We start from the raw sequence: 115343 nt of genomic DNA, 5'->3' as shown, positions 1-115343 counted from the left end.
AACTACCTTTAAAAAGTATGATTAAGACAGATCTAAGCTATAGAACGGATTACTGCATTAACATCTGTTAACGGTAGCCGGACTAGCGGAGGGAATTAGATATGAGACATTTATTCATGAAACTACATCTCTGGGAGCGGAATCTTTTTAAGTGGATCAACGGACGAATGCATAATCGTTTTTTGAACTTTTGGCTCTTTTACCTTACTCATTTGGGTGGAGCTACAAGCACGATTGTTATCAATATACTGGTATGGGTATTAGCTCCTGAGCCTTGGAGAACTACAGGTTTACAAGCCTTGACAGCACTAGCTGTCAGCCATATACCCGTAGCTATCGCCAAAAAACTGTACCCGCGTATGCGTCCTTATCTGGCGTTACCGGAAACCAATACTTTTCGTAATCCATTAAAGGATCATTCTTTTCCATCTGGTCATACTACAGCTATCTTTGCTTCTACGGTCCCTTATATGCTGGCGTTTCCTGCTTTGACCGTTATTCTGCTGCCGCTAGCTTGTATTGTCGGATTTTCTCGTATTTATCTTGGATTGCATTATCCATCAGATGTTATAGCTGGCGCAGTGATCGGTTCCTGCGTAGCAGCTGGTACTATAGCCTTATGGATGTAAAGCATTTATTGTTAATAACCGGGAAAACCCTTGAGAATAGGTGAATCAACATTGCGTAAAAAAAGAATCTTAATACTCTCGGAAGGTTTTGGCGCCGGACATACACAAGCAGCTTATGCGTTGTCGAGCAGTCTGCGCCAATTATCGCCTAATTTACAAACGAAGGTGCTAGAACTTGGAAATTTTTTAAACCCCAAGATGGCACCTATTATTCTGTCTGCTTACCGAAAGACGGTAACGACACAGCCAAAATTGATGGGTTATGTCTACCGTCACCAGAAATCATTCAATCGTCTTACCACGCTTGCCTTGCATCGTATATTTTATACGCATGCCAAAAATATTGTGAGGCAACTGAAACCCGACGTAATTGTCTGCACACATTTTATTCCAGGTGCTGTAGTGTCCCGCCTAAAGAGATTGGATCCTACCCTAAATGTGCCGCTCGTCACCGTCATAACGGATTATGATGCGCATGCAACCTGGATTAGCCCAGAGGTAGACCTTTACCTGGTTTCAACACCTGAGGTTAAATCCAAATTGCGCAGCCGAAATATTCCTGCCACGAAAATTCAGGTAACAGGTATACCGATACACCCTAATTTTTGGAAGCATCCCGGAAAGCAGGAGATTCGAGAGCAATTCAATCTGCGGGAGATGCCAACCGTTCTAGTCATGGGCGGCGGCTGGGGAATCATGAACGACCAAGTCGTAAATGCTTGTCTGGCGGAATGGCGTGACAAGATTCAGATTGTTTTCTGTCTCGGCAATAACGAACAGCTGCTAAAGGAAATGAAAGAAGACCCGCATTATAATCATCCTAATATCTCCTTACTCGGCTTTACGCGTGAAATCCACAAGCTGATGGAGGTGTCCGATCTGCTGGTTACAAAACCGGGAGGAATGACCTGCAGTGAAGGGCTTGCAAAAGGTATTCCGATGCTCTTCCATCACCCTCTTCCCGGCAGGAGGAGGAGAATTGCCGCTACTTTACTGCAGCCGGCTTCGGAGAACCCATCGAATCTTTAGAGGTTGTCGAAATGTGGATGGAGCGCCTCTTAAACAACTATGAGGATGTGCAAAACAAGCGCAAACTTCATCTTGAAGAAATTGCGCGCTACCATCCTTTACAATGTGCTCAGAGTATCATCGAATTATTGGAATAGTTAATTAAAAAAGCGGCAGCCTCCAAACTACTTTACTTGGAGAGTTGCCGCTTTATTATTGAAGCATGCCATTTGAAGCAGTGCTTTGTAACTACAGCCGATATTTATCCAATCGGGTAGCCTGATACTGTTTGAGTGCTTCTGCACCTACAATTGCCTCGCAACGATGGATATTCACGCCACGTCCGACAAATTTCGTCTCATATTCTGTCATGATATGATCCTCGTTGATGATGCCATCTGCATGTAGGTCCAAAGAAATATTTTTCATCTGCAAGCCAAAGTCCGCAAAGGCATTTAATGAGAACTCAAAAAGACTGCGGGAATCTGTTTTTAGATGAATTTCACCTAGATCGCTAAGCAAACCGCGATATTTGTCAAGAAAACGTGGATGTGTCAAACGACGCCGGGCATGCTTGCTTTTAGGCCACGGATCGCTGAAATTAAGATAAATCCGTTCAAGCTCTCCCGGAGCAAATACTTCCTCAGCATAATCGATATTTGCAAGTGCCAATTTCAGGTTAGGCGGTGTTTCATGTCCTGCCGGCTCCCATACTGCTCTAGCCTTATCTCCAGCACGGCGGATCAGCTCATCATACATATCCACTCCGATAAAGTTAATATCAGGATATTTAAAGCTCATTTGGCTGATAAACTGTCCTTTGCCCATTCCGAACTCCACATGGATCGGATGATCGTTACCGAACAGCTTGGACCACTCACCTTTATAACTCCGAGGATCTAGAATGACTAAATCCGTCTGTTCTTCCAAACTTTCACGTATTCCTTTTCTTCCGCGTAAACGCATAGGTATTCCTCCGATTATCTCTTATACGATAACTGTCACTTGCAATATTGTGCCGAAATTGTCCCAAAAAGTAAAGGGATTGCGGTAAAAAAAGAAAAAGGAATTCTCTGGTTCAGCTCTTAAATGAGCTGTTCAGAGGAATTCCTTCGTTGTTGTATATTGGAATAGATTTCGTTCTTGTCTGGCAAATCAAGATTTACTTTGTGTTTGTGGCAAATGTCTTTTTTTCGAATGCGCTACGAATTTTGCGCTGCGCATCTGTCTTGATCTTAGGGTTGCCGTTAAATTCCACGCCCGTTAGTGCAAGGGCTTCATCTGGTGTTAAGTGGACTTCAATCGAATCTTTACCCTCAGCATATACCGTTTGAGAATTCATTGCTATCACCTCACGGTTATTATTATGGATCGGACGACACGAAATTATGAACTCTTGGATGAATTTCTTTATGCCACAGCAGCTTTTCACACTCTGAATATAACATACTATGTAAGCATTTTCAAGCTGAAAGCGCCTTATTTCCTGCCTATTTTTCATGCCGTTATGAGGAGTCAATGTTACGCCGAGCTCGGTTTTTTGATACAATGTATTGGATTATAAGAAACGGCTGTGCGTTCTCTGGGATAAGGACGCCATCTGTCTCAGAAAAATATAAGGATAAGGAATCTTATCCATAATTATATTTTCAGAAAGGGGCTTCTCGTGTCTAATCTTCAATACACTTCTCCTCCGCAACTTTGGGGAGATAAACGTTTTCATACTTGGAATTACGAAATGCGTGAACACATGAACACCAAGGTATTCAAAGTTATGCTTGATGCAGGCTTTACCTGTCCCAATCGTGACGGCTCCATTGCTAAGGGAGGCTGCACATTTTGCAGTGCCAGAGGTTCTGGTGATTTTGCCGGAAGCCGCCGAGATGACCTAGTCACACAATTCAATAACGTCCGTGACAGACAGCATCTGAAATGGCCAAATGCTAAATATATCGGTTACTTCCAAGCCTATACTAATACGTACGCTCCGGTCGAAGAGCTGAGAGAATATTTCGAAGTTATTTTGCAGCAGCCTGGTGTCGTTGGATTGTCTATTGCTACCCGCCCTGACTGTCTGCCGGATGATGTGGTCGAATATTTAGCAGAGCTGAACAAGCGTACGTATCTTTGGGTAGAGATGGGTCTTCAGACTATACATGACTCCACTTCTGAGCTTATTAACCGGGCGCATGATACGCAGTGTTATGTGGAGGCTGTGGAAAAGCTGCGCCGTCACAATATTCGAATCTGTACCCATATCATTCACGGTCTCCCACAGGAGACGCACGAAATGATGCTTGAAACGGTATCTGCTGTAGCTCGCATGGATGTGCAGGGAATTAAGATTCACCTTCTGCATCTCATGCGGAAAACACCAATGGTGAAGCAGTATGAAGCAGGATTGCTCCGATTCATGGAACAGGACGAGTATGTGAAGCTGATTGCTGATTCACTTGAAATTCTGCCCCCTGAGATGATTGTTCATCGCTTGACTGGAGATGCCCCACGGGATCTCTTAGTTGGACCGATGTGGAGTCTCAAGAAATGGGAAGTGCTAAATGCCATTGACGATGAGCTTGTTGCTCGTGATACTTGGCAGGGTAAGTATTGGAGGAAGGGCTAATGGGCTTTATGTCCGTTCTAAGCTTTGCTCATAAATTAATCTCTGAGCGGCTAACTTTAGGTGACCGTGCGATTGATGCAACTGTAGGTACTGGTGCTGACACGCTTTTTCTAGCCAAAACAACCGGAGCTCGTGGCGAAGTCTACGGCTTTGACATTCAAGCTGCGGCGCTGAAGCTGGCAGAAGAACGTCTCCGGCTTGCGCGGGAGGACACTTCCTCACTCTCTGCCGTTACCTTACTGGAACGCAGCCATGCCGAAATGGCAGAAGCCGTCCCGGCTAACTGGCCAGGCACCGTTGGTGCTGTAATGTTCAATCTTGGCTATCTGCCTTCAGGCGATGCCGACAAGAATATCATTACTGAGCCGGATAGCTCTATTGCAGCCCTGGAAGCTTCACTCCAGCTGCTGCGTCCGGGGGGAATTATTACGGCTGTACTGTATCCTGGCCATGCAGGCGGAGATCTCGAAGCCGCCGCTGTTGAAGCTTGGGCTGCGACTGTTTCCCCTAAGGTAGCGCAGAGCATTGTATACCGCCAGCTGCAGCGCACGGACGCACCTTATGTAATTGCCCTCGAGAAGAAAAAAGGTTCCCCATCTTAAGCTTTATAAACAATCAAACTATCTTGTAATTGGGAAGGAAGATTACGAATGACACAACCATATCCTTTAAAATTTCAACCGGAGTTTAAAGAACGTGTCTGGGGTGGCCGCGCGCTGGAGAAATTCGGCCTGAATCTACCAGAAGGCCATATTGGTGAAGGCTGGATGATTGCCGATCATGCGAATGGAACATCTTCGGTGGTTAATGGAGAATTAGCTGGACAAGGTCTGGATCAAATTCGTGAGCAATTTGGTCACGAGTGGTTCGGAAGCAAGGGAATATCAGAAGCTGGTGGAAGATTTCCACTCTTGATCAAATTGTTGGATTGCAACGACAACCTTTCCGTTCAAGTCCATCCTACGGATGATTATGTAGGATTGCCTAAAGGTGAACTGGGTAAAACAGAGATGTGGTACGTATTAGACGCTAAGCCAGATGCAAAAATCATCTACGGCCTTAAAGAAGGCGTAGACCGTGAAACATTACGCGAAGCACTGGAAAAAGGCACGGTTATGGATAGCCTTCAAGAGGTATCTGTCTCCGCTGGCGATTCCTTCTACATCCCTGCCGGAACGGTACATGCTCTATGCGCTGGTGTCGTTGTAGCGGAAATCCAACAGAATTCCGACACTACATACCGTATTTATGACTACGACCGTCCAGGTCTAGATGGAAAACCACGCGAGCTTCATATTGAGGATTCTCTAAATGTTACAGCTTATGAAGGCGCTGGCGCTACTTCGATGAAGACCGATCATGCAGTGCCTGGAGAGTGGCTGCAGCTTGCCGCTTCACCTTATTTTATTGTCGAAAAAGGGATCGTAAATGGTTCATGGGATCTCACCACTTCAGAAGACAGCTTCACTATTCTGGTTATCTGCGAAGGCAGCGGACATCTGACTTGGGAAGGCGGCTCCCAGCCTTATGCCGCAGGGGAATGTTATCTGATTCCTTCCAACCTAGGCCGTTATACTATCGAGGGTCATTCTACTGTGCTTCGCTCTTATTTACCATAAGTCGAGAACCTTTAGGAGGAATGGACCATGAAGGAAAACAGCTTTACTCTAACGGATCCCATAGGTGTAACCATCCATGTCTATGAATGGTTACCTGAGTCCGATGTGCCAGTTAGAGGAATCGTGCAAATTTCACACGGGATGTGTGAAACTGCTGCCCGCTACGCTCGTTTTGCGGAAGCTTTAACCGGGGTTGGTTATGCAGTATATGCCAATGATCACCGGGGACATGGTAGAACCGCTGGTCAAGTCAATCTGCTTGGTGATGTTGGGGAGGACGGATTTTATTGGATGCGGCGTAATCTTCTGCAGGTAGGTGCCGCAGCACTCTCCAAGCATGAAGGAAAGCCCATCATTTTATTCGCACACAGTATGGGTTCCTTTCTGGGTCAAAAACTCATGTGCGAAGAAGGCAACGAAATCTATTCAGGGTTTATCCTAAGCGGGACAAACGGTCCACGCAGTATGCTGCGTATTGGAGAATCTCTGGCTAGCGCGCAGCTTAAGCTAAAGGGTGAGCATCATCGCAGTGTACTGCTGAACAGTCTGGTATTCGGCAGCTATAACCGCGCCTTTTCCCCGGTCAGAACAACATTTGATTGGCTGAGCAGCGATACTGCGGAAGTAGATAAGTACATTTCCGATCCATTCTGCGGAGCTATTTGTACAACACGCTTTTTCCGTGGTTTCTTCCACCTCCTAAGAGAGATCCATACTGAGGAATCACTTAGCACATTATGTACAGGTAAGCCCATTTATATATTCGGTGGGGATAAGGACCCTGTCGGGATGAACGGTCAAGGCATTCCCCGTCTTGCGGAGTTGTATAAGAAACGAGGAGTGTCAGACGTTGAGTTCCGACTCTATCCAGAAGGTAGACACGAAATGCTAAATGAAGTGAATCGAGATCAAGTCACAGCCGATGTGCTCAACTGGTTAAAGCGCCACCTTCCTTCAGAGGTTTCAACGATAAGTTAAGAAAAAACGCGGTTGTTAGTGAATTTATGAGACGAGAAATGAGACAACATAGAAGCGATGCTCCCGGTATATGGGAGATCGCTTCTTTGCGGTTTGCGTAGCTTATCTCAGCAGACTTCTCAATCTAACAATCTCCAGTTCCTTCGCGCATCTGAACTTTAGTAAATAAACTTCCGCCACCACTTTCGGACTCAGTTGACGCTGTCTTCAGCTCATCGCTCTCCCCCTCCACGTACAAACTCGGTTGTCGCTAGCTACACATCATCACTTTCCCACGCCGCTTGCGGACTCAGTTGACACTAACTACATATCATTACTCTCCCCGCTACTTCCGGACTCAGTTGACACTAACTACACATCATTACTCTTCCCGCTAATTTCGGACTCGGTTAACACTAACTACACATCGTCACTCTCCCCTCCACTTTCGGGCTCAGTTGTCACTAACCACACATCATTACTCTCCCCACTACTTCCGGACTCAGTTGACATTAACCACACATCATTACTCTCCCCGCTACTTCCGGACTCAGATGACGCTAACCACACTTCATTACTCTCCCCGCTACTTCCGGACTCAGTTGACGCTATTTGCTAATTTATAGCCTTTCGAGCTGGGTTTCGGACTCCAGTGCAGCTATTCATGTGAAACAGGTTCATATTTGGTGTGTTTCGTGCCAATAGCGACTATGCGGTCCGTTAGCATCCAAAAAACAGGATAATTCCACGTATAAGGTCCGCTGGGTCCGCCTGCGTCGGGTGACTCACCGCTTCCGGACTCAGTTGACACTAACTACACATCATTACTCTCCCCGCTACTTCCGGACTCAGTTGACGCTATTTGCTGATTTATAGCCTTTCGAGCTAGATATCGGACTCCAGTGCAGCTATTCATGTGAAACAGGTTCATATTTGGTGTGTTTCGTGCCAATAGCGATTATGCGGTCCGTTAGCATCCAAAAAACAGGATAATTCCACGTTATAAGGTCTGCTGGGTCCGCCTACGCCGAGTCATTACACTCTCCGCTAATTTCGGACTCAGTTAACACTAACTACACATCGTCACTCTCCCCTGCCACTTTCGATCTCAGTTGTTATCTAACTACACTCATTACTCTCCCCGCTACTTCCGGACTCAGTTGACGTTATTTGCTAACTTATAGCCTTTCGAGCTAGATATCGGACTCCAGTGCAGCTATTCATGTGAAACAGGATCATATTTGGTGTGTTTCGTGCCAATAGCGACTATGCGGTCCGTTAGCATCCAAAAAACAGGATATTTCCACGTATAAGGGCCGTTGGGTCCGCCTACGCCGGGTTACTCACCGCTTTCGGACTCAGATGACGCTATTTGCTAATTTATAGCCATTCGAGCTAGGTTTCGGACCCCAGTGCAGCTATTCATGTGAAACAGGTTCATATTAGGTGTTTTTCGTGCCAATAGCGACTATGCGGTCCATTAGCATCCATAAAACAGGATAATTCCACGTATAAGGGCCCCTGGGTCCGCCTGCGTCGGGTTACTCACCGCTTCCGGACTCCGTTGTCGCTATCGCCCAAGGCAAAAAATAGACCGTCCCATAAAGGAACGGTCTATCCTTCCACCCGCCTATTAAAAAGGCAGTGTGTAGTACTGAGCGCGTTGGCTCTCGTTCTGCTGATACATTACGATTAGTAGCGTGCGCCCTTCCCTAATGGAAGCGGGCTCCGCTACAGCTACAGCCGAGTTTACTGCTTGCGCAGTCTCTTCTAAACTACTATCCGCTGCTCCCTGTAATGGCGAGTCTGCCGAAGGCAACGCCTCCAGATTAGCCATATCAGCTTCACTATCCTCCAAGCCTTCATCGGCACGCATGCCGCTGATGGAATCCAGCACCGCTTCCAGCGAGAATGGCAATACTTCCAGCACAGTATACTTTTGCAGTTCTCTTTCGTTAAGTCCTGCTTCTGCTAACTGGGCAGAAATTTGACCTGGATTAGCCGCGATATCTTTCAAATAGCTCGACCAATCCGACTTATCCAGCACGAAATCCCACCAGATTTTGCGCGGCTTGTACTTGTGTCCAAGAAAATAGTCCAGCTTCATCAAGCCAGTTATAACATCCATAGACGGCGTCCCGCGATCTATCAGGAAGGACTGCAGGCGGGTGAAGAGATCTTCCAGCTGATGGCCAATCTTTTGCCAGCCTCTCTCCTCCCAATAGTCACCGAACTCCTGAAAGAAATCGAATGGCGAATCAAATACATGACGGATCAAGTACTTGGCCGTATGGTCCATCCGGTGGCTGTTCCAGTATTTCTCCAGCACATCCTCAAGCCGCTTCAAACGGATAATGTCTGAGAAAGGCATCATATGACTGCTAAGGATTTCATAAGGTGCGTGTTCCATATACGTGTACTCATATTTAGACGCCTGCGCCCGCAGCCCCGTTCCCCGCAGCATTTTGAGGAATCCTAGCTGTAGCTCTTCCGGCTCCATAACGAATACATCATTAAACGTTTTACGGAAGGTGCTGTAATCCTCCATAGGTAATCCGGCAATCAAATCCAGATGCTGATCGATATTGCCGCTTGCCTTAATCTTCATTACGGTACGGGACAGCTTTTTGAAATTCTGGCGGCGTTTAACAAGCTCATTCGTCTCATCGTTGGTAGATTGCACCCCAATTTCAAATCTAAAAATACCCGGAGGCGCATTCTTAGATAGGAAATCCAGAACTTCAGGCCGCATGATATCTGCGGTAATTTCGAACTGAAACACGCAGCCTTGATGATTATCGATCAGGAATTGAAACATTTCCATCGCATAGTTGCGGTTGATATTAAAAGTACGATCCAGAAATTTAATGATTTTGGCGCCATTCTGTATTAAATAAAGCAGATCGGATTTCACTCGTTCAATATCATAATAACGTACGCCTACCTCAATACTGGATAAACAGAACTGGCAGTTAAATGGGCACCCGCGGCTTGTCTCAAAATAAACAATACGTTTACTCAAATCTGGAATATCCTCAGGAAAACGATGCGGCGTAGGCAGGGTATTCAGATCGCTTTTGGGACGTGGTGGATTGACAATGATCTCTTCTCCCTTGCGATAAGCGGCTCCATACACAAAGTGAAACTTACGATCATCCCTTAGCTCCTGCAGCAAATGGTGGAACGTCTCTTCCCCATCTCCATTAACTATAAAATCAATGCCAGCTTCTCTTTTCATCCAATGAAGCGGCTCATACGAAACTTCCGGTCCTCCGAGAACAATCGTAACTTCAGGCATCACTTGCTTAAGAATACCAATCAGCTTCAGCGTCTCTTCGATGTTCCAGATATAACAGGAGAAACCAATCACATCTGGCCGTTTCTGAAACAAGTCGGACACAATATTCATCACGGGATCTTTGATGGTGTACTCTGCCAAATGAATATCCTTAAATTCATGCTCACTGTACGCTTTTAGCAAGCGGATTGCGAGTGAGGTATGAATATATTTGGCGTTTAACGTGGTCAGGACGATTTTCATGCTACACGACCTTTTCTACATTTCATTTTGAAAAAACTCTAAGAATGCCTTACCGTACTTCCGGTATTTCACTTCCCCAACACCCTTTACCCTCAGCATTTCCGCTTCGGTCTGCGGGCAAACCACACTCATCTCACGCAGCGTGGCATCATTAAAAATAATGTACGACGGCACATGCTCGCGTCCTGCCAATTCACGCCGGATAAGACGCAGCTGCTCAAAGACAGTCTCATTGACGGCTGATGGCGACAGGTCATGCCCCCGACTACGAACTCTCGTACCAGATGTTGTACCTGTCCGCGAAGGCCGTGCCACACGCTGCATCACCTCACGCTGTCCGCGCAGGACCTCGGCAGCCAAAGGCTGAAGCCGTACTACAGGGTACTGGCCTTCCGACAAGGCAAGATACCCTTCTGAGATGAGCACATTGATACTCTCTGAGATTTCCTTCTCCGTCCGGCTCGACATCGCCCCATGTGTGGGCAGCTTATCGAAGCCGTACTGCATCACCTTTTGATTGCGCGAGCCTTTCAGCACAGATGCCACCAACGCTACACCATAACGCTCCCGCATGCGGTGGATGCAGGAGAAGATCTTTTGCGCATCGACGGTCATATCCACTAGCTCTCGTTCATCCGTACATGAGCTGCAGATACCACATGGCTTGTCCCCATGCTCTTCCCCGAAATAATCCAGCTGGGCACTGCGCAAGCAGCGGGTAGTATAGCAATAATCAATCATTTGCTGAAGCTTGCGATATTCGTTAGCTTTACGGTCAGTATCCTGTGGATTCTGCTCGATCAGGAACTTTTGCGTCATAATATCCTGCGCACTAAACAGCAAAATACATTCACTCGGCTCCCCGTCACGTCCAGCACGACCTGCTTCCTGAACATAAGCTTCCATATTTTTGGGCATATTGTAGTGAATTACGTACCGGACATTGGATTTATCAATCCCCATCCCAAAGGCATTCGTAGCCACCATGACCCGGATATCGTCATAGAGGAACCCTTCCTGGCTATCTGCCCGCTCCTGGTCGTTCATACCCGCATGATAGCGACCTGCCGCTATGCCAGAAGCTTGCAGCCTCTGATACAGATCATCTACTTCTTTGCGGGTTGCCGCATATACAATCCCCGGCTGGTGAGAATGCGTAGCCGCATAATCCATAACGAACTCCCGCTTGTTCTCTCCCCGCAGCACGGACATTGCCAGATTATCTCTTCCTAGCCCCGTCATGAAAATACCCGGCTCGCGCAAGCGCAGCAGCCGGACCATATCCTCCATGACCTCCGGCGTCGCCGTGGCGGTAAATGCTGCCAGGATCGGACGTTTAGGCAGCTCATCTACAAATGGAGATACCGACAGATAACTTGTCCGAAAATCATGTCCCCACTGGGATACACAGTGCGCTTCATCAACAGCCACGCAGGAAATAGACAGCTCAGCCATTTCCAGACGGAACCAGTCCAGCTCAAGTCTTTCGGGCGCAACATAGAGCAGCTTCAAATCGCCCCGCCGGGCAGCCCGAATCCGCTCATTCACTTCTTTTCCGCTTAACGTGCTATTAATAAAGGCTGCCGGAATACCCGCAGTAGTTAACGCATCCACCTGGTCTTTCATCAGCGAGATCAGTGGTGATATCACCAGTGTCAGCCCTGGCAGGAGCAGTGCAGGAACCTGATAACAGATCGATTTCCCGCCACCCGTAGGGAGGATTCCCAGTGTGTCGCGTCCTTCCAGCAAGTTCTGAACAATCTTTTTCTGGCCATCCCGAAAGTCTGGATAACCGTAATATTTTTGCAGCTCAGCCTGCGCCTGTTCAATAGTAGGTGCTTGCATCTTCATATCTCTCATAACTCCTTAGGCGTTTCTATCTTTAGTTTAGCGGTCAATGGTGTAATGAGCAACACTTCTTAACTATCATCACCCTGTTCTTCTTTTGAAATATTTACATAAAAGGTCTTCTTTTAAGCCAAGCTTTAATAAGCGTGATTTCATAGAAAGGTGGAGCGACCGTGCAAAATTGGAAACAAAAATATACCTCCTTTAAACAAAAGCCTGCACGTAACGAGTCCTCTGCCCAGGACAATCGTCCAGTAAAGCCATTGGATTCCAGCCTGAAGAGCAATATAAGCTTCATTCGACAAGTCTTTGGAGAAGACAGCGACCTTATTGTCCGTAACTTCAAGGTATACGGTAGATATGATGCGGCTATTATCTTTTTTTCTTCTGTGGTGGACCAGAATCAAATTCAGAACTATGTTTTAAAGCCATTAATGAATGTTTCCTCCGACCACTCAGAAATTCCAAAAGATCTAAAGGATTTACCTGATTACATCTGGAGTATGACGGTACAAGTCACACAAGGTAACCGCACTAAGGACCTAAATACTCTAGTCTCCGTCTTGTTGGATGGAAATGTAGTTCTAATCATAGATGGAATGGATCAGGCACTTTACTTCAATCTGCGTAAAATTGAGCATCGTAGCATTGAGCAACCTCAAACTGAACAAGTTATACGCGGTTCGCGTGATGGGTTTATAGAGAATTTAGAATCCAACATCTCTTTGCTTCGCTATCGACTACAAACGCCGGATTTTCGTGTAGTAACTGCCCCTCTTGGCGTACGGACGCGCTCAAAAGTAGCTGTTTGTTATATCGAAGGAATAGCCGATCCAGGGCTAGTTCAAAAGGTGATGAAGAGATTATCAGCAATAAATGTAGACGGCATCCTTGATGCGGGGTATATCGAGCAATTTATAGAGGATCATCCCCTTTCCCCGTTTCCACAGGTTCAGCCAACCGAACGTCCGGATAAATCTATAGCCTCTTTATTAGAAGGACGAGTCATCATCCTTGTAGATGGCTCACCTTTCTGCCTCATCGTCCCGGCACTTTTCAATCAATTCTTTCAGACGATGGATGACTATACGGAACGTTTTATCGTAGGAAGTCTCCTAAGAATGATCCGCCTGATCGCATTATTATTTTCCCTTTTCTTCCCTGCCTTATATGTATCCATTATCTCTTTCAATCCTGAGCTACTGCCGACAGAGTTCGCCGTAGCAATAACAGGTGCAAGAGCTGGCGTACCCTTTCCAGCCGTATTGGAAGTTCTGATTATGGAAGTCTTCATGGAGGTGCTGCGCGAAGCAACCATTCGCCTACCGCAAATGATTGGCGGGGCTCTTTCTATTGTAGGTGTGCTTGTCATTGGTCAGGCAGCCGTAGCAGCAGGTCTGGCGAGTCCAACTACCGTAGTTGTTGTCGCTATAACGACCATAGGGTCTTTTGCCACACCCGCTTACAATGCCGCAATCTCTTCAAGAATGCTTAGATTTCCATTGATCATATTGGCAGGCTGCTTTGGCCTGTACGGAGTAATGCTGGGCACTATTGTTATTATCAACCATTTGTTATTCCTGGAATCTTTTGGCGTTCCCTACATGACACCCTTTGTCCCTACGATATGGAAGGACCTTAAGGATAGTATCGTTCGGGTACCTTTATGGTGGATGCGAAGCCGCCCAAGCTTTCTTAATACACCTGATCCTGATCTTCTTGCGAAGGATATTCCGAAAATGCATACCGATCTGATTTTTAAGGAGAAAAGTGAAGCTGATGAATAGTAACCGCCCCATAACAACGATCCAAGTCATGGCTGTAATCGTCAGTACGATTATAGGAATAGGAATCTTAAGTATTCCTCGTTATATGGCTGAAGCCGGAGACAGTGGTGCACCGCTCGTGACTGCTTCTGGTGTACCTGTTGCTTTTTTGGGTTGCTGGTTTACAGCAGCTGTCTGCCGAAAATTCCCGAACGAAACGTTGTTCGTATTCAGCCGCCGCCTTCTCGGAACTGGGCTCGCGGATATTTTCTCCATTTTTATTTCTTTGTTTTTTGCTTTTTCTGCCGGGATCACCATGCGCCAATTCGGAGAAGTATGTGTTGCGGTTGTCTTTAAAAAGACACCCATCGAAGCAGTAATTCTCTTAATGCTCCTACTGGTTGCCTTATCAATCCGAAGAAATATTGTGAAATTCACTTATGTTCATGTTTTCTATTTACCTTTTATTCTATTATCTGTTATAGCAATTGCCTTGGTAGCTATGAAAAATGTTGACGTTCTAAACTTGCTACCCCTCACCGGAAATCACACCACCTTTTCAAGCTTTTCCAAAGGAACGATTACGTCCGCTGGCCTTTATCAGGGCACATTTGTCATCATCCTGCTGGTTCCTTTAATGAAAAAACCTCAACAGATCCTTAAAGCAGGCACTGTTGCGCTTTGTATCATTGGATTCATTTATGTAATGATCGTTTGGGTCACTTTAGGCATGTTTGGAGCTCAAGAAACCAAATTACTTTCCTATCCAACCTTAGAAGCAGCTCGCTCCATATCCATCGGCGCAGGACTTTTAGAACGGTTTGATGCTCTTTTTATAATAATTTGGGTGGTTTCTATATTCACTTCCATCTTTACGAACTACTACTTAGCTGCATACTCTCTGCAACAAGTGCTGCGGCACAAGGATCACCGCCTAATATCCAGCTTCTTACTTCCACTTATCATCACTTTTTCACTTTTGCCGAGAAATATATTTCAGGTCTATTCATTTGCTAGCATTACAGCGATAATCGGTTTGATTTTTTTGACCTTCTATCCTCTTTTATTATGGTTAGTCTCTCTAATCCGAAATAAAGGAGCCATTTCTCATGAATAAAAAAATTTACAAGCGTGTAGTTCTTATATTTATTCTCTCACTCATGTCTGGCTTACTCTCAGGGTGCTGGGACCAGCTTGAAATAGAAGACCGTGCATTGGTACTAGGGTTATCCATTGATTCCGTCCCTCCAGACAGCAAAATAAATGATGATCAAACCACTCATCTTAAAAGCGCAAATATTAACCTTCCCAAAATCCGTGTGACCGCCCAAATTGCGGTTCCGGGAAGAGTTCCACTCGGACCAGGCAGCGGGGGTGAAGGCGGAGGCGTGAATCAAAATCCAGTATGGGTCGTAGAAGTGTACGGGTACACCTTAGATGACGCCATGAACAATTTACAGCAGCAAATTTCTGATCCACGTTATCTAATTCATTTACGAGTGATTATTATTAGTGAGGACATCGCAAAAAAAAGCATGAATGACTTAAATGATTATTTGCGGCGAAATCCAGAAGTTCGTCGCCGGACCTGGCTGCTAGTATCCGAAGGGGAGGCTGCTAAATTTATGAATATTAATCCTCCGCTCCAGCGAGTGCCGACCCTTTACATCCTCTCCACCATGGAAAAAGCAGTAACATCAGGAAAATTCCCCGCTGATTATATAGGTGTATTCTGGTCAGCAGAATCCAAATGGGGCGAAAGTGGTTATCTGCCTTACGTCTCATTACATCAGGAAGACAATATCATGATTAAAGGCCTAGCTTACTTTAGTGGTGGAGTGATGGTCGGATCGACGATTCCGATTGAGATTGGCGCATATATGTCCATGAAGGGCATTAATCCCGGGGGATACTCCGATCTTTTTTATGCTGATGAATTCGGTCCGGTGATGCTCAAGGTCAACGACCGGTTCACGAGGGTGAAGGTTCATTTCAAAGAGGGCAAACCTCACATCACTTATAACCTCACTTTAGAGGCGGCTCTAGATGAGCATTTACGTAGTGATATCCCTATCGATTCCAGCCGTTCTTTAGAAAAGATTGAAGATATTTTTCAAAAGAGAGTGATCGGTATTTTCAACCACCTTATCGAAGAAACTCAACAAGCGCATTCCGATGTCTTTGGCATGGGTGAATATATTCGTGCATATGCTCCCTCCTACTGGAAAGCCAATATTCGTGACAAACATGACTGGGAGCAGCAGTATTCCAATCTCAGTGTTGAAGTTAAGTTGAAAACTCACATCGACAGAGTAGGTCTTAAACAAAATTAAATGACGTTTATGGGAGGCTCTACTATGCTCTATTACCAGCTAACCTACGTAATTGTTGCGCTGCTGATCTCCAGTGTTCTGTTGCTTACTGTGGATACTAAAATATATGCAGTCAATGCCATGCACCGGGAAAAGAAATATGCCCGCATATTAGGCTGGGTATATCTCGGTTTATTCCTGCTTCTTGGATTAGCCCAGCTGTTCTATCTATGAGCATTTACAAACCAAACCAGCAAGCCTGCCCTCTCCATAGTATTTCTTCACAGCCCATGGTATATTGAGGAGTACAATATTAAAGGACGGAGAATGCACCCATGAACTCAAGAAGAAATCCTAAAGAAACAGCCAAAAGAGGTACTCGTTCTCACAGCAAGCCTACTGGCAAGCTTAACCATAAAACTAAAACAACCGCAGCACCCAAGTCTTTTACTGTAAACGAACCTTCTGAACTGTTGCCCTTCTTACTCACCCACGTCACGGGTCGCGGACGAAATGCGATTAAATCCATCCTATCGCGTGGACAAGTGTCGGTGAATGATAAGGTAGTTACACAGCATAATTTCCAACTGCATCCGGGTCAAAACGTTACTATTGATCAAGAGAAGCCTGTACAAACAGCAGAGATGATCGGACTTAAAATCGTTCATGAGGATGAAGATCTGATCATTGTTCAAAAGGATGCTGGACTGCTATCTATCGCCACTGCGGAAGAAAATGAATTGACGGCTTACCGCCAGCTTATGGAGCATGTCCGTGTTAGCAATCCAAAAAATCGGATTTTTGTCGTACACCGTTTGGACAGAGATACATCAGGCGTAATGATGTTTGCCAAAAGCGAACGGATTCAGCAGGCATTACAAACTACGTGGAAAGATACTGTGAAGGAACGTTCTTACGTAGCGCTCGTGGAAGGCGCGGTTAAAAGACCTGAAGGCAAGATAAGCTCTTGGCTCAAAGAAACCTCAACCCTTAAAATGTATTCCAGTCCTCATGAAGGCGATGGACTACATGCAATTACACATTATAAGCTTATTCAGGCTAACCGCCATTTTTCCTTGCTAGAGGTTAAGCTCGAAACCGGACGAAAAAATCAGATTCGGGTGCATATGGCAGATATCGGCCACCCTATCGCAGGTGACAAGAAATATGGGGCAGAGACCAAAACGGTAGGAAGACTTGGTCTACATGCTCGAGTGCTCTCTTTTATTCATCCAACCACTGGAGAACTGATGACCTTTGAGAGCCCGATTCCGAAGACGTTCCTGAAATATACTGCGCCTGCGCCTACAAACTAAGAATTGAACGTATACCCACGACTGACGAGCCTTCCCCCTTATGGGAAGCTGTAACTTCTACACAAGATGCCCGGTCCATTTGGTCCTGGGCGTCTTTTTTTAACTTCCTATCACATCATGTTACAATATAAATAAACAAAGAAGGTGCCCTTATTGTTCCATCCTACTGTTTTCGATAATATTAAGATCGCCTTTGAGAACCAGATTTATGACTACGATAATTTAGACGGAATACTGGTGGTTACGGATCGCTCCGACCTTCTGAATATGGCGCTGATGTCCAGAGAGTTCAGTCTCTCCTTCCAATTAACTGCAGGCAGGAAAGTAACCGCCGAAATCCTGCTCACTTCGACCACGAAAGATCTCAGCGATGAAATCATGGAGGTTCCTAATACGGATCCCGGCTGTAATCTTTCACTTCGTTTTTATATGGAAGTCGAAGATATTCCTAGCGAATGTCAGGCGATAGACAGTATTCTAAAAGCGATCTGGGGACCTGATTTCCAGCCTGTGCAATCTTTAAGCTTCATATATGGCCAGGAAAGTGAAACTTACAATAACTGCATCGAGCTGCAATTCAAAAGACAACTTACAGAAGAACAAATGGAGGACATTCCAAACCTGCTAAGCCACCTGCTGCAAAGTGCAGAAGAACTGGAATCCTTCACGGTATAATTCCTACTTTTTAACGTTCGAACTATGGGAAAAGAGGTGTGCATGAAATGAAATTCCTGCCTGCTGCCAAAAGTAAACGTTGGTTTCTCTGGATGACCGTTTATGCCATTCTGCTATGGCTTCTTTTCCCTCTGCACCGATTTGTGATGCTGGCCCAAGAAATGGATACCACACTCTTACTGCGCTTTGCTCTTTTTTCCGTAGTAGTGGCAGGCATCGTCAACACTTTAGGCTGGCTCGGAGCACGTCTGCTCTGGGTATTTAGTACGGCGGGAATAATCATAGGCGCGGCATTTATGCTGGGCTACACCTACAAAGAGATGTCCGGTTGGGAGGATCTCGCAGGCTTCCTCGCATTTTCCTTATTTTCATGTGCCGGATTTGCACTGGGTTTATTAGCGGAAGGTATTCGTCTGCTGTATACGCGAGCATCGAAGTCTTGAATGGAAGAGGTGAAACGCTGTTGTCCAATTCTTTTCTAACCAAAAATGCATTGTCCCATTCTTTAAAAGAACTAATGGAGCATACACCGCTCAATAAAATTACTGTTAAACAACTAGTGGACCATTGCGGACTAAACAGACAAACCTTCTATTATCATTTTCAGGATATATTTGATTTGCTAGGTTGGATCTATAAGACTGAGGCTGTCGAAAGCCTCGCCCAGTATCGCAGCTACAGCACTTGGACGGACGGTTTTTATAGAATCTTCTGCTACATTGAGCGGAATAAATCCTTTTGCTGTAACACGCTAAATTCACTAGGCAGAAATCACCTGGATGCATATCTGTACGAGGTGACAAACGATCTCATCATGGGGGTTATAAACGAGCTGTCCTCCGGGATGGAGGTTTGCGAAGAAGACAAGCACTTTATAGCCAACTTCTATACGCTAGCCTTCACAGGCCTAATCATTCAGTGGATGAGAGAAGGCATGAAGGAACAGCCGCATCATATGATTGAGAAGCTAAGTGATCTAATTGAAGGGAATTTTCTGAAAGCTTTACACAAATATGAGAACCATCCGTTGTAACCTTTGGTTGCAGCGGTTTTTTTTGTCTAAAAACTAGACAGATCACCCATAATGACAAAAATCCAGACACTCTAAAGAGTTTGATTATACCTTCAAAATAGGAGTTGGTTTACATTAAGAGTGTGATTATTTAAACAACTACTTGGAGGCGACCATTGTGAAAAAAGAGTACGGTAATAGACAGGTTTATTTTGTCGGTGGCGGAATTGCATCTCTAGCGGGCGCTGCTTACCTGGTCAGAGACTGTGATTTTCCGGGACAAAACATTCACATTATTGAAGAGATGAAGATTCTTGGTGGTAGCAATGACGGCGCAGGTGACGCTGAACATGGTTACGTTGTCCGCGGCGGCCGTATGCTCAACGATGAAGCTTATGAGAATCTCTGGGAACTATTAACAACGATTCCTTCTGTCGACCGTCCGGGGTTGTCTGTGCGGGATGAAATTATTGCTTTTGATACCGCTAATCCAACACACTCAAACGCCAGACTTGTAAATAAAGACGGCAAAGTAGAAGATGTATTGTCCATGGGTTTTGATATGGCTGATCGTCTCGCTATGGGCAAGCTGATTATTACACCAGAAGATAAAATGGGTAAAGCGCGTATCAACGACTGGTTCGCCCCTCACTTTTTCACAACAAACTTCTGGTATATGTGGGCTACTACTTTTGCATTCCAACCTTGGCACAGCGCTGTAGAGTTTAAACGATATATGCTGCGTTTCTTCCATGAATTCCCAAGAATTCAAACACTGGAAGGTGTAACTCGCACTCCTTATAACCAATATGACTCCATCATTCTGCCTTTGCACAAATATCTTGAACCATTCGGTGTCGATTTCACACTGAAATGTACAGTTACTGATCTGCAGTTCAAAAAAGGTGACGGAATTACCGTAACCCAAATGAATGTAGTGCGCGAAGGTGTCAAAGATGTGATTGATGTAAAAGAAGATGATCTCGTGATTATCACAAACGGTTCTATGACCGAAGGCTCCAGCCTTGGTTCTATGACTTCTGCTCCACGCCTTAACGGCAAGGGAAGCTCGTGGAAATTATGGGAAAACATCGCTTCCAAGAAACCAAGTCTTGGCAATCCTTCTTCGTTCGATGATCATGTAGACGGTTCGAAATGGGAGTCCTTTACTGTAACTTTCCATGACTCCAAATTCTTCGATCTGATGGAAAATTTCACACGTAACCGTGCCGGCACAGGCGCTTTGGTCACTTTCAAGGATTCGAGCTGGTTTATGTCCGTTGTACTGGCTTACCAACCGCATTTCCGCAATCAGCCTGAGCATGTTAAAGTGTTCTGGGGTTACGGACTGTATCCAGACAAAGTTGGGGATTTTGTGAAAAAGAGAATGTGTGATTGTACCGGCGAAGAAATCATGCAAGAATTGATCGGTCATCTTCACTTTGAAGAACATAAGGACGAGATCATGGCTACCGCCAACTGTATTCCTTGCATGATGCCTTATATCACTTCTCAGTTCATGCCTAGACTCAATAGTGACCGACCAAAAGTTGTCCCTGAGGGTTCCACGAACCTGGCCTTTATTGGACAATTCTGTGAAATTCCAGATGACGTTGTATTCACTGAAGAATACTCCGTGAGAGCAGCGAGAATTGCGGTATATACTCTACTTGGTATCGAACGGCCTATCGAGCCAATCAACCAATATCAATACGATGTACGTACACTATTCTCAAGCTTTGTTACATCTTTCAGATAAAACAACAATCAGCGGCGAGCGCTTCCGGATATCGGGAGCGCTTGTTTTTGAGTGTGGGAAGCAACAAAAGAACAGTTTTATCAAGACAAAAAAGAGCTGAGGGCTCCCTCAGCTCTTTTGTTTTACTCGAATCCAAACTTTAAATATTGCAAGATCCATCTGCGCAGCCATCATCGGTAGATACTTCAGAATTCCCCTTACCAACCACTTGTAATGTTGGTCCTGCTTGTTCTTCCGCCCACACAGTATCCAGTACCTCTGTAAATACAGGACCTGGTTGTGCACCAGATAAAGCATATTTATTGTTGAATACAAAGAAAGGTACACCGGTAATATTAAGGCGGCTTCCTTCTTCAATATCGCCATTAACCTCATTCGCAAAAGCATCCGTCTCCAGCATTGCCGCAGCTTCCACTTGATCCAAACCAACTTCAGCAGCGAGTGATGCCAGTACACTGCGATCTCCAAGATTTAATGAATCCGTAAAGTAGGCACGCAGCAGACGTTCGGACATTTCTGCACCTTTTCCCTTTGTGCTTGCAAAATGACTCAGTCGGTGACTGTCAAAAGTGTTGGTATGCTTCACAGTATCAAAATTAAATTCCAAGCCCACATCTTTAGCTTGCTCCGCTAGTTGTGCGTTCATTGCTTTTGCTTTTTCGACGGTCATCCCGTATTTGGTAGCCAGCAGCTCATGAATACTCTTGTCTGTACTTACCTCTGCATGTGGATCCAGTTGAAAGCTACGGAATACTACCTCCACTTGATCACGGTTCGGGAATTGGCTTAGCGCATTCTCTAAACGTCTTTTGCCAATATAACAAAAAGGACATGCATAATCGGACCAGATATCTATTCTCACGAAAAAACCTCCTAATATTATTGATAATTTGTAGCTGTTATATAAGAGTAATAACTAAATATATGTCGCTTACTATTATATAGTTAAAAACTCAAAATTACAAACTTAACTTTTATTAAAATAACATTTATAGACGTGAATGTTAAAGCAAAAAGTAAACGAAAGTGGTATATACGCTCCCCTTCAGGGCAGATAGAATAAAGTTAACACCAGAAATTCCGAAGGGAGATCCCCATATGCATGATGTATCTATAGTGATACCTACCCGTAACCGTATAAACGACCTTACAGTGTGCATAGAGTCTATTAGCAAGCAGACACAGCTAGAGAGTGTCTCCATCGAGCTCTGGATTGTGGATGACGGTGAGATTCCTGAAGAAAGATTAACCTATTATCGTAACATACTGAACAAATTGCCACAGGCTGAGTTTCGATATCATCGTAAGACTAATCCGGGACTCTGGCTTTCCCGTTATGAGTCACTTGGACTAGTAAATGCTGAAATTGTGCTTCATTTAGACGATGATGCAGAATTAGATGATTCCTTATATATTCGACGATTACTTGATACTTATGCAGCGGACGATTCAATTGTCGGTGTAGGCGGTGTGGCAAAAGGCATGCGCAGCAGCAAACCGGGCCGGCTGTTTGGCATGCTGACCGGACAAATGTCCGGATCCCCGGGCAGATTATCCCCAAGCATGTTTGCAGGCTCCCTATTCCTCTGGGGAGAGAAAGAGCAGGTTTTTGAGACGGATTTTTTTCACGGCTGTAATATGTCATTCCGGCGCTCAGCATTACAAGATATGAAACCCTATCCCTGGATGACAAGTTACTCCATTGCCGAAGATATTTACTTGTCCCATTTGGCTAGCCGTTATGGCAAGCTTGTCATTAACCCAGCTATGAAAATCATTCATCATGAGTCGCCGGGTTCTCGGGATAAGGCGGGCGTTGTTGCAAGAGCTACTGCCATCAATCATTATTATCTGCTCAACTTACGTAAAGCACCTCCTATGAATTATGCCGCATTGATCTGGACGTTAACCTGTCTGACAGGCAAAGAAACTCTCAAACGAAATTTTAAAGCTGTTAGCGGTTATGCCAAGGGAATCCTTTTCGTAATGAATCCTCGTAAAAACAAATACCGTGAATACATGCTAGATTAGCTTAATAGCTACCTCTATATCCACAGCGTTGCTCCGAATCAGATTGCGGGGCTTTTTTTTCGTGCAGACGGAGTTGTACCTAAATATGCCATGAAATTAATTTCCATCAACTTCTGATCTAGGGTATGATAGTGATAATGTGTTTTAGAAACTAACTTTATGGATGGTGGAATATGTTTAAGAACAAAAAAACGACGTTGATCCTCGTTGTTATCCTCATCGTCGTCATAGCTGTCGGCGCTTGGCTAATTACTAAAAATAAGGATGACAAAGCGACGGAAACACCGGGTGGCGCAACAGCTTCAGGAAAAGGCGAAGCCAAGTCACTCTCACAGACCTTTTATATCTATGACACGGTCGTGAATATCAAAGTGTTCGGAGAAAATGTAGCCCAAAAAAATATGGATGATATCCAGCAAATGCTGGAGCGAATGGATATGGAGCTTAGCCGTACAAAAGAAGGCGGCGAGGTTTACGCAGTCAATCAAGCAGCAGGAAAAGAAGCGGTTGTCGTTTCGGACGAGACCTTAGATGTTGTAAAACAATCGGTGCAATATGCAAAAGAAATGGATGGGCTATTCGATCCCACGATTGGTCCGCTGATCGACCTCTGGAACATCGGTAGTGGCGGGGATAAAGTCCCTGATCCAGCAGCTATCGATGCAGCCAAGAGCCTAACCAATTACAGGGACGTTGAAATTGACGAAGCTGCTAAGACCGTGAAGCTATTGAAGGAAAATATGGTACTGGATCTTGGAGGTATCGGCAAAGGGTATGCTGCTGACCGTATCGCTGATTATTTAAAAGAGCAAGGCCTTAACAGTGCAATGATCAACCTCGGCGGCAGCAGTATTATTGCGTTAGGTACGAAACCAAACGGAACGGATTGGAATATTGGCCTGCAAGACCCTGACCAAAGCCGCGGCACGCAGCTAGGAACGATTAAAATCGCGGATGAGGTCATCGATGCTTCTGGTGTTTATGAACGTTATTTTATGCAAGACAATGTTCGTTACCACCATATTCTTGATCCACGCACAGGTTATCCTTCTCAGAACGGTCTCAAAAGCTTGACCATTATGAGCCCTAATGCAACAGATGCGGACGCTTTGTCCACTGGGGTGTTCTTGATGGGGATCGAAGAAGGTATGAAATATCTGGAGTCGTTACCTGAAGATGTAGAAGCTTTCTTTATTACCGATGACAACAAAATCTACGCCACACCAGGCATTAAAGAAAGAATGAATCTGACTGACCCTACGTACAGCTTCGCTGATTAAACGAAAAGAGCTTGCCCCCTTAAAGCCGTTATTGGCTTTGGGAGGCAAGCTCTTTTATTGTGGATAAAGGTTCTTTGGCGTGGCTGAGGGATATTCATCGCCCATTCATCGCCCAGCAGCCTGATAATCAGGGAATTCCTCCCTAAAATCATTAGATTTTTTCAAGGTGAACCTTCGATTAGGGAAAACCTCCCTAAAAATCATCCGAATATGGCTATAACCTTGCTTATTTAGGTTTTATTAGGGAGGAATTCCCCAATAACCTCAATTTCGCGCTTTAATCGGTTAATTTCAGGGAGGTTTTCCCTAATTAATTCCCGATCAAGATTTTTGCAGCACCAAAGGCAACTCGCTAAATTCCTTATAATTCGTGAAAATATAACTAGGCTTATGATCCGTAGCCGGCTGTCTGCCTCTCGGATTATACCAGCAGACCTTCCAGCCAGCCGCAAGCGCTCCTACTACATCATTAGCCCAAGTATCGCCAATATAAAGCGAATGGTCTGGTGAAGTGCCAGACTTCTGATTTACATGCAAAAAGAGTTGCGGATCTGGTTTGGCCAGACCTACAGCGTCAGAAATAAAAATCATCTCCTCGGGGATCATCTGATCCAGACCTAATCCGCGAATCTTTTTCATTTGATGATCTTTGGGTCCATTCGTAATGATGCCTACTTTATGACCAGCAGCAATGAACCTTTCCAATTGCTCCCGAACTCCATCTATCATTTGAATGGTGTACTGACGGCCAATGTATGCCGCTTGTACCGCCGTGGCTTGGTCACGATCAAGCTGTAAACCATACTCTGCAAAAGCAAGCTCCAATCGGCGTACCCTTGTCTCCTCCAGCGGAATTTCTCCACGTAAATACATAGGCCATAATACATCACTATGATGTCTTACTTTATAAAATAATTCCGCAAAGTCCAGACTGCTCTCATCCGGTTTAAGTACTTGACGCACCGCTTCTTTAAATGGAACCAAATGATCATATAAGGTATCATCAAGGTCAAAAAAGATTGCCAACTTATTACTTGTATCCACTTTAACGCCCCTTACTCGTCTTTCTCTCTAGCTTTAGAAAAAAAGGTTATAGGTATAAAAATCATCATCCCGAATGTAGCCATGCGCTTCATATAAGCGCTGTGCCCCCACATTCGCCGTCATTGTTGTCAGGGACAAGCCCTTGGTATTCGTTGCGAGCGCATGAGCTCTGGCACTTTCCAGCAGCTTGGAGCCGAGCCCATGTCCCCGCAGTTCTGTAGTTACATATAGATCATTCAATATCCAGAGACGCTCCATAGAGACCGATGAAAAAGAGGGATAGAGCTGAGTGAAGCCCCACGCTCTTTTCTCCTCGCCTTCTCCCTCCACCGCAATAAAGATTACCGATTCGTTCAGCTTCAATCGATCTGATAAAAAAGCACGTGCACCATCCAGATCAGAGACTGCCCCATAAAATACCCGATACTCATTAAACAATGGGATAAACCGTTCCAAATCATCATAGATCACACGTTCAATACGATAGTTGTTCATCCTCAGCGCTCACTTTCCGGCTTGGGCCGTTTTAACGTTATTGTATATTTCAGCCGTTCCGTGCACCATGGAGCGAACGCCAGATCATTTGGACAATTATTCTTATTCTTTGGAATCGTAGAACACATGCCGGGCACTGACTTTACCCTCTTCGATATCCAAAATTCCGAAGGAATACAGTTTCTCACGTCGTTTATCTGTTGGCGATCCTGGATTAAAGAGCAGAATCCCATTCTCTTCCCGCAATAAAGGCTGATGCGAATGACCAAAAAGAATACAATCCACCTTATCGTTCGCAAAAGCAAGCAGCGCATTCCCGTCCGTTCCTTTGCGGGAGTGTGGCGTATGACCATGGACCATTCCGATCCGGACTCCCTCAAGCGTTAGCAGCTTACGCTCCCCGAAACGCTCGATGATCTCTATTCCATCGTTATTCCCAGCAATCCCTTCCACTGGAGCCAATTCAGCCAACAAATCGTAGATTCCCATACTCACCCAATCTCCAAGATGCAGAATCAAGTCTACATTCCGGAATTCAGCAATAAGTGCTTTGGGCAGAGACTTAGCCATTCTTGTCATATGTGTATCTGATACCACGCCTACTTTCATATAACTCAGCTCCTAATCTATCATACTCATCTCATATTCAAATAATTGTACGATTTGCTTAAACGAGAAGCAAGTTCTGTGACTTCTCCCACGCAGAAAAGCCGGGTACACCCCACTAACAGAGGGCATATCCGGCTGCCATTAAGTAATCCAAAGAAATCATTTACGCTTACTACCTTCTATAGTATTTAGCTTCCCGACTCAGTTTTCTCTATCCTGCCAATTCCATAATCTTACTTCCTCTACATGAATATTGCTGACCCATTTTTCTTCCTTTAACTTGAGCAACTCTTTAACCGGACCGGTTACGACAGCTCCATACAGCCTAACTCCGTTCTTCTCCAGATAACTAATGGAGTCATCCAGATCAATAAACGGAATTACCTTGTTGGCGATCGATTTATGCTCCTGCATTAAGTGCAGTGTCTTAAGGAAGTTCGCATTACGAAGTTCACCATCCCCATATGAGTCAACAGATGGAGAAACACTCGTGCGGCTAGTCACCCCTCCAAACCAACCCCACTTTTTCTTTGACTCTTGTGTCACCTTCATATCATCGGCATGCCAGATGGGCGTACTTGGAAATCCTAAGGGATCATTTATTACTGGCTCTTGTGTCCTTGGACCTGTATCTGCTGCGAACCATAAAAGCTCAAGATTTTTATGCTGAAACTTCTTCAATAGCTCATCTGTCGTAAAAAATTGTTCAAAAGACAAATAGGCTTCTCCTACCGTACCTTCAGGGAGCTTTTCTAGTTTTTCCCACTCACTGCTGTCATCCATCCTATTTTCTGCAGACTGGTTCTCAGTGGGATATATAAAGTAATTACCTGTCCCACTGCGTTCATATGTCCATGAATAACTATAGATTCTAGGCCAGCCTAATAGAAACTTCATCGAATAATCTCCAACATTAATCCGCGCATCACCAATTTGTTTTATTATTCCGCCCTGCAGATTCATACTAAAAAACGGTCCGGAATCGCTACTCAAATGGACGATTGTGTTCGGCTGTGAAACAGCAATTGCGGAAGAAACGACATCACGGTAAGTCTCCCCTCTTCCTCCAGTGCTATAAAATACCGCTGTGATGATACTGCTGACAATCAAAAAAATCAAAAACGCAGAAATCACCGTTAAAGTATTTGATATGCGTGCTTTCCACTTGCCACGGCGGATGATCTTTTTTTCTTTGCCGGGTCTGTTTCTTTTACCCTTTCCGGATTTCATGCTCTTCTCCTCATCTGAAGCCGGCTTTTCTTCGCCCATGAGTTCATCCAGATAAGCCTGGTAAGCTTCCATCTTCTCTAGCTCACGTACAACCTCATCCCTATCCTCATCAGCAAGAGTGCCTTCGCCATACCTTCTTAACTTCTCCTTAAACTCTTCACTCATGTTCATTTCTCCTCCGCTCTGCCTCACGCAGCTTCTGTCTGGCCCGAAAGATCAATATCTTATATTGGGACAAGCCCACATCCATAATGTCCGATGCTTCCCGATAACTCAGCCCATGAAAATCATGCAGCAGCAGTGCATTTCTCTGATTGTCCGGTAGCTCACCTACCGCTATCCTCATCTCTTCCCAACGTTCCTGATGAAGCAGTGTGCTTTCTGTGGTATCTGGATGAGCAAGCTTTTTGAAATAATCCTCACTCTGAACTGTACTGCGGCCTTCCTTTCGCTTGTAATCTACGAAGGCGTTATAAGCGACACGGAACAACCATGGCTTAATCTTCTCTTCTTTACAATCCTCCAAATGTAGATAAGCGCGATAAAAGGTTTCTTGCATCAAATCTTCAGCCGCATAATGATCACCACAAAGGGAGCGCAAATAGCGGTAAATATCCATCACATACATCTGATATATTTCATCCAATGACTTTCGCTTCATGCACTCCCCCCTTAACCTAACCACGTATCCCAGCCTGAAAAGTTACAGATAAATTTAGCAACTAGTATGAATATACCAGTAATTCCATGGAAAAAAGCGAAAAAAGCCTGCTGGCAAGGAGTATTACTCCTGCCAACAGGCTTTTTAATTCACCAAGTTACTCTGCTTACAGAACAACTTCAACTTCTTTGAGCATTTCGCTAACGGATATTAAACCGCCACCGGACAAATACCAGTAGTTAGGATCCAAGTAAATGATTTTACCGTTTTTAAAGGCATTTGTGTTCTTCACTAGATCGTTTTCAACTGCTTTTTTAGCTGAGCCGGATTCGCCGCCATCACTCTTCACAGCCGCATCTCTGTCCACTACAAACAGATAATCCGGGTTCTTATCCGCTACATATTCGTAGGATACGCTTTGTCCGTGAGTGGATACTTCAATTTTATCATCAGCCTGTGCAAATCCGAACACATCATGGATAATCCCAAAACGGGAACCTGCACCGTAAGCACTGATTTTGCCTTCATTCGCAAGAATAACAAGTGCTTTTTTGCCATCAGCTGTTGCCTTCGTATTCAAAGCTTTGATGGAATCATTGATAGTCGCAAGCTCAGTTTCTACTTCTGCTTCTTTTCCAAAAATTTGACCCAGCATTTTCACGTTATTCGTAAAAGATTCCATGTAGTTTGCATTATCTACAGCCACATACAGAGTAGGTGCAATTTTGCTGAATTCTTCATAAGAATCCTGTTGTCTGCCGGAAATGATGATCAGGTCCGGAGAAAGACTGTTTATTTTTTCGAAGTCAGGCTCTTTCAAACCCCCAACATTCTCATATTTAGCATCGTTATATTTAGAGAGATAAGCCGGTACATTACTTTGAGGCACTCCAGTCACCTCTACACCCAGTTTATCCAGCGTATCCAGTGTACCGAAGTCAAAAACAACCACTTTTTGCGGATTGCTTTTGATAGTTGTTTCGCCAAGCGCATGCTTGAAAGTAAGCTCTGTCGGTGCTGTAGTTGCTTCCGTTGTTGGTGCAGTAGTAGCCTCCGAATTGCCTGCCGCTGCTGTGTTGTTATTTGAAGTTGCTGCATTATTGGAGCCACAAGCCGCCAAGATTACCGCAAGAAATACTGTCATAATCAGTAAAGATAAGTTCTTCTTCAACGTATTCACCCCTAATTTTTATAGTGAAGCTATTTGAATTATTCGCGTATGCGTTAAGAAGCTGGCGCCTTTCACTTCTTACGTTACGTCATAATAATATCCGCATTGTAATAGTTACCTTTTTAGAAATAGACACCGATTTTTCGGCCTCCTATAGTTTCAATAGGAATGTCCATGTCATATACCTCTTTAAGAACTGCAGAATCTATAATTTCATCCGCTGTACCCGAGGAAGCTACTCTTCCATTTTTAAGCGCAACAATGTAGTCAGAGTAACAAGAAGCAAAGTTAATATCGTGGATAACGAGCACAATCGTCTTCCCCTTCTCGTCTACCAAGCGGCGAAGCACCTTCATAATTTGGACGGAATGCTTCATATCGAGGTTGTTGAGCGGTTCGTCGAGCAGAATGTACTCTGTATCCTGAGCCATGACCATGGCAATATATGCCCGCTGGCGTTGCCCTCCACTGAGCTGATCAATATATTTATCCTGCATTTCCTGGAGATCCATGTAAGCAATCGCTTCGTCAACGAACGCCCGATCCTCCGGACTCAGCTTCCCCTGTGAATACGGGAATCTCCCAAAAGAAACGAGCTCCTTCACAGTGAGGCGTACGCTAATATGATTGGACTGCTTTAACACCGATATTTTACGAGCAAGCTCATTACTTTTGCAGGTACCGATTTCCTTACCTTCGATCAGCACCTCTCCCGCGTCTTTGGAGATAAGTCTGCTGATCATGGAGAGCAGTGTACTTTTACCCGCACCATTTGGTCCGATAAACGAGGTGATTGCACCCTTTTTAATGGACAAGGACACATCATCAACGACGGTTACTCCGCCATAACGTTTGGTTAAATTTTTAACTTCTACCACGACTTATTCTCCTTTAACAGCAGATAGACGAAGTAGACGCCGCCTGCAAAATTGATAATCACACTAACCGTAGTATTGAATCCAAAAACACGTTCGACCAGGAACTGCCCGCCGACAAGCGCAACAATGCTCAGCAGAATCGTTCCAGGAATCAGATAAGCATGCTTATAGGTACGGAACAACTGGTGTCCCACATTAGCTACCAACAAACCTAAGAAAGTGATTGGCCCCACTAAAGCCGTCGAGATCGAAACGTAGATAGATACAATAACTAGCAGCCTTTTGACCACATAGTCATAATTGATGCCCAGATTAATGGCTTCATCTTTTCCAAGCGAAATAACATCCAAATACTTAACAAATCGCAGGAAGTACAACGTAGTTAGCGTCAGGACAATGGTGGAAAGAATCAATAGGTCACTGCTGACATTGTTGAAGCTGGCGAACATTTTCCCCTGTAGAATCAGGAATTCGTTCGGATCAATAAGCACTTCCATAAAAGAAGACGCGCTCTGGAACATCGTCCCCATGATCAGCCCTACCAGCAGCAGGAAATAAATATTTTGTCCTTCCCTACGGAACATTAGCTTATACAATACGCCTGAAAACAGGACCATGAGGCACGCAGAGAACAAGAAGTTGATGTTTTTATTCATAAAGGTCATATTCGATGAACCTAAGGCATAAACACCGAACGTCTGGATTAACATGTACAGGGAATCGAGCCCGAGAATACTTGGTGTCAAAATACGATTGTTCGTGATGCTCTGAAAAACTACGGTAGAGACAGCTATCACAGCTCCGGTAATCAGAATGGCCGCCAGCTTTCTTCCCCGGCTGGGCAGAACGTAGTCCCAATTTCCCAAAGCATGATACGTCATAAACAAGACGATGAGGGCGACAGCACTTATAGATAATATAGTTAGTTTTGTCTTCATCTCTAGTTCGCCTTTCTTCTCATCAGCAAGTAGATAAACAGACCACTACCGATGACGCCTACCGTGAGACTGATTGATATTTCATATGGATAGATAATGAGCCTGCCCAGAATATCGCAGAACAGGAGGAACACCGCTCCGAGAATGGCTGTATGCGCCAGACTTTTTTTGAGGTTATCTCCTATGTACAACGTTACAATGTTAGGTACTACCAGACCCAGAAATGGAATCGTACCTACGGTTAAAATGACAACAGAAGAGATTAACGCTACAATTACCAATCCCACGTTGACAACCGCTTTGTAATTCATGCCAAGATTGACGGAGAAATCCTCGCCCATACCAGCTACCGTAAATTTATTAGCGAAGAGATACGCCAGAATGACAAGTGGAATGCTGATATAAATTAATTCGTATTGGCCTTTGATAATCGTTGAGAAATCTCCAAGCATCCAAGACGAGATATTCTGAATCAAATCATTTTTATACGCAAAAAATGTTGTAATCGAACCTACAATGTTTCCGAACATGAGTCCGACCAGCGGGATAAAAATACTATCCTTGAACTTGATCCGATCCAGGATTCTCATAAAAATAAAGGTGCCCAATAGTGCAAAAACAAAAGCAACAAGCAATTTCTGCATTGGCGTTGCGCCTGTGAATAACATGAGGGATACGAGAATACCAAATTTCGCGGAATCCATCGTCCCTGCCGTAGTCGGGGAGACGAATTTATTGCGTGACAGCTGTTGCATAATTAATCCGGCAATACTCATGCTGACTCCAGCGATAATCAATGCGGCTAACCGGGGAATCCGGCTTACCAGCAAGGTCTGTGCTTGAGATTCCGTAAGATGAAAGAGATCTAATGGGGATATATCTTTAACGCCTATAAACAAAGATATAAATGAAAATACTATTAGAAGTAGGGACAAATATTTTAGTTTCATGAGTTGTTCCTTATCTGTTTAATAGTTTACACATGCGATTTTATGATAATGATTTTCATTCGCAATGTTTTAAATTATACCTAAGCCCACTTTGAGGGTCAACCCTTTCATATACTTAAATTTAAAATAATTAAGACTTAGGCTTATCTGCTTAAGTTACCTAAAAAAAGACACCCTAACGGGTGCCTCTTTAATCTTTGCCATATTTTTAGCGCTAAGCTATAGGATTTATTTATATTTCTTCCAATCCTGATTACTGTTCTCCAGCAGATGTGCAAAATCATTATCCAACCGCTTCTGCTCAGCCTTGCGCTGATCTTCCACTGCCTTACGGGCAGCTTCTTTACGGTCATTTTCCTCCGCTTTCAACGCATCAGATTGCGCCTTCAGCTTTCCTAGAACATCACTGCTTAGCAGATCTTTTAACGTAGCAGGGCCATCATTCGTAGCGGCTCTTGGTGTGGTAGGCATTTTCTTTTTTTTAGCCACTGTCCATCATCCTTTCTAGTACTGAATTAAATTGGAATTTGTTTAAGTTATTGGTCTTTTCGTTTATAATGTTTACTAAGAGGTGAGCCCTATGAAGTCCAATGATTTATGTCCCCGGCTACAAAAAAGTATGGATATTATCGGCAGGCGTTGGACTGGTTTAATTATCTACCAGCTCCTTCAAGGACCCCAACGTTTCAATGTAATTGAAGCGGCATTGCCCATCAGTGGAAGACTGCTCTCCGAACGGCTCAAAGAGCTGGAACAGGAAGGGATCGTTCTTCGAGAAGTGTTCCCAGAGACCCCCGTGCGGATCCAATATTCTTTGACGGATAAAGGTCTTGCCCTGGAATCAGTCATCCGAGACTTACAGAGTTGGTCCAAAGAATGGGTCGATTGTGACACCGATAATCTAAATTCAACTCTCAAAATGTAAGCGTTTTATATGAGGCGTTAGATTTTAAGGCCGACAATGACTAAATCACGCTCTATACCGTCAAGTTCAGCCACACCAGGCAGCATTCCCCACTCTTCAAAACCAAACTTTTTCAACAAACCAAGGCTTGGATCATTATGTCCAAATACAAAGCCGACTAGATTCTTAATTCCGAGACTAGGGGCTTTCTCAATGGCCTCTGTCAGAAGAATTCTGCCCGCACCACCACCACGGAACTTTTCATTCACGTATACACTGATTTCTGCTGTTGCATTATACGCTGGACGACCATAGAAGGATTGAAAACTGAACCATGCAGCAATTTCATCTCCTTGCTTCAGTACCCATAAGGGACGGTGATGGCTATTATGCTCAAGAAACCATTTCTCCCGGTCTGCAACAGTAACGGGTTCCAGATCTGCAGTTACCACCCTCCCAGCAATCGTTGAGTTATAAATATCTACAATAGCTGCTAAGTCTGCAGATGTTGCATCTTCAATTCTGCTGTTCTCCCAATTCATCCCTTAATTCCTCCAAATGTGTTAATTAACTCAGGCCGACCTGCTCCTGGCTCCATTGCCACAGCCGTTCGGCTTCTATTGTATTCTGCGCTCTGGGAGACAGTTGTTTAATCTTTCTTCGATAATAATATTGACCGGTTACCTCTCCAAGATCGGGATCTGTAGCCAAATAAATCGCTGTATCGGCACCTTGTTCAGGTGTTAAGAAAAAGTATGAGAGTAACTTAAGTACCGACTTGCCGAAACCAGTCTCCCGGTTTACACCTATATTCGTCCCCACTGCTCCTGGATGCAGGCAATTCACCGTCACCCTTGTTCCGTGAAGACGCGAAGCCAGCTCCCGCGTGAACAGAATATTGGCTAGCTTGGATCGGGCATAGGCTTTTGCAGGATTAAAACGGCGAGCGAGGGTTGGATCTTCATAATGGAGCGCACCTATCTTGTAAGCACCGGAGGCAACCACAATGATACGGCCTTGCTCTGCTGCCTGCAACGACTTAAGTAACAAATTGGTAAGTAGAAAATGCCCCAAATGATTTACGCCAAGATCCATCTCAAAGCCGTCCTTCGTAAGCTGACGCTTAATCGTGACTACCCCGGCGTTATTGATAAGTATGTCTAGCATCGGATATTTCATAGTGAATTCCTCAGCAAAGCTGCGAATGCTCTCAAGTGAAGCCAGATCACACAACATGAGCTCGATATCCTCGGAGTGGCTCTTTTGTTTGGCGGCAGCAAGTGCTTCTTCTCCCCGCTGGCGATTACGGCAAACCATAATAACTTTAGCTCCCTTGCGAGCCAGTTCAACTGTTGTGGCCAGCCCCATACCGGAATTCGCTCCGGTAACAAGTGCGATTGTTCCTCTCATTGCAAGAATCACTCCTCTCTCAACAACCGTACCCGAATAAGCTTCAGCCTAACCTTAGGAGAAGTATATTTAAAGATATGTTACACCAACTAGTAGGGTTAAGAAAAGCTTCATGTCATGATTAGCCAACGATAGTTATAGTTCGTCAGGTGCGTCTGGTCTATTTTTGATCTATAATAGGAATATTGCAGTTCTAATCGTGAAGTTGAAAGGGGAACACCAACTATGAATAATGCTCTGACAAGCCTAGAGCAGCAAATGGCGGGCGAAGGTCTGGATGCCCTGCTCGTAACAGATCCCAAGCATGTCTACTACTTAACCGGCTTCGCCAGCGATCCGCATGAACGTTTTCTGGGTCTGCTGCTGATACGCGGAGAAGAGCCTATGCTCATTCTGCCTGCATTGGATGCAGAAGCGGCTCAAGCGGCTTCTTCGGTCACTAAAATTCTAACTCACACTGACACTGATAATCCCTATAACCTGCTAAAAGATTGTTTCGGCAGCAGTAAGCTAGGTACTCTTGGCATAGAAAAGGAACATTTCTCAGTAGCCCGTTTTGAGCACCTAACCGCTGCTGTTCCAGCTGAACGGTTTAGTGATATTGGTCCATTGCTGCGCAGCATGCGCTCTAAAAAGACCCCGGATGAAGTTAAGCGCATGAAACATGCCGCTGAGCTAGTTGAGGAAGCCTTGCGCCGCGTTCTTACCCACGTAAAAACAGGCGTTACAGAAAACGATCTAGTAGCGGAGCTAGAATATCTAATGAAAAAGGTTGGCGCTTCCGGCCCTTCCTTCGACACTATGGTGCTTTCTGGTCCGAAAACTGCCCTGCCTCACGGTGTTCCGGGCAACCGGGTCATTCAACCCGGCGACTTCCTGATGTTTGATATCGGGGTGTATGCCGATGGTTATGCTTCTGATATTACACGTACCTTTGCTATTGAATCCGTAGACGACAAGCTAGTCACTATCTATAACACTGTGCTGGCTGCCAACGAAGCTGGGATCGCTGCCTCCAATCCTGGAGCACCTTTCGGCTCAGTCGACAAAGCTGCACGTGATGTAATTGAAGAAGCTGGATTCGGAGAATATTTCTTACACCGTGTCGGACACGGACTGGGCATGGATGTTCATGAATATCCATCACTTCACGGACAGAACGACGACATTATCGAGATCGGCAATGTGTTCACCGTTGAGCCAGGAATTTATGTGCCTGGACTAGCGGGTGTACGTATCGAAGATGATCTGATTATTACAGCTGAAGGTGCAGAGACCTTAACAAGCTTCCCTAAGGAACTGACTATTCTTCATTTGTAGAAAAGAATTACAAGCCATAGCCAAAAACACAGAGCAGCGATTCCTCCAATAAAGAGAGAATCGCCGCTCTGTGTTTTTTTAAATTCAAACCTGTGTTCCCCACATCCCGCGAACCAACTTAGCCTCTTTCACCATCCTGCCGATCAGCTCCGCGACTGTAGGAATATCTTGGATCATTCCTGTCACTTGACCTGCCCAGCCGATGCCCTCTTCTTTGATATCATCATAGATCCAGCGCTTGTTGGCTGCACCACTGATATACTCTTTTAATGCTTCATAGGTCGGTGTCACGCGCTCGATTTCAAGAATTTGATCAATGTAGTCACTACGTAACACTCGTGCGGGTGCTCCAATAGAACGTTTGATTACAACCGTATCCGACTCTGAGCTTTCTACTAAAGCTTTTTTATAAGAAGCGGCCGCATGAACACATTCCACTGTAGCAACGAAACGAGTGCCCATTTCGATTCCTTCAGCCCCAAGTGCATGAGCAGCCATCCATCCACGGCCATCTCCGATCCCTCCGGAAGCAATCACAGGAATATTAACCGCATCAACCACTTGGGGAACGAGCACCATGGTTCCAACATCGTCACGCCCTAAGTGGCCCCCTCCCTCATGCCCAACAACAATAACCGCAGAAGCCCCTAATTGTTCAGCCTTTTGGGCTTGTCTGCGTGAGGAGACGAGCACGAGTGTTTTAATATCGGTGGGCTGTAACATTTCCAGTATAGGGGCTGGATTCCCTCCAGTGAGGCTCACCACGGGAACCTGCTCTTCGATGGCGACCTGCACCCGATCTTCATAACCAATCCCATGCATGCCGATAGCAAAATTAACACCAAATGGTTTGTCCGTTAGTGTTCGTACCCGACGTATTTCTGCACGTAAGGCCTCCGCATCCGGAAGACTCATTGCTGTGACCTGACCCAGTCCACCGATATTTGAAACCGCAGCCGCAAGGTCTGCATAACCTAAATAAGCAAGTCCTCCTTGAATAATAGGATATTCTATGTGCAATAACTCCGTAATACGGGTGTTCCATTTCATCTTCATCTACACCTTTCCTATCTTTAAGCAAAGCAGAATCACGGCAATTAAAAGGGCAGCTCCCCCTACCAGATAATCTATTTGCTGAAATTGCAGTCTTTTAAAATAAGTCCTTCCTTTACCATTCCCATAAGCACGCGCATCAATTGCATAGCTCAGCTGTTCAGCACGTTGAATCGTTGTGAAGAGCAGAGGAATAATGATCGGAATGTACGCATATATCCGTTTAGGCAGTGATAATACTGTGAGATCATAACCTCTAGCCTTTTGTGCGAGAAGGATACGATCAAGCTCCTCCTTGATGGTAGGAATAAAACGGATCGCAATCACTATCATTAAAGAGAACTGCTCTACGGGTACCCCCAATTTGGACAGAGGGGCAAGCAGCTTCTCCAGACCATAAGCTAAGTCTAGCGGTTTAGTAGTTAATGTCAGAATTGAGGCCAACAAGATGAGCAATATAATCCGCCATACAAAACGTAATCCTATCCGCAATCCCTCTTCAGTCACCTCGATAAAAAACCATGACCAGAGAATCGTCCCCTTGGTGAACACGGCATTGTAAACAAAAGTAAATAATAAAATAAATAATACCGGCCGTAGCCCTCGCCAAAAAAAATGCACAGGAACTTTAGACAGTAATAACATTCCCAATACAAAAAAGGTTGCAACAACATAACTAAGCCCCGTACCAAGCATCATAAAGCTAAGCATGAGCATCACGATACTTACAAGCTTTGTACGAGGATCTAAACGATGAAAAATCGAATGTGTCTCCACATATTGACCGACTAATACGGAATCAGCCATGCCCTTGCCCCCTCGAATGCCAAATCGGCAAAATCGCTTCGAAGATATCCTGCTCTTTACAGCTGGCAACTTCAATCTTCTGACCAGATAATTCCTCCACTAGCTTCAAGAGCTGTACGGGTTCAGGCAAGGATAGTCCAAGTTCCAGCAGTAATTCTTCCTTTTCCAGAAACAATGTTCTGGTATCATGATGCCCTTTTAACTGACCTTCATGAAAAACCATGACCTCATCTGAGAATTCGGCAACATCACCCATCTGATGCGAAACGAAGAGGATGGTGCGATTGTCTTGTTGCTGCCATTCCTTTAGTAGCCTCAGCAAAGACACTTGGCTAGCTGGATCGAGACCCGCTGTCGGTTCATCCAATATCAGCAGCTTCGGATTTGTCATCAGTACAGAGGCAATAGCTACACGGCGCTTTTCACCACCACTTAGCTGGAATGGATTTAAGGGGAGAATCCCCTCTGGCAAACCCACTTGCGGCAAGATCATTTCAATCGCCTCTGTAATTTGCTGACGTGAAGCACCCTGCTGATTCAGAGCAAAAGCAAGCTCCTTATGCACCGTTGTTTCGAATAGCTGATGCTCCGGATATTGAAAAACGAAACCCAACTCGGGGACAACCTTTAAGCGTCCTTTAGCATCTCTGCTGGCAGGCTGCTGGTTAATCCAATAGTCTCCTTTTACGGTGGGAATCAAGCCCTTCAGCACTTTGACAAAGGTAGACTTTCCTGCGCCTGTTGGACCGATAATCGAAATCCATTTGCCTTCAGGAATAGTGCAGTTTATATTGCGCAAAGCCACATGATCGGCATAGTTCACACTTAGATTTTTTAATTGGTAGACCATTGTGATCGAATTATCCCCTTCCAATCGGCTGTTAGCGGTGCTGCTGAATGGAGCAATGTATGTACACGCACTGCGAAGGGCAGTTGTAATTGATAGTCCGCAACAGGCATGGATTCAAAAAAAGTCAGTGGATCGCCGTCAAACTCAAGTCGTCCTTGGTGCAGGAGCAATACGCGTTCTGCTGCAAACACTTCCTCCATATGGTGGGTGATATGAATAAGCGTCAGGCCTTGACGATGCAGCTCTTGCATGATGGAAAGAACCTGCTGTCTTCCCTGGGGATCAAGCATTGAGGTAGCCTCGTCAAAAATAATGACTTGCGGGCGCATCGCCAATATAGCTGCGATAGCGACACGTTGCTTTTGGCCTCCAGATAGCTGATGTGGCATAGCTTCCAGATAATCCTCCATATGAACGGCCTGTAAGGCATGATCCAATCGGCTGCGCATTTCCTCCCTCGGCACACGGATATTCTCCAAACCAAAAAGCACCTCATCCATAACGGTTGTGGTGATAAATTGATCCTCTGGATTCTGAAAAACAAAACCGATTTGCTGATGAATCTCCGCAAGATCCGTTGGTTTTGCTGTGTCCAAGCTCTTAAATTGTACAGTCCCTTTTCGCGGCAGCAGCAGTCCGTCCATGAGCTTTGCAATAGTGGATTTGCCAGAACCATTCGCCCCGACTATCGCCACAAACTCCCCTGCGTCTATCGTAAAGCTAATATCCTCCAGAAGAGGTTGTCCTTTTTTATAATAAAAACAAACTTGATCGAAGGTAAGCATTTATTCAGTCCCCTTTTGACGGTGCCAAGCAGCAAAAAATGCCTCAATGCTACTCTCGGAAAATGCAGGTGCAGGCTTCTCCCATTTTGTCACTTTTGATCCATTCACAGCAAAGATTTCACCGGTTAAATCCGCGTCGGACTCCCTCAACAATGCAGTCACGAAGGAAGCAATAGCCTCAGCGTCACCTATTCTCCAAAAATCAGGCAAAGGTTCATTACGACTGGCATGTTTCTCCTTCAAATGGTCAATTATAGGTCTGGTCATATCCGTTAATGCCGCTGGAGAAATCGCATTGACCCTAATCTGGTCACGTTTCAGCTCTGCTGCGAGCGTCCACATCATGCCCAGTATTCCAGCCTTGGCTGCACTATAATTCACCTGACCTACGGAACCTGCTAGTCCAGCAGCAGAGGTCATCAACAGGATATCCCCACCTGTTTCACGCATATGTGGTAATACTCGTTGAATGCAATAATAAGTGCCATTTAAATGCACATCCAGAACATTCTTCCACTGTTCATCCGTCATACGTTGACATTTCTGATCCTGCACAATTCCCGCGTTAGCTATCAATACCTCGATACGACCGTATCGGGCAATGACCTCATCTACCATGGCAGTGACTGCGACGGAATCGGCTACATTAGCAGCGTACCCTAGCGCCTCTCCGCCTGCCTGGCGGATCTCGCGCACAACCTCATCAATTAAGACTTGTTTCGTACCATTTACAACCACTATATAACCTGACTTGCCAAGCTGCATGGCGATACTACGTCCGATCCCTCTTGTTGCTCCAGTAATTAAGGCCACTTTATTCATCGCTACACCTCTTTCACTGCAAAAGCTCCCGCAGCAATAACATCGCCAGCTTCTGTTGTAAGGATCACTTTCACAAAGCAATCGTCCGCTGCAAAATCAAAAATCACGACACTATCGACCTCTATTGGCTTATGAAATTTCATATCATATTGAGTGATCCACTGTGTAGGGTGCTCAGCAATATACAAAGATTGGGCTAATCCCATAAGATACATCCCATGTGCGATGGGTCGCTCCAAACCAGCCTTGGCTGCGGCCTCTGCATCTAGATGTATAGGCTCCAAATCTTGGGAAGCAGCTGCATATTGCCGGATAGCCTCAGCTGTTATGCACTTTTTTATCATGATCATCACCTACCCGAATTAACACCGTTTCTGCGGTGACTATTAGCTTACCCTCACACCTACAAACCAGCGTATGTGTGTAAAAAGTCAGTTTACCCTGTCTGCCTTCTTTTTGCACCTCGCCCGTTAACGCTAATTCACAATCCAAAATCATCCCCGCCGTAATCGGAGCTTGATATGAAAATTTCTGAGTGCCGTGAAGCAAGGGTTCACCGATGATTAACCAAGGAATATCGAAGTCTTGCCAGAAAATAATAGGCATCGTCGCAGGAGCGATCAGCTTTCCATTTATCGTCTGCAAGGGTGCTTCAATACTCTGTGCGTAGTCCGAAATCCATTCAGCAGTCATATGGATCTGATGTCGGACACTGTTCATTCTATAACCTCCACGAGTGTTGCCAGACCTATCCCGCCGCCGATTCCCAGAGTAGCAAGCCCTCGTTGGTAAGGGGCATGTTGCATTTCAGCACATAAGCGAGTCATTAAAATAGCCCCGGAAGCTCCGTATGGATGGCCTATTGCTAATGCCCCCCCGCCAAGATTGACCTTTTCCTGTGGAATTTGAAGCTCGTTCAGTGATGCCAATACTTGTGAAGCAAAAGCTTCGTTAAACTCTACGATATCTAAATCGGCAACGGTAAGCTTTTGGCGTTTTAACACCTTTTGCACAGCTGGTACAGGCCCCATACCTAAATAGTTCGGATCTACACCCGCAGCTTGCGCATCCACGACCCGCAAAATAGGGGTAAGCTTAAGCTGCTGGCATTTCTCACGAGACATCATTAATAGAAGCGCTGCGCCATCATTAATAGGACAGGCATTTCCAGCAGTGACGGTACCCTTTTCTTCAAAAATTGGCGGCAGCTTTTGCAGCTTGTCCAGACTCGTATTTGCCCGAGGACATTCGTCGGTGCTCACCCACTGCCCCTCTACCTGAAGAGGTACTATCTCCTGCTGAAACCGGTCACTTTGCTGAGCATGAACCGCCTTTTGATGGCTTTTTAAGGCATATTGATCCTGCTCTTCTCGAGAAATCCCGTATTTCCTAGCTACATTTTCTGCAGCAATTCCCATATCCGGATCACCGTAAGAGCTAGGCGTAAAATGTGCACGGGTATACAGCTGTGGAACCCCCATTAACGTCTGTGGTTTAGCCATTTTCCATGGAGCACGGCTCGTACTTTCGACACCACCTGCTAAATAAATCTCACCAGCGCCGCTTTGAATCAGTCTTGCTGCTATATTAATTGCCTCTAGCCCAGATCCGCACTGACGATCCACGGTGACGCCCGGAACCGAAACAGGCAGCCCCGCTTCAAGCGCAGCTACCCGGGCAATATTACCTCCTGGGCCCACAACATTCCCAATAATGACATCATCGATCAGTTCTTTAGGCAAGTTCGTTTCGGCTACAATATGCTGAATAAGCGGCGCCAGTAATGCCTCCGGCTCAAGTGTACTTAATAAGCCACCCATTCTGCCAACCGGTGTACGTTTTGCCATGACAATTACTGCTTCTATCATATCATCGCTCTTTTCACATAGTCTTTCATCGCTTGCCGGGCAATTTTGCCACTGCTTGTATAGATAAATTCATCCAGGGTTAGCAGCTGCTTCGGCGCTTTGTAGCTCGCTAAATACTGGCGGCAATAATTCTTAATTTCTTCGACAGATAAATGCTGTTCTCCGCTCCACTTCACGAGGGCTATCAGCTGTTCTCCCCAGTAATCGTCAGGCACGCCAAGCACCATCACTTCATCTATTTCCGGAAGAAACTCCAGCACCCTCTCTATTTCTTCCGGATAAACGTTCAGCCCTCCGGATATGATTTTATTCTTCAAACGTCCCGCCATATATAAATAACCAGCTTCATCCTGATAAACATAGTCTTCTAAAACAAGCCATCCCTCTCTAAAAGCTGCTGCTGTCTCATTCGGCAATTGATGGTAGCCTAAAAATATCATATCACTACGCACATATAGCTGCCCAATCTCCCCAGGAGGGACTTCCCGGAGCTGGTCATCACGAATGGAAATTTGCACCCCGGGATAAGGTCTGCCTACAGAGGTCGGATTATGCTCGGTCAGAACATTCAAATAACTAATATAGCTCGCTTCTGAAGAACCGTAGGATTCATAAAGCCGCGCTCCACCAAACACTTCCATGCCCCTTTTCTTGGACAACTCCGACCACTTTGCACCTGAGCTAATAATCGCATCAATCTGTATCTGCCCAGGTACAGCCTGCTGCATCATGGATTCGATCATTGTTGGTACGACGAACAGCACCACGCCCGGAATTTGCTGGCACAGCTCTAACACCTGCGTGGCACTAAATTTTTGTGTGATATGAAAGGTTGCTCCACTATATAGACTCTGCATTACGGCGAATAAGGATAGGGAATGCACAAATGGACCTGGTGCCAAAACATCCTTCATAGCGTCCAATTCAAAAGCAATATTCGAGACCTCAAAGCTTTTTAACCATGATAAATGGGTACGCATATAACCTTTGGGCAATCCGGTTGTGCCTGAAGTAAAGCCAATAAATAATAATTCATTCGTCTCATCCAACTCAGCCTCCGGCTTCAGGGCAGCCAGCCACTGATCATAGGAACCTGTTCGTTCATTTGAGAAGGTCAATGTTTGGATCATTTGATCCTTGAAGGTCAGATTCTTTGCGGCTTCCGGCTCGGCAAAAATCATTGTCGGCTGGCACTGCTCTATAATAACCTGCAGTTCATTAGCACTCCACTTGGGATCTAAGGGAATGGGAACACAGCCCGCATAAATCGCCCCCAAAAAAACCTCAACAAATTCAATACGATTCGTAGATAAAATCGCGATTTTGTCATGCCTCAGACCCTTTTGCTGTAAGCCATTCGCGATTCTCCGCATCGTTTTTACTAATGTGGCATAGGTATGACTTGCTTGGTCATGGGTTAAGGCAATGCTGTCGGGCTGCTGTGCTGCATGACGCAGTATAGGAACTACTAGATTCATCCTAGATCACACCTGTTCGTATTTTCTGTGACTACCGATTATATACATTCTCTTCAATCGGACTGCCCCGCAAGTCCAGCCCAAACTAAAGGATATGTGATAAGCGCCATCGCCGGCGCTCCTGTTAAACTAACCCGCTAGAATTGCTACGATAGCTTATTTTAGCTTTATATTATTTTTATGTACACATCTTTCATGTAACTATTAAGTCCATCTTACAACGAAAAAACAGCCAGCACGCATCGATTATGATCGGTACGCGCTGGCTGTATTGTTGTTTAGTCCTTCTTTTGAACGGATGATGGTGAACCCTCTTCAGCAAAAGTAAAGGTTCGGGCGATATATAAGATAGGTGTGCTTACTGCGGTTAGTAAGAACTTCGCTAGATAAGTCGTAAGCAAAATTTCAAGCCATACATTCCAGTCATACAAGCCCGCAAACGCAATGGTACAGAAAATAAGTGTATCCACAAAGGAGCTAATCATCGTACTACCGTTGGAACGAATCCACAGCTGACTTGAGGTGCTGTAATATTTCCGAATCCAAGAGTACAACCGAACATCTAGGAACTGACTAATGAAGTAAGCAGTAAGACTACCCAAAGCTAGTCGAGGCATCAGCCCAAAAATCGTCTCCAAAGAAGACTGAGCGATATCGGTCTCCTGCGGCTTAAATACTAGTACCATCTGCATAATGACTGTAGTCATAAGCAAGGTGAAGAAACCAAACCAGACCGCTTTACGTGCTTCCGCTCTTCCGTACTTCTCATTAAGTAAATCGCTGGTCATATATAAAGTGACATACATCGTATTTCCGAGTGTCATCACAATATCAAATGGCATAGCAATCGTCTTAGCTACCTGAATGTTAGCAATTACAGTAGCAATACCTACCCAGGCGTACATTCCACTTTTCCCGAACAAGCGGTAACAGAGTAGAAAAAAAGCAAAATTGACAATAACAAATAAAACTCCCCACAGCAAATTAAACATATTACTGAAATTCCTCCTAGTTTTGTTTACGCGGGATGGTTACGAACCGCGGCTTACAATATTAAATTTTCGGAACAAAACATTAATACTCTATCACAATAGCGCTTAACAATCCATAAAAATAATATTTTTATATGAAATTGGTAGTTCCATTTCTTTTTTTTCGCCAATTATCTAAAATAGTCAGCAATAATTCATTTTTTTCAGAAAAAAATGCTCTATAGGACAAAACTTTCACTATTCATCCAGAGGTTAATTCTATAGAATAGTATCAAACACCTTATTCCCGATCCATTTAGTAGAAATATGACATAACTATGGAATATATCTCGGGTCGCCAATTTCCAGCAGTTGGCATGGAGTATCTAGTGAAGACTAAAAAAGAAATGACCTCACCGTCCATAAAAAAAGGAGAGAACGATATGTTTCGTATCAAGCATTCGATCAGTCGCAAATTTACGCGTTTATTATTTGTTGTTCTGTTGCTCACGTCTCTTTTGTTAAGCACCAGCTTCTATTTTATCTCTATCAGTATCTTCAACAGCTATGTTATGCCGCAGATTAACAAAATCCTTACTGCCGCTGCTCAGGACGTATATAAGAATCTCAACGTAATGCACGCCCAGCAAACCCTAAATAAGAACGATCAGTCTGCCACCAATCTCGAGTTCTATTTTCAGGAAAAGAGGAAACAACATGGAGTGGAAACCATTTTTCTGGTCAATCTGAAGGGGAAAGAAGCTGAGATTCTATCCGCAGATCACGATGCAAAATTGCAACGGGCAGAAAGTGTCACCGTATCCTCTGCAATGCAACAAGCCTCTAAAGGAAAAACTGGACTAAGCGATACATATAGCGACGCACATGGTATACATAAAACAGCTTATATCGGTATTCCCGGAAGTACGATGGTTATCGGTGTAAGCAGTGACGTAAGCTTCATTCAAGAAAAAACAGACAGTATTCTATGGACAAGTGCCGGAATCACACTTCTGACGTTGATCATCGGCCTAACTGGTGCATGGTTCATGAGTGTGCGTATAACACGTCCAATCTCAAAACTGGCAGCTTATAGTGCCCGGCTCGCAGAGGGAGATTTCACCGAAGAATTATCAGTTAAAGGAAATGACGAAGTTGCACAGTTGTCCGTAAGCTTCCAAGCGATGACCCAACGCCTGAAAGAAATGATTGGACATGTACTGGTAACCTCTAATACTGTCGTTGCGGATTCCAACTCTTTAAAAGAACGTGTTGAGGTTCTCAATGATATGGCGGAACACTCCAGCTCATCGGTAATAGAAATCGGCAAAGGTAGTACGACTATTGCTAGCAGTGCATCAGATAACTCGAGAGCAATGGAAGAAATCAATTTAGGCATTCAAAGTATTGCCTCAGCAGCGAATGAAGTCACGGAGCAAATCAGTGAGGCTTCCGCTGAAGCAAGTGGCGGTAATGAAATTGCTCAAAGCGCTGTGCTGCAAATGCGCCAGGTTGAACGTGCTTCCCTACAGTCGCTGGATCAATTACAAATCATGAATGAGCGTTCAGTAATGATCGGAGAAGTCGTTCACAGTATTACTGAAATTACGAAACAGATCCAAATGCTGTCGCTGAATGCTTCAATTGAAGCTGCACGCGCAGGAGAGCATGGACGCGGCTTTGCTGTTGTTGCGGGAGAAGTACGCAAGCTGTCTGAACAATCCCGTAACGCAAACGAACAGATCCGTGACTTCCTACTTGGGCTTCAAGAAGATATGAGTCGCTCCGTTACCGAGATGAACCACGTGAATTCTGAGGTTGCCTCTGGAGTCGGCAAAGTAGCAGAAGCAGGTGATGCCTTTAATCACCTCCTGATTCTTATCCAAAGCATCAATCACAGCATCCAATCCGTATCTGCGGCTACACAGCAAATCTCAGCAAGTACAGAAGAAGTCAGTGCTTCCGTCGAAGAAACTGCACAAATTACATCAAGATCGCAAGAAAGTGCGGACACACTCGCTGCTAACTCAGAGCGGCAGCGCGTCGAACTGGAAGGCCATGCAGAAACCGTTAAACATCTGTATGAGCAAGCCAAGAAACTCCAAGAAGCTGTGCAGCAATTTAAGATTTAACGCTTGTAAATTAAAACCCCCGTTCACACGAAAGTGTTGAACGGGGGTTTTTAGTTTGCGATGGCTCGCTTAGACTTGGGGGCATACGCTAGGCTTGCGCGAAGCTCTCGCTTAGAATCGGCGCTTCATGTGCTGCTGGCTTGCGCGATACTCTCGTTTAGACTCGGCACGCCATTTGCCGCTGGCTTGCGGACTCAGATGCCGCTATTACTCGAAAAGCTGCCATTTGGAGACTTTTTCGGACTCGAGAGACGCTATTGCCTCATAATCAACCCAACTCAGCCTATTTCGCTCAAATAGCGCCTCTGGTGTCCGAAAACGCTCCAAATTAACCCTTTTATCACAAATAAGGTCTCCTGAGTCCGGAGCCAAGTTACCTACAGCAAATTACTCAAAGTTCATCCGTGGCGCTACCAACAGCAAATTACTCAAAGTTCCTCCGTGGCACTACCAACAGCAAATTACTCAAAGTTCATCCGTGGATGCTACCTACTGCAAATTACTCAAAGTTCATCCGTCGATGCTACCAACAGCAAATTACTCAAAGTTCATCCGTCGATGCTACCTACAGCAAATTACTCAAAGTTCCTCCGTGGCGCTACCTACTGCAAATTACTCAAAGTTCCTCCGTGGATGCTACCTACTGCAAATTACTCAAAGTTCCTCCGTGGATGCTACCTACTGCAAATTACTCAAAGTTCCTCCGTCGATGCTACCTACAGCAAATTACTCAAAGTTCATCCGTGGATGCTACCTACTGCAAATTACTCAAAGTTCATCCGTCGATGCTACTTACTGCAAATTACTCAAAGTTCCTCCGTCGATGCTACCTACAGCAATAGACTCGGCTACATGCGCTAGCTTGCGCGAAGCTCTCACTTAGACTCAGCACGCCATTTGCTGCTGGCTTGCGGACTCAGATGCCGCTATTACTCGAAAAACTGCCATTCGGAGACTTTTTCGGACTCGAGAGACGCTATTGCCTCATAATCAACCCAGACTCAGCCTATTTTGTTCAAATAGCGTCTCTGGTGTCCGAAAACGCTCCAAATTAACCCTTTTATCACAAATAAGGTCTCCTGAGTCCGGAGCCAAGTTACTCACTTAGTAAAAACTAGGTTACTCAGCTTTCATTCCGCTTTTATGGCTAAGCAAACCTCACTCAACCTAGTGCCGCGGTGCCCAGAGGATGACCGATACACCGATCACACAAATAACAGCTCCGACCCAGTCGTATACGTCTGGTGTCTTCTTGTCTACAAGCCATCCCCATAAGACCGCAAGTACGATAAACACCCCGCCGTAAGCCGCATACACTCTTCCGAAGGAAGGGAATTTCTGCAACGTAGGGATAATCCCATACGCTATCAGAATCAAGGACCCCACTAAACCGTACCAAAGTGGCCGTGATTCTCTCAACCATAACCATACTAAATATCCGCCACCGATCTCAGCAAGCCCAGCAATTATAAACAGCAGAATGGCAAATAACATGTCATCCCTCTTCCCTATCTATCTCATAAAAACGCAAAGGTTGCTCACAACAAATTGTACTCAAGGTTCCCCCATGGAGCTACCTACAGCAAATTACTTAATTACTCAAGATCCACCCTTAGAGCTACCTACAGCAAATTACTCAAGGTTCATCCGTAGTACCACCTACACCAAATTACTCAATATTCCCCGTGGAGCTCACATTAAATTGTGCTGGAGCAGCAATAACACTAGCAGCAGCACAACCTCCAGCAGCTCGTTCAGCGCGCCGTACACATCGCCGGTAAGCCCGCCGAGCCGGCTGCTGATCCGCCGTGCAGCCGCGGTGCCGCAGGCCAAGGCCGCGACCGGCAGCAGCAGAGCTGCCGCCAGATGCAGCGGCCACGCGGCTAAGCCAGCGCCGAGCGCCAGTGGCGCAGCGGCGGCGGCCAGCGAGAGCAGCGCGGCGACTGCCAGCGCGCGCCGCTCATGCGAGGAAGCTAGGCCGGCGAAGTTCGCGGCCAGCCCCTCGTCTCCACGGGCAATGGGATAACGCACCATTGCCCGTACCATATACCAGCGGCTCCAGACCGCTGGTACCAAGAGCAGCGGCAGCTCGTAGTAGGCGAAGCCTTCGATTAGAGCTGCCAACAAAGATGCTTTAAACAGCAGGAGCAGCACGCAGGCGAGTACGCCCATCGCACCCACACGGCTGTCCTTCATAATCTCCAGGGCTCGCTCCCGTGGCCGATAGCTGAGCAGACCATCCGCGCTGTCCATCCAGCCATCAAGATGCAACCCGCCAGTGAGGCCTACCCACAGAATCAGAGTGAGCACAGCTGCTGGCCAAGCAGGTAAAAGCAATCCCGTCAGGGCTGCTCCAGCAGCTACACACAGCCCAATTGCTGCGCCTACCATGGGATAGAAGATTACACTCCGGCGCAGCAGTTCAGGAGAGAATCCCGGATCACCTTTTACAGGAAATCGGGATAAGAACTGAAAGGCAGCTACGGCCGCATCCCTACGCTCCCTCATAAACGATACTCCCTGCTCTTCAGCTCAATCGGAATTCCAACAGTTACTAGAAAGACCTGTTCGCAATGCCGAGCGATCAGGGCGTTCATTCGTCCCGCCAGATCACGATACAATCGGCCAAGCGCATACTCCGGAACAATCCCGTCGCCAACCTCATTAGAGACCAGAATAAGCGTGCCTTGAAAAGAACGCACACTGTCTTCAAGCCTTGTTATTTCACTCTCAACAAGCTCTTGTCTATTTTCAAAACCTTCCACAGCCAATAATGCATTGGATAACCATAAGGTTAAACAATCTACGAGCACCGCTTTTTCCCCCGATAATCGCTTTAGCAGATCTGGTAAATCATACGGTTCCTCAAGCGTCTCCCAAGCGTAACCACTTTCCATTCGTTGATGCTGATGCAGAGCAATCCGTTCCTTCATTTCGTCGTCAAAAGCCTGTCCGGTTGCTACATAGAAGGCCTGATCTGCCAGTGACTGTATCAGTTTTTCTGCAAAACCACTTTTCCCGCTACGTGCACCTCCCGTTACAAGAATGCTCATCGTTGACCAGCTCCAGAGATGCCTGCACTTTCAAAGGTTGCCATTTCGCTCAAAATGCGGCAGATCGCCTCGATTAAATGAAGGCATAATACTCCCCCTGTTCCCTCACCCAATCGCAGACCGAGGTTAAGCAGCGGTTCAAGCCCAAGCTGCTCCAGCATTAACTTGTGTCCCCGTTCTCCTGATACATGAGACGCTATCATATAAGCGATGGATTCAGGTGCAAGGGCTTTTGCCACAAGCGCTGCCGCCCCCGAAATAAAACCATCCAAAATGATAGGTGTCCGATTAGCAGCGGCACCAAGAATCAGTCCCGCCAAGCCAGCGATTTCCAGTCCGCCAACTTTAGATAACACATCCAACGGATCTGCTGAATTCGGCTGATTTACCTTTAAGGCGCGTTCCACCACTGCAATTTTATGTAGTAAACGTTCATCATCAATTCCCGTTCCTCGTCCCACAGCTACTTCAGGGGCTATTCCTTTGAGAGCACATAGAATGGCAGCACTAGCCGTAGTATTCCCAATGCCCATTTCGCCTGTTATAAAAATCTCCGTGCCGTTCTTAACCGCTTCCTGCGCAACTCTTATCCCAACAAGAAGAGCATTCATGGCATCCTCACGACTCATCGCAGGTCCCACAGCCATATTATCCGTTCCCCGGCGCACTTTACGATCAATCAGATCGACATGACTAAGATCGCCGTTTATGCCGACATCAACAAACTGTACCTCTGCCCCAGCTTGACGTGCCAATACATTCACAGCCGCTCCACCGCTGAGAAAGTTATGGGCCATCTGTAGCGTGACTTCCTGTGGAAATGCGCTAACCCCTTCGCAGCACACCCCATGATCAGCAGCCATCACAACAACTGTTCGTTTGGTGAAACTAGGCTGCTCCGTACCCGAAATTCCAGCGAGCTTAACGGCCAAAGGTTCCAATTGTCCCAAACTGCCCGGAGGTTTGGTCAGAATGTTCAGCCGATGCTCCGCCTTGAGGATGGACTGATCATCAGCCGGAATGATTTGTTTAATTACGTCTTGAATATCTGAAAGCATATAATTACGACCTCCTATTAAATGTATCCGTATAACCTATTCTATCTCATATTCGCAGAAAAGCCCCCATCTATGATAGAGGGGGACTTCTAGAATTACAACTTCACTTTCATAAAATCTTCGATTCTCTCCAGCGCCTCCGTCAATTTTTGTAAGGAAGCGGCATAGGAGCAGCGAATATAACCCTCTCCGCCTGCTCCAAACACATGACCGGGAACCGCAGCGACACCGACCTCCCTGAGCAGCTGCAAAGCGAAGTCTTCTGATTTCATTCCGGTGTGAGCGATGGAAGGAAAGGCATAAAATGCACCCGCAGGTTCATGGCAAGGTAGTCCTATGGATCGAAATCCACTAACCAGCAGCTTTCTCCGCTCATCGAAGCATTGCTTCATGTGTTCCTTATGCTGCATTCCGTTGCGCAATGATTCAATCGCAGCAATTTGACCGAGCACTGGGGCACACATCGCAGTGTATTGATGGATTTTTAGCATCGCAGCAATTAATTCTCGATCGCCACAAGCATAACCCACTCTCCAGCCAGTCATTGCAAAAGCTTTGGAGAAGCCGCTAATCACAATCGTCCTTTCCAGCATCCCGGGAAGAGAGGCGATGCTGACATGCTGACTGTCATACGTAAGCTCGGCATAAATTTCATCTGAAATGACCAGTAGGTTATTCTCTTTTACAATCTGTGCAACAGGCAGCCAATCTTCATAAGTCATTACTGCACCTGTAGGATTAGTCGGAAAATTCACCATAAGAAGCTTGGAACGCGGAGTAATCACCTTCCGTAACGCTTCAGCAGTAAGCTTAAACCCCTGCTCGGCCGATGATTCTACCTCCACCGTAACCCCCCCGTTCAAATGGGTAATCGGCGAATATGCGATATAGCTCGGAGAAGGGACGATAATCTCATCCCCCGGTGTAATGAAAGCTCGTAATGCCAAATCCACAGCCTCGCTGCTTCCCACCGTAACCATAATCTCATCGTTTGGCTCATAGCGAAGCTTGAAACTTGTGTGCAGATAAGAAGCGATCTCCTCTCTAAGCTCCAGTAAACCGGAATTTGGCGTATACATCGTTTCCCCATTATTCAAGGCACGAATACAGGCAGCTCTTACATGCTCCGGTGTAACGAAATCTGGTTCCCCTACACCCAGCGATATAATATCCTGATTCCCCGCACTTAGGTCAAAAAAAGCCCGAATCCCCGAGGGTGCAATCTCCCGCACACGTGGAGCAATCCATTCATTATGCATGGCTGTACACCTCTTCTTTTGCACTCTTTTCCGTTAGGGAAAGGGAGATGATTTCGTCCAGCAGTCCGCTGAAGGTGTAGCCTGCCGCTTGCGCGCTTTTGGGTAAAAGACTGGCCTTCGTCATGCCTGGTAACGTATTCACCTCCAGCACATAAGGAATCCCCTCTTTAAGCAGCATATCAACCCGTGCATACACGCTACATTTTAGTGCTTTGTAACAGCTCAAGGCAGCCTCGCGTACCCGCTCATGCACCTCAGCAGGCAATTCAATGACCCGTTCATCTGCTCCGCCTTCTTCATACTTAGCACTGTAATCGAACCACTCGGCATTTGCTGAGGTTATTCCCAGAATAGGCAGCAGCTCTCCGTTTAGAATAGAACAGGTGATTTCTTGGCCTTGAATGTAGCTTTCAATCAAAATCGACTGATCACAGGCAAAAGCCTTCTGCACTGCGCACAACAGCTCCTCGCTGCTGCTCACTTTTTCCATTCCGATACTCGAGCCGCCTGAACATGGCTTCACCATAACAGGATATCCGAGCCGTTCCACCGCTTCAGCCGAATAATCCTTCATGCTGTCCCAGCATAGCCAATCTGCTGTATTGACGCCTGCGCAGCGCATAAGCTTTTTGGAGAGATCTTTATCCATGCAAATGCTGCTAGACAAAACCCCGCTGCCCGTATACGGAATCCCCATCGTCTCCAGCGTTCCCTGAACCGTACCATCCTCGCCGTAAGCTCCATGAAGTGCAAGCAGTGCGACATCGATCCCTTTTGCCTGCTCAATAAGCTCCTCACGCTTGGTGATCACAATTGGAATAATTTCATATTTATTGGGGTCTAGATTCTTCAATATTTCTCTACCGCTATTCATGGATACCTCATACTCTGAGGATACCCCGCCCATAATTACGCCTACCTTCATCTCAAGCACCTCTTTATCCCATTAGTTGTCGAGCTGTTCTGCCAATAATCTCGATCCCCTTGCGGATATCCTCATCCGTCACTCTGGAGAAACCGATCCGTATCGTATTTTGACCCTTACCGTCTGTGAAGAATATATCTCCTGCTGTAAAAATAACCCCTTGCTCATGACAGGCCGCCAACAGCGTCCTTGTATTAAAGCCCTCCGCGAAGGTTACAAAAAGATGCAGGCCACCGTCCCCTGACAGCGCCGTATAAGGAATACAATCCTTGCAGCATTGCAGGGTTAATTCATACTTTCGTTTGTATTCCGCTCTGGCTTTTTTCAAATACTTTTCTAAATGACCACCCAATAAATACTGATACAAAATGGATTGATCCAGCGTCGAGGTATGAATGGTACGGGCGCGCTTGACGCTTTCGAGGGAATTGATCAACTCCTGATCCGCCAGCACCCAACCTACACGTAGTCCCGGAAATAATACCTTGGAGAAGCTGCCGAGATAAATCACGCTGTTGCCGCTGCCTGCTGCTGCGATAAGTGGAGCCACATGTGAGCCCGAATATCGTAATTCCTCGTTAAAACCATCCTCAATCACCGGGACTTGGTAGCGATTCATCAGCTTCATTAGCCGCTGTCTTTTCTCTGGAGACATTACAATTCCGGTCGGATTATGATAAGAAGGGACGAAGTATGCACAGTCAAAAGCTTGCTGTTGCAATGCTTTCTCCAGCTCCGCCAAATCAATCCCATCACGCTCCATCGAAATCCCGGTGATCTCAAAACCGTTCAGCTTCAAATTTTTGATCGCTGTATGATGCGTCGGATTCTCACAAATGACCGAACCATTTTTTTTACTCAGAGCAGACAATACAATATCGAACCCTTCAGTAAAGCCATTGGTGATCAATATATCCTTGCCTTTCATTTCAACGCCCTTGTGCTCCATATACTGCTTCAAATAGTCTATTAAAGGCTTATACCCTTTGGCATAGCCGTAATTTAGCAGAACGTTGCCTTCCACCGACATCCGATCCATAAAGGACCGCTTCACATTATCCAGATCAAAAAGACTCTCATCAGGCGCTATGCTGGTGAAGGAGATCGTCCCCTTCTCCGCTCGAATCCCGCGCTTCATGATATCCAGTTCCTCTGCCAGCACCGCGTGATCATTGAGACGTGACTTCCAGTCCATCGTCCAGGAAGAGATCGTTTCACTGCCGGGCGGCGTAGCAGCAACATAACTTCCTTGCCCTTGCACGGCATAAGCAAAGCCATCATCCTCAAGCCCTGCATAAGCAGAGATTACGGAGTTGCGGCTAACCTTAAGCAATGTGCTGAGCTCTCGTGTGGAGGGCAGCTTTTGATTGCCTTGCAGACCGCCTTTTATGATTAAGTGCTTCATATAGTCTTTAATTTGTATATACACCGGCCGTCCGGCTATGAGCTTAAAATCCTTAAACATCTCTCAATCGCCCCCATGACTATCATGGCACAATCACTCGCTTAAAAAAAGAACCACAGCCATGGGATTTTAATCCGGCTGTGGTTCTATAAGAGGAAAAATGCCCAAAAAATCAAGTTACAGATCTATGCTCAATCACAAGCTCCCCTTCTCCAGAAGGGATCTCAAAACCATTTAAAAACCGGGTTAATATGTCCTCCGTAATCGGAAATGCGGCATTGGCGTCAAAACGTTCACTCCGGATAAGCAGTCTCTGACGCAATTCATCCGGCTGGACCTTTAAGTGAATCAGTTCCCACACGCCACCATAACTCTCAATGAGCTGCTTGTAATCGTTCCGTCTCTGACGTTGCCAGAAGCTGAAATCGATAACAACATGATGTTTTGCCTGAAGCAGATTCACCAGCTCCCCCCGCAGCTTTATCTCCGACTCTTCCTTATAGGACTCATAATTGTCCTCTGGATAATCCACCCCGAAACGGCCGTGCGTGGCCCAAATATCTTCATCTATCGAAAGTCTGGCGAATCCCTCTTTCTCCAGCTTTTTAGCAAAGGTTGTTTTACCCGACCCCGCTACACCGCACATCATCACTACGCTGGAAGCAACACTCGTACGCTTTTGCTGAAGCAATTTTTCAATAACCAACTTTTCGGTCAGCATTATAAATGCATCTCCCTTCCAATTGATGGTATACTCATCGTTACAAAATACTTTCTCAAGGGATTGTGATAAGGATATGGTGAAATCAGTCCAGCAGACCTCCTAAAATGAAAAATGAAATAATTTTAGGAGGTCATAATAAATGATTTTTATCCCGATTGTCATTGATAACTGGAGTAGAAAACCCTATTTTGAACATTATTTAAACAATGTCAGATGCACCTACAGCATGACTGTAAATATTGATATCACCCTTCTACTGTCAGAGCTCAAGCTAAAGGGAATTAAGCTGTACCCAGCACTAATCCACATGATAACTACGGTGGTGAACCGTCATAGTGAATTCCGCACATGTTTTGATTCTGAAGGTAGATTAGGTTATTGGGATAGCTTGTCCCCTAGTTTTACAATTTTCCATGATGATGATAAGACTTTCTCAAGCATCTGGACTTCGTACGGTGAACAGTTTAATGATTTCTATAACCGTTATCTCGATGATATGAAAATGTACGGAAGCGTGAAACAATTTATCGCTAAAGCAAACGAACCACCGAACACCTTCCCTATTTCCAGCATTCCGTGGGTCAGCTTCACAAGCTTTAACCTGAATGTGTATAACGAGGGAACCTACCTACTTCCCATCTTTACGATAGGGAAATATTTTCAGCAAGACAAAAAAATACTATTACCCATCTCGGGGCAATTCCACCATGCCGTGTGTGACGGTTACCATGCCAGCATGCTGTATAATGAATTACAATCACGTGCAGATACCTATAAGGAATGGTTACCTATTACCTAATATCTAATTAACCATGTTATTCTGCTGACAGCAAACGATAGTTCAAACATAAAGGGTTCCACCTATTAGGTTTTCCTAATGACGTGGAACCCTTTTTTCATGTAATCATCCTTTTTCCAAAATATGAGCTTTATCAGCTGACCATTGTCCATGCTGCCAGAGTATTTTTAGTACCATTCCATTCCCGGGAGAAGGAGCCACTGCATTGTAGAATGTGAGACCAGGAACTAACTGTGCAAGTAAATTCCTGATTACACCCCCATGCGTCACTACCAATACTCTATTCGATGTAACCTCACTTTTTTTCTCCTTGATAGCACAGCATCCAAACGCAGCCACAGCAGCTTGACCTAAGTCCAACAGGAAACTACGCAACCGAGCATCGAATGCTGTCCACGATTCTCCTTCTGGCGGTGTAACCTTTGAAGGATCATCAATCCAACGTCTATATAGAGAGTTATCTTTCAACTGCTCATAAGTGCAGCCTTCCCAAGCTCCGAAGTTCATTTCACGAAGCCGCTGATCGTAAACAGCGTCCTGCTCTAGTGAAGGTGCTCCGAAAGCCAAGGTCTCCCGACATCTTAGCAAATCGCTACAGAACACACGCCAAAAACCACCTGATAACTCAGTCTGCAGGCAGATCTGCTGCTGAGGTTGGGATAACCGCTCACTTGCGTCAGGAAGCAATGGAAGATCCGTATGTCCCAGGTAACGATGCTCAACATTCCATTTCGTCTGCCCGTGTCGGATAAGCACTAGCTCAAGCTCTATAGAGGGAATTGCCATACCGACGCTCAGCCTCCAATCCATATCCATGCCAAAACCGCGCATAGACCTACAAATATTGAAGAGCAGAGCATCATCATCCGCGAGGTCTGGATGATATCATCCGGTTCCATCGTACGTACCGGATCACCCATATAAGCCCGAAAAGAAGCGACGCCATGATACATATTTTCGCCTCCGAGTCGGATGCCGAGTGCGCCAGCCACAGCTGATTCTGGATAACCGCTGTTAGGGCTTGGATGTAGATGTGCATCCCGCTTCACCATTTGCAGGCATCTGCGCCAATCCAGACGAAGCATCCCTGCACATAGAGCCAAAAGCAATGCCGTAATTCGTGCCGGGATAAAGTTAGCCACATCATCGAGCCGGGCAGATGCCCAGCCGAGATCACGGTATTTATCGTTCTTATAACCAACCATTGAATCGAGTGTATTGACCGCCCGATAAGCCATAGCAAGCGGTGCACCGCCAATCAGCGCGTAGAAAAGCGGAGAAATAATCGCATCGACGATGTTTTCTGCTACGGTCTCCACCGTTCCACGGACAATTTCCGGTGCATCTAGCGAAGTCGTATCACGTCCCACGATCATCCCTAACGCCTTGCGGGCAGCAGGAATATCGACCTTCTGCAATTCCACGTACACCGCCATTCCTGCATCCTTTAGTCCCTTGGAGGCAATCGTGGTTGAAATCAACCAAACCTCGGCTATCCAGACGAGCCACGGTGAGATATATGACAGCAGCCATAGCAGGATGGCTGTCAGTGCCCAAGCACCGCCCGCCACACATAGCGGAAGCAACACCCCTGCTCTGCGTAGGCTTTGCGGGCGGGACCATAAACGACGGATCGCCCGCTCCAGAGCCGTGATTGCTTTGCCCATACCAATTACGGGATGAGGCAGGTTACGCGGATCACCTACGATCCGGTCAATTACGTAAGCCGCAAGCAACACCAAAGCGATTGTCACAAGCAATCACCTCTGAACAAGCTTCTACTTCTCCAGCTATCCATTCTCATTAGCTATCCTTCCTTGCCTGCACCGACAGCAGGCTGCCCGTCACAGCACTATATACAAGCCGGCCGATAGCGCCTCCAAGATCGGTTGCTGTGCCGGCATATACATGCTCGGCGCTGTATCGCCCGCTTTGGCTCACAGCGAGTACAATAGCATCCGTAGTCGTGCCGGTTGCGATCAGGCCATTCTCGGGATCGGTAATCCCGAGATCTGCCAGCGCGGCAGCTTTGGCTTCGACAGCTGTCTGCACAGCATTGACCATGGCCGCCGGTGTCAGGCGGCCATCAATGCAGAGCATGATGTTAATCGTACCCGGCCGATACACAGCCAGCACATTGCGTTCCACACCTGCGCGCGCAGCATTTCCTGCGGCGGCTGTAACGCAAACAAATATTCCCGCTGAACCCGTGTCCTCTTCAGCTACCGCTGCATGCTCTAGCGGCACAGCCGTCATCAGACCAGCACAGCCGGATAAAGGATAACCCCAATCGCGCAGCTTATTCTCCATATCCTGGACAGGATCACTACATTCGTAATTGCGATCAACATATAAATTGACGGCCCGCTGCAGCCGGTTCATTCCTCCGCCGTAGAACGCGCTCGATAAACCATCGGCTTCTGCTGGCAGCTCCAGCAGCAGATGCTTATCCTTCCATTGCAGAGCAAGCCCTGGCCAGACGGCCGGACGATACTCCCTGATTCCCCCTGTAAGATTAAATGGAATCTTCACTTCCACCATAGCCGATCCCGCTCCTTTCACCGCTCATTTCTTTCATTGAATACTTACAACCATCCTCGAAAGGATGCCACACCAATAGCGCTGTCAGCTCGCTCCGCACATAGAGTCATTAAAGACTACATGCACCTGTCACTTAGTCGCTAGAATCTCCGCCATCTGCAGCAAAAGGCGGGCATTATCCTCATGTCCCTTAACGGCAACTCGAATATGCTCAGCACCTAACCCTGCATACATAGCGCAGCTGCGCACTAGTATACCTACGCGGCCAAGCCTAGTCTGAAACTCAGCCGCGCTCCACGGTGATGGCAAGCCACAGAGCAGAAAGTTGGCTTCTCCCGGTGGGACATCGCAGCCCAGCTGCATAAGACCCTGCCGCAGTTTTTCGCGTTCTGCTGCAATAAGCTCACGCGTACGCTGTTCATAGTCACGTCCACTTGTAAGGCAGGCTTCCCCTGCGAGCAGCGCCAAGCCGTTCACACTCCAGGTGACCTGCTTTCCGCTCATCGCCTTCGCCAGCTTCGGATGTGAAATCGCAAACCCGAGACGCAAGCCGGGAATCGCATAAAACTTCGTCATCGACCGCACCAGAACCGTATGCGGAAACCGCTCCAGCTCCGGCAGGAGTGTATTTCGCTCTGACTCCGGGATAAAGTCAATAAAAGCTTCATCCACAGCCAAATAAGTCCCGCAGCTTTCAGCCTTCTGCGCTAACAAGCGCAGTTCCTCCACAGCATACTGAACGCCATTGGGATTATTCGGCTGTCCGAGAAATAACAGTTCCACCTGTTCCAACAGCCCGGCAATCTCCTCCACTCCAGCGCGAAAATGCTGTTCCCTTGTCCCCTGAACCGATAATACTTCAGCGCCAAATTGTACGGAAAGTTGCCGATACTCAGAGAAACAAGGCTCCACGATGCCAACCTTTTGCGGAGCTATCGCCAGCAGCAGCAAAGCCATAGATTCCGCTGCTCCGTTGCCCACAGTTAACCAGCTATTATCTACGCCAAGATTTTCCGCCAGTAGGCGTTTAAAGCGTCGGTGTCCAGGGTCCGGATATGCCACCACCGTTGACAGTGCTGTTCTGAGCAGCTCCAAAACTTGCGGTGGAGGACCGAGTGGATTGATGTTGGCACTATAGTCGAGAAATGTGCCCCCAGCTTCTCCATAGAGCTCCGCTGCCGTCAACAAATCACCGCCATGCCCATATTTTTCAAGCATAATTACACTCCCTCTATCTACTTTCTCTAGCACGATATGTATGTCATTGCCACCATTATTGCCTCTTTGCCGGAAGAACGTCAATGCTTTCGCAGAAGGAATCAGCTAAATCCCCCGCTTCCCTCAAACCGACATGAATCTCAACAATGTGATCTCTTTTGTTAAAAAACCGCTTTTGGTTTAAAATGAAGGTTGTAATCAATTTTGCTGCGACGGAGGAATTCACTATGCTTTTTATTGATAACACAGGGATTACTGACGCATCCATCAATTTGGCGATTGAGGAATATGCGCTGAAGCACTTGCCGATGGACGAGAGTTACCTGCTTTTTTATATCAACAGCCCATCCATCATCATAGGGAAACACCAGAATACTATCGAAGAAATTAACCAAGAGTATGTAAAAGATAATAATATTCAGGTCGTACGTCGTCTATCCGGCGGTGGAGCTGTTTATCACGATCTTGGAAATTTGAACTTCAGCTTTATTACCAAGGATGACGGCCAATCCTTTCATAACTTTTTGAAATTTACCCAACCGGTCATCGATTACCTGCAAAGCATGGGTGTTAACGCCGAGCTAAGCGGACGGAATGACCTGCAAGTTGGTGAGCAAAAGATTTCCGGTAACGCTCAGTTCTCCACACGCGGACGTATGTTCAGCCATGGTACCTTGATGTTCAATCTTAATTTAGATGATGTACAAGCCTCTCTAAAAGTGAATCCAGAGAAGTTTAAATCAAAGAGCACCAAATCCGTACGCAGTCGTGTAGCGAATATCAAAGAGCTGCTGGGTACAGATATGACGATCGAGGAGTTCCGCGCCGGCCTGCTGCGTTCGATCTTTGGTATGGATCCTTCTGAGGTTCCTCAGTACAAGCTGCAACAAGCCGACTGGGACAAAATTAATGAGATCTCCAAGGAGCACTACCAGAACTGGGACTGGAACTACGGTCTGTCACCAAAAAGCAACGTTAAGCACACGCGCAAATTCCCTGCCGGAATTATTGATATTCGGATGGATATTGAAGATTCCCTCATTAAAGACATCAAAATCTATGGTGACTTCTTCGGAGTCGGTGACGTAGTAGATGTTGAAAATGCACTTCGTGGCAAACGTTATGACGAGGCTGAGGTTAGAGAAGCATTAGCTGATCTCGATTTGAAGCATTATTTCGGTCGTATTGAGCCGGAGGATTTTATCGGATTGATCTTCCTAGAGGAATAGGATGAATTCACTGGTCATGATTTGAATCAAAAAGAGGACTCCTGCGCATTCGCCAGAAGTCCTCTTTTGCATGAATTAATACTCTTCGCTTTATCCTTTTACAGCAGATCCAACTGTCATTGCTCTTTCTACCTGCTCACTAAAGAACAAATAGACAATAACCATTGGCAGACTCGCCATCGTCATAACCGCCCCCATGCCACCCCAGTCAGTGCTGTATTGGCCTTGGAAGAACAATAGACCCAGCGGCAGTGTTTTCATCCCCTCATCAGAGATCAGAATATAAGCCAGCAAAAATTCATTCCAGTTGTTCAGGAATTGAAAAATGGCTACTGTTGCGACAGCTGGCGTTACAACCGGCACAATAATCTGCAGAAACATCCGGTATACATTCGCGCCGTCCATACAAGCGGATTCCTCCAGCTCCCCAGGAATACCCTTCATAAAGCCGTAGAATACCAGACAAGAGAACGGCAATCCAATGGCGACATAAGGAACAATCAGCCCACCGTAGGTATTAGTCAGATGTAAGTCCCGCACGAGTATAGCAAGTGGAATCATAATTACCTGCAGCGGCATGAACATTCCGATCGTCATATACAATCTGACCCCTTCACGGAATCTCCACCGCAGCCGGGAAATTGCGAATGAGAACATCAGCGATAATATGATAATAAGTAGCGTTGAAATCGTAGAGACTACCAAGCTATTCGTAAAATATCGCGGTATATTGAACTGTGACCAAGCGGCCACATAGTTTTCAATCCGGAAATTAGTCGGAAATCCGAAAGGGTTGGTGACAAAAATCTCGTCATTATTTTTCAGAGAATAAGAAATCATCCATAATAGCGGATAGATGGAAATGATAAAATAAATCCATAAGGGAAGCTGTATGAGCAATGCTCTCACTTTTTTCATAACGTTCCTTTTCCTTTCCGGCGTACTGCCTTATGCTTCATTTCGGTCAAATGTCTTGTTGATAATAATGGTGGCCAGAAGCGACAGAAGGACAAGCACAACCGATACCGCACAGGCATAGCCGTAGTTGCTTTCCAAGAAAGCATAACGATAAATCATAAAGGTAAGCGTATAGTTGCTCGTTCCCGGTCCGCCGTTAGTCATAATCAACATTTGTACAAAAGCACCGATTCCTGAAGTAATGGCAATGATCAGACAGAATTTGAACGTCTCCTTCATCATTGGAATCGTCACCTTACGATGCGCCATCCATTTGGAGCAACCGTCAATCGTGGCAGCTTCCATGTACTGCTCAGGGACAGATTTAACCCCCGCATATAAAAGACTGAACTGGTAACCCATGAACTGCCAGGCATTAACAAAGGCAATCGCAATTATGGATGTGGTTGGAGAAGTGAGCCAGTTTTGTTGATAAGGAATATGCAAAATTTCAAAAAGCCTATTGATCAATCCGTTATTCGGATCGTAGATGGCAATCCATAGCTGACAAACAACCGTAACCGACAGAACTACGGGGATAAAATAAGCTGTTTTCAACAACTTACGCCCTTTGATTCGCGGATCGGCACAGGCAAGCGCAAGAATGGTTCCCAATCCGATCTGAAATACAGCGAGCACCAGTGCAAAAATAAGGCCGTTACGAAGGGATGTCAAAAGCAATGGATCATCAAACATCTCTACATAGTTGGACAATCCGTTAAAAGTAGCCGTACTGAGCCCGTCCCACTCGAAAAAGCTACGATAAAAGGATTGAAGCACCGGATAGATAATCACTACGCTATAAATCAACAGAGCGGGAAGCAGAAACAGCATTATGGCTTTCTTATTACCTAAGTATTTATGCATGCGGTAAGATTCCACTCCTTCCTTGCCAAGCTGCTCACCCGATATAAGGGCTCGATCCGGGTGAGCTGCAGGGCATGGACCAATTTTTATTTATTTTATTTCTCTAATTATTTATTTTCTTTGTTCAGCACTCGGTTCATATTATCCGTGAACTGCTTAGCTGAGAATCCTTCGATCAACATATTTTGTGTATTGTCGTCCAGTGCATTTTTAATTTGAACACTACTTACCGCATTGGCGTAACCCTTTACGTTTGGCAGCACTTCTTCAGCGATTCTTTTCATCATGGCAGGCACTTCACCGGTCATTTCTTTATCCACTTTAGTCGCTACGATCGGGCTACCCAGCTGTGTATATTTGTATTCGCTATATTTTTGTGCGATAAAACTAGCTACTTTCACTGCGGTCTCAACATTCTTGCTGCTAGGAGAAACGGCAAAACCACCAGGGCCTCCGGCACCGTTAATGTACATTTTGTTGTTCTCATAAGTCGCTTCGTCCTTAGCTGGCCAGTACATCCAATCCACTTTATCCCCAAGCTTCTCAGCACTGCTGTAGATTTCCCACTGACCGTTGACGAACATGCCAGCTTTTCCTTGGTAGAACAAAGATGAAGCTTGATCATAATTGGTATTCGTAGCATTGACGTCGAACAAGCCTGCTTCTTCCAGCTTCTTCATTTGTTCTGCTGCTGTTACATAAGGCGAAGGCAATGTTGTCGTTCCCTTCGTTTCGAGTGGGCCAAACCCTTTCGTCTCCTCACGAGTCACAAGTCCGCTATAAAAAGAAGTAGTGATCCATTTCTCCTTCGCGAAAATTGAGAGCGGTGTATACCCTGCTGTAGAAAGCTTCTTAGCCGCTTCAGCCAGCTGATCGATCGTCTTGATCGGCATCTCGATGCCTACCTCTTTAAAGATATCCTTGTTGTAAAACAACATTTGGAATTCAATTCCCGTATATGGGAATGCGTATACATGACCGTCTGGGGCAATCAGACGGGACTCATTCCCTGTGTTTAGATTCGCTTTGAAATCTTTGGTGGCTTGGTATTCATCAAGCAGCTCGACATTTTTAGATTTGGCGAAGGTTTGCAGCGTAGGCCAGTCTGTTTCATAAATATCCGGCATGTTCCCAGTCGCGGCATATGTTTTCAGCTTCTGGTAGCCGTCTTGAACAGCCTCATCCAGTACAATCTCCACCTCCGGCATTTCCTTTTTTAATTCCTCTACGGCATAATCAAATGGCTTTGAAGTATCTTCGTCAAAATGCTGTGCATAAATTTTTATTTGAATTTTCTTATCGGTGTTCCCAGCGGTCGTATTGGAATCTTCAGAGGTTGAACCACCGTTTCCGGCATTGTTACCACCACAGGCTGTAAGTGAGAAAGCTAAGGATAAAACAGTTGCAACCCCCAGTGTTCTGAATAGCTTGTTGCTCATAATGAATCCCCTTTCTGATGCTCTATTTAGTGGAGCTAGTTGAATCCGCTATTTGTTAGCGTTTTCATCGTCCTGTTTCTATTATATTTGAGCCTTGAAGACCCAAAAAGAGCCATATCGGGCACAATCGGTAATAAACAGGACAAAATGAAAGCGGCCTCACCAGAGAGCCGCCACCAAATTTGTTTATTAAATTTCATTATTAACGCCAATATGGCGGGAACGGGCAGCCAGCTGCTCAAATTCAGACGGCGGCATGCCATAGTGTTTTTTAAAGCATTTACTGAAATAATTCGGATCATTATAGCCCACTTTACCGGCGATTTCAGACAGTCTCACATTTCCTCCAGCAAGCAGTTCCTTGGCCTGCTTCATACGAGTATAGGTAATGAAATCAAGTACAGAGATTCCACCTTCTTTTCGAAAAACCTTCCGTAAATAGCTGGTATCTACATACACGCCATTCGCCACCTGGTCAACTGTCAGCTCACAATCGGAATAATGCTCCCGGATGTACTCTTTGGCGGCAATGAATAAATTGTACGACTTAGAGGGGCGGTGCTCACGACCTTGATCAATGACTTTACTGTACAAGCCTTTTATCCAGCTTTCGGTCTCATCCCAGTTATCCATCTCCCGTAGCCGCTGCTCTGATGAACCTGCTGGTTTCCAGAGACTTTCCGGATTGATCCCTCTTTCTCCAGCATAGGCAAGGCAAAGGGATACTATACTCATTAATAGAGTAAAGGAATAGCTGCCTCCCCCTCTCTGGCGTCGTAGAATCTCAATTAATTTGCTTATGTCCTTCGCCGCTGCATCGCCATCCCCCATCTTTAACGCCATCAGCATGGCATCCTGAATTCCAAGATGAGTGATTTCTTTGGATGGAAAGGAGAACTCCTCTATCCCTTCAGAGGAATTCTGCTCGTCCATTTGGAGTGGAAAGAGCTTATTGGAAGCCGTTCCTTCTGCAATTATTTCCGGCTTCCCAGCTTTGCGTGCACCTATTTTATGTGACTGAAGGCGTTGCTTCACCTTGATCATCATCTCGTTAAACTCTTGCTGGTTAAACGGTTTCAATAAATAATCTTGTACACCTAAGCGAATCGCTTTTTGCGCATAATCAAATTCATTGTGCCCTGTTACAAAAACAATCAGCATATCAGGTGCATTGGCCTGTAACCGGGTAACCAGCTCCATACCGTCCATATAGGGCATGCTAATGTCCACTAAAGCCAAATCAGGTTTCGTCCGTTCCGCTTCTTCCAGCGCTTCTCTGCCATTTGACGCTTCACCACAGACACTGAAATCATATTTACTCCAATCCAGCTTGGTCCGCATATAATAACGAAACAGCGGCTCGTCATCTACAACCATCACTTTATACATCTATGCTGCCCCCCTGCGCTTCCGTTCCGGGAATCGTCATTTTCATAACAGTACCCTTTCCCAGTTTACTTTCCACCGATAGGCCATATGGTTCTCCAAAATAAAGCTTAATCCGTTCATGAACGCTGTATATACCAATGGATGCCGGTTTTCCTTCTCGTGAGCGGTATTCTACAATCCGGGACACCTGCTCCTCGGACATGCCAACACCATTATCCTCCACGGTAATGATAACTTCTCTTCCGTGTGTATATGCCTCTATTGAGATTAGCCCCTGACTTCCCTTTGTTTTTAATCCATGGTAGATTGCATTCTCGATGAGTGGCTGCAGGGACAATTTGGGTACCTTGACTTCTTCGAGAGATATCGGGATATTAATCTCGTAACGTAATACGTCGGGGTTGCGAACCTGCATAATAGCCAAATAATCAGCTGCATTTGATACTTCCTCGGACAGTGGAATAACCTCGTTCCCTTTGCTAAGAACAACCCGATAGAAGTCTGCCAGTGCCTTGGTCGTATCCCGAGCTGCTTCATTAAGCTCCAAATCGTTGAGTACATAAATCGTATCCAGTGTGTTGTACAGAAAATGGGGTTTGATCTGGGCATGAATCAGAGCTAGTTCATATTCACGTTTCCGGACTTGTTCGTTCGTAATCGTCCGCATCAGCTCCTGAATACGACCAACCATGGAATTGAATACGGTGGAGATCAACCCCGTCTCATCCTCTGTAGTCACTGGTGAGGTAACATTCAGATCGCCTTCCCTTACTTTACGCATCGCCTTCGTCACCTGAAGAAGCGGATTTACGATAATCTGTGACAGCTTTCCTGCAAGCAGCAGAGACAGTAACAGGCATCCTATTCCCACGAATATAGTTAACGTTATATTGCGATGAATATCAGCGGTTAACTTTTGCAGCGAAATGGTATTCACAAGCTTCCAATTCAGCTTATCATAATACGTCACTGTGACCAGCTCTCGCCCGCTCCCCCTGCCGATAATTTCCGAGACAGAGCTTCCCTTCTTCCTAAGACTGCCGTTCAGTCTGTCCTCAGGCTTCAGTAGAAGCTTTGATTTATCAGGTGTAGACACGGTCCTTTGCGTTCCGTCTACTATAAAATATTTCTTGTCCGAAGAGGTTTCTCTAGCAGTTTCCAGAAAAGCAGAGAGAGCATCTTCTTTTACGTTCACAAATAATGTACCTATTAGGTTGCCTGTTTTAAGATTGTACACGACTTTACTCAGTGTGAGCACCGGAACTGCCGGATCACTAACCAGATAATCTCTCTGCTCCATGGGAAGCCAACGGTTAACTCCGTAGCTGCCTTTTTCTTTAGCCTTCTCCAGCATATCGCTGGTGAATACCTTCTGCTCGTTAGGATTACCGTAGGCGTAAGAGGAATATATCTGCCCTTCCGTATCCACAAATACAGCAGAGTCGACATCCGGAAAAATAATCAGATCGATAGAAAGCTGGCTCTGCATTAAATTGCGAAACCGCGTCTGCTCCACTGTCGAGGATAACAACGGACGTTCAGCATACATCCGATGGATGTCGGTAGTTATAATGTTGGCACTACTCTCCGTATTTTTTACAATCGTATCTATTTGCTGCATGATGAGCTTGGATTCATCTTTAAAATTGTACTTAGCCTTTTCGATCATCGAACGGCTGAACATCTGCCCTGAGAGCAAGCCTAAAGCAAGCAATGGAAAAATGATCAACGGTATAAAAATAAGGATAATTTTATTACGAATCTGCAATCTTCCAAACCACTTCACTAAGGAATCCCCCCGCATAACAGCCGCCTCCTGTGTGTTCTAGCGGTAATTCATTATGTGCTTCAAATCCGTAAATCTCAAGGAGAAAGTATAAATACATATACAACTAGGGCGAGTGTCAGCAGGATAAAAACATTCTCTACAGCTCCACCTTTTTTCGTGCCTGTACTCATTAGCTTTAGACGCAGCTTAAATGGAATGGGCGGCAGGGGCGTAATTCCCCTTTGGGTGAGAGAGTCGGCCAATAGATGAAGCGCATAAGACATGCCGCCTGCTATCCATAGACTGCCACCATCCTGTATACCCGATGAAGCAAAATACAATAAAGTGCTCCAGCCTGCAACAGCATATAAGGTATGAGTCAATCCACGATGCGGGACAAGTGATGTAACTACGAGTATACAAGCTACTATGTAGTTCCAAGGATCATATGCCCCTCCGTATGCAAATACCGCAGTAGCGATTAGTACCATCACCAGATGCCGCAGCTTTCTTCCCGGCAGGAAAGTCACACTCCCCACAAGTAGGGCCAGTACAATATTCCAAGGGCTTTCAACGATTCCTGCAAAATAAAGATAAATCGCTGCTCCTATCAAAGCAACCTGTAGTACCCTGAGCAGAAAGTCAGGAATCGCCTTGCGTACCAGTAACGAATTCGGTTCATCAATGTCTGGCAGGAGCGAGCTTAATGCGGCGACGGCAATAACCGGGATTGTAATCTCATGGGCCATCAAACTCATAACAGATAGGGTAACCCCGGTGCTGATAATTAAATGGGATCTGCCCATCATAGTGAAACCGCTCCTTTCTAAGATGCAAAAACAAGAACAAATGTGCGGTTATCGAAGTATATCAAGACCCGGTTTTTTTGTCTACATAAAACGCTGAAATCGCTTAGTATATAAGCCTTTGCGCGATTTCTATCTTGTCCTCCCCATGAATATACGATACAATTTGGACAACTTGTCCTTGTCGTCTACATAGAGACGGCAGCTGCTGAAGAAAGGATGACCTAAGTAGTGAAGCGTTCCCGTATAGCCGATTCCAGCCTGCTATTGGTGGCGATGATGTGGGGATGTACCTTTCTGATTGTACAAAATGCTGTCAAGGTGCTGCCACCGCTCGCGTTTAATAGTATCCGCTTTATGGGCGCTGCCCTGTTGCTGGCTCTAATCACAGTTATTTTTTACCGCAAGGATTGGAAACAGCTAAGTTTCCGCATGGTACGCGATTCTCTGCTGCTTGGCCTTTTTTTGTTTATGGGCTATGGCTTTCAGACGATGGGACTTCTATATACAACAACCTCTAATACCGGCTTTATTACCGGGCTATCGGTTGTCCTAGTTCCCTTTCTGTCTCTTGCCCTATTGAAGCATGCGATTTCACGATACACTTGGTTCAGTGCGGCACTCGCCGCAATCGGGCTTTATCTGTTGACCTTCACGGGCTCTGCATTATCCTTGAATAAAGGCGATGCCTTGATTCTTCTGTGTGCCATAGCTTTTGCGTTACAGGTAGCCTATACTGGCGTTTATGCACCTCATTATCCGGCGTTGCCGCTAGCTACTCTGCAGCTTGCTTTTGTTGGGCTGTTCAGTATTGCTGCCTCGCTTATTTTTGAAGGGGCAACACCGCTCGCCCACAGCGGGGAGCTGATTAAGGACCCAGATGTGCTTTGGGCTCTGCTGATCTCCATCGGGCCAACCAGCGCTTTTGCCTTCTGGATTCAAACCGCCTGTCAGAAATATACTACCCCATCACGGGTAGCCATTATTTATGCCACAGAACCGGTATTTGCCGTTCTGACGGGTTTAGCCTTTGGCGGGGAAACACTCGGGTTGTCCGCTCTGCTCGGTTGTGGTTGTATTCTGGGGGCTATGCTTATGGCAGAGCTGAGCCCGGAACCGGGTCAGAATCAACATAAGAAGAGTTATTTTTCCAAATTACATCTATTTAGAAAGAGATAAGGAGAGAGACAAATGTACAAATTGATCGCGATTGATATTGATGACACTCTGATTAATGATGACAAGGAAGTAACACCAGCTACCCAAACTGCGCTTGAAGAGGCTGTTGCCGCAGGTGTTGTTGTAACCCTTGCTACAGGCCGTGCTTACGCTTCCGCTCAAGCCATTGCCCGTCAAACTGGACTAAACGTACCTATCATTACTTACCAGGGTGCACTCGTTAAGAACTTGCTCGATGAAAAAGTACTGTATGAGCGTTACGTCCCGCAAGATGCAGTCCGCAAGCTGTTCACTTACTGCGTGGAGCATAATCTGCATCTGCAAACTTACATTGACGACAAGCTATATGCCCGTGAAGACAACCAAAAGATCAAAGACTATACGGACTTGAATAAAACGCAATATTTTATTGAGCCTGACTGGGAAAAGCTTGTCCCGCAAAAAACACCAAAAATGCTAATTATCGATGATCCTGATTTCTTGGATGAACTGGCTCCAATCCTGCATGAATTGCTTGGTGATTCCGTGCATATTACCAAATCCAAACCACACTTCCTGGAAATCATGCATCATGAAGGAACCAAGGGCATTGCACTTGAATTCCTAGCCAAACATTACGGCTGTGAGCTTTCCGAGACTATCGCTGTAGGTGATTCTTGGAACGACCATGAGATGCTGGAAGCTGCCGGACTTGGCGTCGCTATGGAGAATGCTATTCCTGCTCTGAAAGAAATTGCTGATTTTGTGACCTTAAGCAACAATGACGATGGCGTGAAATATGCGATTGATAAATTCATTCTTAATAAAGTGAACTAAACTTCCTTAAGCAAAAGGGTGCAGCAACGCCATATTTCATGACGTTGCTGCACCCTTTTTTATTCCAACACTCAAACACCTGTAGAAGCTAATTCCACTTTCTCGGGTCCCATTCCACTCTCTTCTTCCTGCTCTAGCTGAGAATAGTACAGATCATTATATCTTCCTTCAGCAGCAAGCAGTACATCATGCGTTCCACTCTCCACAATTTCACCATTCTCCATCACGAGAATGATATCAGCGTTCTGAATCGTAGATAAACGGTGCGCGATAACGAGTGTAGTTTTGTCCCCCATTAGTTTACGAATGGCCTGCTGTACCAGTTTTTCTGATTCATTGTCAAGTGCAGCAGTAGCTTCATCCAACAGTAGAATAGGAGCGTTTCTCAGAATTGCTCTTGCAATAGAAAGCCGCTGACGTTGTCCCCCGGACAGTCGTGAGCCTTCCTCACCAATATCAGTATCCAGTCCCTCAGGCAATTCCATTACAAAATCATAGGCATTCGCTTTTCGCAAAGCTTCCAGAATTTCTTGCTCATCCGCCTCTGGATTTCCATTCCGGATATTATCACGAATGCTTCCTGTATAAAGACCTGCCTCTTGCGGCACATAGGAAAAATAACTTCTAAGCTTAGCCAGACTCATCTCGTTGATCCGCTGCCCATTGATTATTACTTCGCCTTCATCGGGTTCATACAATCCCAGCAATAGTTTGAAAAGCGTAGATTTACCTCCACCACTCGGTCCCACAACCGCCATCTGGGTTCCTTTTTGAAGCTCTAAGCTAATCTTGTTTATACTTTGTCTCTCTGCTCCCGGATAAGAGAAAGAGATCGACGACATAACCATACTCTCAAATTCTGGTTGCTTAGTCTCCACTTCTGGAAGGGTCTCAACCTCCACCGGGCTATCCAACACCTCAAAGATCCGTCCCGCCGCCCCAAGTGATTGCTGCATCGAATTGATCAGTCCCGGCAGTGAAGAGAACGGCATCACTAAATAATTCATGAGCTGGATGAAAGCAATCATCGCACCGACCTCAAGTGATCCTTTTGCCACAAAATAACCAGCCACGACCAGCGCCAGAAGAAACGTAAAGTTTCCCAGAAAAGAAGAGAATGAGCCAGTAGCTCCCTCAATTCTTCCCCGCTTTAATTCTTCAGAAGTAATATTCTCACTATGCTCCTGATACTGCTTCATTAGTCTGCGTTCAATGCTAAAGGATTTAAACACCATACTACTGCCTAGAATGTCATGTAAAAAGGAAGTAATCTTACTCATATTAGTCTGAATCTTCACACTGTTCTCACGCATCGCTGAACCGAAGATTTTTCCCGTAAGGAACATCAAAGGCCCCATTGCAAAACAGATCAATGCCAGTAACCAGTTAATATAGAGCAAATAACCAAAAGCCGCGAGGGCTAGTAAAGGGTTACGGATTAGATCAATCATTACCTCGCCTGCAGCATTACCAACAGATTGATTATCATTAGTAAAGCGGGACAATAAATCCCCGGAATGATTACGGTCAAAATAAGACTGAGGAAGAGCTAAGGCATGCCGCATCATATCCAACCGCAGCTCATTTCTGATCTTGACAGAGATTTTATTTTTGAAATATCGATCGATGAAACCGTTAATTGCACTCACTAATAAGTAGATTAATCCAAAAATAACCAGCCCTTTAAAAGCTTTCACATCGAGTCTAACCGCAGCATCCGTAATTACTGAGAGCAGCCAAGCAATCGTTAAATCCAGAACAATCCCAAATAAAGTCGTAAATAATAAAATCGTATACAAAAGCTTGTGCCTTAACATATATGTACTTAATCTTGAAAATACGCCTTTCTGCTTCAAAGAACCAGCCCTCTCACTTAAAATTCTATACCTCTAACCTTAGCGAACACCTTATTATCATGCCGTTCCCCGTCATACCCAAGACTCGCACTGCGCAGGATCCCTTCCAGTGTAAAAGCCGCACGTTCGGCTACCGCGGCACTTTTGGTGTTTCGTGCACTACAAAAGATTTCGAGACGATTCGCCCCTAGTTCCTGTATGGCAAAATTGGTGATTCCATTTACGGCTTCTGTCATATATCCTTTGCCTGCACAGGCACTCCGGATCCAATAACCAATCTCAAAATTGCGGAGTTCCCAGTTTAGATGATGCAGGCTAATGCAGCCGATAAAACCCTCCGTATCCCTTCTAAAAATACGCATATGTAGCTTATCCCTTTTTAGAAACTCCAGTCTGCCTTCTCTAGTAACTTTCTCTGATTCTTCTAATGTGGGTATTACTTGAGCAAAAGCCATCCAAGGTCTCAATTCATCTATACTTTCACGGATAGCCTCATTCATGCTAACTCCATCTCCCCATAAAGGGGCACGAATGAGCAGCCTCTCTGTTTCAAAACTCTCGGGAAAATCAAGCAGGATTGGATCCTTGGAGTCAGCCACTTCATACTCCTCCTTTGGCGATGATAATTATTCTAAATATGTAAAAATAATACGATATGCTTTTTGATTATATAGTATAAATGGGGATCTGAATACTGAATGCAATAGAAATCACAAAAGGAACATCAACAGGCTGAAGTTGCCCGAATGATGTCCCTTTTTGATTTAGTGAATATCTCAACTAAAGCGGACCACTCCATTTCTTGGCTCGAAGAGTTAATTAAATGGATTCAACAAGGCGGAATATAACAGGTTAAATAGGATCAAGAAAACTCCCTTCCAGCAAAAGGGAGTTTTCTTTTTATCTAAATTTCAGCTGATCTCCGAAGATCCTAAGGGTATTCTCATCCCCGTCTCGGCCAGCGTAACATTTTCCGGTAAAATATATGATTTTCTCATATCCACATCATGCGACATATGGGTATAGATTGCCTTTTGAGGCTTCACAGTTTGCAGCAGCTCCGCTGCTTCCGTCATATCGTATACAGAACGAGTCGATAACTCCGCTGGTTCGTAATAGAAGCTTGTACCTAATACCAGCAAGTCAGCTCCATGCATCAGGCGTGTCTCTTCAGCTCCAAGAGAAATGGAATCTGGACAATACACCCATACATAGCCCTCCTTCTTCAGACGAAAAGCATACGAGTATCCATTCTTGCCATGGTTCACTTTCCAGGTATCTATTGTCCAGCCGTCTAGCTCTATGCCTCCATCACAAGGAATCATCTCGATCTGATTGCGCAGCCATGGATATTGCCGCTCTATTATCGGGATCACTTCTGCTGGGGCATAGAGCTGGCCCTTATATCCCATCCAGCGGCAAGAATCCGCCCATTCCGGCAGCCCACCAATATGATCAAAATGAGCGTGTGTCACCAGCAGTCTGCGCATATTCCGTACTCCCTGCGCCTCCATCTGACGCCGCCAGTCAGGCCCACAATCGATCACTAAAAAGTCACTGCCATTATCTATAAGTACAGAAGAGCGTAGGCGAATATTTTCACCCTGTTCCCTTGCCTCTGTACAGGTCTCACAGCTGCAATATACCCGAGGAACCCCCATGGCATCCCCTGTACCCAAAAATACCAACGTATCCATCTATTATCTCTCCTTCAGGTTCTCTTCAACGAAGTAATATATCTAAATTACCCTCTCTCTATCTTAAAGAGACCCACCAAAAAAAGCCATCCCCACCACAGATGAACTGCTGGGATGACTCTTTTGTTATACCTCTACCTTATATTCCGGCAAGTACCTGATACCAAATTCCACGCTTGGAATAAAGTGAGCTTCGCACCTCATCCCAGCCTCCTAAATAGTTAATATCAAAGAGGCCCGCCGGATCAGGGTAATCGCTTTTGTGCTCAGCATAGACTTGTTTATCCACGGGACGAAAGCCATATTTTGCAAAGATCTCTTGTGCCTGTGGGGTTATCAAAAAATCAACCAGTGCTTCTGATGCTATGCGTGTCCCATGCTCATCCGCATATTTCTCTACAACAGCCGCCGGATTCTCAATCAGAATTGTATTTTTAGGAATAATGACTTCGTATTTGACTCCCTGAGCAATCCGAGCCAGCAGTTCATTCTCATAGGTGACAATTACATCCCCTACTCCATACTCGAAGGCTGCCATAGAAGCGCGGCCACTCTTATCCAGAGACTCTACATTGGCATGGATGCTTTCCAAAAAAGCTTTGGCTGCTGCTGGATCCTTTGCCCCCTCCTGCTCCTCTGACAGCTTCAGACCAGCCCCATAGATCGCGTTGATATCCCATTGCGCACCACCAGAGGTCTTCGGGTTTGGATATAACACTTTAATCCCTGGCTTGGCTAAGTCCGCAAAATCGCGAATGCCTTTGGGATTTCCTTCGCGGGTACCAAGAGCTACTACTGAACGTGTTACCATGCCTTGTTCACCCTGCTCTTTCCATGTTGGCGCTACGAGTCCAGCCTTAACTAGCTTCTCGACATCACCTTCCATGGCTAGCAGCGTCACATCCGCTTCAAATCCACCTACAATCGCTCGCGCCTGTGTCCCTGAAGCCTCATAAGACTCCTGAAAATTAATATCCTGACCCGTATCCGCCTTCCACTTGGCAGCAAATAACGGCAAAATATCCTGCATCGCATCCTTAGCCACACTGTATGCGCCAATTACCAGCGTAACATCCCCTTGCTTCGAAGGCTCTGCCATCGTCGTAGCTGCCTTCTCATTCCCGCAACCGACTGCTGTCAGCGTGAGTATGGCCAGCATTAGGGCAGCAAAACATCCGTGCAGTTGTCTGCTCCTTTTGACATTCATTGCGGCCCACATCCTTCGAGGTAATGATTTTTAATATTTCCTTGAAAGTAGCTCTATGGCTGAAACTTATAATTCAAGTAACCAACGTTCGGTATTTGCCGTAATTACGCGGAATGTTTGGACTTTCGGCCGCTGTTGTTCCCAGATTTATTAATTTTATATCCTCAGCGGATTAAATCCGGAAACAAAGGCGGTCGCTCCGCTCCTACAGTTCCAAACTTCCACTTCATTACTTCTGCCCTTCACATCAGTTCCTCTAATCCTAGCGAATCACATTCGCTACTATCAAAAGAATTTGAAAATAATTTTATTTATTTTTAAATAAAAATCGGCATCGGATCTTCTTTCAGGTTGTTCTCCTGGATCCAGCTGCGCTCATCATTAAACAGATAAGCCCGATGTACCAGTACTGAGATTTCCTGACCCGGCTGCAAGGTTTCTTTCTCCAACGAACGGTAAGTGACCAGCTTGTGGCCATTTACTTCAACCTCAACGAGCCATTCGCTGCCGCGGAAATGCAGATGTTTCACAACACCTTTTTCCGTAGCAGAAGCCATCTTGAACTCATGCAGGTTACCCACTTCAATATATTCAGGACGAATCAGCGCTTTGGTAGGCTTGCCGTCCCCCGCACCTGTAAAGCCCTTAACCTCAGAAGCGTTCTCAATCAGCGTAGATTCGCCGATAAATGTTGCCACGAACGGTGTTTTGGGTTCCTTGTAAATATCCCACGGGGTACCCTTTTGTTCCAAACGTCCTTGATTAATGATCATAATTTCATCCGCTACTTCAATCGCTTCATCTTGGTCATGGGTTACAAAAATAGAGGTGATACCTACACGCTCAATCAGTTCACGCAGCCAAGCGCGCAGCTCCTGGCGGATCTTCGCATCAATAGCGGCAAAAGGTTCATCTAAAAGCAGCAGCTGTGGTTCAGGCGCAAGCGCACGTGCAAAAGCCACACGCTGACGTTGTCCCCCTGATAGCTGATGCGGATAACGTTTCTCGAACCCTTTTAACCCTGTAAGCTCCACAAGTTCCATAACACGATCGCGGATAGCTGTTTTGTTTGCCTTTTTAACCTTTAAGCCAAAAGCGATATTATCAAATACAGTCATATGTTTGAAGAGTGCATAGTTCTGGAAAACGAAGCCGATCCCACGTTCTTGAGGAGGAAGATTGTTCACCGTCTGACCATGAAAAATAATCTCTCCGGTATCCGGTGACTCCAGTCCCGCCAGCATACGTAGAATTGAGGTTTTCCCGCCTCCACTTGGGCCGAGCAATCCAATCAGGTGACCTTTTGTAATGGTGAAATTGACGTCCTTGACCGCATGAAAATCTCCAAAATGCTTGTTTAACCCCCGCACTTCTACATGCATATTACTGCACTTCCTTTCTTCTCTTGGTCCATTCCATCAACAGCAGCAGACCTGCGGAAAATGCAGCCAGAACTAGCGCTATTCCTCCAGCAGCCGTCACATTAAAATTCTCAACATCCTGATAGACTAAAGTTGTCGCCGTCTGGGTTTTGTTCATAATATTCCCCGAAACCACGAGCACCGCGCCGAACTCTCCAAGTGAACGTGCCACCGTAAGAATGACACCATACACAACCGCCCAACGAATCGAAGGCCAAGTTACCTTCCAAAAAATAGTCCAGCTACGAGCGCCCAATGTCGAAGCCGCTTCCTCCTGCTGTGAACCAATCTCCTGAAGCACCGGCATAACCTCACGCACCATTAAAGGAAAGGTAACAAATAAAGTGGCAATGATCATCCCGGGAATCGCATAAACGATCTTTAGTCCAATCCCCTCAAAAATCGCTCCCAAGGTACTATCGGGACCCAGCAACAGGACAATCATCAATCCTCCGATTACAGGGGATACCGCGTAAGGCAAATCCACAATACTGTTCAATAATCCTTTTAGACGCTTGCCGATCCAGTTCGCCCGAACAAGATACAGAGCCATCATAATACCGAACAATGTATTTAATAACGTAACTACTATCACAACAAGCCCAGTCATCATGAGCGCATGCAGCGCTTCAGGCCTAGTCAGAGCATTCCAGAAACCACCAAATCCTTCACTAAAAGCACCGATAGCCATTTTTCCTAATGGAGCAGCAATGAGCAGAAAAAACACTAAATAAGTAAGAGCAATCCATAATTTCCTCATGAGCGTCTCCCCCGCATCTGCAGCATATTAATCAGCCAAAGAATGAGAAAGGATAAGGTCAAGAGAATAACAGAAACCGCAGCGGCGGAGACCGGATTATCACTTTCAACTTCACCAAAAATAAAAACAGAAGATACAAGTGTACGGCCCGGAATATTACCTGCGACGAGTACCACTGCACCAAATTCCGCAAGTGCTCTTGAAAATGCGAGCATCCCGCCACTGATCATCCCAGGCGCCATTGATGGAAGAATAACTTGCCAGAATACCCTTGCCCCCTTGGCACCCATTGTATATGCTGCTTCCTCTTCGGATGGATCCAACTCCTCCAGCAAGGGCTGAACCGCTCGAATCACGAATGGAAACGTCACGAACACCATAGCAATTACGATAGCCGGTTGATGAAAAACAATTTCAAATCCAAGTGCCTCAGCTGCTTTTCCGATAAGGCTACCTGGTCCAAGCAGCAGTAGAATCATCAAACCTCCGACAGCTGTTGGTAGTGCAAAAGGTAAATCGACCAGACTGTTTAGCAGCGCTTTACCAGCAAATTGATAACGAATAAGGACCCAAGCAATCATAGTTCCTAACAAAACATTAATTAAAGTGGCGAAAATCGCCAGCTTTAAGGTTAGCAGCACCGACTTCCAAGCAATTGGATCGCTGACGCTTTCCACAAAATTTCCAAAACCAAGAGAAAAAGAGTTGTAATAGACCCCGAGTATGGGCAACACGATCAATACTACAAAATAGAGCAAAATTGTAGTTCGGAAACCCCAAGTCCAGCCTTTGTGTCTAAGCAGCGAATTCAATGATTTTTGCCCTCCCACCTCCGGATAACCGGTCGGTATACTAACCAAAATCCTCATTAATTATTCCTATTTATATACTTGGTTTTATATTATTACTACTTTACCAAATCCTTCTCACCGCCGTCAATTACTTTCAAGTGAATTTGGGTTAAAATATATGTATCAAAGGTACACTAAAAAATGGCACCTCACAGGAAGGGGATTGATTATGTTGCATACTCTGGAGATCACTACTACAAAGCGGGATGAATTACGTGATATTACTCGGGAAGTCATTTCTTATGTGAAAAAAAGTGGAGTTCAAGACGGATTGATTGTAGTTTATTGTCCTCATACCACTGCTGGTATTGCTATTAATGAAAATGCGGATCCTGATGTGAAGCATGATGTTCTGATGCGTTTGGATGAGGTCTACCCTTGGGAGCATCCGAAGTATCGGCATGAGGAAGGCAATACTGCCTCTCATCTTAAATCTATTACTACCGGGCCTTCCCAGACCCTGATCATCCACGAAGGTGAATTAATTCTCGGTCGTTGGCAAGGTATTTATTTCTGTGAGTTCGATGGACCTAGACGCCGGCAATGTTTCTTAAAAATAGTAGAGGGATAATAAACATACAAATGGCCGCTTCCGTTATCGCTGCGGAGCGGCCATTTAGACTATAACTAGAGTCTAGTAATACTTTCATCAAGCAGAGAAGCAGTGTTATACCAATGCACAGCTTTAAAGTGAAGATCTATAAAAAAAACAGCATTTTAAAGGCTGCGACATAAAACCTTTATATGAGCTAACGCTGCCTCTTTCACATCGTCAAACGATACTTTATCCTGGATATAATAAGAAATAAATCCGTGTGCAGACAAGAACATTGTCAACGGCACATTCTGCCAGTCCTCAGACACATATCCCTCTTCCTTCATATGACGGCGCACAATACTTGAGAATAAATCAAAACATCGTCCCTGTTCTGCTCTACAATAAGCTAGCAATTCCTCATCGCGAATCATGAACATAATTTCATATTGATAGGGATGATCTATTCCAAATCTAATAAATTCCATAATCAGCTGTTCTACCCTTGTCATTCCTTCTTCAGGCGGTTTATTCATCACTTGACTGAGTAAAGCAGCCACATGATTAAAATCCTCTACAACAATAGCGTAGAACAACTCCGCCTTTTCCTTGAAATGATAATAGAGAGAGCCGTGGCTATATCCCAAATGCTGACCAATACTTCGCATTGAAATTGCCCGATACCCTTTGGTTATAAACAGATGCCTAGCGGCCTCTAGAATCCTTTCCCTCGACAACTCCTGCTCCACTGCTCTCCTTGCCATATACTAATCCCCTTCGCTGTAGTAAATCCGCCGCCCTTCTGTTATCAGGGCTTGCCCTTGGGTTAGATCTGTTATCCATGCCATAAAAGTCTCACCCTCATCATTTCGCGGCAAACATAACAACGTTACTTTGTCGGTGAACAAAGTCTCGCCAGTCTGAATCCCTCTTCCTCGAAGTTCGTTCTCAACCTTGCCCAGCCAAGTGTACTCGATCTCTACGAATACCTCTCGTCTCAGTACACGGGTGATTACTTCTCCTGCTTCAAGCGCAAGCACTGCTCCATCCGTATAAGCTCTAATCAGCCCACCGGCACCCAGCATAATGCCTCCGAAATAACGGGTAACTACGATTGCGACATTTTTAACTCCCTGATTGCGGATTACTTCCAAAATCGGTTTGCCGGCTGTCCCACTCGGCTCCCCGTCGTCCGATTGCCTCTGGATTTCGTCTCTCTCCCCAATCACATAAGCAGAACAGTTATGCGTTGCGTTCCAATGTTTCTTCTTGATGTCCTCGATAAACAACAAAGCTTCTTCTTCATTCTCCACTGGCATAACATGACCAATGAAGCGAGATTTACGGATCACAACTTCCTTTGAGCCGGAAGAGCGGACCGTTTGATATTGTTCTAACATAATTATTCCAGTCCTTATTTACATATGATGTCTTCATATAATGTCAGGAGCAGTCCCGGTATTGGATTACCTATGGACTGCTCCTGGTGACTTACATTAGTATGAATGTTCTGTGATTAATAGCTATTGTAAAACCTACTACAATACTATTCAGTAAGTCTTGCTTCCAGCTCTGCTTTTTCTTTTTCGTAACCTGGTTTGCCAAGCAATGCGAACATGTTTTTCTTGTATGCTTCTACGCCTGGTTGGTCAAATGGGTTAACACCGAGCAAGTATCCGCTGATACCGCAGGCTTTTTCAAAGAAGTACACCAAATATCCAAAGGTGTATGGTGTTTGATCAGGAATAGTAACGATAAGGTTAGGTACTTGACCATCTGTATGTGCAAGCATTGTACCTTGGAAAGCTTTCTTATTCACGAAATCCATAGTCTTTCCTGTTAAGAAGTTCAAGCCGTCCAGATCATCCGGATCATTCTCAATCGTAACATGATGAGCTACTTGATCTACTTGGATAACCGTTTCAAAAATGTTGCGGTTACCTTCTTGGATAAATTGACCCATGGAGTGTAGATCTGTGGAGAAATCAACGGAAGAAGGATAAATTCCTTTGAAGTCCTTACCTTCACTTTCGCCAAACAATTGTTTCCACCACTCAGATACAAAGTGTAAGGAAGGCTCATAGTTGACGAGGATTTCAGTTGTTTTACCTTTACGGTATAGAGCGTTACGAACTGCAGCATATTGATAAGCTTGGTTAGTAGCTACATCTGGATTGTTGAACTCATCCGCAGCGGCAGCAGCACCTTGCATCATTTCTTCAATGTTAATGCCAGCTACAGCAATCGGCAGCAAGCCTACAGGTGTCAATACGGAGTAACGTCCGCCTACATCATCTGGAATGATGAAGGATTCATAACCTTCTTCAGTTGCCAATTTCTTAAGGGCACCTTTTTCCTTGTCTGTAGTAGCGTAAATGCGTTTACGAGCTTCTTCCTTGCCGTATTTCTTCTCCAGAGCAGCGCGGAAAATGCGGAAAGCAATCGCTGGCTCAGTAGTAGTTCCAGATTTGGAGATTACGTTCACGGAGAAGTCTTTGCCTTCTACTAGATCAAGCAGATGCGTGATGTATGTAGAGCTAATGTTATTACCAGCGAAATAAACTTCTGGAGTCTTGCGTTTATCTTTAGAAAGGTTATTGTAGAAAGAATGCGATAGCGCCTCAATAGCTGCGCGTGCTCCCAGATAAGAACCTCCGATACCAATTACAATCAGTACCTCGGAATCGCTTTGGATCTTCTTAGCAGCTTGTTGAATGCGAGCGAATTCTTCCTTATCATAAGCTGTCGGCAGATCGATCCATCCAAGGTAGTCAGAGCCTACACCAGTTTTGTTATGCAACTGTTCGTGTGCTAGCTTAACTGGGGCGGTAAGGTTGTCGATTTCTTGTTGGTTAAAAAACGAAAGAGCTTTTGTGTAGTCAAAATTAATCTTCTTAGACATCGGTAATGGTAACCTCCTGTTTTATCTCTTTAAATTTAAAACCGCTTGTTACAACTTTATAATTAGGATACTTTAATTTGCCTTGACTGGCAAGGTCTTAGGGCACATAGAGGGCATTAGAACCAAGTTTTCCAAAGTTCCTTGGAAGCGTTTCCTGTATCAAAAGACATAGGTGTGCTGTGGTGCTGGACAAAGTGCCGTGATAGAATAAAGAAAACGGAAGGTGGCTATATAAATGAAACAAATCGGTTTTATCGGACTCGGAACAATGGGTGCGCCTATGGCCTCCAATTTACTACGTGGCGGCTTTCAGGTTACGGTATACAACCGTACGGCAGCCAAGTGTAAACCTCTTGAAGCAGAAGGTGCCCAGACTGCTCTCACGCCCCGCGAAGCGGCTGAGGGTAAGGATGTTATTATTACCATGATCAGCAATGATGATTCGGTTCGTGAAGTGTTTTATGGTCAAGATGGTATACTTGATGCTGTGAAGCCTGGTGGACTAATTATTGATTCCAGCACAATTTCACCCGGACTAGTTCGTGAGATTGCCGCTGCTGTAGAAGCGCGCGGTGGACATTTCCTAGACGCGCCAGTAACTGGAAGCAAACCGGCAGCGATTGAAGGAACCTTAGTGTTCATGGTCGGCGGTAGTGCTGAGGTCATAGAACAACATCGTGATATCTTTGATACTTTGGGTAAGAAGCTGCTACATATGGGTGAGAACGGCAGCGGCGCTGTGGCCAAGCTGGCTCACAATGCTATGGTTGGTATTCATAATGTTGCCCTAGCCGAAGGATTCGCCATTGCTGTTAAATCAGGCGTACCAGCAGACAAGTTCCTGGAACTGGTACAACTTGGTTCTGCGGGCAGCAAACAAGCTGAGCTTAAAGGCCGTAAAATCATAGAAGATGATTTCAGCAATCAATTCTCCCTCGCTCTAATGCTTAAGGATTTGAAGCTTGCCTCTGCCCACAGCGATGCAACAGGCGTTCCTTCTCCTATGCTGGGCTTGGCTAAAAGCATGTTCCAAGCTGGATTCACCCAAGGTTATGGTGAAGAAGATCTCTCTGCCGTAGTGAAATGTTACGAAGAGTGGATCGGCCAAAAGATGGGTGCAAATGTATCCAATAAATAAATCCAAGAGCTCAAAACCTACTTCATAAGAACATTTACGACCGCCTCGCACATGATATTGCGATGCGGTCTTTTCTTTATGGACAATCCCATTGTCGAACCAATTATACGAACGTTTGTTTGTATAATTATAATACCAAATTAACAATTGTAGTGCAAGAAAATATTGGTTGCTGTGGAGTTACTCAGAACGTTGTGGTGGTGTTGGTGGGATAGTTACTAAGAAGGTCGTGAAGTACTGGTTTGTCGCAAAAGTTACTGTATTAGTGATGAAACGGTGGATTGGTGCTGGTGGAGTTACTGATGAGTTGCTAAATAGTCGCTTAAAAGTTACTGAGGGAGTGCTGAAATGTTGGGTAAGTGCTGGAGAAGTTACTGGATGAGTTGTTAGATAATTTCAGAAAAGTTACTGAAGGAGCGCTGAATTGTTGGATAGATACTGGAGAAATTGTTGGATAGTCACTGGGTGAGCTGCTGTTTAGTTGCTGCTTAGTTACTGGAGGAGTCACTGGGTGAGCTGCTGTTTAGTTGCAAATTGGTTACCAAGATGATCGCTTGATGACTACGGTATATCCCGTATTTTCTGGAACCTCTCCCTCGCTCCAAACCTTAAGCTCCTTTAACTAAGTAACCTCTGCGGTACACAGCTATCTCTATTGGACTCAGCTGACCTTATTCGCAGTATAATCCCACATTTGGCATGCTATCGGACTCCATAGTCACTATTGGCATGAAAAAGGCCAATTATGAGCCTGTTTCTATGGAATAGCTGCACTGGAGTCCGAAAACCTGCTCAAAAGGCTATAAATTTGCTAATAGCGTCATCTGGGTCCTTAAGCGGTAGGATTGGTGGTGACCGGGTGCTACATTGGTGTTGATCTAGTGTTAACGTCATCTGGGTAGTCACGCAGTGGGTTGGTGCGGACCCGGTGCCTAAAGTTGGTGATGACACAGCACCTTCGGACTCAGCTGACCTTATTCGCAGTATAATCCCACATTTGGCATGCTATCGGACTCCATAGTCGCTATTGGCATAAAAAGCGCCAATTATGAGCCTATTTCTATGAAATAGCTGCACTGGAGTCCGAAAACTTGCTCAAAAGGCTATAAATTTGCTAATAGCATCAGCTGGGTCCTTAAGCGGTAGGATTGGTGTTGACCGGGTGCTACAGCGGTAGGATTGGTGTTGATCCGGTACTAAATTGGTGTTGAATCCAGTGGTAATGTCATCTGGGTCCGTACGCGGGGAATGTTGTTGACCCGGTACTAAATTGGTGTTGCTCCAGCGCTAACGTCATCTGGGTCTGTGCGCGGTGGGGATGGTTATGACTCAGTGCTAATTTGGTGATGATCCGATTCAGCCCTAACGTCATTTGAGTCCTTAAGCCTCAAAATAGAATGATGAATACATAATTGAACATCAAGCAATATCACCAACCAACAACACAAAAAGCAGCGATCCTCCAATAACAGGAGAACCGCTGCCTTGCTGACTTTTACGATTTTTAAATTGAATCCGGGTCGTCTCACTCATAGAAAAAAGCAACTTATAGGACAGCCCTTAGAAAAGTCTGTTTTCTATAGAACCGGGTAAGAACAGCAATAATCAGTTACTTCAAATACTTCCAACGCAAATTTAGAGTTGCCAGGAACATTGAACGTTGACGCTCCCTTAATCTCCTGCCATACCTCAGTGCCGGGAAGCAGCACTTTAAGATCGCCGGACAGAATCTCCATAATTTCAGGACCATCTGTACCAAATTCATACACACCCGGCAACATGATGCCCAGTGTCACCTTAGATCCATCTTGCAAAATTACCGTACGGCTGGTTACTTGTCCGCCATAATATACATTGGCTGCTTTTTCGATCGTTGCGTTGTTAAACTGACTCATTACTTGTTCTCCCCCTAATGATTATTCAGTTAATTACAGAAGTGCTTTCACACGGCTAACTACGTTCTCTACAGTAAAGCCGTATTCTTTCATAACTCTATCGCCAGGGGCGGAAGCTCCGAAAGTAGTGATGCCTAGGATATCGCCTTGGTCACCAGTGTAACGTTCCCAGCCGAAGGTTTGTGCCATTTCGATAGCAAGACGGGCTTTGACTCCTGGAAGAATTACGGAATCGCGATATTCTTTGTCTTGTTTTTCGAACAGATCCCAGCTTGGCAAGCTGATTACACGAACATCGATGCCTTCTTCTGCCAAAGCAGCTTGCGCTTTAACTGCCAACTGTACTTCAGAACCAGTTGCGATAAGTTGTGCTTGTGGAGTGCCATTTTTGGAATCAGAGACAACATAACCACCACGTTTGATGTTTTCACGAACGCCATCTACGGTTCCAGCAAGAATTGGCAAGTTTTGACGAGTCAGAACCAAAGCAACCGGATTCTCTTTGTTTTCCATAGCATAAGCCCATGCTGCAGAGGTTTCGTTAGCATCAGCCGGACGAATAACAGTCAGACCTGGGATGATACGCAAGGAAGCCAATTGTTCGATTGGTTCATGCGTAGGACCATCTTCACCAACTGCAATACTGTCATGTGTCAGTACATAGGTTACTGGCAATTTCATGATCGAAGCCAAACGAATTGCTGGACGCAGGTAGTCTGTAAATACGAAGAATGTTCCTCCGAATACTTTAAGACCAGTGTGCAGAGCAATACCGTTCATTGCAGCAGCCATACCAAACTCACGTACGCCGAAATAAATGTTGCGGCCATCATAAGATTCTGGTGTGAAAGATGTCAAACCATTCAAATGCGTCATAGTGGAGCTTTCCAAGTCAGCGGAACCACCCACTAGCTGAGGAACGCCAGCAGTCAGACCGTTAAGCGCACTACCGGAAGCGACACGAGTCGATACTGCTTTATCTTCAGTAGTGTAAGTTGGAAGGTTAGCATCCCAGCCTTCTGGAAGATCGCCATTGATTACTGTTTCGAATTGTGCAGCTAGCTCTGGATATGCTTTTTTGTAAGCCGCAAATTTGTCGTCCCAAGCTTTGTTAGCTGCGATTCCGTTTTTCTTCACTTCTGCAAAATGTGCACGAACTTCATCAGGCACATAGAAATCTTCTTCGTATACCCATTTGTAGAAATCTTTGGTCAGCTTAGCTTCTTCTGCTCCAAGTGGGGAACCGTGAGTACCGCCATGGCCGCCTTTACCTTGTTTGTTAGGGCTACCATAACCAATAACTGTCTTCACTTCGATCAAAGTCGGTTTGCTAGTCTCAGCTTGCGCCTCAGCAATAGCTTTTTCAATAGCCGGAAGGTCATTTCCGTCTTCTACGCGCAGAACTTGCCAACCATAAGCATCAAAACGTTGAGCTACATTTTCGGAGAAAGAAAGATTCAATTTACCATCAAGGGAAATATCATTTGAATCATACAATACAACCAATTTTCCGAGTTTCAAATGACCAGCAAGAGAAGCGGACTCAGAAGAGATCCCTTCCATAAGGTCACCATCACCACAAATAGCATAAGTATAGTGGTCAACTATGTTATGTCCTTCTTTGTTGTAGGTTGCGCCCAATTGAGCTTCGGCCATAGCCATACCAACGGCCATACCAATACCTTGTCCAAGCGGACCTGTAGTTGCATCAACACCAGCTGTGTGACCAACTTCCGGGTGACCAGGAGTCAAGCTACCCCATTGACGGAATTGTTTCAATTCTTCCATAGGAAGATCATAGCCGCTAAGGTGCAGCAAGCTGTACAGAAGCATGGAACCATGTCCAGCGGACAATACAAAACGATCGCGGTTTACCCATGTTGGATGATCAGGGTTATGATTCATTGTTTTTGCAAACAGTTGGTAGCCCATTGGTGCAGAACCCATTGGCATACCTGGATGGCCGGAATTCGCTTTTTCGATAGCATCAATAGCCAAAGTACGAATTGTTGTGATAGACAGGTTATCTACTGTTGAGTTTTCTTCCTTCTGGATCGCTTGTTCTTGTTCACTCATTTAATAGTTCCTCCTCTGAAATCTCAAGAATGTCATTTTGACTCTTATTGTATCACTAGTGTGGAAGCAATTCCAATTGTTTTTAAAAACTCTTTGTTTGACAGCTTATGTTTTGCAATATCTACGCATTTATATACGCAAAAGTAACTATGTCATGAGACGGGTTTTTACTTAGCCTATGGTCTAGTTTTCTATTGCGACTAAAGTTTGTTTTACAATGCTCGAATATAAAGTAAGATGGAGTTACTCAAGTAAAATTTTCATTCATTATCCAATATCTCCAAGTGGAAAGGAATTCTGAACATGACTTCGAAAAAGGATGTTTATATTGTGCTTACCGGTACAGGTACAGCCTTCAGTGGTTTCATTAAGTGGTTTACAAAAGCTGATCTGAACCATGCTTCGATCGCCTTTGATAGTGAACTACGTGAGGTGTACAGCTTCGGAAGAAAAAAAATGCACAATCCATTCGTCGCGGGTCTGATTCAAGAAAATTTCATTCACCCTTTCTATAGCAGCGCAAATTGCTCTATTTATCAGTTACGTGTCAGTGCAACAGAATACGATGCCATGTACAATCATGTCCAAGGGATGATGAAAAATCAGGAACGTTATAAATACCATCTTTTAGGCCTGATCGGCGTACTTCTAAATGTTAAAATAGATCGAGAGAACGCTTATTTCTGCTCTCATTTTGTTGCTTCCTTATTTGAAAATACCGCAGTTCAGCCTGTGAATAAGCCTTCCTGCTTTGTTACCCCGGAGGATTTCGCTCTTTCACTCTGTTCCCATAAAATATTCAGCGGCAAGTTATCCTATTATGTGCGTAGAGCTCAAAGAGCCTCTGCACGTTCGACGAATATACCTTTACATACACCTTCCGTTGCGACAAGAATGATGAGAATGAATGAAGAACGGACTGAAGGAGTTATATAAGTTATTGCTCGTAAAAAAGGGCTATGCGGATCGTATTTCCGCGTAGCCTTTTTAGATGGAAAAAGGATAAAGTCGTAGATGTATCATTACTTCACACGATGGTTCCGAAAATATTCGGACCAATCGCCAGCGATCACAACAGTAACTGTATCAATTTTGGTATTGTACTCATTCTTAGCTGTGAAGGTAAATTTCACTGGACCATCGGGAAGTTTCACAAATGCTGGATCATATAATTCGCCTGTCCACAAGGTTTTGTCACTGTTCGTTGGATTTAGTTGCGTAGAATAACCTCCCGTCATCGTTACCTCAACAGTATCAGGTAGACCGGTTGCTATCCCTTGCAATATAAATCGCTCACCTGCCCAAAACACATTGTAGCCTCTTGGACTCTCCTCATTACCGCTCTTGTTCAAATTGTAGCCTTTACGGTTGTTATTCCATTCCTCTGTGTGCTGGACCCCACCTTTAATACTCAGTAGATTAACCATGAAATATTTACGCGCTGAGATATTACTCCAGTTATAACCATCAAAAGCTTCCACTTCCACGGCATATTTTTCGTTCTCAACCAATATTCCAGTTGGCACTTGCCACTGTTCGGCACTTGAATTTTGTTCGCCAGATTGAACCTTAACCATCCCTGTCGCCAAGTTGATAATTTGTACCTTATACCGCTGTTGTTCATCTCCATCCTCATCTTGATAATCCCACTTGATGATTGGTGTAAGCGTACTTGCGATCATAGGCTTACTTGAGTCAGTACTTGTTGGGTACGTTATCGTTACGGTCGGTTTACGGTTGGCTACGGTGATACTCAGAGATAGCTCTCGATACAGTCCTAGAGAATCCGTAACGGTTTGTTTCAAGGTAAAGACGCCATTTGAGGTGAATTTCTTCGTAAATTCATCTTGAGTACTAGCCAATCCTTCCGTCCCGTTAGATGATTTCAAATCATACTTATGGCTGATCGTATCTCCTTTTGGAAGGTCTGGATCCGTCGCTTTGCTCTTGATATTTAGAAGATCCGTGCGATAAATCGGCTCTTTGGCAGCATCTCTGCCTGTATCCGTGATAAGTGTGAATCCGGGCTGCGGCGGATTGTCGATGATAAACGTTTTTTCGTTAGATATTTCTGACCAGCTTAATTTGGAATAAGCCCGACCATATACGGTGAAGTATTCAAATCGATTGAATGTATGGTTAGGGAGTTGATACTGCCGCAGCTGACCTGTGGTGTCAAGGTTTTCAACTGTCTTAACTAAGAGTCCGTCTTTTGAAAAAAATTCTAAACGGTACTTCTCCTGCGGATCACTCTCTGGGTCTGTATAATTCCATTTAATTAATGGATCTCCTTGTATTTCGGCATCTATAACGGATGGATTGGTTACGGTTCCCGCCGGGGTTATCAACGTCATTGAGGGCGCTAGATTTTTAGTAACACTCACCTTCAACGTAGCTATATTAGACTTATCACCGATCTGATCGATAACCCAGTGTTCCAATGTATAGATACCGGACTCAGGAAAATTAACATCAATACTAGGAGTTCGAAACCATTGCGTAAGGCCATCACTATCTGTTACTTTCCAGAAGTATTGCAGACTAGCGACGTCGGAGGGATCTCCATCCTCATCAAAAGATGTATATTGTCGGGTATCATATTGGAATACTGCCGATGGACCATTAATAGCAGCTGTTGGAACATGATTTTTAACAGTAAATACGCGTGTTGCATTGGAACTTAAAGCTCCAATACTTGAGGGATTAGGTACGTCTGTTGCCTTAAGGCGCATTTCCCATCCTTCTGATATAGCCTGCTGCGGTGAAATTCCGTTTCCAGCAATAAGATCTCGTATCGTCAAAGATTGGTTGCGGTTACTGCCAGCATAATAATAAGGACTATTGCTGAGTTTGGCGTACCATAAATAAGCAAGCGAATCTCCATCTTCATCAGGCTCTGGTGTTAGATTATCCATTGTAATTACAGTGTCTCGATATACTTCAGCTGGCATGTTAAATGCTGCTGCGGGTGGGTGATTAATCACTTGGACATTTTGGCGATACCAATCTGACCATAAACCTCGGTTGTCATGCACTTGTAAACTAATTTGATAATTACCGATCCCAAAAGCTGCGATATTAGGTGGCGTTGTAGCTCCACCCCAATGCTCCCAAACTTTGTTCCAACCGTCTTTGATAACCGTCCAGTAATACACATCTAATGGATCATTATCCGGATCAAACGATTTGTCTGTTATGGTAGTAGCTTTACGATAGGAAACAATATTAGGATCAACACTAAATAACGCTACGGGAGGTAGATTACCTGCAGCCCCCACCGTCCTTACACACCAGTCGCTCCAGACCCCCAACCCATTTTCGCCATCGACATCACGTACTCTAAGGCGTATGTCATATTGTACAGAACTCGGTAATTGAGCTGGCGGTTGACCATCTGTCCATATTTCAGAATCAGTTTTTTTATACTGCCATTGCCAAGCTATAAGTCCCTTATTAACAGCCGTGATGTGGTCCAAATCGTAGGAACTATCTGTTAGCAGAAGAGATCCCCACGCCAGTTTGGCAGCAAACAATGCAATTGGCTTTCGATGAACATGATAGGTCATTGAAGATAAATTATCTCGGCTCCATAAACGATAGACATCGAATCTGTCATCGTTTTTAGGATTATCTCGTGCTTGAAAGGTTGCGTTATAGAGTCCGCTATATGGAAAGGAGGTATACCTTTCTGAACGCCATAACCCACTATCCGAAATGATACCCATCGAATTATCGAAGAAATACGGGTTATGGTCGTATCTATAGCGTTCTTGATATTTAGAATCTCCTTCATAGTCCTTGTATGTGGTTGATAAGTCTATAGGAGTGTTAATCAATATAAAGGATTTATTCCTAAGCCTATAGGATACATTAACGACCAACGATTTCTCATCCTTATAATTATAGGGATCCACAACCTTGATAATGATATTGTGTCGTCCGGGAGGAATTCCGTCTGCCAAAACATCTATTGGGATGGAAAACCATTTATTATTTAGTGCCTGTTGGACATTGACTTGTTTATAGAACACATTAGGAATTTCAGCACTAACGACTAGATCATTATTGTCCACATCTCGAACATATCCTTCGATATTCATACCACTGAATCCTGGCTCATTCAGTAGCTGCTGCTCGCTTGGTGTAGTCACTGTGAGCGTAGGTGCTGAATTTATTACTAGAGGTATGTTATCCCAATCATAATATACGTTGTTATGCCAACCATTCATCCATTCGTTAGGTTGGTGTTGCGCATCACTTGCTCTTAGTGCGACTTTAAGGGCTTTTGGAATGCCATACTTCGCTGGATAAGCATAACTTTCATAAAAAGCGGTTGTATTTCTGTCAAGGTTAAACTGAAGACTATCCGAACTTTTCACAGGTGGCATTTCTTCAATTCTCCATGAGGCATCAGTAGCATAATCAGTATTACCACTTCCATCTGTCCTGTACATATAACTGTAAATATTAAGAAATCTAGTACGCTGCGTATCATAGTACCAATTAATATCCCCTGATGTTAAAACTACAGGCGCATCAGGTACATAATCGTAGCGCAGTATTCTTGTTGTTAGATCAAAAGTAATATTGGTTAGGGTCATAGCAGGCATATTCAAACTTAAAGATCCTATATTCCCCATAGCTGGCTCCCAAGGAGTTGTTTTATTAAATCCTTCAAGACGGATATCCATAAAATTGATGATATTTGGGTCACCTGTCGCCTCTACCTTTGCACTCCCCGAATAAAATTCAGGGAATGAAAGAAGTAGTAATACAAGGGCCATAAACGTTGAAATTGTTTTTTTTAATTTCTGCATCTCTAATCCTCTCTACCATGACCAATCGACATCAGGTGCCTGATTTTTAACCGTGAAGATCCGTTCGATCACATTTTGTGTAGCTTCTGAATCTATGGATTGCCGATCAGTCTGCGTCACAAACTCCTCGATGGTCGGCTGGCCAAACTCTTCAAATACAGTTAGTCTTACTTCGTATTTTCCGACTTCCTTTACCTTGAGATTCAAACGATCTAAATTCTGATTATTAAAAATAACCCATGGTTCACCCGAAAAATTTCCGTTGTTATCAGAATCGTAGCGGTATTCCCAAAGCCTTCGAGCCACCATATCTTGGTCTGGTGAGTACGACATATCATCTATTGATAGGGTCGCTTGATTACCATCTGAAGGATTGCGATACGCTGTTCCAGCCATCGTAAAGTATGCAAAAGGCTTCTGGTCTGGTGCTATATCAAAAGTTGTTTCGTTTCTGGCAGTTAGCCCTAATGTATTCTCCACATAAATGGTTGCTTTATATTTCCCTGGCTTCTTGAATAGCACATCTTTGCTATATACTCCGTTCAGCGATCCGCTATATTTAATATCAGAATTCGTTCCACCTGATACGGCTGTGATCGTGAATTTAGTCTTAGCATCTACTAATGGGTAGTGGGTCGGGCTACTAACGTAACTTTGTATGATAACCTTTCGATTTTGCTTTAATGTACCATCTACCCTGATAGATGCATCTGGTTTTGGCTCAATGACATTAACCTCAGTACTAGTACTTCCAGTCATTTTGTCGTCGTCCATTACAGTCAAAGCAAGTGTTTGTTCCCCCAAATGGTCTTTATCATACCAAAGCGTTCCCCTTGGCAAAGTGCTCAATTCTCCCTTAGCATTAGGCGTATCCCAAAAGTAATCCGTAATATAACCATCGGGGTCATACGACCCTGCTGCACTGGCTACAAACTCTTGTCCTGCTTTTACAGTTTTCGGTGCATTTATAAGAGCTACTGGGGGTTTTAACTCTCTCGGTAGTTCTGGCGGTGATGTAGGACCTGGAAACCCTCCTCCCGGAGGACCTGAGGTTGTATACACTCCTGCTTTGACTGTAAAAGATTCTTTTAACGAGTCGAACTTACTTCTTTTGGTCACGACTTCATTCTTAAATCTCACTACTATACTTAGTTCGTACTCTTGACTGTAGTTACTTTTACCTGCCACTTTCTCCTTCGGAATTTCAAACTTGAAAGTTTCGTTTGCCGTTAGAGTTTTGATATACATCTTTTTTGTCTGGAGTGAGCCTTCATTACCTTTCTCTTTGGCATAAAAAATCCATTCTGAAATGTTTGATGTATCTTTATAGGATAGCAGCTCACCCTTCAATGCGATCTTAACCGAAACATTCTTATTATCAAACTTAATTGGGTTTGGATTAGGTTGTTCTAGAATTGCAGAACCTGTGAGTGTAGCTTCATCTGGGAGACCATATTCAAAGCTGACTGTTCCCCCGTAGCTGTAGGTGGTGACTTTAGCGTCTGCAGTGTAATAATAGGATGCGAATGCTTTATACTTTCGTCCTTCCGCTTTACCAGATAATCCGTCATTACTTTCTTTATCCCAAGGAACACCGTCAGGGATCATATAATTCAATATAATTCTCCCATTTTTAAATTTAGGATCGTCTGCATATGATGATTTTTTAAAAGGAATAACTTTTATAGTAGATTGAATGATATCTTGATCATTAATAACATCATTTACCGATCCGTTATACCATTTTAGATATTCTTTATCTTGATAAGGTCCTGCCGTTACCTTTGTTCTAGGTGGATTTTTTGAGGGATACCCATCAGTGGCAATTTTATCATCTGTCACCATCCGATCATTTCTTTCATCGTATTGATTTATTTGCCATCTTCTTCCGTCTGAATACAACCAAATCGAGTTGTATATGTCTGTTCTATACATTGCTTTCCAAGAAGCTTTATATCCTACTACATTACTAATATATTTTTGATTAGGCACTCCTTTAAGTGCAACTTTGATTTTCCCATTTTCCAACGAGATGCTTATTTTTCCATTAGATCCAGTATATTTTAAAGTGCCTGTTTTGATAGAAGAGCCAGTTATACCATTAGGTAGCTCCAAATAAAAATCTTTAGCTGAATTGTTAGATCCAAGCAAACCAGTCGTAATAGGAACAGAAATTGAAGTTAATTTTGTTTCAGCAGCTTGCACAGATGTGGAGAATGCAAAAGGAACAAGTAACAAAAAGCACATACATATTAAAATATCTTTTTTCATATTGATTGTCCTTTTAATAGTTGACTATTAATTTTTCATCAAATCCACCAGCATGATACATACGAATTGCAAAATAGTCAAAATCTTTTTCATATAAAAATGCTTGATAAGTGGATAGTTGTTCCCCTGGCTTGAGCGTGTAGTAATAGAATGCACTTTTATTGTTGATTTTCTCTTCATTTACCTTCGGCCAAATCGGGTCTAATTCCCCCCCATCTTTTAGTGATAAAACCCATTTATCTTTTTGATCATACAATGCTCTTTTCACAATACTTTTGCTGTTGTTTTTAATTATTATCTTAGTCCAAACCAAGTATTTAGGATTGCTAACCATTACTCCAAATGAGTCATATTTAAATTGTTTCACTAAATTTTGTGCATCTTTTGACTTGAAATCATAAATCATAAACTTCTCCAGCGTATAACTAAGCCCACCCGCCGTAACCGTAACCGGCAACTCTAAATCCTTTTTCAAACCATATTTACTTAAGTTATCCCTCATAATGGGTGCTGGTGTAGCAGCAGGTTTTGCTGTAGCTGATGGTGTAGATGCGGTTACTGGTGTAACCGCTGCTGCGTTAGTAATCACGTTTTGCCCCGATACCATGCTAAGTAACATTGTTGTAGTCAAAGCTGCTCTTAAAATGTTCTTCTTCATCACTGAATCTCTCCCTTTTCTTTAATTGGCTTTTCTTACTTATTGAACTTATATTCCTGAACTGCTGGCACCCTAATGGGCTGTTGTGTTTTGGATCTGAAGATCAGAACCGGGTGCTCCGTCTCAATGACGGCAATAACCGAAGGACCTGCGATGTATTTGGTTATGCCATATTCGCTATCCTCGTATAAAAGTGGAAACGTCACACCATCGGAATCATCAATAATATCGAATTTCACAATCTTTACTTGTGTCTTAAAACGATTGCTCCCTTGGGGGAAAAGGCCGCTATCAAGGCCTAGATTGTTCTGCAGGGTTTGCTGAAAAGTATCGTACGCTTCTGTAGGATCTATAATCAGACGACCACGAGTCAATTCGGTCTCATCTAATTCCTGTGCGGCATCGTGAACAGCGATATTATTTGCGTCTTTTAACATGCTGCGCAGCTGGTCCCACTCCTGATTCTGGATCTGAAAGAACCAGGAGTAGATAAAGATCAGTAGGACAAATGCCAGCTTAATAATGTAATCCATAAATTACGCTCATCCCTTAGTCAATCGAGATACTCACTCATAATTGATCCATGCCCATAATATCGAGTCGGCTGCGAAACCGTAGAAAAATTATAAGGAAACAGATTTATCCGCGGCGCGGTTACATACACATCAATTCGTTGCTTTCGCTCTTGAACGGTGTCTGTACTGCTAGTAATTTCTATCGAAGCTTCAAAAAATCCAATCGCCTTCAGATTTGAAATTACTTCATTCCGCATAGAAGCTGTAACCATCCCCTCTGTTGCTGCTTTTTGTGTGATATAGGACGTATTAGCTTTGACCTGTAAATCTAGCAGATAATCTATGTAGGAGAAGATAGGCTGCAGGATAATAAACAGGACTAGCCACATGAACAATGCCCGGAGGACGGTCTCCTTCATTAGACACGCCTCCTTCTAATACTGTTCCACTTGCTTAGTATGTGAGATGATATCGTCCTGACTGCTGCCGATCATATGCGTAGCTACCGTGACAAACATCCCCGCAATTACAAAGCCAATGGCCAAAAACATAGCGACGGAAATAGAGTCTTTTTTCATCTGACTTATACCAAAACGTGAGTCATGGACATAGTTAGTGCAGTCTGGCTGGAATCCAGCGGTTGAGTTAGAGATACCCCCGGGATCGTCGGTCTATTATCATCGGCAGCATTAATCACGTCACGCACCAGAGGAATCAAAATGGCAATTACGATGGCCACACACAAAAAACCGATAGCGATAAACAAACCTGTAGAAATAGCGTCTTTTTTCATTGTTAATTTCTCCCTTTTTATTTTAGGTTTTAAAAATAAGGTTGAATATACAATTTTTCACTGGAACATGCCGACTCCATTAAAATTTCCTTTGATTAGCAAAATGTACTGCATCGCCATGGCAACGATCATCAAAAAAGTAGCAATCGATGGAATAACATTAATAATCGTCGATAGATCACCGATGAAAGACCATTTTTTTAAATACTGATCGCTGGAGATTTTGGAGATAATCTTGCCTTGTTCACGCAAATAGTTTGCAGCTTCCGTGTCATCATCCATACCTTCTGTCGCCAGCAAAATGGACCGGATGTCATTAATAAAGTGATGGTTATCCGGAAATTTGGCACAAAACCATTCAATCGCCCCCTCCACACCCTCATCTACTGCCCGTTCTGACAGCTCATACAAATCCTGACGTATATATTGAAAATGTCCCGCTGTACTCCCACAAAAAGCACCAAACTGCACATATCCGCGCTTACGTAGGCGATTATTCTCATAGAGACGAATGAAGGAGATCAACTCGCCATCTTTTTGAATATTCGTCTTTTGGTGAAGCCACGCCAACACCCAACCAAGCGGAAGATAACGCATCGGACTGCTGATTACGAGAATAAGTAGAGCAATTAGAGGGTCATAGAATGAAAAAGGAACAGATCGGATGAAATCGCTGACGACTTGGCTAAATAAATAGATGATTGCCGCTGAATAACGAAATAGCGTAACTTTTCGAGCCGAAATTGATAAATTGCATTCATTCAACAATTGCTGAAATCTATCACTCTGCACGTGTTCACCCAGCGAATTCCACCGGATGCCCAGTCGGACAAGATATCGTTCCTGCTTACTGCTGCTGCTCACAAACACAAGTAATGCGACATACACGATTCCGATCACTGTAATTAGTAGCAATAATCTATCCATAGTTCATCACCTTAGTGGTAATCCAGTTTGGGCCTGGCAAGAATAGTACTGATCACAAAAGAGATAAAAAGACCGGAGACGATCACCATCAAAAAGGAAAGGCCTACCGTAGTTTCGAACTGCAGTTGAAAATAGACATCGGGCTTCAGCATATACATAAAGGTTCCAACCGTAGATACCAGCACCAGAAGATTCCCATATAAGCCAAGGCTGATCGCATCTCTGCTTCCTGCTTTTACAGTTAAAATCGTCTCTCTCTGCTGCTCCATAGAACGATTCAACAGCATTAGCGAGCTTTTTAAATAACGGGTTCCCTCCTTCTCAGCATAGAGCAGATCTGATATAAACTCTAAAGCGAAGGTGGTGCCAATCGCGCTGGAGAATCTCCCTGCCTCCTCAACAAGCTCCTTCTCATTACTGTAATTAGAAAATGCGGCACCTAGCAGCTTCAGAGGGCTTTTTAGTACATTTTTATCTGTAAGAAAATCCGCTGTCCGATCAAGGATCGAATCTACCGACAAATGTGTGAATTTAGTGGATATTTTGACTACATCGAGGAGATCGTAGCTTCCATGTACCTTCCGCTGTGCATAGATGTATCTCATACGAAAATAAGGAATCGTCGCAGATATTACAGCTATAAAAAGCGGAAATCTCCACGCCCCCTGAATCGGCTGTCCTTCATTAAAAGTAATCCCCTCCAAAAAAGGATTGTTAAAACTCAACCTTCCAGGGAGCTCACTAAGTGTCAGTAGTCCTGATAAGAAAACCGCAATAAACAAAATGGCTGTACGCATAACAAAACGCATAACGCTAATACCCGGTTCATACTTCCGGTGTACGAAATACAGAAGCTTGTCCAGATGGCGGTAGAGCCACAGCCTTTTTTTAACCGAGCTAACTCTTTTGCCAAAAATACTCATCTTATGTTTAATTCGAAAATCGAATTTCTGGACTACCTGCCGTAAATGCCTTTCGATGAGCAGTTTGGTGAGTAACCACAGTCCCCACACAATCCATAAATGAAGGACAAAACGAAAAATATAAAATAGTAAATCCATAGCTGTACCTCCTCACTCATTAAGTACTATCTTAGATTTCAAGCTTTCTTTAAGCGGCTGATCCATTGGTTTTGTTGAAGCAAGTCGTCCCAGCTCTTTCTGGACAATCTGTGTAGCCTCCGCATTTTTCTTAGTCATTTTCAGCATCAGATTTTTCGTCAGCTTGTCATTATAAGACCAACACATTTCCTCCGGCTCCCAGCGCATAAGATCATTAGCAAACACTGAATTTCTATCCTCTTCGTAAAAGATTTCTGATATTCGCGCCAGCCGCTTCTTCCCGTTTGGGACACTCTCCAAAATAAACACCAGCTCGCATGATTTCAGCGCAGAGATCAAATGCCCCTTTAGACTCCCGCCAATTCTTGTGGATACAGCAAACGCACCTTGATAAGGAATGTCCTCTGAATCCACGGTGTGGAAGGTTCCGGTAATCCCGTCGTATCCTTTTTCCCCACTCCACAAATAAAATTCCCACTCGTTATAACGCATCTCTGTCATATACAAAATATTTGGGTCATGCCGCAGCGACTCTACTCCCACCTCCATCAGTTCCTCATTCGCAGCTTGAATTGGAATAATCCGATGGCCTTTAATTTGATACGGTAAAATGGATTCCGGATGTTTCTCAATCATCACTACTCCCATACAGAAGGAAGAGCCAAGCAGTTGCTCACCAACGATCGTATTGGCAAAGGTTGTTTTTCCTGACCCTACAGCACCCGCAATAATGGTATTGCGAAACGTGGACGATAACGCCCGAATAAACTCAACCGCCTCGGCAGGAATACATTCCGTACCCGCTTGATCTTCCAAATCCAGAAATTCCACAACCTGTCGCCGCAGTGATATCGTAGTAAAACCCTCCCAGACCCTAGGTGATACCCAAATCGCAAGCCGAATAAATCTACCTGGCCAAAGCGGATCATCCATTTTGAACTCCACCGAAGGATTATCCTTGTTCAGCTTTTTATTGGGATCACTTTTTAGCAAGGAACGCTTCAGCTGCTCCACCCGATCCAGTGAAGGCATCTCATACGGGTAAGCTATAAACTCACCTTTATGGTTATAAAAAATTTGCTTCCCAATCATTTGTAATCCGGTTGACTCGCTGTATGCACGATCAGTAAACCAACGATACGCTGGTCCAAAACCCTTCCACTCGTGATACAGGGCCTCTGCCGCCGTTCGGTACGCTTCTGGAACCTTTCCAGTAAAAGGTGTTTTTCGTAAGTACTTCTCAATCTCATTCATAAAAAAGCTAACTGCCTGCGGATCGCCAATTAATGCCTTTGCATTTAGCTCGAAGTAAGCGTCATCCTCACGTTCTAACCCTTCGTTCATCTCGGTTTTCATTTTTTGTAAAAAAGCATAAAAATCTTCCTTGCCCGGTTTGCTAGTGCGCAGCACGCTTTGTTTTAGAGAAAAGAGTGGACGACTCGCGAGAGTTTCAATCATAGAAATATCCCTTTCTTTTTGGCCTCTGGCGCTAATCCCATCGACACCAATAGAGAATGTACCTTATCATCCACATGCTGTAGCTCTTTTTTGCCTAGAGGCAAGCTTTCCTGCAAGGGTTGGTAATACGGTAGCTCCAGCAAGATTTCAGTGCCAAATCTAAGGGCCATATTTTTGGACGAAGATATTTCCTCCACATTACTGCGGTTAATGATCAGCTGGAAATCATGCGGACGCAGATCTATATGCCCCGCAAGCTCGAATAGAGGTTCTAATCTGTGTTCATGTTTAGGATGAGTGACAATCATGCGTAACGACGACTTTTGCATACCGACATACCACGCAGCACTCTCGGGAATTGAACCGAAATCAGCAATAACCATATCCGCATTTGCTCCAGCTCTAGCCAAGAAATATTCGATCTCTTCCTCCAGATAATCCTGGACACTCAAGTAGTCGTAATTCCCCGGTAGATACAAATAGCCATCCTGCCTAATCAATTGCTCGAAATCTTCATCATGAATCATCTTCCCTGTAAGCTTGGGGCGCAGTTTGTCTAGACTGATCGTCGCTTTGCGGTCATACCCGGGGTCATATAAATCCAAACCAAGTACAAGAACACGTAGACCTGCCGCAGCAATTCGTCTTGCGAACAGCTTCGCCACACTCGTGCAGCCAATGCCTGGACCTGAGCCAAAAAAGCCAACCAAATTGCTCCGTTCCTCGCCATCCTCTTCCAGGATAAAACGAATCTTCTCTATCACTGCTGACGAGGTAGAACGAGGAGGAATAAAATATAGACCTAAGCTTTCACACAACATATGCACAGCTTGATAGCCGCGAATTCCCTTTTGCAGATATAAATACAGGATCATAGAGCTTGGATATTTGTATCGCAGCTCGCTAAGCGCTTGAACAGATACCTGGTCACTAGTAACCATTAACATATGACCTTCGGTATGCGCCGGATCGGGATACACGTTTTGTGTAACTACATTAAATCCCGCGTTTTTGATATCATTAATCGTTAACTGATCTATGCCCAGACTAAATATTTTCAAGGCAATCTCCCCCTACTCTACCCGTACGATCCACAGTTTTTTGCCCTGCTCCAAAAATTGCCCTAGCCGTTGACCCTCACTTTTCTTCAGCTTCAATTCTGGTGTCGCCACCTTGCCAGTAGAAGTGAATCGGTTATTGTTGTTGCCTTTCTCAGAATCCTGCACATCATTATTGTCTTCTGTTCGCACATAGTTCACGGTAACTCCAGATAAAAAGATCTCTTTAGCAGGATCGCTAAGCAAGCTTTGTTTTTTCACCTGTTCCTCGTTTTCTTTTTTAACTGTATTTGAACCAAGCGCCTCTCGCTGCTTCTCTCGCTCACCTTCTACAAGATAAATGTCTACCTTATCCCGGCTTCGCAACGAACCATTGATGGCATAAATAGCCTCCTTCGGAATAGGAAATATACCTTCATCCTGCAAAGGCTCTAAATCACTTACATCCACCAGTGATGCTGTCAAAATACTACCGTTAGTCAGATTCACATTCGTAATTTTGTACTCCACTTGTGCGATTTCCGTAATTACACCAGAAGGTATATCCTTGGTCTGAACAGAATCCAGATACAAATCACTTGCTTTCAGCTCATAATTTTTAGGTAGAGATTCCCCAGCTCGCACCTTAACTTTAACCACGGTTTGGGAAAGCACGTAGGGCTTGAAATAGAGATCATAACCTAGCAATCCCCCGAATCCAGTAATCAAAATGAGACTTGCGAAAAAATAGTTACGTTTTAACAAACGTCCCCGCTGTAACGCCAAACCTTCCACCTCCTTAACTACATGATTTTTGAGAACGACAAAAAGCACCTTGGCATAAATAGCCAAGCTGCTGGTAAAATGCTTTTTTACCTGATAGAGATTTAGTGAACTATTAAATTAAAGGATTCCGGTGAAAGCCCTCGGGCATAACCGTTGCTTTCACCGGAGAAGACCTTTATTTAAATACTACAGTTTTATTCTGATGGACGAGAATCCGGTCCTCGATATGCCATTTCACCGCACGAGCCAGAACAACACGTTCAATGGTACGCCCAATCCGTTTCAGCTCAATAACATCATCACTGTGGCTTACCCGCTGCACATCCTGTTCAATAATCGGTCCACCATCTAGTTCTTCAGTAACATAGTGAGCGGTTGCCCCGATAATTTTCACCCCACGTTGGTACGCTTGGGCGTATGGATTGCCACCAATAAAGGCAGGCAGGAAAGAGTGGTGAATATTAATAATCTGATGGCGATAATGCTCAATAAAGGACGGCGAGATAATCTGCATATACCGTGCCAATATAATAACATCGATATCGTCTCCGATGACCGCTAACTGGCGTTTTTCTGCTTCATCCTTAGTATCCGCTGTGACTGGAATATGATGAAATGGAATGCCAAACGACTCGACATAAGATTTCATATCCAAATGGTTACTAACGACGAGGGCAATATCGGCATCGAGATCGCCCGCTTGCCACTGCCAGAGCAGTTCAACAAGACAATGGTCTTCTTTAGAGACGAATATGGCAAGTTTCTTCTTATGACGAACATTAAAAATCTTCCAGTCCATCTTAAAACGCTCCGCCACTCCGCCAAATTGAGAGCGAATCTCTTCCAGACGATCGCCTAATTCAGGTAGGTCAAACTCGACTCTCATAAAGAACATTCCACCATCTGGATCCATCGTATACTGATCCGACTGCACAATATTTGCGCCATGCTGATACAGAAAGTGTGATACAGCCGCCACAATTCCCGGTCCGTCAGGACAGGAAATGAGCATACGTGCCCGGTTGGAATAATGCTCGACACCTGACGAATTGTTTCTTTTTACGTGTAATTCCATGACCCTCTTCCCATCCTCTCATCTACATACGCAATCTGAAGTATAGCTTAAGCGTTCACGAGCACTTATTTGCCTGCTAACCAAGCAATTAAACGATGATTAATAGCTTCCTCGCTTAGTTGCGGGAACAGCTGGGCAGCGACAACTTCATCGTACAGACGCTCCAGTGGTTCACGTGGATCAGCTTTTTTAGCTTTGGCATCGTTCTTCAGCAGCTCCCAGACATTAAGTACATATTGACGGGAATCAATCTCCTGCTTGGCAAAAAATTCACGTAATGTTTCAACATCCTGCACGAATTCCGGTCCAAAGCGTTCAGCTACGTTACCACGCAGCAAAGCGATCTCCACCTCATACATCGGACGTTGTGTCTTAGCATCTTTACCAATCCATGGGGTCTCCAGAATGAAAGGCAGACCTTCCAGCTTTTCATGGTGTACGATTTTGTTAATCGTATCAAACCCAATCCAACCCGAGCCAATTGGCGTGTGACGGTCTTTGCGAGCGCCACATGGATTTTTACTGTCATTAATGTGGATTACACCAAGACGGTTCAACCCGATAGTCTCATCAAATTTGTTGAGAACACCGTCCAAATCATTAACGATATCATAACCAGCATCATGAATGTGGCAAGTATCAAGACAGACCGATAGACGTTCGTTATGTTCGACCTTAGCAATAATAGAAGCGATTTCTTCAAAACTGCGGCCGATCTCTGTTCCCTTACCAGCCATAGTTTCTAGAGCGATATGCACTTCCGTTTCATTCGTGCCTCCAAGCACCTCATTCAGGCCATCTGCAATCCGCTGAATACCATATTCAGCATCTTTATCAGTGAACGCACCAGGATGTAATACAATATGCTTGACCTCAAGTGCATGGGTACGGCGTATTTCCTCTTGCAGAAAATCAACAGCCAGTTGGTACGTATTCTCTTTATAGGAAGCGAGATTAATAATGTAAGGTGCATGGACAACAATCTCCTCTACACCATTCTCTTTCATAACTTGCTTCCCTTCGTTGGGATACATGGCATCAATCGGCTTGCGGCGCGTATTCTGCGGCGCTCCTGTATATATCATAAACGAGCTGGAACCATACTCATTTGCTTCATTTGCTGCGGTCAAAAGACCCTTGTCCGAGCAAGACACATGTGAACCTATTTTCAGCATACTTCTTCCCTCTTTCCTTCACGAATTAACCCCTATTCTACCGTGATCGGAAAAATAAATCTAGACGAGGCCAATATGCCGGGTTCTGCTTCGCAAAACTTTGGAAATAAGCTATACTTTAATATGAGAATAATTCGTGTGAGAATCCTCATTGCCAAAAGGTGGTGTATGCATGTTTATCCAATCAGGACTTGGTTTATTATCCACACCGAGCAATTGGTTTATGAACTCTATCGCTTTCTGGACATTTATGCTGCTTGGTTCCATGTGTATCGGCGGTTTTTTTATGTTCCGCAAATTCCTAAAGGTCCTGCCCAAAGCTGATGGAAAGTCAAAGCTAGACTGGCAAAATTACTGGGTGGAACGTAGCCGCCCGCTCTGGAGTGACGAAACAAAAGCCTTTTTGGACCAGCTTGTTCAGCCTGTACCTGGTCCATTTCGTGATATTGCGAAGCATTCTATTGCTGCCGAGATCGGAAAAATCGCCGTCGAGAGTAATGCAAAAGAAGTTACTCGCGATCACTGCATTAAAGGTTACATAGTTGCCACACCGCGGCGCGATAACCGTTTTCTTGTCAATTTTCTCGAAAAGAATAAAATCGATTACTCTGCTTACCAGCATTTGTTTAAGTAATTTTTAATGAATTGTACGATTTAGAACGGAGGCCCTCCTTTGAAATATGTGATATGTGGCGGCACCGGTTTTATAGGTAGCGAACTAGCAAAATACTGGCTGCAAGCAGGTAATGAAGTTGCTATTGTAGGTCGGAATTTACCAAAAGACGCAACAACAATTCATCCTAAGCTGAGTTACCACACCTGGGACAGTCTAAGTTCTAATCCCGCTCCAGTGGAAAATGCAGCTGCCCTAATTAATCTCGCCGGAGCTTCCCTTAGCCAGCGCTGGAGTCCAAGTGGCAAAAAAGCGATTATGCAGTCCCGACTTGCAACCGTTTCCGCAGCAGCTAAATTAGTAGATCAAATGAAGCAAAAGCCCTCCGTAATCATTCAGGCTTCCGCCGTGGCGATTTACGGTACCTCTTTAGAGGATACTTTTAGTGAGTCCTCACCAGCCCAGGTCATGGATTTCCCTTCAGAAGTAGTTAAGACATGGGAAGAGGCTTCAGATGAAACTTACCATGGTATCCGCGTGGTCAAGCTGCGTACCGGAGTTGTGCTCGGCAATGAGAGCGGAGCATTCCCCAAAATGAAGCTGCCTTATTTATTAGGTTTTGGCGGTAACATTGGCTCCGGAAAGCAGTGGGTCTCTTGGATTCATCTGACGGATATCGTCCGTCTAATTGATTTCTGTACGCAAAATCCCACGATTAACGGACCTGTTAATGCGACTGCTCCACATCCGGTAACGAACGAAGAGTTCGGCAGGACGATTGGCAAAGTCTACAAACGGCCGCACTGGTTCCCTTTGCCAGCCTTCCTGTTAAAAACAGCAGTCGGAGAATTATCCGAAATCTTACTCAAAGGTCAGCGCGTCCTGCCCGCAGCGGCATTAAATCATGGCTTTGACTTTACCTTCCCTACACTTCAAGTCGCTTTAGAAGATTTGAAAAAACAAAAATTGTAGAGCCACATTCATCGTTGGAACTCACCTTCATACTATATGGAATGTGTAGCTTCCTTTTATAATTTTAAATGTGGTCCCCTCTGTTAGTGGATACTCTTTATACGGGATCATGGCTTCACCTTGAAAAAGCGTTCCATTTCTGGAGTCAAGATCCTTGAGAATATATCCGCTGGTGCTTCTAGATATCTCAGCGTGTACTCTAGAAGCTCCTTCTGATCTTTCCACATATTGAGCGACCTCTGCCGATCGGCCGATAATGAAGCTAGTTCGATTTAACTCGATCATTTCCGCCTCTTCACCCTCCTCACCGCTTCTTTGAAGATAAGGAATACTCTGATCCAGCTTTTCGATTTGTCGTCCTTGCTCAGGCATTTTCTCCCGTGATAATAAAGTTGTTGGTGCTATGGCTTCTGGTGCTTTAACAGAACAATGTTCCTCTGCTAGTGATTCATGACGGGTTGCCGGAACGTTAGCTGCTGAATCTGAGGATTGCGGAGTTATCTTTGGAATTGATGTTGGAGGACGCGTAGAAGCCACAGGGTTCCTGCCAAAATTCCACTCCAATTCTTTCCGACTCGGATTACAGTTAGTATCTTCAGAATCCTCACTCAGACAATCCTCATCTTCTTTACCAACCTTTAGCCTTCCGCTCCAAACCATCCAGCTTAAAACAGCCAATACAATCGTCACAACTCCACAGACGGCAAGCCATAACGGCTTTGGACTATCCAAATATAGAAACTTCCACAGGAGTGCATCGCCTAATAGACACCCTAGCACTATATAGGTTCTTGAGCTTGAGGCTTGCGGATTCGTTACCTGTTCATCCTCCAAGCTTAGAGACAGGCTCTCCTCCTCTTTTATCTTAAGATTAGGATAGCTGCTGATCCAAGGAGTAGCAGTCGGCTGCTCCAATCCCTTATCCTCGCGATGCTCATATATTTTTCTTAATGGTGGAGCTGCTGCCTCTTTCACTAGATATTCTTTTACGCCTTCATGAAGCTGTCTTTCAGGTGTAACGGGCTCTCTTTCTGTCAGCAACTCTGATAAAAGAATCTTTAAGCCAGCTGGAGTAAATCCCTCTTCACTGCAATATTGCAATAGTCTTTGCACACCACTGCCAGTAAGCTCTGTGATAGATGCCATTAACACCATGATTAGTGACTTGAGTGACTCTCCAAGCTTTGAACCAGACTTATTCTCCTGAATGGGTATGTAGGTCAGGTATACTTTACCGCTCTGTAACGACCCTTCAATAAAAATGTAATCTGCATGCAAAGCATACTGTTCCGCCCGCAGCATATATAACCTGCCATCTTCCATGCCTTGGGCAATTTGCAGCAATAACCCGAAAAACGAGTTCATACTTAGCTTCTCTCCTTTGAGTAGATGACTAAGCATTTTTTTACGTAAAACAGCGTATTCCATAGTAACCTTCAAATCTATTTCTCTAAGTAACAGCCTCAAATGATGAGGAATGTCGGTGTTCATCAGCATGCGTGCCTGAATCAAATTAAGCTTCTCCGCAGGTATTCCTTCGGGTTCACCAAGGATCATATATATACCATCCTGTTGTATAAAATCACGGGTTAATCCGAACAACAAACATCACCTCCCGAACTAAAAGTATAGATAAGCGCATATGGAACCAGGAATTACTGCCAGCATGAAGGGAAATTTCAACAGTTCACTATCGTTATTTTTTAATAGAAACGGGCTCTTCCATAAAATAAATCCAGAAATTCTGCTGATGATCTTACGCGAACGACTGACCGCCTCCCGTCTCTTTAAAACAATTAACCAGCCTATTAAAGCACCAAATAGTACGGAGTACATGACGACTTGCAGCGTAAACAACATCCCTGTCCACGCTCCGATTCCAGCAAAAAGCTTAACATCCCCCGCGCCAACCGCCCCTAATAAATGCATGATCAGAAGGACTGTAAATCCTACAGCAGCTCCCCCGAAAGCCCTCAGCAGTCCATGCCAGCTATTGATCACCCCTTGTGCAAGCAGACCGGTGAGCAAGCCTGACAAGGTGATCCAGTTTGGTATTCTCATCGACTTCAAATCTGTAATCAGTGCCGCTGCTAAAAACGGTAGACATCCCCAAAATGCCCACTCTGCCATTCATTACACTCCTTTTTTCACCCTTTCATTTCACTACTGTAAACATAACCTCAACAGATCTACCGTCATCCAGTTGTATAACAAACGGCCACGAGCCCGGTGTGGTATTTACACCAATTTTCCATTCCCACTCGATATATCCATCTGCATCCGCTTGTTTCCAACCTAAATATTTGGCAGTACTGCCCCCGCTCTTATAAAAGACGGACAAGCTGGCAGAAGCATTTGGCGGTATTCTGGCACGAACCTTGCCTTGCTTATTCGCTACAGCCGGGTTCGGCTTTTCTAAGATTTCAATGAATTCTTCTGGTTGGCCAGTACCGTTCCCCTCCTTGGCTGTGCCTTCTCCCGTATCCCCGATCCAGAGACGTTCAACAGCACTTGCTTCTAAAACAATACTTTGGTTTAGAAAAGGGACTTTCATCGGCAGCTTATAACTAACCACTAGCCCAAGGTAGGGACGAGTACCTTCTTTTAGCTCCGGCACCATAACATTAGATACATGAATTCGCTCATAATCCAGTAAATCTGATGTCAGGTATGGTTTCAATAAAGGTTTGATCGCAAGATCGAGTACACTTTCACTGGTCTCTGCCTGAAGCTTCTGCAACGGTCCCTCACCACTTTCTAAAGCCGACATAACCCACTCATTTAACGGCTTGGGTAAAGACTCAGCATAACTATCGCCCCAATCAGTAAGTGACAAGCGAGGAAGAGTCCAATTCAGGCCAGCAGAATGATCACTGTCATCCCCTCCTGAATCATCACTTACTTCGCTGGATGTTCCCCATTTCTGCACCGCCAAAGCCGCAGGATACATATGAGTTGAAATAGACTTTACAGTGTCTGATGCTGTACTTTGCAAAGCTGTCGAATACAAGGTCATCTGTACGATAGAAATCAGGAACAGGACGAATAGCAGGAAGAACGGAAGAACCATCGCCGCTTCTACTACCATGCTACCTTCTTCCTTGTCCTTCCCTCTGATTCCATACCCATCCTCCATCTCCTTACCGACCTCCCGCTAATAAGAATAATCAGTTTTTACTGCCCTCAGATACTTATTCCCTTGTACCTCTCCCGGAAAAGCAGCAGTATAATTCAACATTTTAACTACACCTGGCAGAAACCATAACTGCATTTGGAGCTTAATGTCCGATGATACATAGGTGTTTCTTTCCTCTGGATTTATTCCTGTGTTCAGTTGAATCAGAGCCAGCATCCGCGATAGCTGCACTTCCCCGCCTCCATGCATTATCATGAACAGTCGCAGATGATCACGGTAAGTCAGCTGCGCCGGCATATATTTGGATAAAGGAATGGCATCCTTCTCACAAAGCTGCAACATATCCTGAATGGCATGCTGGATTCCATACAACAGTGCCGCCGCTAGAACAGCCAGTGGATTTCCCAAGGTTGCCTTCTCTATAAAACCTTCCATCGTGCGAATGGACAACCTCATCGCGAATATTTCGGCATAGGCTGCAGCCACATTCCCTGCGGGATTATGAAATCCGTATAAAATGTATTCCAGCTCCTGAGCGCGAGGATCAAGCTGATCTGTGAGCTCACTAGTGTCTTCCAGAGAATTCAGTGCCAGACTAGCTAACTTTGAAACATCAAAATGCTGAAAATAAAGCGCGGAATACTCCGTTTGAAAAAGCCTGTCTCTAGCGCCCCCCATAATGCCACTCATTGCTTCATAAATCCCGTCAATATCCTTCATCGCCGAGCTTCCAGCAGCATAGGGATCTGAGGATACTTCAGATTTATCAGAGGATTGAGACTCCAATCCGTTGTTAAATGAAACATTGTCCTCAAAAAATTGATGAAGGATTTGATAACGTTCCATCGAAGCTGCCGCTCCGCTACCTAGCATTCTAATTTTGTCCAGCAGTGCTCTAACCTCGCCCAGCTTGGATTTGGCTTCCCACTCTACTTGCTTACGTGCTTTATCCGAGCTGCGATGCTCTTCAAGAAAAGCCAAATCACTAGCTATAACACTTCCCTTCTTACCGTATTTTTTATAATAGTTGTCCACTACATGCGAAGCCCCTAGAACAGAGGAAATCATTTGGTAGGAATCGCCGTTGACTCCCAAAGCTTCATGCAACACTCCTGATAATCCTGTTACCGTCGGTTCAATGGACTCGTACACACTTTGCTGCATAAATAAACTATTATCCATACTACTAATGTCAGCCGAAGAGAGGATCAAGGCATCTTCCTGTTCATGCAGCTTTTTAAGCGGCTCAGCGCTTATTTCCCCCGAGTTTCCCGGAATATCCCAGTCCTTAGCAGGATCGTCTACCAGATTTACGCCACTTATTCGGGAAGCTGCCAAAACATCTCTCATCCGGTCATTCAATTGCTGCGCTTTGTTTAACGCATCCTTCGCTTCCTCCATTGATTGTCCATGTTCTTCATGAAAGGTTGTTAATAAGGATGGGAGCCGCGACAACATCTCTGAAGTTCGGCTCTGATAAAGTGCCAACTGATAAGTGTACTTTGCAGGCTTTTTACTATCACGATATAGATCTTCGTAATATTTGCCAAGATAGTCATTATACTGTGCTGGTATATCCGCGGCTGCTTGCATGCTTCCAAGCGAATGGGCCGAGATAGAGTCTCCGGGCGGATTCATAATCCATAGCAGTACTCTTCTTCCACTCTCCGCCGCTTGGCTTCTCCGCTCTAACATTAGATCCAAATTCTCTTCACGTTCATCATATAAAGGTTGCAGCTTACTAAGTAATTCAGTAGCTCTTGAGGCCTCTGCCATTACGCCCGACAGCGGCTTGAATTTACCTGCCAGCTCCAAGGCGAAATCAACCGGAGCCTTATATTTCATCTCTTCCAGTATTTGATGACGAAAAACATCATAACTTCCCAGCGGCCGGCTCCATTCCAAAGAGGAGGATTCCAGTGCAAAGGGTAAGAGATTGAACGTATCCCCCCGCCCACTTTTATGCAAATTTTCATTGAGCACTTTGGACAGCAGCATATCACCATCACTATCACCGAATGCAAATAAACCGTATCTCTCACGCAATTCAACATGATATGAAGACATAACAGAGCGGATACTGGCTCTCGCTAATCGTTCCTCCTGAACGTTGAACGCAGCGATTCGCGCATAATCAATCAGCACAGCAGTAAATAGAAAGACGAAAGCCAGCACCATGATTAGAAAAATTGTAACTGAGCCTTCTGTTTTGCCCTTAGCAGGACAACCCGTAATTATACTTTTCATTAAAACCCCCTCCCTTGAACAGAGATTTTACTTATCCTGAAGCTTGGTCAGCATAGCAGAAGCATCCTTCTTATCCATGTAAACTGCAGATCCACTACCCTCAGAGCCCCCTTTAAATTTAGCTCCAAAATAACGCATCAGGTCGACCGTACGAATAAACTCAACAGGCTCGACAATGATAGACTGGGCTTCAACAGTTGGGTTAGCCTCATCCGATAGAACGCTATCAAGCACAGGCAAGCTCAGTAGACGATTTAACTCGGCCTTTACTCTCCGTCCTGTAAGGCTGTGAGCATAACGCATAGTTCCTGGCATATTGTCCGGAATCATAGTAGACGAATGGCCCAGTTTAAGCACTGGCAAATCACTCTTCCCTGATACTTCACCGGGCAACTCTATTGTCACGCCAGCACTGCCAGCTTCTCCACCAAATAATGAGGCTAACAAGGCATCATCCCCAATTCTCCAATAAAGGGAGTCATACTCACCAGCCATGTAAGAACCAGAGACCTCCTTGTGACTGTTGTCCCAGTTGTAAGCCGCCCGCTCAGTAGCTCCTGAGGCCACTTGCAACAGCATGGACTTCTGATAGCTATACAAGCAAAAAAACAAAAGAAGCATCGTAATAAACATGACGATCGGCAACAGAAGTGACGCTTCAATAGTAAAACTGCCTTGATCACCCTTAAACTTGTTCAATCGAATACTTCCTGACTCTTTTCACCCGCCGTTTTAATTAAGGCTTCTACTACCTCTTGAATTTTGTCCTTAAACAAAAGAACAACTGCAATCAAGACAGCAATAATCAAAATCATCTCCAAAGTTCCTAAACCTTCCTCGTCTTCCCAAAAGTTCTTCATACTGTCCAACATTGTTGATACCATCAGCTTCAGCCTCCTACATTTTTAACATCAAAAATGCTGGCGTTCCCACCAGTACAATTACTATTAAAAAGATAACTACCATCGGAAAAACTAATTTAGAGGATGCTTGCTCTCCGCGCGTCCGGCTAAGAGCCTTTCGTTTATCCCACAACATCCGCGACAGATCACGTAGCGATAGCACAAAATCCGCTCCACCTCTGCGATAATTCAGCAAAACTGTCGTTGTGAATACCGATACCTCCTGTACAGCGCATCTCTTGCTGAAATTTTCAAACGCCTGCTGGAAAGAATATCCGCCCTCCCATTCACTAGTCATAGTCATTAGCTCCTTATACAGAGGATGATTCGTATCCCCCCGGTGGCTTTCCACACAGCGAATAATAGCTCGTTGCACGGTCTCTCCTGCGCCAACCAACAACACAATACTGTTCAGCAGCTCTGGCAATTCGAGCATAATATTCTGCTCCCTAACTCTCACCTTTTTGTGCAGATCACTAACCATAGCGGTTGGTAGAGCAATTGCCAAAAACACACCCAATATCATACCTGCCTGTTCGCCACTAAATGCTGTAATCAAGCTTCCACCTACAAGCAACAGCCAGCTGTAACTTAGCATCTCACCCATGAACAGCAGGGTCCGCTCTGCGCTATAACGCATACCATAACTGCGCTGTAGAGAACGCTGAATTCTGAATAACAGTGAGGGAAACCGACTGGCGATACCACTCTTCTCAATAAGCAGTAATAACGGTTCGCCTAGCTTCCGAAGCCGTAATCCTTCCATAGGAAGACTGCGTAACGCGACATATCTGTTGCCGCATTGAATTCGCAGTAGAACCCAGACTATCAGCAAAATAACAGTAACCACCGCACATAGCCAGCGCATGATTTCACCCCCTTCACAGTGGAATGTCCATTATTTTAGTAGTCCAGAGATAACATAGGAATAAAGCAACAAGCGCTAATGTCGATATGGCTATACCCGCTCCTGTATACATTGGCTCCATATATTCTCCAGCCGTCAAACTCATAAACATCACCATGATCAGCGGAGCTATAAGCAGTGCCTTAGCCTCAAATTTCTTCTGAGCAATACTTACAGCAATATCCTGCTGAATATCCAGCTTCTCACCGATAATCGTTGATGTACGGCGCACCACTTCTACAAGATCACCACCAGTACGCTTACAGACCGAGAACACATCCGCGAATCGCTCGATGTCCTCCATTCCCGCTCTTTCACTAAAGTTCCGCAGCGCTTCTTCCACAGGCTGTCCATATTCCATGCGTGCACAGATAATGTTTAACTCGGAGATCATATCACTGCTTCCCTCCGGGTCGAGCATACGTAAATCCTGAACCGCCTCTCGGAATGCATTCTCCACCGAACGCCCAGCTGAAAGGGAGGAAGACAGCGAAAATAATGTCTGCTTAAATTGTAAATTCAGTGCATTTCGACGTCTTTTCAGTAGATAGTTACGCAGCATATGCGGGGCATAAGCTCCGCCAGGCATAAGCAGCAACGACAGCAGCCAATGATGATAAAAAAGATATCCAATTCCATACATCAGCAGTCCACCTGCAGTAAGGGTCAGAATCCTCTGCAGCAAGGTCAATTCGTATACCTTATAATCTGGTAATAACGAAGGACCGTCAGGATCCGCTTCTACAGGCTTTGCAGCAACAAATTTAAACTTAATCATGACCTCCCCCCCTTCTGGAATTTTGAATCTCTATTGAGCCAATGGATAGGAGTTTACACCAGCCATCCTAAGCTTCGTTGTATGCAACAATGGGTTACCACAGGGAAGCAGCCCCCCTTGCACCCTTCCCTCTCGTTCACCAGCTTCTTGAAATTCATATAAGGGATTCAAGATCACTTCCCCGTCTTTCAACCCCGCAACCTCACTGATCTCCATCACCCGCCTGGAACGATCACGGAGACGTGATAAGTGTACGAAGATATCAATTGCCGATGAAATTTGCTGGCGAACAACAGCTACCGGAAGCTCCGCAGCACTTAGCACCATCGTCTCCAGTCGACTGACCATATCGTGTGCGCTGTTACTATGGCCGGAAGACAAGCTTCCATCGTGCCCGGTGTTCATAGCCTGCAGCATATCGAGACATTCCGCTCCCCGTACCTCCCCCACAACAATCCGGTTAGGGCGCATTCGCAGAGAAGAACGAATCAAATCTCGGATGGAAATCTCCCCTCTACCTTCCGTGTTAGCATTCCTGGTCTCCAGTGAAACAAGGTTCGGCACGGTTACAATCTGCAGTTCAGCGGAATCCTCTATCGTAATGACCCTCTCCTGTGGGGGGATATACTGAGATAATGCATTAAGAAAAGTAGTCTTTCCAGAGCCTGTCCCGCCACTAATAAAAATATTGTATTTAGCAGCCACTAAAATTTGCAGCAACTCTGCGGCTTCCAAGCTTAAGGCTTCACGACGGACTAAATCCTGCATCGTCATCGGTGTTTCAGGAAATTTCCGAATGGTCATCGCCGGGCCTTTCAGAGCTACTGGCGGAAGCACGATATTTACACGCGATCCGTCTTTTAGCCGAGCGTCAACGATAGGAGAAGAATCATTTACAACCCGGTTCACACCGGATACAACCGTTTGGATAATATCCTCCAACCTGCTGCTGGACTCAAATTCCAAATGGAGACGACGAATCTGCCCCTCCTCTTCTACAAAAATCTCAGTATGGCTGTTAATCATAATCTCAGTGATCGCCGGATTATCCACTAAGGGCTGGAGTACATCCAATCCTCGAAAAGAATCGAACAATCTCTTCACGAGCTCATGTTTCTCCTGTGCTGTTAAATAACGCAGATTTTCGCTGTCCAAAATTGTCCTTTCAATATATTGGGTGAGTTCACGATTTCCAACTGCAGAAGTAACATCTAATCCTGCCCGGATGTCACTGCGAAGTGCCTTAAACATTTCCTCATTCATGTAAACCCTTACCAGTGAATACTTGCGGAAGCGACGGTTCTATAATCTGCTTGCACAGCTGTAAGATCTCCTTTTGGAATTGTGGTGAGTTCAGAAAAAGCTCCTCACGGTGCTGCAGCGTCCAAGATGGGATATACGGAAGTACACCTTCAACGGTAATTCCTTCCGGAGGTGCCCACACCTCTAAACCCTCTGCGGCAAAATTCACGGCAAATCTACTTTTGTCCATCACTTGGCTGGGCATACCAGAATTAGGAGCATTGCAATGGGATAGCCATCTCATGGTCTTATGAATGCTTACCTCGTCATTTCTAACTACCCACAATAGAATTCCGCATTTATGTAACACAGCTTTGGCACGTTCTTCTTCAATACTGCCGGTATCTATTATAACTACGTCAAAATTTCTTTCCGCAACCAACAGCGCCAACAAATCTAGCGTATCCTGCGTAGTCATCTGCAGCATTTCTTTTACATTAATAATTGGCCTAAAAGCAGCACTTCGAAGGTGATCATACCTAATCACGTATTGCCCCAAATCAATCGTATCGGCTCCGCCCTTATCCCGGCTGGCTTTGATTTCATAAAGGAGCCGCTCTAGTCCAGGCGTATTTCCTGCAGGGGGCCGTAAAAATAATCCACTGCTGTCCACACTTTCAAGATTCAAATAAAAGACCGAAAGCCCCAATTCACCTAGCTGCTTAGCCATATTCATAGCTACTGTGGTTTTGCCCGTGTTCCCGCTTGAGGAGACGATACCGAGCAGCAGCGTTTCATCTAATACAGAGGAACCTCTAGCTCGTTTCACTTCACATAGTTGAATAAATGCTCCCAGCAGAGAAGGCAGTGCCTGATATTTCGCAATCATGATGCCTCCAGCCAGGCTTTTAGAACTCCTGCTAAGATAAGCTCCCTCCTCACTCAAAACTGCCCAAGGCACCTTAGTTCTTCCCTCCACAAGCCAAGCCTCGATAAAAGTAGCGTCACCTACAACAGCATCCGGCATATCCTCTCCCCTCATAAAATCGATAAAAGCATCCAGCCGACTAAAAGCCGTGATTCGCAGCATTTCTCCATACTCACTATGATGAAGATAGTGTAGCAATGGTTCGATATATTGGCTTTCACGCACTGCGAGTACAATCCTTGCCGCCATAAAACCTCTCTCCTTTCGCAAGAAATTTATAAATATTGTCAAAAAAAAGACAGCAAAAAAGCACCGACAATAACCGTGGATACGGTACATTGAACGGTGCTTCCGTTACTATCCCTTTAATTTACAGCTATAGTAGCATATATATAAGAAGGCAGCAATAAGTTTTTTCGCACATCAAGTGGTTTTTAGACTCTCATCGTATCTTCACGCCAATTCTTGATGGCAGACCGGATATCGGCAGGACTAAGCTTTTCCTTCACCGCCCGCTGACATA

At 44.9% G+C, this 115343-nt stretch carries 112 protein-coding genes, 1 pseudogene and 1 riboswitch (1 of these 114 running past the window's edge); of the genes and pseudogenes, 30 read left to right on the top strand and 83 right to left on the bottom strand.

Annotation, left to right across the window (positions count from 1 at the left end; translation table 11 throughout):
* Positions 1–101: 101 nt before the first annotated feature.
* The gene (locus NST94_RS06310; RefSeq protein ID WP_339172086.1) at positions 102–629 is read left to right on the top strand and encodes a phosphatase PAP2 family protein; all 528 of its coding nucleotides are present in this window, start codon (positions 102–104) and stop codon (positions 627–629) included.
* Between the two features lie 51 nt (positions 630–680).
* A pseudogene (locus NST94_RS06305) lies at positions 681–1795 on the top strand (glycosyltransferase).
* A 91-nt stretch (positions 1796–1886) separates the two neighbouring features.
* Here NST94_RS06305 and trmB read toward each other — a convergent pair.
* Positions 1887–2603, bottom strand: a complete 717-nt coding sequence (trmB, locus tag NST94_RS06300) for a tRNA (guanosine(46)-N7)-methyltransferase TrmB (RefSeq protein ID WP_036679523.1) — start codon at positions 2601–2603, stop codon at positions 1887–1889.
* A gap of 196 nt (positions 2604–2799) precedes the next feature.
* Positions 2800–2979, bottom strand: a complete 180-nt coding sequence (locus NST94_RS06295; RefSeq protein ID WP_036679526.1) for a hypothetical protein — start codon at positions 2977–2979, stop codon at positions 2800–2802.
* Positions 2980–3303: 324 nt separating this feature from the next.
* On the opposite strand from NST94_RS06295, the gene NST94_RS06290 reads away from it, so the two are divergent.
* From NST94_RS06290 to NST94_RS06275, 4 genes are read left to right on the top strand one after another with little or no spacing between them, the layout of a single operon-like run.
* Entirely contained in the window at positions 3304–4260 is a 957-nt protein-coding gene (locus NST94_RS06290; RefSeq protein WP_076107276.1) for a TIGR01212 family radical SAM protein, read from the top strand.
* Positions 4260–4862, top strand: coding sequence for a class I SAM-dependent methyltransferase (locus NST94_RS06285; protein ID WP_076219068.1), 603 nt, complete (start codon positions 4260–4262; stop codon positions 4860–4862). Before NST94_RS06290 ends, NST94_RS06285 begins: the two co-directional genes overlap by 1 nt.
* A 48-nt stretch (positions 4863–4910) precedes the next feature.
* The gene (locus NST94_RS06280; protein WP_076128070.1) at positions 4911–5879 is read left to right on the top strand and encodes a type I phosphomannose isomerase catalytic subunit; all 969 of its coding nucleotides are present in this window, start codon (positions 4911–4913) and stop codon (positions 5877–5879) included.
* A gap of 27 nt (positions 5880–5906) precedes the next feature.
* A complete protein-coding gene (locus NST94_RS06275; protein ID WP_339281786.1) occupies positions 5907–6857 on the top strand; it encodes an alpha/beta hydrolase in 951 nt (316 codons plus the stop codon).
* A gap of 399 nt (positions 6858–7256) precedes the next feature.
* On the opposite strand, the gene NST94_RS06270 is transcribed toward NST94_RS06275, so the two are convergent.
* From NST94_RS06270 to recQ, 3 genes are all read right to left on the bottom strand, one after another.
* Positions 7257–7406: a hypothetical protein gene (locus NST94_RS06270; protein ID WP_339281785.1), complete on the bottom strand. Its 150-nt coding sequence runs from the start codon at positions 7404–7406 to the stop codon at positions 7257–7259.
* Between the two features lie 1063 nt (positions 7407–8469).
* Complete coding sequence (locus NST94_RS06265; protein ID WP_339281784.1) at positions 8470–10377, bottom strand: B12-binding domain-containing radical SAM protein; 1908 nt, start codon at positions 10375–10377, stop codon at positions 8470–8472.
* A 15-nt stretch (positions 10378–10392) separates the two neighbouring features.
* The gene (gene recQ, locus NST94_RS06260) at positions 10393–12228 is read right to left on the bottom strand and encodes a DNA helicase RecQ (RefSeq protein ID WP_076193010.1); all 1836 of its coding nucleotides are present in this window, start codon (positions 12226–12228) and stop codon (positions 10393–10395) included.
* Between the two features lie 170 nt (positions 12229–12398).
* On the opposite strand from recQ, the gene NST94_RS06255 reads away from it, so the two are divergent.
* From NST94_RS06255 to NST94_RS06215, 9 genes are all read left to right on the top strand, one after another.
* Positions 12399–14012 carry a spore germination protein gene (locus NST94_RS06255; protein ID WP_139330130.1) on the top strand — a complete coding sequence of 538 codons (1614 nt, stop codon included), beginning with the start codon at positions 12399–12401 and terminating at the stop codon, positions 14010–14012.
* Positions 14005–15108 (top strand): endospore germination permease, encoded by a 1104-nt coding sequence (locus NST94_RS06250; protein ID WP_076185704.1) that lies wholly within the window; start codon positions 14005–14007, stop codon positions 15106–15108. The genes NST94_RS06255 and NST94_RS06250 overlap by 8 nt, the downstream gene beginning before the upstream one ends.
* Complete coding sequence (locus NST94_RS06245; protein WP_076193012.1) at positions 15101–16324, top strand: Ger(x)C family spore germination protein; 1224 nt, start codon at positions 15101–15103, stop codon at positions 16322–16324. The genes NST94_RS06250 and NST94_RS06245 overlap by 8 nt, the downstream gene beginning before the upstream one ends.
* Positions 16325–16348: 24 nt before the next feature.
* A complete protein-coding gene (locus NST94_RS06240; RefSeq protein WP_248547827.1) occupies positions 16349–16537 on the top strand; it encodes a CLC_0170 family protein in 189 nt (62 codons plus the stop codon).
* Positions 16538–16638: 101 nt separating this feature from the next.
* Positions 16639–17619, top strand: a complete 981-nt coding sequence (locus NST94_RS06235) for an RluA family pseudouridine synthase (RefSeq protein ID WP_076128083.1) — start codon at positions 16639–16641, stop codon at positions 17617–17619.
* A gap of 153 nt (positions 17620–17772) precedes the next feature.
* Positions 17773–18294, top strand: coding sequence for a hypothetical protein (locus tag NST94_RS06230; protein WP_076193016.1), 522 nt, complete (start codon positions 17773–17775; stop codon positions 18292–18294).
* Between the two features lie 47 nt (positions 18295–18341).
* Positions 18342–18737 carry a hypothetical protein gene (locus tag NST94_RS06225; protein WP_076185711.1) on the top strand — a complete coding sequence of 132 codons (396 nt, stop codon included), beginning with the start codon at positions 18342–18344 and terminating at the stop codon, positions 18735–18737.
* A complete protein-coding gene (locus NST94_RS06220; RefSeq protein WP_232061171.1) occupies positions 18734–19327 on the top strand; it encodes a TetR/AcrR family transcriptional regulator in 594 nt (197 codons plus the stop codon). The genes NST94_RS06225 and NST94_RS06220 overlap by 4 nt, the downstream gene beginning before the upstream one ends.
* Before the next feature lie 157 nt (positions 19328–19484).
* Positions 19485–21065, top strand: a complete 1581-nt coding sequence (locus NST94_RS06215; RefSeq protein WP_076128088.1) for an oleate hydratase — start codon at positions 19485–19487, stop codon at positions 21063–21065.
* 139 nt (positions 21066–21204) lie between these two features.
* Here the strand turns inward: NST94_RS06215 and NST94_RS06210 are convergent, their stop codons facing one another.
* A complete protein-coding gene (locus NST94_RS06210) occupies positions 21205–21927 on the bottom strand; it encodes a DsbA family oxidoreductase (RefSeq protein ID WP_076137479.1) in 723 nt (240 codons plus the stop codon).
* A gap of 236 nt (positions 21928–22163) precedes the next feature.
* On the opposite strand from NST94_RS06210, the gene NST94_RS06205 reads away from it, so the two are divergent.
* Entirely contained in the window at positions 22164–23096 is a 933-nt protein-coding gene (locus NST94_RS06205) for a glycosyltransferase family 2 protein (RefSeq protein ID WP_339281783.1), read from the top strand.
* A gap of 173 nt (positions 23097–23269) precedes the next feature.
* Positions 23270–24376, top strand: a complete 1107-nt coding sequence (locus NST94_RS06200; protein WP_248547829.1) for an FAD:protein FMN transferase — start codon at positions 23270–23272, stop codon at positions 24374–24376.
* Between the two features lie 321 nt (positions 24377–24697).
* On the opposite strand, the gene NST94_RS06195 is transcribed toward NST94_RS06200, so the two are convergent.
* From NST94_RS06195 to NST94_RS06150, 10 genes are all read right to left on the bottom strand, one after another.
* Positions 24698–25420 (bottom strand): HAD family hydrolase, encoded by a 723-nt coding sequence (locus NST94_RS06195; RefSeq protein WP_076147446.1) that lies wholly within the window; start codon positions 25418–25420, stop codon positions 24698–24700.
* 33 nt (positions 25421–25453) lie between these two features.
* Positions 25454–25915 (bottom strand): GNAT family N-acetyltransferase, encoded by a 462-nt coding sequence (locus NST94_RS06190; RefSeq protein ID WP_339281782.1) that lies wholly within the window; start codon positions 25913–25915, stop codon positions 25454–25456.
* A gap of 102 nt (positions 25916–26017) precedes the next feature.
* A complete protein-coding gene (locus tag NST94_RS06185) occupies positions 26018–26524 on the bottom strand; it encodes a metallophosphoesterase (RefSeq protein WP_339281781.1) in 507 nt (168 codons plus the stop codon).
* 201 nt (positions 26525–26725) lie between these two features.
* Positions 26726–27919, bottom strand: coding sequence for an anti-sigma factor (locus NST94_RS06180; RefSeq protein ID WP_339281780.1), 1194 nt, complete (start codon positions 27917–27919; stop codon positions 26726–26728).
* Positions 27912–28415 carry a sigma-70 family RNA polymerase sigma factor gene (locus NST94_RS06175; RefSeq protein WP_036681849.1) on the bottom strand — a complete coding sequence of 168 codons (504 nt, stop codon included), beginning with the start codon at positions 28413–28415 and terminating at the stop codon, positions 27912–27914. The genes NST94_RS06180 and NST94_RS06175 overlap by 8 nt, the downstream gene beginning before the upstream one ends.
* A gap of 166 nt (positions 28416–28581) precedes the next feature.
* Positions 28582–29586, bottom strand: a complete 1005-nt coding sequence (locus tag NST94_RS06170) for a siderophore ABC transporter substrate-binding protein (RefSeq protein ID WP_269473479.1) — start codon at positions 29584–29586, stop codon at positions 28582–28584.
* Between the two features lie 122 nt (positions 29587–29708).
* The gene (locus NST94_RS06165; RefSeq protein WP_036681845.1) at positions 29709–30464 is read right to left on the bottom strand and encodes an ABC transporter ATP-binding protein; all 756 of its coding nucleotides are present in this window, start codon (positions 30462–30464) and stop codon (positions 29709–29711) included.
* Entirely contained in the window at positions 30458–31402 is a 945-nt protein-coding gene (locus tag NST94_RS06160) for an iron chelate uptake ABC transporter family permease subunit (RefSeq protein WP_036681842.1), read from the bottom strand. The genes NST94_RS06165 and NST94_RS06160 overlap by 7 nt, the downstream gene beginning before the upstream one ends.
* 2 nt (positions 31403–31404) lie before the next feature.
* Entirely contained in the window at positions 31405–32352 is a 948-nt protein-coding gene (locus tag NST94_RS06155) for an ABC transporter permease (RefSeq protein ID WP_036681839.1), read from the bottom strand.
* Between the two features lie 228 nt (positions 32353–32580).
* Positions 32581–32841 carry a YqkE family protein gene (locus NST94_RS06150; RefSeq protein WP_036681837.1) on the bottom strand — a complete coding sequence of 87 codons (261 nt, stop codon included), beginning with the start codon at positions 32839–32841 and terminating at the stop codon, positions 32581–32583.
* A 91-nt stretch (positions 32842–32932) separates the two neighbouring features.
* Here NST94_RS06150 and NST94_RS06145 point away from each other — a divergent pair, with 91 nt between their 5' ends.
* Complete coding sequence (locus tag NST94_RS06145) at positions 32933–33277, top strand: helix-turn-helix domain-containing protein (RefSeq protein WP_076128100.1); 345 nt, start codon at positions 32933–32935, stop codon at positions 33275–33277.
* A gap of 17 nt (positions 33278–33294) precedes the next feature.
* On the opposite strand, the gene NST94_RS06140 is transcribed toward NST94_RS06145, so the two are convergent.
* Positions 33295–33798: a GNAT family N-acetyltransferase gene (locus NST94_RS06140; RefSeq protein WP_076142169.1), complete on the bottom strand. Its 504-nt coding sequence runs from the start codon at positions 33796–33798 to the stop codon at positions 33295–33297.
* A gap of 25 nt (positions 33799–33823) precedes the next feature.
* The gene (locus NST94_RS06135; protein WP_076185723.1) at positions 33824–34666 is read right to left on the bottom strand and encodes an SDR family oxidoreductase; all 843 of its coding nucleotides are present in this window, start codon (positions 34664–34666) and stop codon (positions 33824–33826) included.
* Positions 34667–34891: 225 nt separating this feature from the next.
* On the opposite strand from NST94_RS06135, the gene NST94_RS06130 reads away from it, so the two are divergent.
* A complete protein-coding gene (locus tag NST94_RS06130) occupies positions 34892–35986 on the top strand; it encodes a Xaa-Pro peptidase family protein (protein ID WP_076128106.1) in 1095 nt (364 codons plus the stop codon).
* Between the two features lie 84 nt (positions 35987–36070).
* Here the strand turns inward: NST94_RS06130 and NST94_RS06125 are convergent, their stop codons facing one another.
* The 10 genes from NST94_RS06125 to NST94_RS06080 all read right to left on the bottom strand — a co-directional run bounded on the left by NST94_RS06125 (position 36071) and on the right by NST94_RS06080 (position 44641).
* On the bottom strand, positions 36071–37036 hold the full coding sequence (locus NST94_RS06125; protein ID WP_076142180.1) for a nitronate monooxygenase family protein: 966 nt from the start codon (positions 37034–37036) through the stop codon (positions 36071–36073).
* A gap of 6 nt (positions 37037–37042) precedes the next feature.
* Entirely contained in the window at positions 37043–37846 is an 804-nt protein-coding gene (locus NST94_RS06120; protein ID WP_339281779.1) for an energy-coupling factor transporter transmembrane component T, read from the bottom strand.
* Positions 37839–38696, bottom strand: coding sequence for an ATP-binding cassette domain-containing protein (locus NST94_RS06115; protein WP_076142166.1), 858 nt, complete (start codon positions 38694–38696; stop codon positions 37839–37841). Before NST94_RS06115 ends, NST94_RS06120 begins: the two co-directional genes overlap by 8 nt.
* On the bottom strand, positions 38681–39481 hold the full coding sequence (locus NST94_RS06110) for an energy-coupling factor transporter ATPase (protein WP_339281778.1): 801 nt from the start codon (positions 39479–39481) through the stop codon (positions 38681–38683). The genes NST94_RS06115 and NST94_RS06110 overlap by 16 nt, the downstream gene beginning before the upstream one ends.
* The gene (locus tag NST94_RS06105; protein ID WP_339172033.1) at positions 39482–40303 is read right to left on the bottom strand and encodes an SDR family NAD(P)-dependent oxidoreductase; all 822 of its coding nucleotides are present in this window, start codon (positions 40301–40303) and stop codon (positions 39482–39484) included.
* Between the two features lie 2 nt (positions 40304–40305).
* Entirely contained in the window at positions 40306–40647 is a 342-nt protein-coding gene (locus NST94_RS06100; RefSeq protein WP_339281777.1) for a MaoC family dehydratase, read from the bottom strand.
* Positions 40622–41023, bottom strand: a complete 402-nt coding sequence (locus NST94_RS06095) for a MaoC family dehydratase N-terminal domain-containing protein (RefSeq protein WP_339281776.1) — start codon at positions 41021–41023, stop codon at positions 40622–40624. Before NST94_RS06095 ends, NST94_RS06100 begins: the two co-directional genes overlap by 26 nt.
* Positions 41020–42171, bottom strand: a complete 1152-nt coding sequence (locus tag NST94_RS06090; protein WP_339172025.1) for a thiolase family protein — start codon at positions 42169–42171, stop codon at positions 41020–41022. The genes NST94_RS06095 and NST94_RS06090 overlap by 4 nt, the downstream gene beginning before the upstream one ends.
* Positions 42168–43649 carry an AMP-binding protein gene (locus NST94_RS06085; protein WP_339281774.1) on the bottom strand — a complete coding sequence of 494 codons (1482 nt, stop codon included), beginning with the start codon at positions 43647–43649 and terminating at the stop codon, positions 42168–42170. The genes NST94_RS06090 and NST94_RS06085 overlap by 4 nt, the downstream gene beginning before the upstream one ends.
* Positions 43650–43927: 278 nt before the next feature.
* Positions 43928–44641, bottom strand: a complete 714-nt coding sequence (locus NST94_RS06080; RefSeq protein WP_076128125.1) for a queuosine precursor transporter — start codon at positions 44639–44641, stop codon at positions 43928–43930.
* 10 nt (positions 44642–44651) lie between these two features.
* A riboswitch (PreQ1 riboswitch) is annotated at positions 44652–44697 on the bottom strand.
* Positions 44698–45063: 366 nt separating this feature from the next.
* Between NST94_RS06080 and NST94_RS06075 the strand changes: the two genes are divergently transcribed.
* Positions 45064–46752: a methyl-accepting chemotaxis protein gene (locus NST94_RS06075; RefSeq protein WP_076185737.1), complete on the top strand. Its 1689-nt coding sequence runs from the start codon at positions 45064–45066 to the stop codon at positions 46750–46752.
* 1167 nt (positions 46753–47919) lie between these two features.
* On the opposite strand, the gene NST94_RS06070 is transcribed toward NST94_RS06075, so the two are convergent.
* The 8 genes from NST94_RS06070 to NST94_RS06035 form a co-directional block, all read right to left on the bottom strand.
* The gene (locus NST94_RS06070) at positions 47920–48246 is read right to left on the bottom strand and encodes a YnfA family protein (RefSeq protein WP_076128128.1); all 327 of its coding nucleotides are present in this window, start codon (positions 48244–48246) and stop codon (positions 47920–47922) included.
* Between the two features lie 198 nt (positions 48247–48444).
* Complete coding sequence (cobS, locus tag NST94_RS06065) at positions 48445–49260, bottom strand: adenosylcobinamide-GDP ribazoletransferase (RefSeq protein ID WP_076128130.1); 816 nt, start codon at positions 49258–49260, stop codon at positions 48445–48447.
* Positions 49257–49805, bottom strand: coding sequence for a bifunctional adenosylcobinamide kinase/adenosylcobinamide-phosphate guanylyltransferase (gene cobU / locus NST94_RS06060; RefSeq protein WP_076128132.1), 549 nt, complete (start codon positions 49803–49805; stop codon positions 49257–49259). Before cobU ends, cobS begins: the two co-directional genes overlap by 4 nt.
* Positions 49802–50863, bottom strand: a complete 1062-nt coding sequence (cobT, locus tag NST94_RS06055; RefSeq protein ID WP_076104822.1) for a nicotinate-nucleotide--dimethylbenzimidazole phosphoribosyltransferase — start codon at positions 50861–50863, stop codon at positions 49802–49804. The genes cobU and cobT overlap by 4 nt, the downstream gene beginning before the upstream one ends.
* A 95-nt stretch (positions 50864–50958) precedes the next feature.
* Complete coding sequence (locus NST94_RS06050; protein ID WP_339281773.1) at positions 50959–52122, bottom strand: aminotransferase class I/II-fold pyridoxal phosphate-dependent enzyme; 1164 nt, start codon at positions 52120–52122, stop codon at positions 50959–50961.
* Entirely contained in the window at positions 52115–53047 is a 933-nt protein-coding gene (locus tag NST94_RS06045) for a D-alanine--D-alanine ligase (RefSeq protein WP_076280087.1), read from the bottom strand. Before NST94_RS06045 ends, NST94_RS06050 begins: the two co-directional genes overlap by 8 nt.
* Before the next feature lie 13 nt (positions 53048–53060).
* The gene (locus tag NST94_RS06040; RefSeq protein WP_076277713.1) at positions 53061–54512 is read right to left on the bottom strand and encodes a PLP-dependent aminotransferase family protein; all 1452 of its coding nucleotides are present in this window, start codon (positions 54510–54512) and stop codon (positions 53061–53063) included.
* Between the two features lie 112 nt (positions 54513–54624).
* Entirely contained in the window at positions 54625–55173 is a 549-nt protein-coding gene (locus NST94_RS06035) for an ATP-binding protein (protein ID WP_339281772.1), read from the bottom strand.
* Positions 55174–55315: 142 nt separating this feature from the next.
* Here NST94_RS06035 and catA point away from each other — a divergent pair, with 142 nt between their 5' ends.
* Positions 55316–55975 carry a type A chloramphenicol O-acetyltransferase gene (catA, locus tag NST94_RS06030; RefSeq protein WP_248547842.1) on the top strand — a complete coding sequence of 220 codons (660 nt, stop codon included), beginning with the start codon at positions 55316–55318 and terminating at the stop codon, positions 55973–55975.
* A 105-nt stretch (positions 55976–56080) separates the two neighbouring features.
* Here the strand turns inward: catA and NST94_RS06025 are convergent, their stop codons facing one another.
* The 4 genes from NST94_RS06025 to cobD all read right to left on the bottom strand — a co-directional run bounded on the left by NST94_RS06025 (position 56081) and on the right by cobD (position 59734).
* On the bottom strand, positions 56081–56806 hold the full coding sequence (locus tag NST94_RS06025) for a histidine phosphatase family protein (RefSeq protein WP_248547843.1): 726 nt from the start codon (positions 56804–56806) through the stop codon (positions 56081–56083).
* On the bottom strand, positions 56770–57729 hold the full coding sequence (gene cbiB, locus NST94_RS06020; RefSeq protein WP_339281771.1) for an adenosylcobinamide-phosphate synthase CbiB: 960 nt from the start codon (positions 57727–57729) through the stop codon (positions 56770–56772). The genes NST94_RS06025 and cbiB overlap by 37 nt, the downstream gene beginning before the upstream one ends.
* Before the next feature lie 49 nt (positions 57730–57778).
* On the bottom strand, positions 57779–58516 hold the full coding sequence (locus NST94_RS06015) for an adenosylcobinamide amidohydrolase (protein WP_076218820.1): 738 nt from the start codon (positions 58514–58516) through the stop codon (positions 57779–57781).
* A gap of 129 nt (positions 58517–58645) precedes the next feature.
* Positions 58646–59734, bottom strand: a complete 1089-nt coding sequence (gene cobD / locus NST94_RS06010) for a threonine-phosphate decarboxylase CobD (RefSeq protein WP_076280083.1) — start codon at positions 59732–59734, stop codon at positions 58646–58648.
* Positions 59735–59961: 227 nt separating this feature from the next.
* Here cobD and NST94_RS06005 point away from each other — a divergent pair, with 227 nt between their 5' ends.
* Positions 59962–60963 (top strand): lipoate--protein ligase, encoded by a 1002-nt coding sequence (locus NST94_RS06005; RefSeq protein ID WP_339282128.1) that lies wholly within the window; start codon positions 59962–59964, stop codon positions 60961–60963.
* Between the two features lie 90 nt (positions 60964–61053).
* Here NST94_RS06005 and NST94_RS06000 read toward each other — a convergent pair whose 3' ends face one another.
* From NST94_RS06000 to NST94_RS05975, 6 genes are all read right to left on the bottom strand, one after another.
* A complete protein-coding gene (locus NST94_RS06000; RefSeq protein ID WP_036681776.1) occupies positions 61054–61881 on the bottom strand; it encodes a carbohydrate ABC transporter permease in 828 nt (275 codons plus the stop codon).
* Between the two features lie 30 nt (positions 61882–61911).
* Positions 61912–62787, bottom strand: coding sequence for a sugar ABC transporter permease (locus tag NST94_RS05995; RefSeq protein WP_038569153.1), 876 nt, complete (start codon positions 62785–62787; stop codon positions 61912–61914).
* A gap of 107 nt (positions 62788–62894) precedes the next feature.
* Positions 62895–64226, bottom strand: a complete 1332-nt coding sequence (locus tag NST94_RS05990; RefSeq protein ID WP_076128153.1) for an extracellular solute-binding protein — start codon at positions 64224–64226, stop codon at positions 62895–62897.
* Positions 64227–64415: 189 nt separating this feature from the next.
* Positions 64416–65615, bottom strand: coding sequence for a response regulator (locus NST94_RS05985; protein WP_280752590.1), 1200 nt, complete (start codon positions 65613–65615; stop codon positions 64416–64418).
* Positions 65608–67419 (bottom strand): sensor histidine kinase, encoded by a 1812-nt coding sequence (locus tag NST94_RS05980; RefSeq protein ID WP_280752589.1) that lies wholly within the window; start codon positions 67417–67419, stop codon positions 65608–65610. The genes NST94_RS05985 and NST94_RS05980 overlap by 8 nt, the downstream gene beginning before the upstream one ends.
* Before the next feature lie 59 nt (positions 67420–67478).
* A complete protein-coding gene (locus tag NST94_RS05975; protein WP_076128159.1) occupies positions 67479–68192 on the bottom strand; it encodes a metal-dependent hydrolase in 714 nt (237 codons plus the stop codon).
* A gap of 228 nt (positions 68193–68420) precedes the next feature.
* Between NST94_RS05975 and NST94_RS05970 the strand changes: the two genes are divergently transcribed.
* Positions 68421–69368, top strand: coding sequence for a DMT family transporter (locus tag NST94_RS05970; RefSeq protein ID WP_248547848.1), 948 nt, complete (start codon positions 68421–68423; stop codon positions 69366–69368).
* A 12-nt stretch (positions 69369–69380) separates the two neighbouring features.
* Complete coding sequence (locus NST94_RS05965; protein WP_038569149.1) at positions 69381–70184, top strand: Cof-type HAD-IIB family hydrolase; 804 nt, start codon at positions 69381–69383, stop codon at positions 70182–70184.
* A gap of 71 nt (positions 70185–70255) precedes the next feature.
* On the opposite strand, the gene NST94_RS05960 is transcribed toward NST94_RS05965, so the two are convergent.
* From NST94_RS05960 to cysT, 7 genes are all read right to left on the bottom strand, one after another.
* Positions 70256–72040 (bottom strand): ABC transporter ATP-binding protein, encoded by a 1785-nt coding sequence (locus NST94_RS05960; protein ID WP_280752588.1) that lies wholly within the window; start codon positions 72038–72040, stop codon positions 70256–70258.
* Between the two features lie 17 nt (positions 72041–72057).
* Entirely contained in the window at positions 72058–72639 is a 582-nt protein-coding gene (locus tag NST94_RS05955) for a GNAT family N-acetyltransferase (protein WP_280752587.1), read from the bottom strand.
* 312 nt (positions 72640–72951) lie between these two features.
* Entirely contained in the window at positions 72952–73737 is a 786-nt protein-coding gene (locus tag NST94_RS05950) for an MBL fold metallo-hydrolase (RefSeq protein WP_280752586.1), read from the bottom strand.
* A 139-nt stretch (positions 73738–73876) separates the two neighbouring features.
* Positions 73877–74944, bottom strand: coding sequence for a sulfate ABC transporter substrate-binding protein (locus NST94_RS05945; protein WP_076185774.1), 1068 nt, complete (start codon positions 74942–74944; stop codon positions 73877–73879).
* Positions 74945–75261: 317 nt separating this feature from the next.
* The gene (gene cysA / locus NST94_RS05940) at positions 75262–76326 is read right to left on the bottom strand and encodes a sulfate ABC transporter ATP-binding protein (RefSeq protein WP_076104838.1); all 1065 of its coding nucleotides are present in this window, start codon (positions 76324–76326) and stop codon (positions 75262–75264) included.
* A gap of 1 nt (position 76327) precedes the next feature.
* Entirely contained in the window at positions 76328–77125 is a 798-nt protein-coding gene (locus tag NST94_RS05935; RefSeq protein ID WP_076104839.1) for a sulfate ABC transporter permease subunit, read from the bottom strand.
* Complete coding sequence (gene cysT, locus NST94_RS05930) at positions 77122–77937, bottom strand: sulfate ABC transporter permease subunit CysT (RefSeq protein ID WP_076128166.1); 816 nt, start codon at positions 77935–77937, stop codon at positions 77122–77124. Before cysT ends, NST94_RS05935 begins: the two co-directional genes overlap by 4 nt.
* Before the next feature lie 208 nt (positions 77938–78145).
* On the opposite strand from cysT, the gene NST94_RS05925 reads away from it, so the two are divergent.
* Positions 78146–78547, top strand: coding sequence for a secondary thiamine-phosphate synthase enzyme YjbQ (locus NST94_RS05925; protein ID WP_076128168.1), 402 nt, complete (start codon positions 78146–78148; stop codon positions 78545–78547).
* A 146-nt stretch (positions 78548–78693) separates the two neighbouring features.
* On the opposite strand, the gene NST94_RS05920 is transcribed toward NST94_RS05925, so the two are convergent.
* From NST94_RS05920 to NST94_RS05910, 3 genes are all read right to left on the bottom strand, one after another.
* The gene (locus NST94_RS05920; protein WP_036681739.1) at positions 78694–79275 is read right to left on the bottom strand and encodes a TetR/AcrR family transcriptional regulator; all 582 of its coding nucleotides are present in this window, start codon (positions 79273–79275) and stop codon (positions 78694–78696) included.
* Between the two features lie 3 nt (positions 79276–79278).
* Positions 79279–79911 carry a YigZ family protein gene (locus tag NST94_RS05915; protein ID WP_076128170.1) on the bottom strand — a complete coding sequence of 211 codons (633 nt, stop codon included), beginning with the start codon at positions 79909–79911 and terminating at the stop codon, positions 79279–79281.
* Between the two features lie 146 nt (positions 79912–80057).
* Complete coding sequence (locus tag NST94_RS05910; RefSeq protein WP_280752585.1) at positions 80058–81413, bottom strand: glucose-6-phosphate isomerase; 1356 nt, start codon at positions 81411–81413, stop codon at positions 80058–80060.
* Between the two features lie 235 nt (positions 81414–81648).
* Between NST94_RS05910 and NST94_RS05905 the strand changes: the two genes are divergently transcribed.
* Both NST94_RS05905 and NST94_RS05900 read left to right on the top strand, forming a co-directional pair.
* Positions 81649–82551 (top strand): NAD(P)-dependent oxidoreductase, encoded by a 903-nt coding sequence (locus NST94_RS05905; RefSeq protein WP_076218826.1) that lies wholly within the window; start codon positions 81649–81651, stop codon positions 82549–82551.
* A gap of 169 nt (positions 82552–82720) precedes the next feature.
* Positions 82721–82933 carry a hypothetical protein gene (locus NST94_RS05900; protein WP_076185779.1) on the top strand — a complete coding sequence of 71 codons (213 nt, stop codon included), beginning with the start codon at positions 82721–82723 and terminating at the stop codon, positions 82931–82933.
* A 1195-nt stretch (positions 82934–84128) separates the two neighbouring features.
* Here the strand turns inward: NST94_RS05900 and NST94_RS05895 are convergent.
* Both NST94_RS05895 and tkt read right to left on the bottom strand, forming a co-directional pair.
* Positions 84129–84446, bottom strand: coding sequence for a pyrimidine/purine nucleoside phosphorylase (locus tag NST94_RS05895; protein WP_036681729.1), 318 nt, complete (start codon positions 84444–84446; stop codon positions 84129–84131).
* Positions 84447–84479: 33 nt separating this feature from the next.
* A complete protein-coding gene (gene tkt, locus NST94_RS05890; protein ID WP_076128175.1) occupies positions 84480–86522 on the bottom strand; it encodes a transketolase in 2043 nt (680 codons plus the stop codon).
* A 303-nt stretch (positions 86523–86825) separates the two neighbouring features.
* On the opposite strand from tkt, the gene NST94_RS05885 reads away from it, so the two are divergent.
* On the top strand, positions 86826–87458 hold the full coding sequence (locus NST94_RS05885; protein WP_036681725.1) for a hypothetical protein: 633 nt from the start codon (positions 86826–86828) through the stop codon (positions 87456–87458).
* A gap of 86 nt (positions 87459–87544) precedes the next feature.
* Here the strand turns inward: NST94_RS05885 and NST94_RS05880 are convergent, their stop codons facing one another.
* From NST94_RS05880 to NST94_RS05815, 14 genes are all read right to left on the bottom strand, one after another.
* On the bottom strand, positions 87545–91339 hold the full coding sequence (locus NST94_RS05880) for a hypothetical protein (RefSeq protein WP_339281770.1): 3795 nt from the start codon (positions 91337–91339) through the stop codon (positions 87545–87547).
* A gap of 12 nt (positions 91340–91351) precedes the next feature.
* Positions 91352–93610 (bottom strand): PKD domain-containing protein, encoded by a 2259-nt coding sequence (locus NST94_RS05875; RefSeq protein ID WP_280752583.1) that lies wholly within the window; start codon positions 93608–93610, stop codon positions 91352–91354.
* 13 nt (positions 93611–93623) lie between these two features.
* The gene (locus NST94_RS05870; protein ID WP_076302215.1) at positions 93624–94268 is read right to left on the bottom strand and encodes a hypothetical protein; all 645 of its coding nucleotides are present in this window, start codon (positions 94266–94268) and stop codon (positions 93624–93626) included.
* Positions 94269–94303: 35 nt separating this feature from the next.
* A complete protein-coding gene (locus NST94_RS05865; RefSeq protein ID WP_076282021.1) occupies positions 94304–94801 on the bottom strand; it encodes a hypothetical protein in 498 nt (165 codons plus the stop codon).
* Positions 94802–94821: 20 nt separating this feature from the next.
* The gene (locus tag NST94_RS05860) at positions 94822–95202 is read right to left on the bottom strand and encodes a hypothetical protein (protein WP_076142343.1); all 381 of its coding nucleotides are present in this window, start codon (positions 95200–95202) and stop codon (positions 94822–94824) included.
* 15 nt (positions 95203–95217) lie between these two features.
* On the bottom strand, positions 95218–95361 hold the full coding sequence (locus NST94_RS05855) for a hypothetical protein (RefSeq protein ID WP_162636675.1): 144 nt from the start codon (positions 95359–95361) through the stop codon (positions 95218–95220).
* Positions 95362–95366: 5 nt separating this feature from the next.
* Complete coding sequence (locus NST94_RS05850) at positions 95367–95576, bottom strand: hypothetical protein (protein ID WP_076128184.1); 210 nt, start codon at positions 95574–95576, stop codon at positions 95367–95369.
* A 57-nt stretch (positions 95577–95633) separates the two neighbouring features.
* Positions 95634–96503, bottom strand: coding sequence for a hypothetical protein (locus tag NST94_RS05845; RefSeq protein WP_076194733.1), 870 nt, complete (start codon positions 96501–96503; stop codon positions 95634–95636).
* A gap of 11 nt (positions 96504–96514) precedes the next feature.
* Positions 96515–97564 carry a hypothetical protein gene (locus NST94_RS05840; RefSeq protein WP_076128188.1) on the bottom strand — a complete coding sequence of 350 codons (1050 nt, stop codon included), beginning with the start codon at positions 97562–97564 and terminating at the stop codon, positions 96515–96517.
* A gap of 12 nt (positions 97565–97576) precedes the next feature.
* Positions 97577–99022 (bottom strand): ATPase, T2SS/T4P/T4SS family, encoded by a 1446-nt coding sequence (locus tag NST94_RS05835; protein WP_076302216.1) that lies wholly within the window; start codon positions 99020–99022, stop codon positions 97577–97579.
* Positions 99019–100083 (bottom strand): hypothetical protein, encoded by a 1065-nt coding sequence (locus NST94_RS05830; protein WP_076302217.1) that lies wholly within the window; start codon positions 100081–100083, stop codon positions 99019–99021. Before NST94_RS05830 ends, NST94_RS05835 begins: the two co-directional genes overlap by 4 nt.
* 12 nt (positions 100084–100095) lie before the next feature.
* On the bottom strand, positions 100096–100845 hold the full coding sequence (locus NST94_RS05825; RefSeq protein WP_076277691.1) for an SAF domain-containing protein: 750 nt from the start codon (positions 100843–100845) through the stop codon (positions 100096–100098).
* 175 nt (positions 100846–101020) lie between these two features.
* The gene (gene purU, locus NST94_RS05820; RefSeq protein WP_076219715.1) at positions 101021–101920 is read right to left on the bottom strand and encodes a formyltetrahydrofolate deformylase; all 900 of its coding nucleotides are present in this window, start codon (positions 101918–101920) and stop codon (positions 101021–101023) included.
* Between the two features lie 65 nt (positions 101921–101985).
* A complete protein-coding gene (locus NST94_RS05815; RefSeq protein ID WP_076206523.1) occupies positions 101986–103095 on the bottom strand; it encodes a deoxyribonuclease IV in 1110 nt (369 codons plus the stop codon).
* A 172-nt stretch (positions 103096–103267) separates the two neighbouring features.
* Here NST94_RS05815 and NST94_RS05810 point away from each other — a divergent pair, with 172 nt between their 5' ends.
* Together NST94_RS05810 and NST94_RS05805 are read left to right on the top strand one after the other, a co-directional pair.
* Positions 103268–103729 (top strand): DUF2621 domain-containing protein, encoded by a 462-nt coding sequence (locus tag NST94_RS05810; protein WP_036681700.1) that lies wholly within the window; start codon positions 103268–103270, stop codon positions 103727–103729.
* Between the two features lie 39 nt (positions 103730–103768).
* Entirely contained in the window at positions 103769–104680 is a 912-nt protein-coding gene (locus NST94_RS05805) for a TIGR01777 family oxidoreductase (protein ID WP_076147970.1), read from the top strand.
* A 27-nt stretch (positions 104681–104707) separates the two neighbouring features.
* Here the strand turns inward: NST94_RS05805 and NST94_RS05800 are convergent, their stop codons facing one another.
* The 11 genes from NST94_RS05800 to NST94_RS05750 form a co-directional block, all read right to left on the bottom strand.
* On the bottom strand, positions 104708–106282 hold the full coding sequence (locus NST94_RS05800) for a DUF6382 domain-containing protein (RefSeq protein WP_076185808.1): 1575 nt from the start codon (positions 106280–106282) through the stop codon (positions 104708–104710).
* 18 nt (positions 106283–106300) lie between these two features.
* Positions 106301–106810: a prepilin peptidase gene (locus tag NST94_RS05795; protein ID WP_076185811.1), complete on the bottom strand. Its 510-nt coding sequence runs from the start codon at positions 106808–106810 to the stop codon at positions 106301–106303.
* Positions 106811–106835: 25 nt separating this feature from the next.
* Positions 106836–107816: a TadE/TadG family type IV pilus assembly protein gene (locus NST94_RS05790; RefSeq protein WP_076185813.1), complete on the bottom strand. Its 981-nt coding sequence runs from the start codon at positions 107814–107816 to the stop codon at positions 106836–106838.
* Positions 107817–107834: 18 nt separating this feature from the next.
* On the bottom strand, positions 107835–110063 hold the full coding sequence (locus tag NST94_RS05785; protein WP_076302218.1) for a hypothetical protein: 2229 nt from the start codon (positions 110061–110063) through the stop codon (positions 107835–107837).
* Positions 110064–110090: 27 nt separating this feature from the next.
* Complete coding sequence (locus NST94_RS05780) at positions 110091–110762, bottom strand: TadE family protein (RefSeq protein WP_076302219.1); 672 nt, start codon at positions 110760–110762, stop codon at positions 110091–110093.
* A complete protein-coding gene (locus NST94_RS05775; protein ID WP_036681690.1) occupies positions 110759–110947 on the bottom strand; it encodes a Flp1 family type IVb pilin in 189 nt (62 codons plus the stop codon). The genes NST94_RS05780 and NST94_RS05775 overlap by 4 nt, the downstream gene beginning before the upstream one ends.
* Positions 110948–110960: 13 nt before the next feature.
* Positions 110961–111833 carry a type II secretion system F family protein gene (locus tag NST94_RS05770; protein WP_172628783.1) on the bottom strand — a complete coding sequence of 291 codons (873 nt, stop codon included), beginning with the start codon at positions 111831–111833 and terminating at the stop codon, positions 110961–110963.
* A 13-nt stretch (positions 111834–111846) separates the two neighbouring features.
* On the bottom strand, positions 111847–112650 hold the full coding sequence (locus NST94_RS05765) for a type II secretion system F family protein (RefSeq protein ID WP_076302220.1): 804 nt from the start codon (positions 112648–112650) through the stop codon (positions 111847–111849).
* A gap of 30 nt (positions 112651–112680) precedes the next feature.
* Entirely contained in the window at positions 112681–113913 is a 1233-nt protein-coding gene (locus NST94_RS05760) for a CpaF family protein (RefSeq protein WP_076099051.1), read from the bottom strand.
* Positions 113906–115069 carry a hypothetical protein gene (locus NST94_RS05755; protein WP_076302270.1) on the bottom strand — a complete coding sequence of 388 codons (1164 nt, stop codon included), beginning with the start codon at positions 115067–115069 and terminating at the stop codon, positions 113906–113908. Before NST94_RS05755 ends, NST94_RS05760 begins: the two co-directional genes overlap by 8 nt.
* A gap of 185 nt (positions 115070–115254) precedes the next feature.
* Positions 115255–115343, bottom strand: partial view of a DUF6526 family protein gene (locus tag NST94_RS05750; RefSeq protein WP_076099053.1) — the 3' portion only. Its footprint extends 346 nt past the window's final position; only the last 89 of its 435 coding nucleotides appear in the window; its start codon lies off the right edge, out of view; the stop codon is at positions 115255–115257.

The sequence above is a fragment of the Paenibacillus sp. FSL H8-0282 genome (genome assembly GCF_037963825.1).
GTDB classification, from domain to species: Bacteria; Bacillota; Bacilli; order Paenibacillales; family Paenibacillaceae; genus Paenibacillus_AQ; species Paenibacillus_AQ odorifer.
The sequence above is the reverse complement of the archived record's forward strand: the minus strand, read 5'-3'. Positions and strand labels throughout refer to the sequence as shown.

Excerpts from the sequence above, each read along its gene's own strand:
- NST94_RS05770 (WP_172628783.1), bottom strand. The coding sequence starts at position 111,833 with ATGCGCTGGCTATGTGCGGTGGTTACTGTTATTTTGCTGATAGTCTGG.
- NST94_RS06100 (WP_339281777.1), bottom strand. The coding sequence starts at position 40,647 with ATGATAAAAAAGTGCATAACAGCTGAGGCTATCCGGCAATATGCAGCT.
- NST94_RS06285 (WP_076219068.1), top strand. The coding sequence starts at position 4,260 with ATGGGCTTTATGTCCGTTCTAAGCTTTGCTCATAAATTAATCTCTGAG.
- NST94_RS06050 (WP_339281773.1), bottom strand. The coding sequence starts at position 52,122 with ATGCATAATGAATGGATTGCTCCACGTGTGCGGGAGATTGCACCCTCG.
- NST94_RS05975 (WP_076128159.1), bottom strand. The coding sequence starts at position 68,192 with ATGATGGGCAGATCCCATTTAATTATCAGCACCGGGGTTACCCTATCT.
- NST94_RS06225 (WP_076185711.1), top strand. The coding sequence starts at position 18,342 with ATGAAATTCCTGCCTGCTGCCAAAAGTAAACGTTGGTTTCTCTGGATG.
- NST94_RS06025 (WP_248547843.1), bottom strand. The coding sequence starts at position 56,806 with ATGCGCGGTTTTGGCATGGATATGGATTGGAGGCTGAGCGTCGGTATG.
- NST94_RS06080 (WP_076128125.1), bottom strand. The coding sequence starts at position 44,641 with ATGTTTAATTTGCTGTGGGGAGTTTTATTTGTTATTGTCAATTTTGCT.
- NST94_RS06295 (WP_036679526.1), bottom strand. The coding sequence starts at position 2,979 with ATGAATTCTCAAACGGTATATGCTGAGGGTAAAGATTCGATTGAAGTC.
- NST94_RS06045 (WP_076280087.1), bottom strand. The coding sequence starts at position 53,047 with ATGAAGGTAGGCGTAATTATGGGCGGGGTATCCTCAGAGTATGAGGTA.
- NST94_RS06115 (WP_076142166.1), bottom strand. The coding sequence starts at position 38,696 with ATGGTCTACCAATTAAAAAATCTAAGTGTGAACTATGCCGATCATGTG.
- NST94_RS06240 (WP_248547827.1), top strand. The coding sequence starts at position 16,349 with ATGCTCTATTACCAGCTAACCTACGTAATTGTTGCGCTGCTGATCTCC.
- NST94_RS06190 (WP_339281782.1), bottom strand. The coding sequence starts at position 25,915 with ATGAACAACTATCGTATTGAACGTGTGATCTATGATGATTTGGAACGG.
- NST94_RS05870 (WP_076302215.1), bottom strand. The coding sequence starts at position 94,268 with ATGAAGAAGAACATTTTAAGAGCAGCTTTGACTACAACAATGTTACTT.
- NST94_RS05790 (WP_076185813.1), bottom strand. The coding sequence starts at position 107,816 with ATGGAGGATGGGTATGGAATCAGAGGGAAGGACAAGGAAGAAGGTAGC.
- NST94_RS06135 (WP_076185723.1), bottom strand. The coding sequence starts at position 34,666 with ATGAGAGGAACAATCGCACTTGTTACCGGAGCGAATTCCGGTATGGGG.
- NST94_RS06185 (WP_339281781.1), bottom strand. The coding sequence starts at position 26,524 with ATGAAAGTAGGCGTGGTATCAGATACACATATGACAAGAATGGCTAAG.
- NST94_RS06130 (WP_076128106.1), top strand. The coding sequence starts at position 34,892 with ATGAATAATGCTCTGACAAGCCTAGAGCAGCAAATGGCGGGCGAAGGT.
- NST94_RS05875 (WP_280752583.1), bottom strand. The coding sequence starts at position 93,610 with ATGAAAAAAGATATTTTAATATGTATGTGCTTTTTGTTACTTGTTCCT.
- trmB (WP_036679523.1), bottom strand. The coding sequence starts at position 2,603 with ATGCGTTTACGCGGAAGAAAAGGAATACGTGAAAGTTTGGAAGAACAG.
- NST94_RS05905 (WP_076218826.1), top strand. The coding sequence starts at position 81,649 with ATGAAACAAATCGGTTTTATCGGACTCGGAACAATGGGTGCGCCTATG.
- NST94_RS06280 (WP_076128070.1), top strand. The coding sequence starts at position 4,911 with ATGACACAACCATATCCTTTAAAATTTCAACCGGAGTTTAAAGAACGT.
- NST94_RS06040 (WP_076277713.1), bottom strand. The coding sequence starts at position 54,512 with ATGTTTAAGGATTTTAAGCTCATAGCCGGACGGCCGGTGTATATACAA.
- NST94_RS05855 (WP_162636675.1), bottom strand. The coding sequence starts at position 95,361 with ATGAAAAAAGACTCTATTTCCGTCGCTATGTTTTTGGCCATTGGCTTT.
- NST94_RS05880 (WP_339281770.1), bottom strand. The coding sequence starts at position 91,339 with ATGCAGAAATTAAAAAAAACAATTTCAACGTTTATGGCCCTTGTATTA.
- tkt (WP_076128175.1), bottom strand. The coding sequence starts at position 86,522 with ATGAGTGAACAAGAACAAGCGATCCAGAAGGAAGAAAACTCAACAGTA.
- NST94_RS06005 (WP_339282128.1), top strand. The coding sequence starts at position 59,962 with ATGCTTTTTATTGATAACACAGGGATTACTGACGCATCCATCAATTTG.
- NST94_RS05920 (WP_036681739.1), bottom strand. The coding sequence starts at position 79,275 with ATGGCAAGGAGAGCAGTGGAGCAGGAGTTGTCGAGGGAAAGGATTCTA.
- NST94_RS06095 (WP_339281776.1), bottom strand. The coding sequence starts at position 41,023 with ATGAACAGTGTCCGACATCAGATCCATATGACTGCTGAATGGATTTCG.
- NST94_RS05965 (WP_038569149.1), top strand. The coding sequence starts at position 69,381 with ATGTACAAATTGATCGCGATTGATATTGATGACACTCTGATTAATGAT.
- NST94_RS05810 (WP_036681700.1), top strand. The coding sequence starts at position 103,268 with ATGTTTATCCAATCAGGACTTGGTTTATTATCCACACCGAGCAATTGG.
- NST94_RS06310 (WP_339172086.1), top strand. The coding sequence starts at position 102 with ATGAGACATTTATTCATGAAACTACATCTCTGGGAGCGGAATCTTTTT.
- NST94_RS06200 (WP_248547829.1), top strand. The coding sequence starts at position 23,270 with ATGTTTAAGAACAAAAAAACGACGTTGATCCTCGTTGTTATCCTCATC.
- cobT (WP_076104822.1), bottom strand. The coding sequence starts at position 50,863 with ATGCTTTCAGATATTCAAGACGTAATTAAACAAATCATTCCGGCTGAT.
- NST94_RS05865 (WP_076282021.1), bottom strand. The coding sequence starts at position 94,801 with ATGGATTACATTATTAAGCTGGCATTTGTCCTACTGATCTTTATCTAC.
- NST94_RS06120 (WP_339281779.1), bottom strand. The coding sequence starts at position 37,846 with ATGGCTGATTCCGTATTAGTCGGTCAATATGTGGAGACACATTCGATT.
- NST94_RS06180 (WP_339281780.1), bottom strand. The coding sequence starts at position 27,919 with ATGAGTGAAGAGTTTAAGGAGAAGTTAAGAAGGTATGGCGAAGGCACT.
- NST94_RS06110 (WP_339281778.1), bottom strand. The coding sequence starts at position 39,481 with ATGCTTACCTTCGATCAAGTTTGTTTTTATTATAAAAAAGGACAACCT.
- NST94_RS06160 (WP_036681842.1), bottom strand. The coding sequence starts at position 31,402 with ATGAAGACAAAACTAACTATATTATCTATAAGTGCTGTCGCCCTCATC.
- NST94_RS05795 (WP_076185811.1), bottom strand. The coding sequence starts at position 106,810 with ATGGCAGAGTGGGCATTTTGGGGATGTCTACCGTTTTTAGCAGCGGCA.
- NST94_RS06125 (WP_076142180.1), bottom strand. The coding sequence starts at position 37,036 with ATGAAATGGAACACCCGTATTACGGAGTTATTGCACATAGAATATCCT.
- NST94_RS05915 (WP_076128170.1), bottom strand. The coding sequence starts at position 79,911 with ATGTTAGAACAATATCAAACGGTCCGCTCTTCCGGCTCAAAGGAAGTT.
- NST94_RS05835 (WP_076302216.1), bottom strand. The coding sequence starts at position 99,022 with ATGATTGAAACTCTCGCGAGTCGTCCACTCTTTTCTCTAAAACAAAGC.
- NST94_RS06085 (WP_339281774.1), bottom strand. The coding sequence starts at position 43,649 with ATGAATCTAGTAGTTCCTATACTGCGTCATGCAGCACAGCAGCCCGAC.
- NST94_RS05755 (WP_076302270.1), bottom strand. The coding sequence starts at position 115,069 with ATGGCGGCAAGGATTGTACTCGCAGTGCGTGAAAGCCAATATATCGAA.
- catA (WP_248547842.1), top strand. The coding sequence starts at position 55,316 with ATGATTTTTATCCCGATTGTCATTGATAACTGGAGTAGAAAACCCTAT.
- NST94_RS06250 (WP_076185704.1), top strand. The coding sequence starts at position 14,005 with ATGAATAGTAACCGCCCCATAACAACGATCCAAGTCATGGCTGTAATC.
- purU (WP_076219715.1), bottom strand. The coding sequence starts at position 101,920 with ATGGAATTACACGTAAAAAGAAACAATTCGTCAGGTGTCGAGCATTAT.
- NST94_RS05840 (WP_076128188.1), bottom strand. The coding sequence starts at position 97,564 with ATGGATTTACTATTTTATATTTTTCGTTTTGTCCTTCATTTATGGATT.
- NST94_RS05815 (WP_076206523.1), bottom strand. The coding sequence starts at position 103,095 with ATGCTGAAAATAGGTTCACATGTGTCTTGCTCGGACAAGGGTCTTTTG.
- NST94_RS06075 (WP_076185737.1), top strand. The coding sequence starts at position 45,064 with ATGTTTCGTATCAAGCATTCGATCAGTCGCAAATTTACGCGTTTATTA.
- NST94_RS06140 (WP_076142169.1), bottom strand. The coding sequence starts at position 33,798 with ATGAATTGGGAGAACAGCAGAATTGAAGATGCAACATCTGCAGACTTA.
- NST94_RS06035 (WP_339281772.1), bottom strand. The coding sequence starts at position 55,173 with ATGCTGACCGAAAAGTTGGTTATTGAAAAATTGCTTCAGCAAAAGCGT.
- NST94_RS05775 (WP_036681690.1), bottom strand. The coding sequence starts at position 110,947 with ATGGTATCAACAATGTTGGACAGTATGAAGAACTTTTGGGAAGACGAG.
- NST94_RS05935 (WP_076104839.1), bottom strand. The coding sequence starts at position 77,125 with ATGAGGAAATTATGGATTGCTCTTACTTATTTAGTGTTTTTTCTGCTC.
- NST94_RS06000 (WP_036681776.1), bottom strand. The coding sequence starts at position 61,881 with ATGAAAAAAGTGAGAGCATTGCTCATACAGCTTCCCTTATGGATTTAT.
- NST94_RS06245 (WP_076193012.1), top strand. The coding sequence starts at position 15,101 with ATGAATAAAAAAATTTACAAGCGTGTAGTTCTTATATTTATTCTCTCA.
- NST94_RS05760 (WP_076099051.1), bottom strand. The coding sequence starts at position 113,913 with ATGAATGAGGAAATGTTTAAGGCACTTCGCAGTGACATCCGGGCAGGA.
- NST94_RS05995 (WP_038569153.1), bottom strand. The coding sequence starts at position 62,787 with ATGCATAAATACTTAGGTAATAAGAAAGCCATAATGCTGTTTCTGCTT.
- NST94_RS06175 (WP_036681849.1), bottom strand. The coding sequence starts at position 28,415 with ATGAAGCGAAAGTCATTGGATGAAATATATCAGATGTATGTGATGGAT.
- NST94_RS06105 (WP_339172033.1), bottom strand. The coding sequence starts at position 40,303 with ATGAATAAAGTGGCCTTAATTACTGGAGCAACAAGAGGGATCGGACGT.
- NST94_RS06090 (WP_339172025.1), bottom strand. The coding sequence starts at position 42,171 with ATGATAGAAGCAGTAATTGTCATGGCAAAACGTACACCGGTTGGCAGA.
- NST94_RS06070 (WP_076128128.1), bottom strand. The coding sequence starts at position 48,246 with ATGTTATTTGCCATTCTGCTGTTTATAATTGCTGGGCTTGCTGAGATC.
- NST94_RS05910 (WP_280752585.1), bottom strand. The coding sequence starts at position 81,413 with ATGTCTAAGAAGATTAATTTTGACTACACAAAAGCTCTTTCGTTTTTT.
- NST94_RS05860 (WP_076142343.1), bottom strand. The coding sequence starts at position 95,202 with ATGAAGGAGACCGTCCTCCGGGCATTGTTCATGTGGCTAGTCCTGTTT.
- NST94_RS06145 (WP_076128100.1), top strand. The coding sequence starts at position 32,933 with ATGAAGTCCAATGATTTATGTCCCCGGCTACAAAAAAGTATGGATATT.
- NST94_RS05885 (WP_036681725.1), top strand. The coding sequence starts at position 86,826 with ATGACTTCGAAAAAGGATGTTTATATTGTGCTTACCGGTACAGGTACA.
- NST94_RS05785 (WP_076302218.1), bottom strand. The coding sequence starts at position 110,063 with ATGAAAAGTATAATTACGGGTTGTCCTGCTAAGGGCAAAACAGAAGGC.
- NST94_RS05985 (WP_280752590.1), bottom strand. The coding sequence starts at position 65,615 with ATGTATAAAGTGATGGTTGTAGATGACGAGCCGCTGTTTCGTTATTAT.
- NST94_RS06155 (WP_036681839.1), bottom strand. The coding sequence starts at position 32,352 with ATGAAACTAAAATATTTGTCCCTACTTCTAATAGTATTTTCATTTATA.
- cobS (WP_076128130.1), bottom strand. The coding sequence starts at position 49,260 with ATGAGGGAGCGTAGGGATGCGGCCGTAGCTGCCTTTCAGTTCTTATCC.
- cobU (WP_076128132.1), bottom strand. The coding sequence starts at position 49,805 with ATGAGCATTCTTGTAACGGGAGGTGCACGTAGCGGGAAAAGTGGTTTT.
- NST94_RS05845 (WP_076194733.1), bottom strand. The coding sequence starts at position 96,503 with ATGGATAGATTATTGCTACTAATTACAGTGATCGGAATCGTGTATGTC.
- cobD (WP_076280083.1), bottom strand. The coding sequence starts at position 59,734 with ATGCTTGAAAAATATGGGCATGGCGGTGATTTGTTGACGGCAGCGGAG.
- NST94_RS06235 (WP_076128083.1), top strand. The coding sequence starts at position 16,639 with ATGAACTCAAGAAGAAATCCTAAAGAAACAGCCAAAAGAGGTACTCGT.
- NST94_RS06265 (WP_339281784.1), bottom strand. The coding sequence starts at position 10,377 with ATGAAAATCGTCCTGACCACGTTAAACGCCAAATATATTCATACCTCA.
- recQ (WP_076193010.1), bottom strand. The coding sequence starts at position 12,228 with ATGAAGATGCAAGCACCTACTATTGAACAGGCGCAGGCTGAGCTGCAA.
- NST94_RS05765 (WP_076302220.1), bottom strand. The coding sequence starts at position 112,650 with ATGATTAAGTTTAAATTTGTTGCTGCAAAGCCTGTAGAAGCGGATCCT.
- NST94_RS06275 (WP_339281786.1), top strand. The coding sequence starts at position 5,907 with ATGAAGGAAAACAGCTTTACTCTAACGGATCCCATAGGTGTAACCATC.
- NST94_RS05990 (WP_076128153.1), bottom strand. The coding sequence starts at position 64,226 with ATGAGCAACAAGCTATTCAGAACACTGGGGGTTGCAACTGTTTTATCC.
- cysA (WP_076104838.1), bottom strand. The coding sequence starts at position 76,326 with ATGCATGTAGAAGTGCGGGGGTTAAACAAGCATTTTGGAGATTTTCAT.
- NST94_RS05925 (WP_076128168.1), top strand. The coding sequence starts at position 78,146 with ATGTTGCATACTCTGGAGATCACTACTACAAAGCGGGATGAATTACGT.
- NST94_RS05945 (WP_076185774.1), bottom strand. The coding sequence starts at position 74,944 with ATGAATGTCAAAAGGAGCAGACAACTGCACGGATGTTTTGCTGCCCTA.
- NST94_RS05980 (WP_280752589.1), bottom strand. The coding sequence starts at position 67,419 with ATGCGGGGGGATTCCTTAGTGAAGTGGTTTGGAAGATTGCAGATTCGT.
- NST94_RS05850 (WP_076128184.1), bottom strand. The coding sequence starts at position 95,576 with ATGAAAAAAGACGCTATTTCTACAGGTTTGTTTATCGCTATCGGTTTT.
- NST94_RS06205 (WP_339281783.1), top strand. The coding sequence starts at position 22,164 with ATGCATGATGTATCTATAGTGATACCTACCCGTAACCGTATAAACGAC.
- NST94_RS05895 (WP_036681729.1), bottom strand. The coding sequence starts at position 84,446 with ATGAGTCAGTTTAACAACGCAACGATCGAAAAAGCAGCCAATGTATAT.
- NST94_RS06015 (WP_076218820.1), bottom strand. The coding sequence starts at position 58,516 with ATGGTGGAAGTGAAGATTCCATTTAATCTTACAGGGGGAATCAGGGAG.
- NST94_RS05950 (WP_280752586.1), bottom strand. The coding sequence starts at position 73,737 with ATGGATACGTTGGTATTTTTGGGTACAGGGGATGCCATGGGGGTTCCT.